This window comes from Microbacterium kyungheense (assembly GCF_006783905.1).
GTDB lineage: Bacteria > Actinomycetota > Actinomycetes > Actinomycetales > Microbacteriaceae > Microbacterium > Microbacterium kyungheense.
Genome location: NZ_VFPE01000002.1, coordinates 510,391 through 625,733, shown reverse-complemented (window position 1 = coordinate 625,733; position 115,343 = coordinate 510,391). Strand labels below are relative to the sequence as shown.

Below are 115,343 nucleotides of genomic sequence, written 5' to 3'. Positions count from 1 at the left end.
ATGAAGGTGGGCGACTTCCTCGCGAGCGCGATGATGCCGGTGAAGACCGACGAGATGTGGGCGCAGCCGATGAAGATCGACGACGCCGGCTTCAGCTTCACGACGCGGTGGCGCCTGCAGACGCCGCTGCTGACCGTGACGGCAGGCAAGACGCCTCTCGACCTGATCGTGCTCGGCGGTTCCACACTGCTGGACGGCTCCTTCAAGTCAACGGCCGTCGACGGCGGGACGGGTACACCCGAGCAGCTCGCCGCCGCCGGCGTCGCCGGCAAGATCGCCGTGGTGACGCGCACCGCCGAGCTGTCGGCATCCCAGCAGGCGGCCAACGCCGCTGCCGCCGGGGTGAAGCTGCTGCTGCTCGCCAACGACCAGGACGGCGAGCTCAGCGACTGGGTCGGCTCGGAGACCGACTTCAGCGACGTCGGCATTCCGGTCGCGGGCATCAGCGGCGTCGACGGGCGCGCGCTCGTCGCGCAACTGGCGAACAAGAAGAAGGTGACGCTGTCTGCCGTCGGCGTGCCCTCGACGAAGGTCGTCTACGACATCGCCGAGTACGCCGACGGTGAGATCCCCGAGAACCTGGCCTACCGCCACTCGTCGAAGGATCTCGCCCGCATCGACACGCGCTACCACGGCCAGCGGGAGCAGCTCGGCGAGTTCCGGTACGACTTCGTGCCGGGGGCGCAGTACGGAACCGGGTTCCCCTACGTCGCCGAGCGCGGCATGGACCGAGCCGAGTGGGTGAACACCGACAACCTCCGATGGAACCAGTGGGTCGCCGTGATGTCGGTGATGTGGGAGATCCGCGACAAGCTGCGCACGTACGAGCCGGGCGCGCGGATGTCGGAGGAGTACTTCGGCGGCATCGTGCGGCCGTACGTCGCCACCGGCTTCTGGGTTCCCTATCGCGTCTCGGACTACGCGCAGGTCAACATCCCCAGCTGGGCCGACGGCGGCAACGCTGAGCACACCGGCACGTTCGACACCTGGATCGAGCCCTCGACGGTGCACCAGTCGACGGACGTGTACCTCGATGGGCAGCTGATCAAGCAGGCCGAGCACCAGGGAGCGAACGTCTTCGAGCTGCCCGACGGTGAGCAGGAATGGCGCGTGGTCAGCACGGCGACGCACGACGGCACCCACCTCGCCGGATCCACCAGGACGGTCAGCGACTGGACGTTCCGGTCTGAGGGCAAGCTGGGCGACTGGAACAACCGGCTGCTGCCGATGATCCAGGCGTACTACGACCTCGACGTCAACGCGGCGAACCTCGCGGGCGAGGGGCGCAAGAAGGGGTCTGCCATCGCGCTGGGTCTGGAACTCGGGCACGTCGCAGGCACCGCGCCCGCCGGCGCGATCACCGAGGCCACCCTCGAGGTCCGCGCCGGCAACGGCGAGTGGCAGCCGGTCTCGCTGAGCCCGGCCGAGGCCGACGCCCCCACCGGAGCAGTCGAGGGCGACGGCGACATCTTCGTCGCCAGCCGTGCATGGGTGAGCGGGTACACCGCCAAGATCCCGGTGTCCGACAAGGGAGGGTGGATCGACCTGCGCGTCACGGCGAAGGATGCCGCCGGCAACACGTTCTCGCAGGAGATAGAGCGTGCGTTCCAGGCCACCCCGGCCAAGGGCGTCCGCTGACACAGGGATCCCGAACGAAGGCCCCGGCGCTCCCGCGACGGGGCCTTCGTCGACTCGGTCGGGTCGGTCATGTTCACTTCTGTTCATTTCGATCGCGCAAGCGCACAGCGGCTGACACGATGACTGCGGCTCCCGCCCACCCCGGGCGGCGGACCGTGAGATTCGAGGAGGAATCCCTTGCCCAGGAAACGGACCGAGCTGCTCGTCGCAGCAGCCGTCGGCGCCCTCTGTCTGACGGGCGCTCCGGCGCCCGCTCTCGCCGCCGACGGCCTCGCCGGCGACATCCACTACGCGAGCGACCTCGACTGGGTCTCGGCCGACAACGGCTGGGGACCGGTCGAGCGCGACTTCAGCAACGGCGCGAAGGCCGTGCCCGACACGACCCGGACCATCCAGTCGATCCGCGGGGTGCAGTACCCCAAGGGCCTCGGCACGCATGCGCCCGCCCGTGTCGTCTACGACGTCGCGCAGCAGTGCACGCAGCTGCTCGGCTACGTCGGCATCGACGACAGCCAGTCGGGAAAGGGCCGCGTCGACTTCGTGGTCAAGATCGACGGCGCCGAGAAGTTCCGCATGGCGCGGGGCGGCACGGACCCTGCCGGCCGCCTGAACCTGGATCTCCGTGGCGCGAGCACCGTCGAGCTCATCGCCGAGCCGGGCCCCGAGGGCAACGGCAACGATCACGCCGACTGGGCCGACCTGCGGATCAACTGCGCCGACGGCTACCTGGCTCAGCCGCTCACCGTGACGGCCGCAGCCGATGTCGACCTTTCGCTCCTGGCGGCAGGCTCACCCGTGACGGTGACCGTGACCGGTGCGAACGCGCAGGTGCCGGTGACGGTCGGCTTCGCCGGAACCGAGGTCGTCGCGAACGCCGATGACGCCGGGCGCGCCACCGCCTCGTTCGTGGTGCCCGCCGGCACTGCCGCCGGCGAGTACGCGATCACCGCGCGCGCCGAGTCCCTGTTCGGCGCCATCGCGCAGGGCGAGATCGCCGCGCACGTCGTCGCGGTCTCCGACACGGCGTACTTCGTCGACTGCTCGGCCACGGGCACCGGCGACGGTTCCGAGGCCGCGCCGTTCACGTCGCTCGAGCAGCTCTCGGGCGTACAGCCGTTCCAGCCCGGCGAATCGGTGCGCTTCAAGCGCGGCGCGGAATGCCTCGGCACCTTCGCCCCGACCGGCTCGGGCCTCGGCACCGCGCCGATCACCGTCTCGCCCTACGGCGACGGCGACGCGGAGGCCACGATCAACGGAGACGGCGCGCTCGCCGGCATCCACCTGCTCAACGTCAGCAACTGGACGGTCGACGGCATGCACGTGGTCAACCCGGGCACCCCCGACCAGCGACGTGTCGGCATCCTCTACGAAATCAACGACGGCACCAAGCGCAGCGGGGTCGTGCTGACGCGCAACCACGTCGAGAAGGTCGCCGGCTGGTCCGACAAGACGAGCCTCGGCAACGCCTTCTCGCGCTCGGCGGGCATCTCGGTGCTCGGCGACGGCATCGGCTGGTTCGACGGCATCACCGTCACCGACAACGTCGTGAACGACACCGCGGCGGGCGGCATCAAGCTGTCGGCGCCCGACACCACCAAGCACTACAACGAGAAGGTGTACATCGCGCGCAACGACATCCGCGCGGTGGGCGGCGACGGCATCGTGATCCACAACTCCGACAAGCCGGTCATCGAGTACAACTCGGCGATCGACCTCGGGCACGGCGAGTACCCGTTCCTGAAGGGCAACTTCGCCGGCATGTGGCCGTACAACTCGGTCGATCCGCTGTTCCAGTACAACGTGGTGGGCAACAGCGTCGGATCGACCTACGACTCCACCGCCTGGGACTGCGACATGAAGATCAAGGGCAGCTGCACGTTCCAGTACAACTACTCGTACGGCAACGCGGGCGGGTTCTACCTGGACTGCATCTCGGGATGCGGCACCGCATCCACGACGACCAACGCGATCCTGCGCTACAACGTCTCGCAGGACGACTGCCGCCTCGGCGGGGCGAGCGGCGGACCCGGATTGCACCTGATCTACAACAACACCTTCTCGTGCCTGAACCGGCCGTTCGAAGACGACATGACCGCGCCCCGCGAGGTGAAGAACAACATCATCATCGCCACGGGCGGATCGCTCAAGACGACGAACGGTGTGTACGCGAACAACGCGTACTTCGGCGGCATCCAGCCTCCGGCGACCGAGACCGGCGCGATCGTCGGCGACCCGCAGCTCATCGCTGCGGGCAGCGGACAGCTCACCCGGGCGCTCCCCGGCTACGAGCTCGCCGTCGGTTCGCCGCTGCTGGGCGCGGGCGTTGCGATCGCGGATGCCGGCGAGCGCGACTTCTTCGGCAACCCCGTCCCCGCGACCCCGAACATCGGCGCGTACCAGGGAGCGGGTGCCGAGGTCGCACCGCTGCCGTTCGACGCGCTGGTCAACCAGACCGCGGTGGCCTCGTCGGCCAACCCGCGCAACGGCGCCGTGACCACCGACTACCGCGTGTTCTCGGCCGAGGCCCTCGCCGGCGCGGGACTCGTCGTGGGCGAGAAGGCCGGCGTGTTCGGAGCCGAGCTGGACTGGCACCCGGCCGCCGTCGGAACCCCCGACGCCGTCAAGGTCGCCGGACAGCAGGTGTCGCTCGACGGCGAGGGCGACGAGCTCGTCGTCGCCGGCTTCTCGGCCGGTGCGGCTTCGTCGGGCACGGCGACGGTGCACTACCAGGACGGCACGAGCGAACAGGTGCAGATCTCACTGCCGCTGTGGAGCGACGCGTCGACGGATGCCGCCGACACGGTCGTGCTCGCCGCTGCGGGGTCGTACCTGCAGCGGACCAAGCCCTACCTCGGCGGCACGATCTCCACGGTCACGGCACCCGCGTCGGTGTTCGCGCAGCGCATCCCGCTGTCGGGCAAGCCGGTGGCGTCGGTGACGCTCCCCGAGGGCAGCCCGGTGACCGGCGAGGGCCTCAGCCTGTTCGCGATGAAGCTCGCCGGCAGTGCCGTGCCGACCACGACGTCCGTGACGACCGAGTGCCGTGGGCCGAACGCGTGGGTGCACGTCACCGTCTCGAACGATGACGACGCCCCCATCACGGTGGCCGTCGACACCGTGCTCGGCGACGACGTCAAGGTGAAGCTCAACCCCGGCAAGGACACGCGGTCGTCGTTCAAGATCCGTGACGTCCTCGCCGACGGCGACGTCTCCGTGGTCGCCTCGACCTCGGACGGCGCACGCACCACCACCGTGGTGCCGTACACCGGGATCGGCTGTCGCTGATGCCGACTCGGCGGCGGGGGCGGCGCGCACGCGTCGTCCCCGCCGCCGGCCCGGACGGGCCGCCGCTCGGCGGACCGCACACGAACGCACGGGTCGACGAACACGCACGGGTTAGGGTGAGCCGATGATCGCCGAGCAGCGCAGGGAGCGCATCCTGCGAGAGATCGTCCTGCGCGGCCGGCTCGAGGTCGCGGACTTCGCGCGCCGCACCGATCTCAGCGGCATGACGATCCGGCGCGACCTGGCCGTCCTCGCCGAGCGCGGCCTCGTCCGCCGGGTGCACGGCGGGGCCGTCCTGCCCGAGACGGCCGACGCCCCCGCGACGGGTTCGCGCCGCATCGGGTCCGTCTCGCGCCCTGTCGCGACGATCGGCCTCATCGTCCCGGATGCCGCCTACTACTTCCCGCCCGTCATCCGGGGCGTCGGCGAAGCGGCGCGTGGGGCCGGCATCCGCATCGTGCTCGGCACCACGAACTACGACCCGCGGGAGGAGATCCACCAGCTCTCGCGGCTGGATGCCGGGGGCGTGGACGCCATCATGCTCGTCACGGCGCGACCGGGGATGGACGACGGGACGACCTGGCAGGCGATCGGCGACATCCGCACCCCGGTCGTGCTCGTCGAGCGCTCGGCCGACGGCGCGCCGACCGCGCTGCGCGTCGACTCGGTGCGTTCGGATCACGGCTTCGGCGCGCAGCTCGCGGTCGACCACCTGGCGGAGCGCGGGCACCGCGGCGTCGGCCTGCTGCTGCGCGAGACCGCCACCGCACCCTGGGTGGCCGAGGGCCACGCGCGCGCCACCCGCCGCCACGGCATGGAAGAGGCCCCCGTCGTGTTCGCACCGTCGCTGCGATGGGGCGACGGGTCCACGTCCGATGTGCTGCGGGCATTCCTCGACGACTGCCTCGACGCGGGCATCCGGGCGGCGATCGTGCTGCCCGACGACCTCGCTGTGAGCCTGCTCGGCATCGCCGAGGGCCGTGGGCTGCGGGTCCCCGAGGATTTCGCGATCGTCGCCTACGACGACGAGATCGCGTCGTTCGCGACGGTGCCGCTGACGGCGATCGCGCCACCCAAGCTCGCCGTGGGCCGCCGCGCCCTCGAGGCCTGCCTGACCCGGCTCGAGCAGGGTGACCTGGCGCCGTCGCAGCGGATCCAGCTCACACCCGCGCTCAACGTGCGCGAATCCACCTGAGCCGAGGCCGCTGCGGCGGGCGCGGCATCCACTCCCCCGTCGGGCGGATCACCACATCATCGCTACCAGGTCGGCGAAGACCTCTTCGGGATCGTTCTCGAGACCGCGCCGCGCGAACCACGTCGACACGTTGACGACGTCGCGGTAGAGGAAGTCGTAGCCCTGCGGGTTCGCGGCGACGTCGACGATCTGCGGCAGGTCGATCACGACGATGCGCCCGTGGTGGTCGAGCAGGTTGTACGGCGAGAGGTCGCCGTGTGCGAATCCCGCGCGCGCGAACGCCCCGAGGATCGCGACGACCTGGTCGAACGCGTCGCGGAGCTCCTCGCCGTGCCGCCGGCTCTGTGCGAGCCGCGGCGCGGCGGTGCGGCCGTCGCCGATGAACTCCATGAGCACCTCGGTGTCGCTCACCTGCACCGGGTACGGCACGGGCACACCGGCACACCACGCGCGGCACAGGGCTTCGAACTCGCTCGCGGCCCAGTGCCCGGCGGCCACAGCGCGTCCGTAAGAGGTCTTGCGGTGGACGGCACGGGCGTCACGGGTGTTGCGCATCGAGCGGCCCTCCTCGTACGAGCCGGAACGGTGGAAGTCGCTGTGATGCGCGCCGCGGTAGCGCTTCGCGGCCAGCAGCACGCCCCGCGTCCCCGGGACGGCCCGCTCGATGAGGTGGACATCGGCCTCCTTGCCGGTCTTGACGACGCCGAGCTCGGTGTCGAAGGCGCCGGAGGCGGTGATGACCCACGCCGGATGCGGAAGCGGGCCGCGCTGCGTGGGCGGAGACGCCGGCCACGTCGACCAGCGCTGATCAAGGCCGGGCTCGAGGTCCGGCGGAAGGATTGCAGAAGGCACGTCGAAGGGTGCAGATGACATCGGATGGACTCCAGAGCAGGAGGCCGCCGACGGTCAACGGGTGCGGGCGACCTCGAAAGGAAGGGAAGGGGTCTGGGGCGCGACAAAGGCAACCATCATGCGACCTCCTTCCGTTCCAGGGTGCCGGAGCACCGATCGGGCTCACTCTAGCGGAAGCCGCGGTGCGGCATCCATCCCCCGCCCGAGCGACCGTGAGCCGGCTCCCCTATCGTGGGCGCATGCCGAGCGTGCTCATCGAAGTCCGGCGGGAGTACTCCCCCGCCGAAGAAGTCGCCCTCATCGACGCCGTCCACGCGAGTCTGGTGGCTGCGTTCCGGATCCCCGACGAGGACCGGTTCAGCCGCCTCGTCTCGTACCCGCCGCACCGCATGGTCGACGGCCCCGCGCCGGGCGTCGCCGACGGCTACACCCGGGTCACGATCGACTGCTTCCCCGGGCGTTCCCTCGAGGCCAAGCGCGCCCTGTACCGCGAGATCGTCGAACGACTGGAGCCGTTCGGCATCCCCCGCGAGAAGGTCTCCATCCTGCTGCGCGAGAGCGCGTTCGAGAACTGGGGCAGCGGCGGGGTGCCCGCCGCGGACGCCGAGCTCGGCTTCACGGTCGAGGTCTAGCGCACCGCCTGGCGCGCATGACGGCGGCCGCGGGCATCGCCCACGGCCGCCGCATCCCGTACGGGGGACGGGATCCTCAGTCGCTGGAGGCGGTCCCTCCGTTCGCGATCGTCAAGGACGACGTCTCGTGGCAGCTGGCGGCGATGTGCCGCTGCGCCGGGTTGTCGCTGTGGTAGCTGACCTGCCACGAGTACTCGCCCGAGGCGGTGACGGCCGTGGTGTTCGCCGTCGAACCCGATTGCGGCGACGCGCCGTCGAGCGACGCCGTGGTCGTGTAGACCACCGCGCCCGTGCAGTTGTTGGTCGCGAACAGCGAGAACGTCAGGGTTCCCTTGACGTTGCCGCCGGCCGAGGCCGAGACCGTGGCCGAGTCGTTCGGCACCCAGGTCTGCGCGGTCGTCATCGACGACGGCACGGTGTCGACCGTCACGTCCTCGTCGCCGTCCGAGCAGTCCGCGTTGTGCGTCACGCCGTTGGTGTTGGGCGACGAGCCGCTGTACACCGCGACCCAGTGGTAGGTGCCCGGTTCCGTGGGCACGAACGTGGTGTCGTTCGCGTACGTCTTGTCACCGCTCACCGGCACCTGTCCCGACGTGTAGGCGGGAGTGCCGCTGCACACGTCACCCGGTCCGTACGCCGTGAACACGATGCTGCCGCCGGCAGGCGTCAGGTTCTGCGGCGCCGAGGTCTCGATGATCTTCGCCGTCGGCTGCGTGGCCGTCCCCGCCAGCACCGCCTGGTCGCTCACCGCGTTGCCGAGCACGACATCGTCGCTCGCGGTGGTCGACAGCGTCGGTGTCACCGGGGTGACCGTGAAGCACTCGTTCGTGCCGTTGTCGCTCGACCCGGGGATGTTCTGCGCCGCATCGCCGCCGTACACGGCGTGCCAGCAGTAGCTGCCCGCTGACGTCACCCACGCGGACGGCGAGGTGGCAGACCCGTTGGTGAGCGCGACCGTCCCGACAGCCGTGACCGTCGCGGGGATGCACGCCCCGGCGCTGGTCTTGCACAGCGAGAACGCCACGCTGCCGGCGGGAACGGAGTTGCCGCCGACCGCCGTCACCGTCGCCACGTCCTTCACCTCGACCACGCCGGTGCCGATCGACACCGATGACCCGAGCGGCGTGCCCGCGGCCGTGGACGCCACGGTCTCGGTCTTGGACGTGCAGTTGCTCAGCGAGATCTTCTGCAGCACGGTGTCCTTGTAGTCGGCCGTGTCGGAGTTGCCGGTCACCGTGCTCGGGATCACGTTGGCGAACGCGAGGCACGACCCGCCCGATCCCATGCCGTTGTCGGTGAGGTTGATGGCTGCCTCGCCGCGGAACCCGTCGGTGCTGTACTTGGCGTCGTAGGTGCCCGCGGGCAGCTCGCTCAGCGGGCTCAACGTGAGGTTCGGTGCGGTGCCCGACCAGGTGCGGACGTACAGCTTCGTGCTGCCGCCCTGCTGGTCCCACAGGATCATGAAGTCGCCGGCCTGACGGTTGGCCCACGGGTTGCAGCCTGCGATGAGCTGCGCGTCGGTCGCCGAACCGTAGGCGCAAGCGGTGGGCGCCGCAGCCTTCATGAATTCGTAGGCGATGAAGCCGCTGCCGGTCTCTTTGTCACGCTGCCACGCGAAGTACAGGTAGTCCTTGCTGCTGACGCGCTGCGTCGCGAGCCACACCTGGTTCAGGTCCACCTGGGCGTTCGGGTTTGGTGAGGTCGAGTGTGGGCAGTGCGTCGTTGTGGATGACTCCGATCTTGGTGGTGCTGGAATTGAGCGGCCCGAGCTCTTTGGTGTTTCCGTTCGGGTCGGTGTACGAGGTCGCGCCGGCATCCGGCACGGTCCCGTCGATGTTGTACGGGCCGATGACCGCAGCCGATGCCGCCGACGCTGCGCCGACGATCACCCCCACGACCAGACAGCCGGCGATCCCGGCGGCGAGCGCGCGCCGCCGCATCCCTCTGCGCATGGCTTTCCCCTTTCCCCAGGCCATTGCTGGCCTTAGGCTAGGAACCGCGTGGGGACGCGGCCATCGGGTCTTGGCGCTGGGAGTTTGGGGAAACTCCCTAGGGCGCCCGTCCCAGCGAGGCACGCGATTTCGGGAGGGAATCGTGGGCACGGAAGAGGCATTCGCGCTGGTGGTCGCCGGAGACCACGTGAGAGCCGACTATGTGGCGCTGCTGCGCCGTCTGGGACTGCCGTCGGCAGCCTTCCGAAGAGCAGTGGATGCCGCCGCCTCGCTCAATGCGACGCCACCGGCCGTGGCGATCCTGGAGGTCGAGGACGGCGGCTGCGGGTTCCTGCGGGAGCTGCGCGACCGGTACGGGCCGGACATGCCCGCGGTGCTCGTCTCGGCGGAGCGCGTCACACCCGCGGACGTGGTGGCGGGGCTGCTCGTCGGGGCCGACGACTACGCGGCCGAGTCGATGGATGCCGAGGAGTTCCTCGCCCGTGTGCGCCGCCTCATCGACCGCACCAAGCCCGCCCGCAACGCCACCGCCGACCTGCGCCGGCTGTCGGCCCTGACGCAGCGTGAACGCGAGGTGCTCGCCCACACGACGGAGGGTCTCACCCAGAAGCAGGTGGCGACGGCCATGGGCATCAGCATCAAGACCGTCGGCGCGCACATGCAGAACCTGCTCATGAAGCTCGGCGTGCACTCCCGCATGGAGGCGGTGGCACTGGCGGCGCGCGCCGGCAGCGGCAACGGCAACGGCAACGGCAACGGCAACGGCAACGGCAACGGCAACGGTTCGCGCGCGTAGGCGTCAGCGCAAGGCGGTCCGGCTGGTCGCCGTCGCTTCCAGCCGCACACCGTCGGGCACGAAGACCGTGACGACCGGAGGGTGCCACACGCCGGCGACCGTGACGCGCGCGGACGTGCCGTCCGGGGAGTCGGCGGAGACGAGGCTCGCGTCACCGCCGATCTCGGCCATCATCGTCCGTGCCTCGCGCTCGACGTCGGCATCGGACAGCACGGCGATCGCACCGTCGTCCGACACGGCGAGCTCGAAGCCGTCCGCCGCGGCCAGAGCCGCGGCATCCGCCACTGCATCGAGCTGCTTCTGGGCCAGATAGAGGCTGGTGGCCGCCGTGCAGACCAGGATGACGGCGATCGCGAGCACTCCGTAGCCCAGGGTGAGCAGCAGCACACTCCCCTCGTCGTCGCACGGTTGCGGCCGCCGTCGCAGGGCGTCCCTCAGACGACGGCTCACCCCTCGCTCCATAATCGCGAGACCTTCTGGACCGACGTCGCCTCGACGGGGATGGCCGCCAGATCGTCGAGGCCGAGCACGGGCGGCACGAGCGGCAGCGTCACGGTGGTGCGGACGGTGATGTGCAGCGCGGCGCCGGCTCGAGGACACGCCGCGCCGGCGGGCGTGCACTCCACCGAGAGGTCGACGTCGTCAAGGCCGTACTCCTCTGCGACCGCGGCGAGGACGGCGTCCGCGCGAGTGCGCGCATCAGAGGCGTCTGCCGCGGTCGACACCGCGCGCGCGATGTGACGAGCCGCAGCCTCGGCACCGAGACTCTGGCCCTGGATGAGGCCGAGGGCGACGATGAGGTAGATGAGCGGCACGAGCAGGAGCAGGCCGATGAGGATGAACTCCAGCGCCGCGGATCCGCGGTCGGGCTCGTCCGGCGGGGCCGCGTGTGCTGCGGGTGACGCGGGGTCAGTCGAACGATTCGACGGGCGCATGCGCCGTCACCTCCAGCGCTCGCGGCGCACCTAGCAGGCCGATGAGCGGAAGGGTCGTCGTGATGCGGACCTCGACGGCATCGTGGCCGAGCGCCGTCGTCTCGCGGACGCGGACGTCGGTCGCGTACTCGGCACCCACCGTGCGCGTCACGATGTCGCGCGTGCGGCGTGCGCCGTCCTCGAGCGTCGTGTCGGCGAGCGCGGCCTCGTAGGCGCCTTCCACCGCGGCGTCGTGCACGACATTGCGCACGTACACTGCGAGCCCGAACTGGAGCACGGCGAGAGTGAGGGCGGTCAGCAGTGTGCCGACGAGCACGAACTCGACAGGGCTCGCGCCGGCCTCGTCGCCGAGCTCCGCCTGCAGCCGGGCACGCACGCCCGCTGCGAGACAGGCCACGCCGGCGCGCACGGGCTACAGACCCGCGCCCGAGACGCGCTTGAGCGCCTGGTCGAACAGATCCGCCAGCGCGGGCCCCGCGACGGCCCAGATCACGACGACGAGCCCGGCCGTCATCAGCGTGATGAGCACCCACCCGGGAACGTCGCCGCGCTCGTCGTCGGCCAGGTCGTCGACCGCCGCGTGCAGTCGCGCCACGAGGCGCAGCATCCGATCTCTCATGATTTCCTTTCCGGCGTCAGCCGAGTCCGAGTCGCAGCATGAAGATCCCCGGGAAGACCGCGAAGAGCACGCTCAGCGGGAGGATCAGGAACACCAGTGGGAAGAGCATGTAGATCTCTTTGCGACCCGCGCGCTCGATCAGCGTGCGCTTCGCATCCTCGCGGGCATCGAGCGCCTGTGCCTGCAGCACGTGCGCGAGCGGGGCGCCGCGGTCGATGGCCGCGACGAGCTGATCGACGGAGCGGGTGAGTGCGGGGATCTCCAGCCCGGCGGCGAGGCGCGTGAGCGACTCCGACAGCGGCGAGCCGGTGCCGACGGCGACGACCACGCCGCGCAGCTCGCTCGTGAGCTCGCCGGCGCCGATCTCGCTCACCCGTCGCAGCGAGTCGAGGATGCCCTCGCCCGCCGACAGGCACAGGGAGAGGAACTCCAGCACGGTCGGCAGTTCCTCCTCGATCCGCGCCGCTCGCGCACGGGCGGCGCGCGAGAGCCAGGCGTCGTAGCCGAGCACCCCCGCCACCGCGGCCACGGGCGGCAGCAGGCCGAGCACCGGCGAACCGCGGCCGACGAGCACCAGCGCGACGACGACCACACCGCCGAGCGCGAGCCCGCCGAGCGCCCAGGCGAGCTGGCGCACGCGGAAGCGCGCCGGGTCGATCGTCCAGCCCGCGCGGCGCAGCCGCTGGCCGAGGACCGCGTCGCCTCCCGCGAGCCGCATGAGGCGCAGTCGCAGCAGCGGCGTCCACGCGCGGGTGGTCAGGGGCGCGCCACCCGCGACGTCGAGTCCGCGCGCATCGGTGACGTCGCGGATGTACGGAGCGATGCGGCGCGCCAGGCTGGGCGCACCCCAGCGGGGCGCCAGGGAGGCGAGCAGACACACGCCGATGCCGAACGCCGTGCCCAGCACGACCGCGTAGGCGAGATCGGTCGAGGTGAAGGCGATCATCCGAACCACCTGCGTGGTTCCGGCAGCCGTCCCAGTCGCAGCATCAAGCGGTAGGCGACGACGGACACCGCGGCGCCGACGACGATGAGGGCGATGCCGGTCGGGCTCGCGTAGGCGCGCGCACCCTCCGGACGCATCGCCAGGAGTGCGAGGATCACCCACGGCGCGACGACGCCGAGCACCGCGGCGCCGCGGATCCACGACTGCCGCGATTCGACCTCCGCGCGCAATGCCGCGTCGGCACGCACCGAGGACGCCAGGGCACGGAGCACTGCGGTCAGCTCGGTGCCGCCGACCTGGCGCGCCATGCGCAGCGTCTCGACGATGCGGTCGGCGACAGGGTCGGCGAGGTTGGCCTTCAACCGCTGGATGCTGGAGTCGAAATGGCCCGAGGCGGCCATGTCACGGGCGAACGCCGCGAACGCGGCGCGCAGCTCGACGGGAGCGGACTCCGCCAGGCTCGACACCGCATCCGGAAGCGACATGCCCGCGCGCACCGATGCGATCAGCAGGTCGCAGACGTCGGGCCAGAGCCCTCGGCGCACGCGCATCAGCCGAGAGCAGCGAGCACGCAGCCACGCGAACGGGAAGATCGCACCGGCCGCGGCGGCCACGCCGGCGAGGGCCGGCACCGGCGCGACGAGCCAGGCGACGGCCGCGAGCACGAGGGCGCACACCCCGGCGAGGACGACGAGCGACGTCGGCGACATCCGGGCCATGCCGGCGTCCTCGAGCAGTCTCGCCATCCGGCCACGCCGGGCGCGCTGCGCGGTGGCACGTCGGCCGGCGGGCCACAGCCACGGCGACACGAGGAGCAGCACGCCGGCGGCGAGCACCGCGCCCCAGACGAACGTCATGCCGGACCCGCCCGATACAGTGTCCGCGCCGCGATGATCCCGTCATCGACACCCGTGGGCGCGACGATCTCGACGACGCGGCGAGCGCCCGCGGCGTCGCGCTCGCAGTGCACGACGAGATCGACGGATGCCGCCACCGCAGGCAGCACGAAGGCCGAGTCGATGTTGCGCCCGGCGAGGAGTGGCAGCGCCGCGAGCTTGCCGAGCGCCTCGCGGGCCGAGTTGGCATGGATGGTGGCTGCTCCGGGAACGCCGGTGTTGAGTGCGAGCAGCAGGTCGAGGGCCTCCGCGTCGCGGACCTCGCCGACGACGAGGCGATCGGGGCGCATGCGCAGAGCCTCTTTGACGAGGCGACGCAGCGTGACCTCGCCGGTGCCTTCGAGGCTGGGCTGCCGGCCCTGGAGCGAGACGATGTCGGGCGCGCCGACCGCGAGTTCGAAGGTCTCCTCGACCGTCACGATGCGGTGCTCGGAGGGGCACGCCGCGATGAGGGCGCCGAGCAGCGTCGTCTTGCCCGCGTGCGTCGCTCCCGAGACGAGCACGGAGCGGCCGTCGACCATGGCGTCGCGCAGCAGTGCGGCGGCGGATGGAGCGAGCGACCCGGCCGCGACGAGTCGGCCGAGGTCGCGGAACGCGGGCAGGAACTTGCGGATGTTGACCGCCCAGTGGCGACGCGTGATGTCGGGGATCACGACGTGCAGACGCGAGCCGTCCGGCAGCGAGGCGTCGACGAACGGCTGGCTCAGGTCGACCCGGCGACCGCTGGACTGCAGCATCCGCTCGACGAGGTCCCGCACCGCCGTGTCGGTCAGGCTGAGCGGTGTGCGCTCGGCGACGCCGCCGCGCGCGACGAAGATCCGGTCGGGAGCGTTGATCCACAGCTCCTCGACCGTCGGATCGTCGAGATAGGCCTGCAGCGGACCATATCCGGCGACCACGGCCAGCACATCCCGCACGCACGCGGCCTCGTCGTCGACGGTCGCGAGGCCGCGGGCGAGGGCGAAGTCGTTGTGACGGCGCACCTCGTACCGCGCAACCTGGGCGGCGAACTCGGGGTCGCGCGTCGGATCGGAGCGCTCGGCCCTCAGCCGCTCCCGCACCCGCTCCGCGACGAGGGTCGCGACGGGTGCGGTCGGGGAGGTCACCGGAGCATCCTCGCAAGAAACGCAGATGCGGCCGGAAAGTTATCCACAGACGTGCGGGCGTCGCCCGGGAGGAGCAGGATGGAACCCACCGACGGAAGGACGAAGATGACGCAGGCGAAGAAAGAGCTCTCTCCCCAGGTGCAGGCCGGCCTCGGTCTCGCCGGCATCGTGCAGGTGGCCTTCGCGTTCCTCGCCTTCTGGGACCTCGCGCACCGGGAGTCCGACGAGGTGCGCGGCCCCAAGGCCGCCTGGATCCCCGCGATCCTCGTCAACTGGATCGGCCCGGCCAGCTACTTCCTGTTCGGCATCCGGCGCTGATGCCGACGCGGCGTCGGCCGCCGACCGATACGGGGGTCAGCCCCACAACCGATCGTCAGCCGCCTCAGTAGACTGAGACCCACTTGCGGGAGTGGTGAAATCGGCAGACACGCAGGATTTAGGTTCCTGTGCCTTCGGGCGTGTGGGTTCAAGTCCCACCTTCCGCACGCGAACTCTCGCATCCTCCGCCGACCTACGACGGGATAAACCGTGCACGCTGTTCCCACCGCTCTGATCCCCTGGCTGGATCCCGCCGCCATCATCGAATGGGCGGGCCCCTGGGCGCTCGTCGTCGTGTGCTTCATCGTCTTCGCCGAGACGGGCCTTCTCATCGGCTTCCTCCTGCCCGGCGACACGCTGCTGGTGATCGCCGGACTGCTGTCGCACGCGACTCCGCAGGCGCCCCACGGCATCTTCGGCCTCAGCGTGTGGTGGGTCGCTCTGCTCATCGGCCTCGCGGCCTTCATCGGCGGCGAAGTCGGCTACTACATCGGCCACAAGGGCGGACCCGCCGTCTTCGAACGCAAGGAGTCGGGACTCTTCAGCGTCAAGAACGTCGAACGCACCAACGCGTTCTTCGAGCGCTTCGGCGGCATCACGGTCATCCTCGCCCGCTTCGTGCCGATCGTCCGCACCTTCGCGCCCGTCGCCGCGGGCATCGGCCACATGAACAAGTGGATGTACACGCTCTACAACTTCATCGGCGCCGTCCTGTGGGGCTTCGGGCTCACGATGTTCGGCTACCTCATCGGGTTCATCCCGCCGGTGGCCACGTTCGTCGAGAACTACATCGACCTCATCCTGCTCGCCGCGGTCGGCGGCACCGCGGTCGTCACGCTGTGGCACTACCTGCGCGAGCGCAACAAGGCCCGCAAGGAGGCGGCCGCCGGCAAGGACGTCGTCACCGACCACGCCGAGGCCGAGGCACTCGTCCTCGATCCCGAGGTGTTCGAGCGGGGTCCTGAGCGCGGCGAGGCCCCGCGGGCCTGAGTCCCGGCGTCAGGACGCCTTCTTCTTCGCCGTCTTCTTGGCGGCGGGCTTCTTGGTGGATGCCTCGCCCTTGCTCTTCGCGGGGGTCGAGGCATCCTTCTTCTTCTCGGACGCACCCCCTTCGCGAGCCGCGCGCGACTTCTCGACGCTCGCGCGCAGCGCGGCCATGAGGTCGATGACCTCGCCGCCGGCCTCCTGCTCCTCCTGCTCGCCGAACGTCTCGGAGGTGTCGACCGCGTCCCCCTTCTCGAGCTTCGCGTCGATCAGGGTGCGCAGCTCTGCCTGGTACTCGTCGGTGAACTCCTCGGGGTCGAAGTCGCTGGAGAAGCTCTCGACGAGGGATGCCGACAGCTCCAGCTCCTTCGCCGAGATCCGAACGCTCTCATCCAGGGCCGGGAACGCCGCCTCGCGCACCTCGTCGGCCCACAGCAGGGTCTGCAGCACCAGGACGTCGCCGCGGACGCGCAGGGCCGCGAGCCGTGTCTTCTGCCGCAGCGAGAATCGGACCACGGCGGTCCGATCGGTCTGCTCGAGCGTCTTGCGCAGCAGCACGTAGGCCTTGGGCGAGCTCGAGTCGGGTTCGAGGTAGTACGCGCGGTCGAGCGTCAGCAGGTCGATCTGCTCGCTCGGGACGAACTCGACCACGTCGATCTCACGGCTGCGCTCGGCGGGCAGCGACTCGAGGTCCTCCTTCGTCAGGATGACCGTCTTCTCGCCGTCGTCGTACGCCTTGTCGATGTCGGAGTACGGCACGACCTCGCCGTCGATCTCGCACACCCGCTGATAGCGGATGCGACCGCCGTCCTTGTTGTGCACCTGATGCAGTGACACGTCGTGGTCCTCGGTCGCGGCGTACACCTTGACCGGGACGTTCACGAGTCCGAACGTCAGCGCACCCTTCCAGATCGCTCTCACCCCACCAGTGAACACCAGGGCGCCGACAGCGAGCCACCCCCTTGCGCCGCGCGTCGCCGATACTCTGACCCCATGGCGGGCGACGAGCAGCTGGTGCGCATCGATGGCCGCCGCCTGCGTCTGACGAACCTCGGCAAGGTGCTGTACCCCGAGACGGGCACGACCAAGGGCGAGGTGATCGACTACTACTCCCGCGTCGCGCCCGCGCTCATCCCCCACGTCATCGGCAGGCCGGTGACCCGCAAGCGGTGGCCGGACGGGGTGGGCACCGAGGCGGATCCCGGCATGGTGTTCTTCGCGAAGGATCTGGAGCGCGGGGCGCCCTCGTGGGTCAGGCGCATGCCCATCCCCCACTCGACGGGCACCAAGGAGTATCCGCTCGTCGGCGACGTGCCGACCCTCGTGTACCTCGCGCAGGTCGCGAGCCTGGAGCTGCACGTGCCGCAGTGGCGGTTCGCGCCCGACGGCGGGCGCGGCCCGGCGGACCGCCTCGTGCTGGACCTCGATCCCGGCCCTGGCGTCGGCCTGCAGGAATGCGCCCTCGTCGCGGGCTGGGCGCGGACGATCCTGCAGGGAATGGGCCTCGAACCGTTCCCGGTCACCAGCGGGAGCAAGGGCATCCACCTCTACACCGCGCTGCCGCCCGGGCAGTCGACCGAGCAGGCTTCGGCGCTCGCGAACGAACTGGCCCGCGCGATCGAAGCCGACCACCCCGACCTCGTCGTCAGCAGCATGAAGAAGGCCGAGCGGCACGGCAAGGTGCTCATCGACTGGAGCCAGAACAACGGCTCGAAGACCACGATCGCCCCGTATTCGCTGCGCGGCCGTGCGCACCCCACGGTGGCCGCCCCGCGCACGTGGGACGAGCTCGACGACCCCGGGCTGCGGCACCTCGACTTCGCCGAGGTGCTCGAGCGGCTCGACGACATCGGCGACCCGATGGCGCCGCTGGGCTTCCACGCCGGCGGCCGCGAGGCGGAGTCCGGCCCCCTGTCGGCGTACATCGCGAAGCGCAGCGCCGACCGCACGCCCGAGCCCGTGCCCGCCAACCCACTTGGAGCGTCGCCGGGCGACGAACGGCCCCGCTTCGTGGTCCAGGAGCACCATGCGTCACGGCTGCACTGGGACTTCCGGCTCGAGCACGGCGGGGTCCTCGTCAGCTGGGCGGTTCCTCGCGGGGTCCCGCACTCGTCCCGCCGCAACAACCTGGCCGTGATGACCGAGGACCACCCCATGGAGTACGCGACCTTCGAGGGGACGATCCCCGCCGGCGAGTACGGAGGCGGCACGGTCACGATCTGGGACGACGGCAGGTACGACCTGGAGAAGTGGCGCGACGACGAGATCATCGCGACGCTGGAGGGGCGGCCGGGCGGGCCACTTGGACGCGTGCGCCTGGCCCTCATCCGCACCGAGGGCGAGGGCGAGAAGTCCAGCTGGCTGCTGCACCGCATGAAGACCGACGCCGACGGGCGCGCCCAGCCGGACGGCCTCGTCGTCGAACCGAGCGCTCAGGCCGACGAACCGCCGCCCGCTCGTGCGCCGAGAACAGGTGTTTCGCCGGATACAGGCGGATCGGGCGCACATCGGCCTGTGCTCGCCGGAACACCTGTTCTCGGCCGCGCCGTCACCGCTCCGACCGCCGCCGAGCTGCTCCCGATGCTCGCCACGTCGGCGACGCCGGACCTGGCGCGCACCGCTGCCCGACGGTGGGGCGACCCGGCGTGGGTCGAGATGAAGTGGGACGGCATCCGCGCCGTCGGGGCGTGGGACGGCGAGCGGCTGCGCCTGTACGCCCGCAGCGGCAACGACATCACCCACCGCTACCCCGAGCTCACCGACGTCGACGCCGGACTGGGCGCGCAGCCCTGCGTGGTGGACGGCGAGCTCGTGGCGCTCGAGCCCGACGGACGCCCGAGCTTTCCGCTGCTGCAGACCCGCATGAACCTCGAACGCGCGGGCGACATCGCCCGAGAGGCGCGGCGCACGCCGGTGCGCTACTACCTCTTCGATGCGCTCTCTCACGACGGAGACGACCTGGCCGACCTGCCCCTGCGCGAGCGGCGTGACGTGCTCGAGGCGGTGGCGGCGGCATCCGTCGATGCGATCGCGGTCCCGCCGGTGTTCGACGACGTCGATGCGGCACTGGAGACCAGCGCACAGCTGCGGCTGGAGGGCATCGTCGTGAAGGACCCTGCGTCGCCGTACCTGCGCGGGCGGCGGTCGGAGGCATGGCTGAAGGTCAAGCACACGAGCACGCAGGAAGTGGTGATCGCCGGAATCCGCCCCGGCAAGGGCGCACGGTCGGGGACCTTCGGTTCCCTGCTGCTCGGGATCCCCGGCGCGAACGGCCTGCAGTACGCCGGTCGCGTCGGCACCGGCTTCAGCGACTCGATGCTCGCCACGCTCATGCGCACACTCACGCCGCTGCGCACCGATGAGAATCCGCTGGTCGGGGTTCCCCCCGCCGACGCGCGCGACGCCCTCTGGGTGCGGCCGGAGCTCGTCGGCGAGGTCGAGTACGGCGAGTTCACGCCCGCGGGCATCTTGCGTCACCCGCGGTGGCGAGGGCTGCGGCCCGACAAGTCCCCCGCCGACGTGCGCCGCGAGAACTGACGCGCCTCAGGCGTGGGCGTCGTGCTCCACGTGACCGGCGGGTTCGAGCTGGAACGTCGAGTGCTCCACGTCGAAATGCTCCGACAGGCAGCTCTGCAGTCCGCTCAGGATGCCGGCGGCCCGGCCGTCTGCGAGCGCATCCTCGTCGACGACCACGTGGGCCGTGAATACGGGGGCGCCGCGGGTGAGCTGCCAGACATGCACATCGTGGACGTCGACCACGCCCGGCGTGCGCAGGATGTGCGCGCGGATGTCTTGCACGTGCGTGCCCTGGGGCGCGGACTCCGAGAGCACCGACCCCACCTCGCGCAGCAGGCTGATCGCGCGCGGCACGATCATGGCGGCGATGAAGAGCGAGGCGATCGCATCGGCCTGGTCCCACCCGGTGGTGACGACGACCACCGCCGCCACGATCACGGCGGCAGAGCCGATGAGGTCTCCCATCACCTCGATGTACGCACCGCGCACGTTGATGCTGTGCCGCTGCGCGGAGCTCAGCAGCCACATCGCGATCCCGTTGGCGACGAGGCCGACGATCGCGACGACGAGCATGAGGCCGCCCTGCACGTCGGCATCGGCGGGGTGCAGCAGGCGCGTGACACCTTCGAAGGCCACCCACGCCGACAGCAGGATCAGGATGATCCCGTTGACGAGCGCCCCGAACACCTCGGCGCGCTGGTAGCCGAACGTGCGGCGGTCGTTGGCCGGGCGCGCGGCGACCGTGCTCGCGATGAGCGCGACGATGAGCGCGGCCGCATCTGTGAACATGTGCGCGGCATCTGCGAGCAGGGCGAGCGAGCCCGAGAGCACGGCCCCGATCACCTGCACCACCATGACGGTGGAGGTGATCCCGAGCGAGATCGCGAGCAGCCGGCGGTTGCCGGAGCCCCGGATCCCGATGGGCGCGTGATCGTGCATGAGCCCAGGCTAAGCCCGCACCGGCAGCGCCGAACCCCGTGCTGCCTAGTCGGGAATGATCGTGATTCTCACTCCCAGCCGGAGGGTCAGAGCGACGAGAGGAGCGGCGCCAGCGCCACGAACGCCCGCGATCGATGGGATGCCGCGTTCTTCTCCTCGGCCGTCCAGTCGCCGACGCTGCGCTCGGCGCCGGGCTCCTGCCCGTCGGGCACGAACACCGGGTCGTAGCCGAAGCCGCCGGCGCCCGACGGCGCGGTCGCGATGCGGCCCGGCCACACGCCCTCGACGACGTGCTCGGCGGGAGCGCCGCCGTCGGCGGACGGCACGACGAGCGCGATCGTCGAGACGAACTGCGCGGCCCGGTGCGGGTCGGCGATGTCGGAGATCTGGTCGAGCAGCAGGTTCAGGTTGGCGACGGCATCCTTCGCGTGCCCGGCCCAGTAAGCCGAGAACACGCCCGGCGACCCGCCCAGCACGTCGACGCACACGCCGGAGTCGTCGGCGAGCGCCGGCAGCCCGGTGTGTGCGGCGGCCGCGCGCGCCTTGATCAGCGCGTTGTCGGCGAACGTGACGCCGTCCTCGACCGGCTCAGGACCGTCGTACCCGACGACCTCGATGTCGGGGCGCGTCGCGGCGACGATGGCCTGGAACTCGTCGACCTTGTGCGGGTTGTGGGTCGCGAGGACGATCTGTCGCTGCCCCTTCGGCAGGCTCGGGGACCGGGTCATGATGCCGGCGCGAGCACGCCCGCCTGGATGTCGCGCAGCGAGGCGCAGCCGTTGACGCCGAGCTCCAGCAGCGCGTCGAGCTCACGCTTGTCGAACGGCGCGCCCTCGGCGGTGCCCTGCACCTCGACGAACAGCCCGCGGCCGGTGACGACGACGTTCATGTCGGTCTCGGCTCGCACGTCCTCGACGTAGGCGAGGTCGAGCATCGGCTCGCCGTCGATGATGCCGACCGACACCGCCGACACCGAGTCGAACAGCACCTGCGCCTTCTGGCCGATGAACTTCTTGCCGCGGCCCCACTCGATCGCATCGGCGAGGGCGACGTACGCGCCGGTGATGGCGGCGGTGCGCGTACCCCCGTCGGCCTGCAGCACGTCGCAGTCGATCACGATGGTGTTCTCACCGAGGGCCTTGGTGTCCACGACGGCACGCAGCGCCCGGCCGATGAGGCGCGAGATCTCGTGCGTGCGCCCGCCGATCTTGCCCTTGACGCTCTCACGGTCGTTGCGGCTGTTGGTCGCGCGCGGCAGCATCGCGTACTCGGCCGTCACCCATCCCTTGCCCTTGCCCGTCAGCCAGCGCGGCACGCCGTTCGTGAACGACGCCGTGCACAGCACCTTGGTGCCGCCGAACGAGACGAGCGCCGACCCTTCGGCCTGGGCGCTCCAGCCGCGTTCGATGGTGACGGTGCGCAGCTCGTCGACGCGGCGGCCGTCGGCACGGGTGATGTCGGTCATGCGGTTCTCCTCCGGGGGGGGATGGATGCCTCAGCCGAGGCGGGCGGGATCGTCGAAGCGGGGAAGGTCGATGGCGCCGGTCTGCACCAGCCGCACGTCCGTCACCTCGCGGCCCATCAGACGGTGGGCGAGGCGCAGGAACTCGTCGGCGGATGCGCCGGTGGCCTCGTAGACGTGGCGGGGCTCGGCATCCGGTCCCGCCAGCAGATCACGCGACACCAGCTGGCGGTAGACGTCCTTCGCGGTCTCGGTGTCACTGGAGACGAGCGAGACGTCCGGCCCCATGACGTAGCTGATCGCCCCCTCGAGGAACGGGTAGTGCGTGCAGCCGAGCACGACGGTGTCGACACCGGCGTGACGCAGCGGGGCCAGGTACTCCTCGGCGACGGCGAGCACCTCCGGCGAGTCGGTGATGCCGTTCTCGACGAACTCGACGAAGCGCGGGCAGGCCTGAGCGAACACCGTGAGGCGCTCGTTGACGCCCAGCATGTCCTGATAAGCCCCCGACCCGATCGTCCCCGCGGTGCCGATGACGCCGACGCGGCCGTTGCGGGTCGTCGACATCGCGGTTCGCACGGCCGGGTTGATCACCTCGACCACCGGCACGTCGTAGCGCTCACGGGCGTCGCGCAGCATCGCCGACGAGGCCGTGTTGCACGCGATCACGAGCATCTTCACGCCCTGTGCGACGAGGTCGTCGAGCACCTCGAGCGAGTAGCGGCGGACGTCGGCGATCGGCTTGGGTCCGTACGGCGAGCGTGCGGTGTCGCCGACGTAGAGGATCGACTCCCGCGGCAGCAGGGCCGACACGGCCCTCGCGACGGTGAGCCCGCCGACTCCGGAGTCGAAGATTCCGATCGGCGCGTCGTTCACGATGCCCCAGCCTACGCCAGGCGCTCAGTAGGCTGGCCCGCATGAGCCTCTCGACCGCTCTGCTGACGGACCGCTACGAGCTCACGATGCTCGACGCCGCGCTCCGGGACGGCACCGCCCATCGTCGTTGCGTGTTCGAGCTGTTCGGCCGGCGCCTGTCGGGTGGCCGCCGCTTCGGCGTGGTGGCCGGCACCGGCCGTCTGCTGTCGCTGCTGCGCGATTTCCGCTTCGGCGATGACGAGCTGCGCTTCCTCCGCGACGGGCGGGTGGTGGATGCCGCCACCCTGGCATTCCTCGAGGGCTACCGCTTCACGGGCTCGATCACGGGTTACCGCGAGGGCGAGCTGTACTTCCCCGGCTCACCGCTCCTGACGATCGAGGGCACGTTCGCCGAGGCGGTCGTGCTCGAGACGCTCGCGCTCAGCGTCCTCAACCACGACTCCGCCGTCGCAACGGCTGCGGCGCGCATGAGCGTCGCCGCCGGCGACCGCCCACTCGCCGAGATGGGCTCGCGGCGCGCCGGCGAGTCGTCCGCCGTCGCCGCGGCGCGCGCGGCGTACATCGCCGGGTTCGGGGCGACGTCGAACCTCGAAGCGGGCAGGCGGTGGGGCATCCCGACGATGGGAACGGCCGCGCATTCCTGGACGCTGCTGCACGACACCGAGGAGGACGCGTTCCGCGCCCAGATCGCAGCGCTCGGCATCGACACCACGTTGCTCGTGGACACCTACGACATCCGCACGGGCGTCGACACGGCGATCCGGGTCGCCGGCACGGGGCTGGGCGGCGTCCGCATCGACTCCGGCGACCTGCCGACCGTGGCCGCCCAGGTGCGCGAGCAGCTCGACGGTCTCGGGGCGACCGCCACCCGCATCACCGTGACGAGCGACCTCGACGAGCACGCGATCGCGGCGCTCGCGGCGTCCCCCGTCGACGCCTACGGTGTCGGGACATCGGTCGTCACCGGCTCCGGCACCCCGACGGCGGGCATGGTCTACAAGCTCGTGGCTCGCCAGGACGCGGCGGGTGGCTGGGTCGGTGTCGCGAAGGCGTCGACCGACAAGGCGTCAAAGGGGGGCCGCAAGGCCGCCTTCCGCACGCTCGAAGCCGGCACGGCCACGAGCGAGCTCATCGTCGTGTCGGACGGCTTCGAAGAGCTCGAGACCGCCGCCGCCCACCCCGACGCGCGGTCGCTGCAGGTGGCGCTGGTCGTCGAGGGCGAGGTGGATGCCGCGCACGAGGGTCCCACCGGCGTCGCCGCTGCACGCGCACACCATCTTCGGGTGCGCGAGGAGCTTCCGGTGAAGGCTCTCGCGCTCAGCCGGTCCGACCCCGCGATCCCGACGGTCTACGTCGACGCGGGCCCCGGTCGTTGAACCTGTCGAAGCCTCAGCCCTGCAGCGACTCGTAGATCTCTTTGCAGGTGGGGCACACTGGGAACTTCTCGGGGTCGCGGCCCGGCGTCCACTTCTTGCCGCACAGGGCGCGCACCGGCTTCCCGGTGATCGCCGACTCCAGGATCTTGTCCTTCTTCACGTAGTGCGAGAAGCGCTCGTGATCGCCCGGCTCGATCTGCTCCTCTTTGAGGAGCTCTTCGAGCTCGCGATCGAGGGTCGCGATACCGCCCTGGTCGGGGCTGTCTAGGGGCGTGCTCATGGTCTGCCAGTGTAGTCGCGACCGACCGCGCAGGGGCGGGATCACGTGCCCCGGCGTCGGTCTGTGCGGGGCCGCCGGACTCAGGTGGACTCGGCGAACTCCATCAGGCGCCCGCCGCGACGCTCGAACACGAGCGATCCGATGACGACCCCGACGACGAGGACGCCGAGCCCGATCGCCAGGCCTCCCCACAGCGCCGTCGTCGCCGCCTCGGCGTCGCCCTGCAGCGCGAGCCACCCGCACCACACGACCGGCGCCGAGAGCACCAGTACACCCAGCATCACGACGCCCTGCGCCACCGCTCCCCCGGCGCTCGTGCGCTGCGGCTGCTGGAACGGGCTCTCGCCCGGGCGCGAGACCGGGTACGGCGCCACCACCGACGAGATGCTCGACAGGCCGAGCCCCGACAGGAACAGTGCCGCGCACACGCCGGTGAGCGCCGGGAGGACGGCCCAGCGGCCGTGCAGCGAGGTCGCGACCGGGACGGCGACCGCCAGCAGCGGCACGCCCACCAGCAGCACCGGCACGAGACGGCCGACCCGGTCCGACACGCCGCGCACGCCGCCCGAGATGTGCATCCACACCGCGGTCGAGTCGTACGCGACATCGTCGTGCGGCAGCCATCCGAGGAACAGGGCCGCGAAGGGCACCGGCACGAGGGCCACGATCTCGGGCGGGACGCCGGCGATCAGCAGCGGCACCGTCGTGATGGCGGCGGCGACGGGGATGACGAGGGCGTTCACGACGTAGCGCCGGTCGCCGAACCAGTACACGAGACTGCGGGCGGCGATCGCGCCGCCCGGGGTGCCCGGCGCCACCCCGAACCAGCCGAGGCCGGCGCGCTCGCGACCCGTGCCCGGGCGCTCGGTGGTCGTCAGCAGGCGGCGGACGGCCCACAGCCACAGGAGTCCGAGCGCGGCGATCGTCGCGACGGCCACCAGCACCGCCGGCCAGACGGACCGCCCCGTCGCCATCGCTCCCGGAAGCGCCCACGCCGCTCCGAAGGGGGTCAGCGCCAGCGCGTCGACCGCCTGCACGAGCTGCTGCGGCACCGCACCGCGCCATTCCAGCGAGGCGAGGAAGACGCCCACGGGCACCACGACGACCAGCACGACCAGGACGAAGACACCCGACAACTCGCGCGATCGCCGCTCGCGCAGGAACAGCGATGCAAGCGCCCCGCACACGCGGGCCAGCAGCGAGCAGGTGAGGACGCCGAGCACGACGCTGGCGATCCCGATCGCGACCGGGACGCCGTGGTCGGCCCACACGATCGCCGCACACACGGCGACCGCCAGCAGCGCCAGGATCGGCACGCTGATGAGGCCCGCGACCACGAGGACACCCGCGAGGCGCCCCCGCGACAGGCCGAACACGGCGAAGCGCCGCGGATCCAGCGGATCGTCGAGCGCGCCGATGAGCGGGGCGAGCGCGAACCCGAGGGTCACCGCGGAACCGCCCAGCACCGTGACCGTGCGGACGGCGTCGGTCGCGGCATCCCTCATCGTCAGCAGCGCCCAGCAGGCCGCGGCCGTCGCCGCGACCAGGACGACCAGCCCGAGCACGACGCGCACCACGTGGCCGGTGTGACCGCGCAGGGCGCCGAACAGCAGCGCGAGCCTCAGCCGGAGAACGTGTGCAGCCACTCCAGGCCCTCCACGTCGCTGAGGCCGCCCGCGAGTTCGACGAATCTCTGCTCGAGCGTCAGCTCGCCGCGGACCTCGTCGACCGTGCCTTCGGCCAGGACCTGGCCGGCCACGATGACGGCGACGCGCGTGCACACGCGCTCGACGAGCTCCATGCCGTGGCTGGAGAGGATGACCGTTCCCCCGTGGGCGACGTAGGCCGAGAGGATGTCGAGGATGATCGCGCTCGACACCGGGTCGACCGCCTCGAATGGCTCGTCGAGGACGAGCAGGCGCGGTGAGTGGATCATGGCGCCGGCGAGCATGACCTTCTTGAGCATGCCCGCGGAGTAGTCCGAGACGCTGCGCCCCAGCGCCTCCTGCAGGTCGAACGCGCGGGCGAGGTCGGTGGTGCGGCTCTCGACGACCGCCGGTGGCAGTCCGCGCAGCACGCCGTAGTAGTAGAGGAGCTGGCGACCGGTGAGGCGGTCGAACGTGCGGAGCCGATCCGGCAGCACGCCCATGAGCTTCTTCGCCGCGAGCGGGTGGGCTGCGGCATCCACCCCCGCGACCTCGATCGTGCCGCGGTCGGGCTCGAGCAGGCCGGCGATCATCGACAGCGTCGTGGTCTTGCCCGCGCCGTTCGGGCCGACCAGACCGTAGAAGGTGCCGGCGGGCACGGTGAGGTCGATGCCGTCGACCGCGTGCGTGCTGCCGAAGCGCTTGGTGACCCCGCGCAGCACGAGCGCCTCGCCCGCGGCGGCCCCCAGCGTCGGCACGACGACCGGCGCGTGAGGGGATGCCTCGTCCTCAGGCTGGGCCTCGGTCTCGGCCTCCACGGGCGCGGGCGGGGCGACCACAGGCTCTGAGACCGGGGGTGCCGGGGGCGCCGGTGCGGGGGCGGTCTCGACGGTGGGCGCGTCCGGTGCGGTCGTGGCCTGCTCGACAGGGACGGACTCCTCGACAGCAGGGACCGACTCCTCGACCGCGGTCGTCTCCGGCGCGGATGCCGCGGGGGGCGCCTCGGTCGGCAGCGGAGGCTTCGGCGGGACGATGATGGCCGCTGCCACCGACGCGGCGATCTCGAGGTCGCTCGGCAGCGGCGGCGGGGGGCCGGGATCCACCGGAGCGGCGGCCGAGCGCTTCTTGCGCGGGGCGGACTTGCCGCCCTGGCGCGGCGGACGAGCCGGACGCCGCGGCTTCTCGGACGGCTGCGACACCGTGTCGGATATCCGTACGACGCGCGCGCTCGAGTGACGGTCCGGCTCTTCCGGATCGATGTCGTTCGGCACCGGGAGGGAGGCTGTCACCGCACCAACGTATCAAGCGGGCCTGATCGCGCGGCAGATGCTTCCCGCCGAGTCTCCGCATTCGCGTTATGTCACGAAACGGCAACGGCGGCCGACCATTCTGCACCTTTTCAGTCGCCTTCGATACCCTGGTTCCGGCACGAAGGGGTGTCGCGCCGGTGAACCGGCAGTGAATCACGCACTTCAGGAGCAGATTTTGACCCTTCAGACCGTCATCCTCGCAGCAGGAATGGGCTCGCGCCTCGGGCGCAGCCTTCCCAAGCCGCTCACCGAGCTCAGCGACGGCCGCAGCATCATGCAGCAGCAGCACGACAACATCCGCGCTGCGTTCGGTCGCGACGCCCGGATCACGACCGTCGTCGGCTACCGTGCCGAGACCATCGTCGAGGCGTTCCCCCACGTCGACTACGTCTACAACGACCGCTACGACCAGACGAACACGTCCAAGAGCCTTCTGCGCGCCCTTGCCACCACCGGCAGGAGCGGCGTGCTCTGGATGAACGGCGACGTCGTCTTCGACCCGCGCGTCCTCGGTCGCGCCATCGAGCTCATCGAGCGGGACCAGTCCTTCGTCACCGTCAACACCTCCAAGGTGAGCGACGAGGAGGTCAAGTACACCGTGACCGCCGAAGGGTTCATCAAGGAGCTGTCGAAGACCGTCAAGGGCGGTATCGGCGAGGCTGTCGGCATCAACTACATCTCCAGCGCCGACAAGAAGGCGTTCATGCGCCACCTGACGCGCGTCGACGACCAGGACTACTTCGAGCGTGGTCTCGAGCTCGCGATCGCCGAGGACGGCGTGCTGCTCCAGCCGCTCGACATCTCTGACCTGTACGCCGTCGAGGTGGACTTCGCCGAAGACCTCGAGCGCGCGAACCTCTTCGTCTGATCAGACGCCGAACCGCTGGGCGGGTGCCGTTGGCGGCATTCGCCCAGCGGTTCGTCTTAGGCTGGCGCCGATGACCGAGAAGGTTCACCGCATCCACTCCCTGCCGGACGGCGCGCCGTGGCAGGGCGGCCTGCCGCCCACGGGATCAGCGGAGCATCCGCTGACGATCCGCGCGCTGGACCGCGTCCTGGCGATCCAGCGCCCCGCCGTGCTCGCCCACCTGCGCAGTATCCGGCTGCGGCATCCCAACGCGACACCGGCCGAGATCGTGCGGATCCTCGAGCGCCGCTACCTCGCCGCGGTGACCACAGGAGGCGCGGCCGTCGGTGCGACCGCCGTGGTGCCGGGGATCGGCACCGGCGTGACGCTCGCACTGAGCGGTGTGGAGACGGTGGCGTTCCTGGAGGCCACGACGCTCTTCGCGCAGTCGGTCGCCGAGGTCCACGGCATCCCCGTGGCGGACCCCGACCGCGCGCGAGCGCTGGTGCTGACCCTCATGCTCGGCAAGGAGGGCGTGGACCTCGTCGCACAGCTCGCGGGCCAGGCCGCCGGTCGCGGGCCCAACCGCTCCACGTACTGGGGCGAGCTCGTCACCAAGACGCTGCCGCGCGCGGCGGTGGGCCCGATGGTCGACCGGCTCAAATCCACCTTCATCCGCCAGTTCGCGGCGCGCGGCGGGGCATCGTGGATCGGCAAGGCTCTGCCGTTCGGCATCGGCGCCGCCGTCGGCGGCGCCGGCAACCACATCCTCGGACGCCGCGTGCTCGTCGGCTCGCGGCGCGCGTTCGGCATGCCGCCGATCGATCTTCCGCCCGACCTGGAGCCCCGTCCCGGCGCAGATCGCCTCGAGCGTCTCGCGGGGCGCGGCGTGCGGCGGGCGGGCGAAGCCGTCATCGGCGGTGTGACGCGGGGCTCGGCGGCCGTCGCCGGCATCGTGCGGCGGCGGCGGCCCGAGCTGGAGGCTCCAGCCGACGACTGAGCCTCCTCCCCAGGAGGCACCGGCAACGGCGTGTGCACAGCGGGCGTCGATCCGCCGGCGCGACCGCGTCACCGCGTCGGATGCCGCTCCTACCGTGGCGGGATGCTGCGAGCCATCGACCCCGACGAGCCTCTCCCGCCCCTGGCCTATCGCGTGCCGTGGCGCGTCGATCGGGTGTACGACCGGCATCCACTCGTCACGAACGTCGGGCCGACCACGCTGGACTTCGTGCGTGCACTGGTCGACCTGGGTGCTGCGACCGCCACGGAGCACTGGGGGCAGATGCCTCCCGGCGACACCGCCGAGCTGTGCCTGTGCGACGCCGACCCCGACGCCACGACGGTGACCATCACGTGGTTCCGCCCCGATGACGGTGAGGAGTATCTGTGGAGGTTCGTGATGTGACTCCGCAGACCTCCCACCGGGGCGACAATATCGTCATGGGTCTGTTCAGCAAGCTTCCCGAGGAACCCGTCGAATGGGCGGGACTCCCCTCCGAGCCCGCGCGCACCGAGACCGTGGCAGAGCGGCTGACGAGCGCTCCCGCGACGGATCTCGGCGGCCTCGGCTTTGGTGACCCCGCCGCCGCGGGCGCCGTCGAATCGATCGTCATCCCGGTCGCTCCCCTCATCGAGAACGCACAGGCGCAGGAGTCCGGCGAGGACGAGTGACGGGCGCGCTGCAAGCGCTTGCATATCGCGTCTCGACAGGCTCGGGCACGGGGCATACGCTCGCACGTATGGACAGCACCCTGGCCTGCCTCGCGGCGTGGATGCCGCGGCAGCGGTGGTACGCCGCGAAGGGGCGCCCGCCGAGCCTGCGCCTCGTGTCGTGGTGGGACCTCACGGCGGCGACCACCGCTGCGAACGCGCGCGCCGCGCGCGTGCGGACCTATCTCGTGGCCGATGAGGGCGCACTCCCGGTCGTGCTGTACCAGATCCCCGTCGTCGAGCGGGCGACCGAGACCGTGGACGCCGATCCCGAGCACATCATCGGCAGTCCGGAGCCCGGCAGCACGTTCATCGACGGCCCCTTCGACGATGCCTACGCCCACGCGCTGCTGGCGCTCGTCGAGCAGGGCGGGGTCGCCCTCGGCCCGCAGACGACCGCCACCGGGCGGCCCGCCGGGGTCGCCGCGCCGGCCGGGCGGCTGCGCGTGGCCCGGGTCGTCAGTGGTGAGCAGTCCAACACCTCGCTGATCTACGAGGGCGACGGCGTTCCGGTCATCTGCAAGGTCTACCGTCAGCTGCACGCCGGCCTCAATCCGGACATCGAGCTGCAGGAGTCCTTGGCGGCCACCGGGTCGCGCCGCGTGCCGACCCCCATCGGCTGGATCGAAGGGGCGTGGCCCGATCTGTCCACCGCTCATGGCGCGGTGCACGGCTCCCTGGCCTTCGCACAGGAGTTCCTCCCCGGTGTCGAGGACGCCTGGCGCGTGGCGCTGCATGCCGCCGCGCGGGGCGAGGACTTCCGTACCCAGGCCTATGAGCTCGGCGCGGCGACCGCCGACGTGCACCGCGGCCTCGCCGGATGCTTCCCGACGCACGCTGCGGCGGCCGCCGACCGCGAGGCGACATCGGCGGCGTGGGAGCGGCGGCTCGCGATCGCCATCGCCGAGGTGCCAGAACTCGGCCCGCAGCGCGACGCGATCGAGACCGTCTATCGGCGGGCTCGGGATGTGCCCTGGCCCCCGCTGCAGCGCATCCACGGTGACTTCCATCTCGGCCAGGTGCTCCATGCCCCCGGCCGTGGCTGGGTGCTCGTCGACTTCGAGGGCGAGCCGCTGCGGCCGATGAGCGAGCGCGTGCAGCCGGATCTCGCGCTGCGCGACGTCGCCGGGATGCTCCGGTCGTTCGACTATGTCGCCGGCTCGCTGCGGCTCGACGATCCCGACCGCTCCCCCGAAGCGGTGCGCGAGTGGGCGGCGGCCGCGCGAGCGGCGTTCGTCGACGGCTACGCCGCCACGTCCGGAATCGACCTCGATCCGCGGCATCCACTGCTGGCCGCTCTGGAGCTCGACAAGGCGGTGTACGAGGCGATCTACGAGGCGCGCAACCGGCCGACGTGGGTCGCGATCCCCCTCAGCGCGGTCGCGCGCCTGGTCGAGCGGCCCGCCCCCGTCGGCTGATCGCCGCGGTTCAGGCCTCGTCGTCGAGTTCGGCCTCGTCGTCGGGTTCGTCGTCCTCGTCGGCGACCGAGCGTGCGTACCACTGCTCCCAGTCGTCCATGAGGCGCTGGATGGCGGCCTCGAAGCGCGCCGTCGCCGCGCCCGGCGCCGTGTCGCCGAAGTAGTGCCTCACCCACTGCTCCAGGCGGGCGACCGCGTCGGGGTCGGCGAGCACACGCTCCGTCTCGGCCACGATCGCGGGCGCCGAGGCGGCATCCAGCCACTCGCAGGCCGACAGATAGCCGTGCGTGTCGATCGCCGCGGCCGGGTCGACAGGACGCGTGATGAGCAGCGGCTTGTCGGCGGCGAGCCGGTCGTAGACCATCGCCGAGATGTCGACGATCGCGACATCGGCGGCGGCCAGCTGCCAGCCCAGATCGGGTCCGTCGTCGAACACGTGGCTGGCCGAGGCATCGGCGGCATTCGCGGCCGCGATCGCGGCGATGATGCGCTTGTTCGCCGCGCCGTACTCCGGGTTCACGACGCCCGAGCGCGGATGCGGCCGGTAGATCACGCGATGCTTCCCGCTCGCGAGCAGCGCCGAGACCAGAGCCTCGCCGTGCGTGGCGATCGATCCGTAGTGGGCGGACGGGCGGTCGCCCTCCCAGGTGGGCGCGTAGAGCACGACGGTGCGCTCGTCGGGCGTGTACGGCAGGGTGCCCGAGTAGTGGTCGGCCTGTGGGCGCCCGATCTCGATCGTGCGACGCTCGATGTCGTAGTCCCACAGCACGCGCTCCAGGCGCTCGCGCGCGGCGTCGCCCGCGATCATCGCGTAGTCGTACGCCTTGTACTGGTTGGTGGTCATGTACATCTTGTCGGACTCGCCGTGGTTGATGAACACATGCCAGCGACGGCCGTAGCGGAACATCTGGAAGTTGCGGGTGTTCTGGTTGACGTACAGCACGACGCGGATGTCCTGGTCGGCGATGAACCGCTCCAGATCGCGCACGGTGGGCACGAAGGCGACGGGCAGCGCCCCGTCCGCCAGCAGCGACTCGGCTCCGGTCGCGGCGCGGCTCAGCACGACGACCGGCCACGTCTTCGCCAGGCCGGCGAGCGGCTTGTACCACTGCCGCATCTGGTACATGTTGACCGCGCCGTCGGCGAAGTAGACGGCCACGCGATAGTGGAACGAAGGATGCGGCGGCCTGGCCGCCAGCGTCCGGCGGACGTCGATCACGGCCGAGCGATTGCGTACGGCCTTGCGGACGAGCGCGACCGCCTTCTTCACATCCGAGACCAGACCCACTCGTCCAGCCTATCGACCGGCGCGCATGACATGATCGACCAGTGCAGGACGAGCAACACGGACGCAGGGACGCTCCGATCCCCCCTCCCGGCGCCGGCGTGAGCTTCGTCATGCCGGTGCTCAACGAGCGCGCCTATCTGCGGCGCGCCGTCGAGACGGTGCTCGCGCAGGACATCGACGCGCCCACCGAGCTGATCCTCGCGCTGGGTCCCTCCAACGACGGCACCACCGAGCTCGCACATGAGCTGGCGCGTGACGACGCACGCATCGTGCTCGTCGACAACCCGGCCGCCGACATCCCGGTGGGCCTGAACCTCGCGATCCGCGCCGGCCGCTACCCGACGGTGGTCCGCGTCGACGCGCATTCCGAACTCGACCCCTCGTACGCCCGGCAGGCGCTGCAGACCCTCGACCGGGTGCGCGCAGCCAATGTCGGCGGCGTCATGCACGCAGACGGCCGCACGCCTTTCCAGCGAGCGGTCGCCCGCGCCTACAACTCCCCCATCGGCCTCGGCGGCGGCGCGTATCACGGCGGCACGCAGGAGGGCGAGGCCGAGTCGGCGTATCTCGGAGTGATGCGCCGCGACGTCCTCGAAGAGGTCGGGCTGTTCGACGAGAGCATCCGACGCGGCGAGGACTGGGAGCTGAACCTGCGGATCCGCCGAGCCGGGTACCGCGTCTGGTTCGACCCCTCGCTGTCGGTGACCTACTGGCCGCGCGAGAGCTGGACCCGGCTCGTGCGCCAGTTCGCCGCGACCGGACGCTGGCGCGGCGAACTCGTGCGACGGTTCGGACGCGGCAACTCGCTGCGCTTCTTCGCTCCCCCTGCCCTCGTGCTCACGATCGTCCTCGCGCTCGTGATCGGCGTGCTGCAGGCCACCGGCGTGCTCACCGGATGGTGGTCGGTCGCGGCATCCCTCGTCTATCTGCCCGTGATCGCGTACGCCGTCCTGATCCTCGCGGTCGCGCTCGGCTCCGGCGGCGGGCGCGGCTGGCGTGACAAGCTGTGGTCGGCGGCCGTGCTGCCGACCATGCACCTGTCGTGGGGCTGGGGCTTCCTCGGCGGGGTGATCGGCGGAGCGCGCGACACCGTGGACACGTCGCGCCTGGGCAGCCGCAACACGCCGCTGCCCTGAGCGGGCCGACGACCGCCTCCGCACGGAGCCGGTCGCGTCAGACGCGGATGAAGCCCTGGTCGAGGATGCGGGCGACCACGCGCTCGGCCGCGTGACCGTCGTCGCGCGCGTTGAACTTCGCCTGCCACTGGCGGTAGCGCTCGGCATGCTCCGCCGTGTCGTCGGCGGCGAGCGCCGCGACGAGCTCTTCCTGCGAGCGCACCATCGCACCGGGAGCGTGCGCGGCGAGATCGAAGTAGAAGCCCCGCAGCTCGCCGCGGTAGTGCTCCATGTCGGGCACCAGGAAGTACATGGGCTTGCCGGTCACCGAGAAGTCGAACATCACCGACGAGTAGTCGGTGATGAGCGCGTCGGCCGCCAGCAGCAGCAGCGACGTGTCGGGGAACCCGGTGACGTCGACGACGCGCGGGCCCTCGGCGTCGCGCCCCGGAAGCAGCGTCCGGGAGTGCCCGCGCACGAGGACCACGGCGTCCGTGGCGGCGGCGAGCGCGGCGGGGTCGACGAAGTCCACGATCTGATCGCGGTCGTCCCGCCATGTCGGCGCGTACAGCAGCACGCGCTCGTCGGGACGGATCCCGAGCGCCGCCCGCGTCGCCGCGCCGTCGCCGGTGGTCAAGATGTCGTTGCGCGGATACCCCTCGACCCACACCGGCCGGCTGAGGAACGCGTACGCCTTCGCGAGGATGCGCGCCGCGTACGGGTTCTGCGCCAGCAGCACGTTCCAGCGCCGTGATTCGCGCACGACGGCGGCCATGCGGCGCGGGTCAAACCCCGGCCGGTGCAGCGCGAGGCGCTTGAGCGGCGTGCCGTGCCACGTCTGCAGCACGATCTGCCCGCGGCGGCGCGAGAACCGGCGACGCAGCCAGTCGTTGACGACGAGCAGCCGCGCGGCGCCGCGTGCGCGCCACCAGTCGGGGCTGCCCTCGACGACGGGGATCGCGCCCTCCGGCACCGCCACCGACAGGTCGACGACGCTCCAGTAGCGGGTGACCTCCGGCGCACGGCGCGCGAGCTCGCGATCGATCGCCAGCGGGTTGCAGCTGGCGTTGCGGCCATAGAAGCTCTCGAAGAACACGGCGTTCTCGAACCCTGCCGCCGGTCGCGTGGCGTAGCGGCGCTCCAGGGCGTCCTGGCCCTCGCCCGAGTCGTAGGCGGGATCCATGGGCGGTCCCACTTCGAGCCGCGCGCCCTCCAGCGCAGCCCGCAGCGTGCCGAGCTGGGTGATGGGCAGCACCTCGGACGAGTGGATGCCGCGACCCCCGGCATCCACGATCCGCAGGTCGTACGAGCCCGACGGGAGCGGGAGCTCCGGACCACCCCAGCGCGCGGCGCGCAGCGGCAGAACCGCCCGCCACGTCCTGCCGCGACCGGTGATCCGCGCCGAGACCCGCGCACGAGCGCCGACGAGGTCGACCGACGACGGCCGCTCCCCCTCGCCCGAGAGCACCAGTGCGGGGCCCTCGTCGGTCGTGAAGCGCGCCTCGGTCATCGGGTTCCTTCCCTCGGGCGGGCGTGGGCGGTCCCGGCCAGAATGGCAAGGTACACCCTCTCGGCGTTGCGTCCGTCGCGATGCGCGTGGACGCGCCCGCTGAGTTCGCGCGCGCGCTCCCTGCGGCGCTCCCGCTGTGCGGGGTCGCCCAGCAGCCCGTCCAGCTGAGCGATCGCCTGGGTCCAGTCCTGGCTCCGGTCGTCACCTGCGACGGCGTCGTAGGTGCCGTAGAACCCCCGGCGTCGCGCATATTCCTCGACATCGGGGGCGAGGAACAGCGTCGGCAGCGGCACGAGCGCCGCATCGAAGGCGAGCGACGAATAGTCGGTGACCAGCGCGTCGACGCCCGGCAGCAGGGGTGTCACGTCGGACACGAGATCGCTCCCGAGGCTCTGCACGCGATCGGTGGCGAACGGCGGCGTGTACTCCCCCGCGCCCAGCGGATGCGACCGCACGAGCAGGGTCGCGTCATGGCGCGTCAGCACGTCGACGATGCGCGTCCACTCCTCGTCGGTGGGCACCGCGGGATCCGCGGCGCCGTCGCGCCACGTGGGAGCGTAGAGCACGAACCTGCTGGAGGGATCGGCCCGCGGCACGGCGCGCCCGATCGCGGCGCGCGCGGTGACGCGGCGATCGTCGGGCGCGCCCTGAGACAGCACGTCCACCCGGGGCTCGCCGGTGACGGGCACCGCGGTGTCGGGCAGCGAGAACGCGGACTCCAGCCGCCCTCGGACGAGATGGGATGCCGCCGGCAGCACGTCGATGCGCCGCGCGGCGGCGCGGTACATCCTGCGCAGCAGCCCGCGCAGCGGCGCCGCCAGCGGTGTGCGGGCGATCGGCCCGGGCACGCGCAGCGTCTCGGGCGAATCGAGCCCGATCCGCTTGAGCGGGATGCCGTGCCACAGCTGCACCACGAACGCGCCCGTGACCGCGTACCGGTTGACATCGCCGAAGCCGTGCGTGACGACGATCACCCGCGCCCGCGCGGTGCGCCACAGCCCCTGCCAGGAGTTCTTGCGGACGGTCGGGATGCCCCTGGCCGCGGCATCCCTCGCCTCACGGTCGGACGCCACCAGCCAGACGGCAGGGTGGCGACCGGTGGAGGCGGCCTGCCACAGCGCGAGCGCGCCGTCGCCGATGCCGACGGCGCAGCCAAACACCCATTCGTCACGGGACCGAGGGACCACCAACGTCAGCAGGCGGCCGGCGGCGTACAGCGGGATCGTCGCGAGCTTTCGGGCATTCCCCGCGCCGAACGAGAAGGACGCCATCGTGCGAGCTTATCCTGCTCGCCCAGCGCCGGCAGGCTTGCTACCGGCGCTGGGCGTCCGGAGGGATGTGGATTACTGCTCCAGCGTCCCGAGAGTGACCTCGACGGTCTGCGCCTTGCCGTCGCGGACGTATCCGACCTCGGCCTTGCTGCCGGCCGCCGCGGCGCGCACCTGCGCCGTGAGGTCGGTCGCGTCGGTGATCGGCACGCCGTTGAACGTCGTGACGACGTCGCCCTTCTGCAGGCCCGCCGCGCCGGCCGCCCCGCCGTCGGTCACCTCGGCGATGTACGCCCCGGTGGTCGTCGAGCCCTCGACGGATGCCGCGGCCCGCACGCTCGCGCCCAGCAGGCCGTGGGTGGCCTCGCCGTCCTTGATGATCTCGTCGGTGATGCGCTTGGCGATGTCGGACGGGATCGAGAAGCCGACGCCGATCGAGCCGGACCCGTCGCTCGACGAGCCGCCCGCGGTCGCGATGGCGACGTTGATGCCGATGAGCTTGCCGTCCTGGTCCACCAGCGCGCCGCCGGAGTTGCCGGGGTTGATCGCCGCGTCGGTCTGGATGACCGCGATGGAGATGGTCTCGCCGGACGACTGCTGCTGCTGGCCCTGGCCGAAGTCGAACTGGAACGGCGCTTCCTGGCCGTTCTGGTCCTGCTGCGACTGATCCTGGTCCCCGCTGTCGGGGGCGGCGGACGACGCGATCGAGATCGAGCGGTTCAGCGCGCTGACGATGCCCTCGGTGACCGAGTTCGCCAGGCCCAGGGGCGCGCCGACGGCGACGGTGGTGTCGCCGACGTTGAGCTTGCTCGAATCGGCGAACTCGATCGGGGTGAGGCCCGAGGCGTCCTTCAGCTTGATGACCGCGAGATCGTACGTCGGGTCTGTGCCGACCACCTCGGCGTCGTACACCTTTCCGTCGGACGTCGTCACCCGGATCGTCGCGTCCGCGGTGGCGCCGTCCAGGGTGACGACGTGCGTGTTGGTCGCGATGTAGCCGTCTTCGGTGAGCACGACGCCGGATCCGGTGCCACCGGCCGACGAGCTCGTCGCCTCGATCGTCACGACGCTCGGCACGACCTTGGCGGCGATGCCCGTCGTCTGGTTGACCCTGCCGGAGTCGTTGACGACGACCGTCTGGGGGCTCGCGGCCGACGTCGACGACGTGACCGGGGCGAACCAGGAGACGCCCGCGTAGGCGCCGCCGAGCCCGGCCGCGCCGCCCACGATCGCGGCGGCCACGATGAGGCCCACGACCTTGCCCGCGCCGGTGGGCTTCTTCGCGGTGGTGGTCGTGGCGGTGGCGGTGGGAGCCGTGCCGTTCGCACCTCCGATGGGCAGCGTCGGCTGCGCGTCGGCGGCGGGGCCGAAGGAGGCGCCGGGAGCGCCGGGAGCGGGCTGTCCCGCGTACGACTGGGGGTACGGCGCCGGCTGGCCGGCGTAGCCGTGGGGGCGGGCGTAGGCGTGAGCACCCGTCGGATAGCCCGCGGGCGGCGCGGCCTGCGCCGGGGCGGCCTGCGCCGGGGCGGCCTGCGCCGGTGCGGACGGCTGACCGGGCGCGATGAACGGCGCCGGCGAGACGGGGGCTGCGGATGACGCCGGCTGCGCCGGAACGGCGGGCTGCTGCACGGGCGAGGCGGGCTGCGCCGCCGGCTCCGTGGATGCCGCGGGCGGCGTCGCTGCCGGCTGCTCCGAGGCGGGCTCAGCCGCAGGAACGGCCGGGACGGCGGGGGTCTGGTCTTCCGGGCGGTCGCCCTGGTTGTCGCTCATGGTTGCTCCTTCTGCCAAGCACTCACCACTGTGCCGACCGATGCTGTGTGTTTCTTATGTCGAGAGTGGGACTCGCCTATGCAACGGAGATGAGCCCGCCCGGTACGGTGATGCGATGCGACAGATCCCCGGAGCATGGCACCGCACCGCCGTCGGGGCCGGGCTCGTCGGCGCCGACGGAGCGATCCGCCCCACCATCTTCGCCGAGATGTCGGCGCTCGCGGCGAAGACCGGCGCGATCAACCTCGGTCAGGGCTTCCCCGACGAGGACGGACCCGCCGAGGTGCTCGAGGCCGCGCGCGCGGCCATCGCGAACGGCGTCAACCAGTACCCGCCGGGACGCGGCATCCCGGACCTGCTCTCGGCCGTCGCGGAGCATCAGGCGCGGTTCTACGGGCTGCGCCTCGATCCCGGCCGGGATGTGCTGATCACGGCCGGCGCGACTGAAGCGCTGGCCGCGGCGCTGCTGGCGCTCATCGAGGGTCCGGACGACGAGGTCGTCGTGTTCGAGCCGTACTACGACTCGTACGCGGCGGTGGTCGCGCTGGCGGGGGCACGACTGGTGACGGTCCCGCTGCGCTGGCCGGACTTCCAGCCCGACCTCGACGAGCTGCGCGACGCCGTCACCGACCGCACCCGCGTGATCCTCGTCAACGATCCGCACAACCCCACGGGCGCGGTGTTCTCGGCCGAGGTGCGCGACGAGGTCGTGCGGCTCGCGGATCGCCACGACGCCGTGATCATCACCGACGAGGTGTACGAGCACCTCGTCTTCAGGGCTCCGCACGTGCCGATCGCAACCCTTCCCGGCGCCTGGGAGCGGACGCTCACCATCTCGTCCGGCGGGAAGACGTTCTCGACGACCGGCTGGAAGATCGGCTGGGTCAGCGGGCCCGCCGACCTCGTCGATGCCGTGCTCGCCGTCAAGCAGTTCCTGACGTACGTCAACGGCAGCCCGTTCCAGCCCGCCATCGCGACCGGGCTGCGACTGCCCGACGCGTTCTTCGCCGGCATCGCCGCGACGCTGCGCGCCAAGCGCGATCTGCTCGGGGCCGGACTGCGCAGCGCCGGCTTCGACGTGTCGACGCCCGCGGGGTCGTACTTCACCGTCGCCGACGCGCGCGGCCTCGGAGCCGTGGATGCCGCCGACTTCTGCTGTGCTCTGCCCGAGCGGGCAGGGGTCGTCGCCATCCCGCTCACGGCGTTCGCGACCCCCGCGCGGCGGGGCGACTACGCCACGCTGGTGCGATTCGCGGCGTGCAAGCGCGTCGAGGTGCTCGAGGAGGCGGCATCCCGCCTCTCGCGGTCGGTCTGACCGTGCTCAGCGGGGCTCGACGCGGTAGCGGCGCAGCGCCAGCGCCGGGTTGACCCGGCGCACGCGCGCGATCGCGCCCACGTCCAGGTGCGCCACCGCCACGTCGGTCGCCGTGCCGACCCCGGCGAGCTCGACGCCCTGCGGGTCGACGATGAGCGAGTTGCCCACGCCGAGCGGAGGCGGATGGTCCGCGGCGGCGACGAACACCGTGTTCTCGATGGCTCGCGCCTGCAGCAGGGTGCGCCAGTGATGCTCCTTGAGGGGCCCCCGCACCCACTCGGCGGGCACGAGGAGGACATCGGCGCCGGCATCCACGAGCACACGGCTCACCTCGGGGAACCGCAGGTCGTAGCAGGTCATGAGCCCGAACCGCAGTCCGCCGGACTCGAAGGTGAGCGGTTCGGCGGGCTCGCCGGCCTCGACCCAGTCCGACTCGCGCTGACCGAAGGCGTCGTAGAGGTGCAGCTTGCGGTAGTGGGCTCGCAGCCCGCCGCCGTCGACGGCCACAACGGTGTTGCGCACCCGGCGGCCGTCCCCGGCTCGCTCCAGGAGACCGGCCACGACGATGACGTCGTGGCTGTGCGCGATCTGGGTCAGCCGGTGCGCGAACGGGCCGTCCAGCTCCTGCGCGTTCTCGGCGAGGCTGTCGTCGAAGGGGTCGACGAAGTAGCTGGAGTACTCCGGGAGGACGACCAGCCGTGCGCCGCGGGCCGATGCCGTCGCCACCAGCTGTGCGACGGCGTCGAGATTGGCGGCGGCATCCGCCGTCGGCGCGAACTGCGCGACTGCGATCGCGAAGGTGTCGGTCATCGCCGGCCCACGATCTCGCGCGCCCGGACGCGGATGATGCCCGGCACGACGAGCCACAGCGCGACGAGCACGGCGGCCAGCAGCAGGAGCGACCACCAGAAGGCCGAACCGCCCACGACGACGTCGAACACGAACGCGACGACGCCCACGATCAGCACGGCGACCGTGACGAGCGCCGTCACGAGCGCGATGTGCCCGTAGCGGACGACGGAGGGCTTGATGCCCTGCTGGAAGACGGCGCGGTGCAGGGCGACCGGGGCGAGCGCGACGATGGAGCTGAGCGCCGCGAGCACGATCAGTCCCAGATAGACGGTGCGCTGGGGATCGGTCAGGTCGGCGAACGCCGGCTGGAATGCCAGGGCGAGCAGGAAGCCGGTGAGGATCTGCGTGCCCGTCTGGAGCACGCGGAGCTCCTGGAGCACCTCGTTCCAGTTGCGGTCGGCGCGCTCAGCCGGGCTCTCGTCGCGTCCGTCCATGCGGTCGTCTTCGGGGTTGTGACGCGGGTCGTCCGGCATGCGTTCATCCTGACGTGGACGGCGCGGCCGGGGCAAGCCACCTGCCCCGTGGCGCGGAGCACTCAAAACCCGTGCTAGGCTATTCCTTGTGCCGCGGGGTGGAGCAGCTCGGTAGCTCGCTGGGCTCATAACCCAGAGGTCGCAGGTTCAAATCCTGTCCCCGCAACAAGAGAAGGCCCCCTGATCAGGGAAATCTGATCAGGGGGCCTTCGGCATGCAGGGCGTGCACACGCGGATCCCACCGCGCGCGCTGCGCGGATCAGCGGACCGGATCCATGGTTCCCGCGAGGTCATCGAGGAACCGCGCGATGACCGACAACGACTCCTCGTCGTAGCGCATCGTCATGTCGCGCATCGCGCGCAGCCGCTCGCCGAAGATCCGGAAGAAGGCGTTCCGCGCGTCGTCCGTCAGGACGACGATGCGCCCCCGGCGATCGGACGGATGTGCGCGCCGCTCGACGTGCCCCGACGCTTCGAGGCGGTCCAGGAGCTTCGTGGTGGATGCCGTCGAGATGCGCAGGTGCTGGGCGATGTCGCGCGGGCTGACCAGAGCGCGCTTCTGCTCCCGGATGATCAGCAGACGAAGCGCGGCGATGTCCGTCGCGTTCATGTCCATGTCGCCCTTCATGCCGCTGTGCATGCGCTCCATGGCGTCGCTCATGCCGCGGATGGACGTGAGCACGCGCATCACCGCGCGCTCGTGATCCGTCTGCGGAAGCCAGCGGTCGGACATCGTGGACGTCTCCCTCCCAACCGTTGTAGCATCGCACAAATGGGTCGCTAGATAAACTAGCTATCGGGAGGAGTGACCGAAATGACCGACATCGATCACGTGGTTCTGCTGGACGAGGAAGGGAACGCGATAGGCACCGCCCCCAAGTCGACCGTCCACGGCGCCGACACCGCGCTGCACCTCGCGTTCTCGTGCCACGTCCTCAACAACGACGGTCAGGTTCTCGTCACCCGGCGAGCGCTCACCAAGCGCACGTGGCCCGGGGTGTGGACCAACTCGTTCTGCGGCCACCCCCGGCCCGCCGAACCCGTCGCGAGCGCCGTGCGCCGCCATGCCGACACCGAGCTCGGCCTGTCGCTCGCGACCCTCGAGCTCGCTCTGCCGCTGTTCCGCTATCGCGCGACCGACAGCGCCGGGATGGTGGAGCACGAGGTCTGCCCCGTCTACATCGCCCGGACCGATGACGAGCCGCGGCTCAACCCTCTCGAGGCGATGGAGGCCCGCTGGGTCGAGCCCGAGGACCTCGCCGCGGCGCTCACCGCGACCCCGTGGGCGTTCTCGCCCTGGCTCGTGCTGCAGGCGGAGCACCTGCACCTGTTCGACCGGGCCGACGCACGCAGGTGGGCGTCATGATCGCGGGTGATCCCGCCGTCGCCACGGCGATCGACGGTTCGCTCGCCCGCATCCGCGAGCGGGCCGAGGGGCTGGGCGACGGCTTCGGCGCGCTGGCCGCCGCCATCGGCCGCGCTGCCCACGGCGGCAAGAGGTTCCGGCCGGCTCTGGTCACCGCCGCTTTCGAGGCCTTCGGCGGCGACGAGTCGGCGCGGCCGGCGGTGCTCTCGGTCGCCGCGGCGTTCGAGCTGCTGCACACCGCGTTCGTGGTGCACGACGACGTGATCGACCACGACACCGAGCGCCGGGGCGTTCCCAACGTCGGCGGTGAGTTCCGCCACCGGGGACGCGCCGCGGGCGCCGACGCCGACGGGGCGGCGACGCTCGGCGACGCCGCAGCGATCCTCGCGGGCGATCTCCTGCTGCACGAGGCGTTCCGACTCGTCGCGATGGCGCCGACGGACCCCGCCACCACCGAGCGGCTCCTGGCTCTGGTGGACGACGCGATCATCGTGTCGGCGGCCGGCGAGCTCGCCGACGTGGAGAACGCGGTGTCGTCGACGTTCCCGTCGCGCGACGCGACGCTCGACACCGCCTTCCGCAAGACCGCGGTGTACTCGTTCCGCGCGCCACTGCAGGCCGGAGCCGTCCTGGCGGGCGCCGACGGGTCGGCGCTCCGTGTGCTGGGCGACCTCGGCGGCCGGCTCGGGCTCGCCTTCCAGCTCGTCGACGACCTCATCGGCACGTTCGGGACCGCCGAGCAGACGGGCCGTGACAGCGGACCCGACCTGCGCGAGACCAAGCGGACGCCGCTCATCGCCCTGGCCCGCGAGTCCGCTGCCCTGCCCGGCGTCGACGCCGCCCTCGCCCGGGCCGCCACGGGCCCCGTGGCCGTCCGCGAGGCGCAGGTCGTCCTCGCCGACAGCGGGGCGCGCGAGCGGCTCGCCGGGCTGATCGCCGAGACCCTCGACGCGGTCCGCTCAGGGTCGCGCGACGACGCCCTCCCTGTGCGCGCCGGACGACTGCTGCGCGAGCTGGCTGACGAGATCGAACGAAGGACCCCGTGAACACCGCCACGTCGCAAGAGGCGTCCGGCCTCGCCCTGTACGACCGGACCGCGATGGATGCCGCGGCCGCCGTCATCGCCCGCTACTCGACGTCGTTCGGCCTCGCGTGCCGGCTGCTCGGGCCTCGGCCGCGCCCGCACGTGCGCAATGTGTACGCGCTGGCCCGCATCGCGGACGAGATCGTCGACGGGCCCGCCCGCGAGGCGGGTCTCACGACCGAGGAGGCCGCGGCCGTGCTCGACCGGCTCGAAGAGGACTGCCTCGGTGCCGTCGCGCAGGGGTTCAGCAGCAACCTCATCCTGCACGCGTTCGCCCGCACGGCACGCGAGTGCGGCATCGGATCCGACCTCGTCGAGCCCTTCTTCTCGTCGATGCGCGTCGACCTCGAGGTGAGTCGCCACGACACGGCGTCGCACGACGCCTACGTGTACGGCTCGGCCGAGGTCATCGGGCTGATGTGCCTGCAGGTCTTCGTGAACGCAGGGGCGGAGCATCCGGCGGCCCCCGCACCCGAGCTGGTCGACGGCGCCCGCCGCCTGGGCGCCGCCTTCCAGGACGTGAACTTCCTGCGCGACCTGAACGACGACCGGGCGCGGCTCGGCCGCGACTACCTGGATCTCGCCTCGCCGGCGGACCGCACCGTCGTGCTCGATCGCATCGATCTCGATCTCGCTGCCGCGGCACGCGTGATCCCCGCGCTCCCCGCCGACTGCCGGCGGGCTGTCACGGCAGCCCACGACCTGTTCGCGGAGCTCGCCGCGCGACTGCGGACGACGCCCGACGACGACACCCGTGTGCGCGTGCCGGATGCGGTCAAGGCACGCCTGGCGATGCGGGCGATGCTGGGCTTCGCGCCGCGCGGGGCCGGCGCGTGAGCGCGCGTCGCGCGGTCGTCGTCGGCGGTGGCATCGCGGGGCTGGCCACGGCCGCCCTGCTCACGCGCGAGGACTGGGACGTCACGGTGCTCGAGGCACGCGACGAGCTGGGCGGGCGCGCCGGTTCGTGGGAGCACGGCGGGTTCCGCTTCGACACCGGCCCGAGCTGGTACCTCATGCCCGAGGTCTTCGACCACTTCTTCCGGCTGCTCGGCACCACCGCCGAGCGCGAGCTCGACCTCGTCCCCCTCGACCCCGCCTACCGGGTGTACTCCGACCCGGCGACGCGGCTCGAGCAGCTGGATGTGCGTTCCGGACGCGCGCGGGCCGCCGCGCTGTTCGAGAGCGTCGAGCCCGGCGCGGGCGCGCGCCTGGACGCCTACCTGGATTCGGCGGCCGATGCGTACGACCTCGCGGTCACGCGGTTCCTCTACGACACGTACGAGACGACGGCCGGCCTGCGCGATCCCGCGCTGCTGCGACGGATGCCGCGACTGGCGCCGCTCCTGACGCGCAGCCTCGCACGGCACGTCGAGAGCAGGTTCGCCGATCCGAGACTGCGCCAGATCCTGGAGTACCCGGCGGTGTTCCTCGGCGGATCCCCGTACGGCGTGCCGAGCCTGTACCACCTGATGAGCCATCTCGATCTCGACGAGCACGTCCTGTATCCCCGAGGCGGGTTCACCGAGATCATCGGAGCCGTGGCACGCCTCGCCGAGGCATCCGGGGTCCGCATCGAGACCGGCGCGCGCGTGACCCGGATCCTCACCGAGTCCGGCAGGGCGACGGGCGTCGAGCTCGCCGGAGGACGCCGGCTCGCCGCGGAACTCGTGGTGTCGGGCGCGGACCTGCACGCCACCGAGACGACCCTCCTCCCCCGCGAGCAGCAGACGTACCCCGAGAGCTGGTGGCGGTCGCGCACCCCCAGTCCCGGAGCGCTGCTGCTGATGCTCGGCGTCGAGGGCGCCCTCCCCCAGCTGGCGCACCACACCCTGCTGTTCGCGAAGGAGTGGCGTGCGAACTTCCGCGACATCTTCGGGCGGCGCCCGCGCATCCCCGATCCGGCATCCCTGTACGTCTGCCGTCCCAGCGCCACCGATCCCGGGGTCGCGCCCGCGGGCCACGAGAATCTGTTCGTCCTGGTGCCGGTGCCCGCCGATCCCGGGCTGGGCCGTGGCGGCGTGGACGGCGGAGGCGATCCGGCCGTCGAGGCTGCCGCAGATCGCGTCATCGCGCAGCTGTCCACGTGGTGCGACATCCCTGACCTGGCGAGCCGGATCGTGGTGCGCCGCACCGTCACCCCGGGCGACTTCGAGGCGGATCTGGGCGCCTGGCGCGGCAACGCGCTCGGCCTCGCGCACACCCTGGGGCAGAGCGCGATGTTCCGGCCGCGCAACGCGTCGCGCCGCGTCGAGGGCCTCGCCTACGTCGGCGCGTCGACCCTTCCCGGCATCGGGCTGCCGATGTGCCTGATCTCGGCCGAGCTCGTCGTCAAGCGCCTGCGGGGCGACCGCACACCCGGCCCGCTGCCCGAGACGGCGAGGGTGTGACGTGCCGGGCGTGTATCTGCTGGCGATCGTCTTGAGTGGAGCGGGAGTGGCGCTCCTGGACAGGCGATGGCGGCTGGCGGCCTGGGCGGCACCGGGCCGCACCGCCGCGGCCGTCGGCATCGGCACCGTGTTCTTCGTCGCCTGCGACCTCGTGGGCATCGCAGCCGGGGTCTTCGTGAAGGGCGGGAGCCCCCTCCTGCTAAGTGTCGACCTCGCGCCGCATCTGCCTCTGGAGGAGCCGGTGTTCCTCGCGTTCCTCTGCTATCTCGCCCTCGTGTCGTGGGCCGGCGCGCTGCGGATGATCTCGCGCAGGCGGCAGGATGCCGTCACGCCGAGGCAGGAGGCACGTCGATGACCTACCTCCTCGTCCTCTCGCCCTTCCTCGCCGCGACCGCGATCGCGGTCGCGCTCTCCGCCCGCCGCCCGCGGTTCAGGAGCCGGATGGCGGCGTCGGCCGCGGCCGCCGGCATCCTGATCCTCCTCACGGCGGTCTTCGACAACGTCATGATCGCGGTCGGGCTCTTCACGTACCCCGACGAGCTCATCTCGGGCGTGCGCGTCGGGCTCGCGCCGATCGAGGACTTCGCGTACCCCCTCTGCGCCGCGTTCCTCGTGCCGGCCGTCTACACGCTCTTCGCACCGGCCCGCGAGAAAGCCACGGAGGTGGGCGCATGACCGTCGCCGAACCGCTGCGCGCGGGCAACGTCGCGCGTCGTCTGCTCGTCTCGTCGCGTCCGGTCAGCTGGATCAACACGGCGTTCCCGTTCGCCGCCGCGTACCTGATGACGACGCGGCAGATCGATGCCGCGCTGATCGTCGGCACGCTCTTCTTCCTCGTCCCGTACAACCTCGCGATGTACGGGATCAACGACGTGTTCGACTACGAGTCGGACCTCCGCAATCCGCGCAAGGGCGGCGCCCACGGGGCGGTGCTCGACCGGCGGCTGCATCGCGTGACGCTGTGGGCCGCGGGCGTCCTGTGCCTCCCGTTCGTCGTCTTCCTCGTGCTGGCCGGCTCTCCGCTGTCCTGGCTGGTGCTGGCCGCGAGCCTGTTCTTCGTGGTGTTCTACAGCGCGCCGCCGCTGCGCCTGAAGGAACGCCCGTTCCTCGACTCGATCACGAGCAGCATCCACTTCTTCTCGCCGGCCGTGTACGCCCTGGTGCTCGCCGGCGCGACGTGGACGTGGCAGCTCGCCGCGCTCATCGTGGCGTTCGCGCTCTGGGGTGTCGCGTCGCATGCGTTCGGCGCCGTGCAGGACGTCGTCGCCGATCGTGACGCAGGCATCGCCTCGATCGCCACCGTCCGCGGCGCGCGCTGGACGGTGCGCTTCGCCCTCGCCTGCTACGCGGTCGCCGGCCTGGCGATGCTGCTGACCGCATGGCCGGGCCCGCTGGCGGCCCTGCTCGCTGTGCCGTACCTCGTGACCGTGTGGCCCTATCGCGGCATCGCTGACGCCGACGCGGCCGAGGCGACAGCGGGATGGCGACGGTTCCTGTGGCTCAACCAGTTCACCGGCTTCGCGGTCACCATGCTGCTGATCTGGTACGCCGCGCTCACCTCTTGACGGCGCGCACACCGCGCCGACGCGAGAGGGCCGCCCGTCCGAAGACGAGCGGCCCTCTCGCGTCACCTGGTCTTACTGCTCGCCGAGCTCGATGAGCTTCTGCACGGCGGCGGTGAGACGGTCGTCTGCCTCGCCGTATGCCGCCCAGTCGCCCTTCTCCAATGCCGCCTGGCGGTCGAGCATCGCCTGCTGGGCGTCCTGCAGAGCCTGCTGATACGCGTCGGTCGGCTCCGTGGGCGTCGGCGCGGGCGTGGGCTCCGGTGTCGGCTCGGGGGTCGGCGCGTTCGGATCGGTCGGGACGTCGGTGTCACCGGCATCCGCTCCCGAATCGCCGCCGAACAGCACGTCGAGCGCCTCGTTCAGCGTGTCTTCGAACGCGACCTCGTTGCCGAACGAGACCAGCACCTTCTGCAGCGACGGGAAGCTCGTGGCGCCGGAGGACTGCACGAACACCGGCTGCACGTACAGGAGACCGCCGCCGACGGGCAGCGTCAGCAGATTGCCCTTCAGCACGTCGGAGTCGCCCTGTTTGAGCAGGTTCACGAACGACGACACCTCGGGCTGCGCGTCGAAGTTGTTCTGCACCTGGCCGGGGCCGGGCACCGTCGTGTCGGCGCTGATCTCCAGCATCCTGAGCTTGCCGTAGTCGGAGCTCTTCTTGCCCGCCTCGCTGCCGGCGTTCGAGTCGACCGCGAGATAGCCCATGAGCACGTTCCTGCCCTCACCGGACGGGATGAACGACGTGAACATCGAGTAGGTCGGGGCGTCCTGCCCCGGCATCTGCATCGTCAGGTAGTAGGGCGGCTGCAGCTGCGTGTCGGCCTGCGGGTCGTTCGGGGTCTTCCAGCGGTTGTCGCTCTGGTAGAACGAGCGCGCGTCGTCGACGTGGTACACGCCGAGGATCGTGCGCTGCACCTTGAACAGGTCGGTCGGATAGCGCACGTGGCTCATGAGCTCGCCCGACATCTCGCTGATCGGCTTGACGGTCGACGGGTAGACCTTCTGCCACGACTTCAGCACCGGGTCCTCGTCGTCCCACGCGTAGAGCGTGACCTTGCCGTCGTAGGCGTCGACCGTGGCCTTCACCGAGTTGCGGATGTAGTTGATGTCGTCGAGCGCGAAGCGCGGAGCGGGGTTGCTGGAGTCCGAGATCGCCGACGTGAGGCTCACCGTCGAGGAGTACGGGTAGTTCGCGCTCAAGGTGTAGCCGTCCACGATCCACACGATCCGGCCGTCGACGACGGAGGGGTACGGGTCGTTGTCGAGCGTCAGGTACGGGGCCACCTTCTGGACGCGCTCACGCGGATCGCGGTCGTACAGGATCTGCGAGTCCTCGTTGACGTAGTCCGAGAAGAGGATCTGCTCGGCCTGGAACTTCAGCGCGTAGATGAGGCGGTTGAACACGTTGCCGAGGCTCGGACCGCCGTTGCCGTCGAACGTCGTCTTCGTCTCGTTCGACGAGTCGTCCTCGCCCGACGGGTAGTCCAGCTCGATCGGGTCGGAGTCCTTCGGGGCGCCCACGATGGAGTACGTCGGCGAGTACTCGCCGAAGTACACGCGGGGCTGGAAGTTCTCTTCGTCGGAGAGGAACCCGGTCGCCGGGATGCCGCGCTCGAGGAACACCGGGTTGCCGTCGACCGTGCGGTCGTTGCCCTTGGCCGCGACGATGCCGTAGCCGTGGGTGTACACGACGGCGCTGTTCTGCCAGTCGTTCGCGACGCCCAGCTGCTCGAGGTTGAGCTCGCGCACCGAGACCACCGTGTCCTGCGAGACGCCGTCGATGTCGTAGCGGTCGACGTCCAGCGGGTCGGCGAACTGGTAGTACGAGCGGTACTGCTCGAGCTGGCGCACCGTCGGCGACACGATCGCCGGGTCCATCACGCGGATCTGCGCGGTCGTGCCCGCGTCGGCCCGCAGCTGGCCCGCCTCGACGTCGGTCACGGCCTCGAAGTCCTGCTTGTCGAGTCCGTCGATGCCGTAGGCCGTCTTCGTCATGTCGACGTTGCGCTGGTAGTACTCCTGCTCCAGCGAGAGGCGGTTCGGCTGCACCTGGAACGTGGTGACGACCCACGGGTAGCCCACGCCCAGCACGATCGCCGAGACGACGAGGAGGGCCGTGGCCACCAGCGGATAGCGCCAGCGGCCGATGATGGCCGTCACGAAGAAGAGGATCGCCACGATCGCGGCGGCGAAGGCGAGGATCGTCTGCCCGGGGATGATCGCGTTCACGCCGGTGTATCCGGGACCCGTGATGCGGTCGCCGGGCTCGATCAGCGTCTTGTAGCGGTCGAGCCACAGGCTCGCCGCCTGCACGAGCAGGTAGAGGCCCGCGATCACGGCGAGCTGGATGCGGGCGGACTTCGAGATCCGCAGCTCTCGCTGGCCGACGCGCACCGAGCCGTACAGGTACGACACGAGCGCGGTCACGAGCAGGCACACCAGCAGCACGGCCGAGAGGAACCCGACCAGCGAGCTCCAGAACGGCAGCGCGAACATGTAGAACCCGGTGTCGAGGTGGAACTGCGGGTCGGTCGTGTCGGTCGCGACGCCGTTGAACCACAGCCACGTGGTCTCCCACTGGGCCGACGCGGCGAACCCGGCGAAGAAGCCGAAGAACACGGGGATGCCCCACATCGCCAGGCGACGCAACGGCTCGACGACCTCCTGGTAGCGGTCGAGCTGCGAGCTCAGTCGCGCGTAGACGGGACGAAGCCGGTACGCGAGCTGGATCGAGAGCCACACGGGCACCGCCATGCCGAGGAAGCCGACCACGAACATCACGACCCGCGCGATCCATTGGGTCGTCAGCACGGATTGGAAGCCGAGCTGATCGAACCAGAGCCAGTCGGCGTACAGGCTCGCGAACACGAAGAAGGCCACCACGAGCGCGGCGATGACCACGAGGGTGATGGCGATGACGCGTCGGGTGCGGGACGGTGTGGCCGGGGTCGGCGCTGAGGTCGTGGTCACCGTCCCATCCTAGGCGGGCCGCACAGGGCGGATGCTTTGTCCGCGCTGGGCGAACCCCCAGAATTCCGCGGCAGACGCGGGGTCAGCGTGCCGTGCAGGTCGGCAGCGCGTCGAGGTCTCCACCGTCGCTGATGGTGTCCAGGACCTCCAGCGAGTCGTCCAGCGTCTTCACCGAGAACACCCGCAGGTCGCCAGGGATGTGCCCGACGACCTCGTCGCAGTTGTCGTCCGGGGCGAGGAACCAGTCGGCACCGGCATCCACCGCTCCCCACATCTTCTGACGGATGCCGCCGATCGGCCCCACCGTGCCGTCCGCGGTGATCGTGCCCGTGCCGGCGACCTGCTCGCCGCCGTTGAGCTCGCCCGGGGTCAGCGTGTCGATGATGCCGAGCGCGAACATCATTCCGGCGCTGGGTCCGCCGACGTTGTTGAGCTGGATCGTCACGTCGATCGGGAAGTCGTAGTCGGTGATGAGGGTCACGCCGATCAGCCACACGGTCTTTCCGTCGGCGGTGGACTCCTTCGGGGTGACCGAGACCGTCTGCTGCGCGCCGTCGCGCTCGATGACGAGCTCCACGGCTGCGCCGGCGCCGTCGTTGATGACCTTGCGCAGCGCCGTCGCGTCGGTGACAGGCTGCCCGTCCGCCGAGAGGATGAGGTCGCCTTCCTGGAGCACCCCTTCGGCGGCCCCGCCCTCGACGACCGAGTGCACCGACAGGGTCGCGCCCACGTCGTACCCGAGTTCCGACAGCGCCGCGGCCGTCGCCTCCTGCTGCGAGTCGACCATCATCGCCGCGCTCTCTTCGTTGCGCTGCTCGGTCGTCTGACCCGCGGGGAACACGGCGTCGATCGGCAGCACGGCCTTGCTCGGGTCGAACCAGGCCATCGCCAGCTCGAACCACGACGGCGTGTGCTCCCGGTTGCCCTGGACTTGGACCGTGAGCAGGTCGAGCGACCCGTCGGTGGGATAGGTCTCGGCCCCGTCCACCGAGATGAGCGGCACCTCGTCGCCGTCCGCGTTCGTCGCCGATCCGAGCGTGTTGTACACCGGGCCGGGCTGCTGGATCACATACGACGTCGGCAGGAACGTGATGACGAGCAGCACCACCATGGCGACCGCGAGCGCCCAGACGCCGGCGAGTGCCCGCCGCGACATGCGCTGTCGCGGCGCGGGCTGGATGGTGGTGTTCTCGTCGAACAGGGCCACGCGGGACCTCTCTTCCGTGCCGGGGGTGTGAGTGCCTGGTCGTTCGCGACCGGCGTAAGGGTTCGAGGTCCCGGCCGGGGAGTGCGACGGATGCTGCGACTAGCGTAGAGCGCAACGTCATCGACCGGCTGAAAGGCGGCTGAAGTGGCAGACGACGACCGCAGTCCAGAGGACGACTTCCAAGAGCTCATGCGGCAGCTCTTCGGCGGCGGCGCGGGCGGCATCGACCCCGAGCAGCTCTCGCGGATGTCGGGGATGGACATCGACCCGGCGATGATGCAGCAGATCATGCGGCAGCTCCAGGGCGTGTTCGCGAACGCGGGCGACAGCGGCATCTCGTGGGACATGGCCAAGCGCCAGGCGCTGCACATCGCCAACCAGGAGGGGCTCGGCGTCACGGCGGGCCAGCGCACCGACCTCGACCAGGCGTTCGCGCTCGCGACGCTGTGGCTGAGCGAGGCGACGAGCATCTCGGACCTCTCGGCTCCGCCGACCACGATCACCCGCGGCGGGTGGGTCGAGGCGACCCTGACGGTGTGGCAGGAGCTCGCGGAGCCGGTGGCGACGAGCATCGCCGACGCCCTCACGACCGCGCTCAGCGAGCAGTCCCCCGAAGACATGCAGCAGCTCGTCCAGGGGGCGGGACGCCTCATGCGCACGATCGGCGGCTCGCTGTTCGCGACGCAGCTCGGTCAGGTGATCGGCAGCCTGTCGAAGGAGGTCGTGAGCGGCGGGGACGTGGGCATCCCGCTGATGCCCGACGGGCAGGCCGCGATCCTGCCGCAGAACTTCGCCGACTTCGGCCGGGACCTCGAGGTGCCCGAGGACCAGCTGGCCCTGTACATCGCGACGCGCGAGCTCGCGCACGCCCGTCTGTTCCGCCACGCCCGCTGGCTGCGCCTGCACGTCATCTCGCAGGTCACCGACTTCGCGCGCGGCGTGCACGTCGACACCGACATGCTCGAAGACATGGCGTCGCGCTTCGACCCGTCCCAGCCCGAGGAGCTGCGTGCGGCCCTCGAGAGCGGGGCGCTGCTGCCGCCGCGGTCCGAGGCGCAGAACGACGCCCTCGCCCGTCTGGAGAACCTCCTGGCGACGATCGAGGGCTGGGTCGAGGTCGTCACCGAGGACGCCACGTCGCGGCTCCCGTCCGCGCCGCGCATCGCCGAGGCGGTGCGCCGGCGCCGCGCGGTGGGCGGACCGGCCGAGCGCGCGCTCGCGTCGCTCGTGGGTCTCGAGATCCGGCCCCGTCGCATGCGCGAGGCCGCCGCCATGTGGCGTGCGGTGACGGATGCCGTGGGCCCGGCCGCACGCGATGCTCTGTGGGACTACCCCGACCTCATGCCGGCCGCCTCCGACATCGATGATCCGGCCGCCCTCGTCGCCCGCCTCGAGGCGCGCGCGCGGGGCGAGGAGCCGGCACCGGACGAACTGGACGATGCGCTCGCGCGCCTGCTCGCCGGAGAGTTCCCCGAGTCAGGCGCCGCAGGCGCCGAGCAGGATCCGGAAGCCCCGGAGGCGCCCGGCGACGGCGACGGCGACGAGAGCGGGCCCGCCCCCGACGACCACCGACCGGTCTGATCGGGCGGGGCTGCTCCTCCCCAGACCGGCCGCTGGATCCCCCGGCGGCCCGAGCTGTGGATAACCGTCCGCCCCGATCGCCGCTCGGGCAGGATCGGGTCATGCTGAGCCTCGACCCCTCGTATCCGGCGGTGTGGCGGACCGCGTCGTCGCTGCAGTTCGGCGCCGACCCGGTCGCGCTGCTCGATGACCCGCAGCCCTGGCAGCTTCGCATGGTGCGCGAGCTCGAGCGCGGCGTCCCCGACGCCTCGTTCGTCCCGTTCGCCCGGGCGCTCGGAGCCCCGTCGGACGACGCCGCGACGCGGCTGCTGATCCGCCTGCGCCGCGCGCTCACGACGGGCCCGGCAGTCCGCCGCGCGGTGTCGCTGCACCGCGACCAGGCGGTGACCGAGGCCCAGAGCGACCTCGTGGCGCGCGGTCTGACCGCCGCCGGATTCGATGCGGCGGTGCGGCATCCGTTCGATCCGATCGACGAGCCGGACCAGGATGCCGCAGCGGTCGTCTTCGTCGTGCCCCGTGTCGTTCCGCCCGGGGCTGCGGCAGCGCTCATGGCGTCCGACATCCCGCATCTGCCGGTCGTGCTGACGGGACCCGGCGCCGATGTCGGCCCGTTCGTCCAGCCGGGCGACACGGCGTGCCTCGCCTGCGTCGCCGCGCACCACCGCGACGCGGATCCCGCGTGGCCCACGGTGGCCGCTCAGCTCATCGGACGCGCCGTGGATGTCGAGCCGGCGGTGCTCTGGGAGGCGGGGATGGTGGCCGGCCGGCTCATCGACGAGCGTGCCCGGCGGCGTCTCGCGCGGACGCGCTCGGTCGCCCTGCGCTCCGGGTCGCTGCACCGGGACGTCCGGACGCACCGACCGCACGCAGAGTGCCGTTGCCGATCTCTCGCAGGAACCGCGACGGCAGCCGCTCCCGTGACCCTCGCGCCCACGTCACCGACAGCGTTCGCCCGGCCCGCGTGATCCCGACGTACGCCAGCCGCCGCTCCTCGTCCACCTGTTCGAAGGTGGTCGCGTACGAGATCGGCAGCAGGCCCTCGGCCATGCCGACCAGGTGCACGTGGTCCCACTCCAGACCTTTCGCCGCGTGCAGCGTCGCCAGGGTGACGGTGCGCAGCGCGGGCTCGTCGTGCACCTTCGCCCGTGCGGTCAGCTCGTCCGTGAACGCACGGAGGGTCGTGCCCTGCGGCGCCTCTTCGGCCAGTCGCAGCAACGCCGCGCGCGCCTCCCACGCGTCGCGCAGCGCACCGCCGGCCTCGGGCGGATCGTCGGTCAGGCCGCGCGAACGCAGGATGTCGCGCACGGTGTCGACCAGACCGCTCTCCAGCGGAGCGACAGCGGCTGCGCGCAGCTCCATGACGGCCTGCCGCACCTCGGGCATGTCGAAGAAGCGGCGCCCGCCGAGGACCGTCGTGGCGATGCCGGCATCCGAGAGGGCGGCGATGAGCTCGGCGGACTGGGCGTGCGCCCGGTAGAGGACCGCGATGTGCCCCGGGTCCACGCCGTCGGCGATCTGCGCGGCGATGCGCCGCGCCACCGTCCGCGCCTCGTCGCGGTCGTCCTCGAAGGCCGTGACAGTCGGGGTGGCTGCGGACGCGTCTGCCCCACGGGACGGTGCCGGCGAGAGATGCAGGGCGCCCGGGCGCCCCCGCATGAGCTCGTTCGCGACCCCCAGGACGCCGGCATCCGAGCGGTAGTTCGTCTCCAGGCGAACCATGCGGGCGCCCTCGAACCGCTTGTCGAAGTCGAGCAGGAACCGCGCGTCGGCGCCGGCGAAGGAGTAGATCGTCTGACTGGCGTCGCCCACGACGCACAGATCCCGGCGGTCGCCGAGCCACAGTTCGAGCAGGCGGTTCTGCAGCGGCGACACGTCCTGGAACTCGTCGACGGTGAAGTGGCGATACTGCTCGCGCACCGCCTTCGCGACCTGTGGCTCCGCCTCGAGCATTCCCGCGCACGCCAGCAGCACGTCTTCGAAGTCGAGCTGCCGGCGCTCGTCCTTGAGCTTCTCGTACGCGTGCTGCAGCGCGACGACGCGATCGAGGCCGAGCCGGCCGACACCGTTGGGCCGCACGCGGGCGTACTCGTCGACGCCCAGCATCGAAACCTTGCGCCACTCGATCTCGGACGCGACGTCGCGCAGTGTCGCGACGTCGGGCGAGAGGCCCACCCCGTCCGCGGCATGGGCGAGGAGCTTGACCTTGTTGTCGACGATGCCGGGCGCCGAGTCGCCCGCCAGCGTCGGCCAGAAGAAGTTGAGCTGAGCGAGCGCCGCGGCGTGGAAGGTGCGTGCCGACACCCCGCCGACTCCGAGCGCGCGCAGACGCCCGCGCATCTCGCCCGCGGCCTTGGCGGTGAACGTGACGGCCATCACACGGCCCGGCGAATACGCGCCGGTGTCGACGCCGTGCGCGATGCGGTGCGTGATCACGCGCGTCTTGCCGGTCCCCGCACCGGCGAGCACGACGACCGGCCCGCGCAGCGCGCGGACCGCCTCGAGCTGATGCTCGTCGAGCCCGGCGAGAGCGCCACCGCTCACGGGCGCCCTCCGTGCCAGTCGGCGATGAGCCGGTGCGCGATGGACGCCCGCCCGGGCAGCACGACGTCGGACTCGCCCGCGAGCGCGCGGCCGATCTCGTCGCGCGTGAACCAGCGCACCGCCGCGATCTCCTCGCCGTCGGCGCGCGCCGCGGCATCGTCGCGGGCCTCGGCGAAGAAGCCGAGCATGAGCGATCGCGGGTACGGCCACGCCTGCGAGCCGCGGTACGAGACCGCACCGACCTCGATCCCCGATTCCTCGGCGACCTCGCGCCGCACGGCGGCCTCCAGCGACTCGCCCGCCTCGACGAACCCCGCGAAGCACGAGAAGCGATCCGCACCCCACAGCGCGTTCGAGCCGAGCAGCAGCGCATCGGGGTCGGCGGCGCTGGTGATCGCGACGATCACGGCCGGATCCGTGCGCGGGAAGTGCTGGCGGCCACACGACGGGCACCGACGCGACCAGCCGGCGTCGACGAGGTCGGTGAGCGAACCGCAGGCCGGGCAGAAGTGCGAGTCGAGCAGCCACCGGCCGAGGCTCAGCGCCTCGACGAAGGCGCCGGAGTCGGTCGCATCCAGCATCCCGCCGACGCTGCGCAGCGCAGCCCAGCCCGCCGGTGCGGGCATCGGCTCGTCCTCGCCGGAAGGGAAGACGGCGGTCAGCAGCAGCGCACCGGTCTCGTCGCGCCCGAGCAGCGCCCATTCGGCGTCAGCGGGCACGTCGGCGGCGCTCACCCAGGCCAGCCGGCCGGGCTCGGAGAGCGGTGCGGCGTCGCCGTGGATCACCAGCACGCGGGTGGCGGCATCCGCCCGCGCCGCGTCGATCAGGTCCGGAGTGGCCCGTTCCTCGGCCGCCCGGTCGAAGCCGGCGCGGGCCAGCGGCGGTTCCGCGGTGCTGTCGAGGGCCGTCATCGAGGATGCTCCGCTTCGTCGATAGGGCCGGGCGTGGCGCGGGGACTGTCGCGCGTGCCCGACCTACCCTGGGCACATGGCACGCTCACCCCTCACTCTAGCCGCGTCCGTCACCTCGGCTCTCCCGAGGACAGGGGTCGTCGGGGTCGGCGTGCTGACCGAGGGCGCGAGCGGGCGGTACGACTCCGCGGTCGCGGATCTCGACGACGGCCGCCGCGTCGTCGTGCGCGTGCCGGCCGACGACGATGCCGCCGCCGACCTGGCCGCCGAGGTGCGCGCGCTGCGCGCGCTCACCCCCGGCGTGCGCAGCCTGCTGCCGTTCCACGCCCCCGAGCTCCTCGGCGAGGCGGGGATCGGCGACGACCGCGCCGTCGTGGTGGATTTCCTTCCCGGCTATCGCGTCGACGCCGCGCACCTGCCGGCCGGTCGCGGGGCGGCCACTTCGCTCGGCGCGGCCCTGGCAGCCGTGCACGCGCTGCCGCACTCCGTGGTCAAGACCGAGGGGCTCCCGGCGCGGACGCCCGCGCAGGTGCGGACGGACGTGGCGCGCATCGTCGACCGCGCGACGGCGACGCGCCGGCTGCCGAAGGCCCTTCAGGACCGCTGGCGCCTCGCCGTCGACGCCGACGAGCTGTGGCGCTTCGAGTCCGCGGTGGTGCTCGACGGGGTCGGGACCGGGGCGTTCGTCTTCGAAGACCTCGACGGCGTGCCGACGGTGACCGGCCTGCTCGACTGGCACGGTCTGTCGGTCGGAGATCCCGCGACCGACCTGCAGTGGCTCGCGTCCGCTCCGGAGGCGGCCGCCGACGTGTTCGCGGCGTACCTCGCCGAGAGCGGACGTGCACCCGACGCGCGGGTCCGGGAGCGGGCCCGGCTGTACGCAGAGCTCGAGTTCGCGAAGTGGCTGATCCACGGCCACGACGAAGCGCGCGACGACATCGTCGCCGACGCGGTCGAGCTGCTGGAGTCGCTCGCCGCGGGGGTGACCGGCGACGCGCTCGTCTCGGACGATGCGCTCGACGTCGACGACGCCATCGCCCTCCTCGAGCGGATGCCCGGATCCAGCACCGCTGACAGCTCCGGTGCCGTCGACACCTCCATGCAGACGGACGCGTACGACCCCGACGAGCTCGCTCGCTGGGTCGCCGACGAGGAGGCACGCGGCGACACGGGGGCCGTGCCCGGCGCCTCGGCCGATCCCACCGACACCCAGGAGCTGTCGGCCGACGACCTGGCCGAGCTCGCGTCGTCCCTGCCGCACGATGCGCCTGCCGCGCCGCGCGCCGCCGACGATCTGTCGACCGCGCCCATCACCCTTCCCGGCGGGTCGCTCTCGCGTCCCGACGACGGCGGGGATGCCGCGGCCGACGCCGAGCGCGCGTCCGAGGCGGCCCTGCGCCGCTGGCTGACGGACTGAGAGCCGGCCCGAGGGCCCTGCCCGGGCGTCAGTTGCGCAGGATCACGTCGGCGGCGACGTAGTACAGCGCGACGTCGATCTCGTCCAGCGCAATGCCGTGCTTGGCGTGATACGCCTGGCGGTACAGCTCCAGCTGCAGCATCCGCTCCTCCTTCTCGGCCGGCGTGCGCGGAGCAGCTCCCGTCTTCCAGTCGACGATCTCGATGCGCCCGCCGCGGTCCTCCCGCCGGTACACGGCGTCGAGCTTGCAGATGACGATGTGGGGCAGGCCGTCGGGGCCGGTGGTCGTGAAGTCGATCTCAGTCTCGACCTCGATCGGCTGCAGCTGCGCCCACTCCGACGCGAGGAACCTCTCGCGAAGTGCCGCCAGCGCCGCGGCATCCTCGGCGGACGCGTCCGTGCCGGCGGTCTCGTCGTCGAGCTCCCACAGCGAGTCGTCGAGCGAGCCGCCCAGCCCTGCCTGCCCCGACCGCTGCTCGACCCACGCGTGGAACAGGGTGCCCAAACGGGTCTGCCGGAACGGCTTCTCAGGCAGCGGCCGCGCGATGCGCGCGAGGGTGCCCTCAAGGTCGGCCGCATACTCCTTGTAGCGCGAGGCGGGGATGCGCGTCGGAGCCGTGTGCGCGGGTCGGGCGCGGCGCGCATCCCGCTCGGCGAGCAGCAGCGCCGCCTGGGCGTCGAGCTCGGCCCGCGGCTCGGCGCGCGCCGACGCGACGGCGTCCGCGGCGTGTCCGACGGCTCCGCGGCGCGCACCGAGCGGGTCGATCGGCCACTGCAGGATGCGCCGCTCCCCCTGGTACGGGTCTTCGCCCGCCTCATCGTCGGGCAGCGGCACGCCGAGGGCATCGGCGATCTCGGCATAGAACACGCTGCGGCTGCGCGGGCGCTTCGTCCCCGACCACGTGGCGCCCGTGAGCAGCAGGTGGTCGCGGGCGCGGGTGACGGCCACATAGGCCAGGCGGCGATCCTCTTCGAGCTGTCGGGCGCGGTTGGCCTCGACGAACGCGTCGAGCGCCTCCTTGAGCTCCTGCTGGGTCTGGGCCGACTGCCACCCCAGCAGGGGCAGCCACGCGGAGTCCCCGCGGAACTCGTACGGCAGCACGCCGAAACCGAGCCACGCCTTGGTGTCGCGCGGCGCACTGGGCAGCTCGTCCTTGACGAGGCGCACGACGGCGACGGCATCCCATTCCAGCCCCTTCGAGCCGTGGATCGTGAGCAGCTGCACGACGTCGTCCTCGGGCGGCTCCGTGCGCGGCGCGAACTCGTCCAGCTGCTCGGCGTGGTCGAGCCATGCCAGCAGGCTCGACAGCGAACCCGACTCGTCGGCGGCGAGGAAGGCGTGCACCTCGTCCACGAACGCCCGCAGCTGGGCCGACGCCACACGTGCCGGACCGCGCGACTCGTTCGCGGCGAGCTCGATGTCCAGGCGGAGTTCCAGCTCGATGAGCCGGACGAGCTCGGGGATCGGCATCCCGCTCGCCTGCCGGAGTCCCGCGAACACCGATGCCGCCTCGCGGAGCCGTTCGCGCGCGGCCGGGGTGAACCCTTCGAGCCAGCCGTGGTCGGGCTTCTGGCGCAGCACGAAATCGAGCGCGTCGACGAGCGAGCCGTCGTCGTCGCCGGCGCTGCTGCGAATGCGTTCGACCACCTCGGGAGCCAGCGGCTGCAGCGCGGCGTCGTGGCGGGCGAGCCGGCGCGCCAGCGCCGCGAGCTCGCGGAGGTCGGGAAGTCCGATCGCCCAGCGCGGCCCGGCCAGCAGGCGGATGAGGGCGGAGCCGGCCGACGGGTCGCTGATCACCCGCAGGGCGCACACGACGTCCACCACCTCGGGCGTCGAGAGCAGCCCTCCGAGTCCGAGGATGCGGTGCGGGATGCCGCGGCGGCCGAGCGCGTCGCCGAAGCGCACCATGTGCTTCTTGCTGCGGAACAGGATGGCCCCGGTCGTGCTGCGTCCTTCCGCACGCCGGTCCGCGCGCACGCGCGCGAACCAATCCGCGACGCGGTCGGCCTCGGTGTCGAGGTCGGCGTCGAAGCCGAGCTCGACGAGCCCCTCGGGCGCGCCGGGGCGGGCGCGCAGCTCCTGCACGGCGACCGTCGCGGATTCGGCCAGCGGCGCGAGCACGGCGTTCGCCGCGGTCAGGACCGTGGCGCTGTTGCGCCAGCTGGTCAGCAGGGCGAAGCGCGCGCAGTCACCGTCAGGCGCGAAGGCGTCGGCAAATCCGCCCAGGTTGCCGGCGCTCGCGCCGCGCCAGCCATAGATCGCCTGATGGGGGTCGCCGACGGCCATGACGCCCGTACCGGCGAACAGCGTCGCCAACAGGTCCGTCTGCACGACCGATGTGTCCTGGTACTCGTCCAGCAGCACGACGCGGTACCGGTCGCGGAGCTCGTCCGCGACGGAGCGGTGCCCGTTCACCACCTCGAACGCCCCCGCCACCTGGTCCGAGAAGTCGATCACGCCGAGACGGCGCTTCTCGGCGTCGTACTCGCGTGCGAGATCGGTGAGCATCGCGAGGGCATCGACCTTCTCGACGGCCTCGGCGACCTCGGCGTAGACCGTCGTGCGCCGGTTCGTCGACGGCAGCTCCCTCACGGTCCGGAACCGGTCCGGGAAAGCGGCGAGCGCGTCGAAGTCCACGAGGTTGTCGACGCCGTCGCGCGCGATCCGCAGCGCGGCGTCCACGATGCTGCGCACCGCTTCGCCACGGGCCTCGAGGCGAGGATCATCCGAGCCGAACACGACGCGACGCATCAGCAGCCACGCCGCGGACTCCGACAGCACGGCCGCTTCGGCATCGCGCCCGATCCGCAGCGCGTGCTCGCGCACGATCTGGTCGGCGAAGCTGTTATAGGTCGACACCGTCGGTCGGTGCAGCAGCGCGTCGTCGGAGGTCTCCTGGGCGACGGCGCCTACCTCTGCGGCGAGCCCGTCGAGCAGCCGGTGACGTTCCGCCGTGGACCGCGCGCCGTCCGCGCCCGAGCGCTCGAGCTCGCCGAACACGTCGAGGCGCCCCGCCTCGGCGAGTGCGGGCAGGGCGGGAAGCAGTCCCCGCCGCTCGAACTCGGCCAGGCGTGCGAGCCGCTTCTGGATCCGCTCGGCCAGCTCCCCCGCGGCCTTGCGCGTGAAGGTGAGGCCGAGCACCTCATCGCGGCGCACGATGCCGTTCGCGACGAGCCACACGACGCGCGCCGACATGGTCTCGGTCTTTCCGCTGCCGGCGCCGGCGACGACGAGGGCGGGCGACAGCGGTGCCTCGATGACCTCGGTCTGCTCGGCCGTCGGGGGGAACTGGCCGAGAGCGGCGGCGATGACCCGGGCGGGCAGCGTCGTCGCCGTCGGGCGCGCATCCGACGCGGTGAGGTCCTGCAGGGTCGTCACGAGGCGCTCACCGCGCCGATCGTGTGGATGCGGCACAGGCCGTAGGAATGCTCGTCACGGCAGTGCTCCTCATACGGTGCGGTGAAGGACGTGCCTCGCATCACTGCGACGGCGGTGCGGATGCGGCCCACGAAGGCCGCGCGCCGCTCGTCGTCGAACGGCGGCTGCCACGGCGTGGCGTAGTCGGCGCGTGCGGCGGTCGGCCGCAGCACGAGGAGCTTCGCGCCGCCCGGCGCATGACCGGCGGCCTCGGGGATCGCGCCGGACTCGAAAGCGAGCTGATAGGCCCCGAGCTGCGGGTTGTCGAGCACTTTCGCGTCGGTCTGTGGCTCGCGCTTGCCGGTCTTCAGATCCATGATGACGACGGTGCCGTCGGGAGCCAGCTCGACCCGGTCGATGTAGCCCGACAGGATCACGCGATGCTCGTCGTCACGGGTGCCTTCCGGCTCTGCGGCAGGAGCGGGCTGTCCGACAGGACCCTCCAGCGGGATCACGACCTCGAAGTGCGGTTCGGCGCCGATGAGCCTGCCACCGGCGTCGTCGAAGCGCCGCAGATACAGGTGGAGCCTGCGCACGAGATCCCGCGCGCGCGTCTGCTCCGCCCGGTCGCGCCAGTCCGCCTCGAACGTCAGCTCCCCCCAGCGCGATTCGACCTCCGCCCACAGCGCCGCCTCGTCGTGGCCGGCGGCGTGCTCGAGAGCCGCGTGGATGATGGTGCCGAGGCCGGCCGTCGTGCCCCCCGGGTCGCCGCCCAGATCGCCGATCACCCAGTTGAGCTCGCACTCCTCCAGCGCGTGCAGCCGCGACGGCGACACCCGCACGTCCTCCTTCGAGAGATCGCGGAGCGGCCCCGTCGAGGTGGGTGCCGCGACGCCGAACCACTCTATCGGCGCGGCGCCGGGCACTCCCGCCTCGGCGAGCAGCACGAGCTGCTGCGCCGCGGCGCGTGACGCGGCCGTCAGACTCCGCTCCGGGGCACCGCTGCGCGGCGCGGTCGTCGTGAGGGTGCGACGGTGGCGCGCGACCAGCCCGCGCAGCGACACCGGATGATCGAGTTCGAACGGCGTGGGATCGGGAAGCATCTCGAAGAAGACGCTCGGGCCGGTGTCGTCGTCGTCGACGGCCGTCACGACGAGTCGCGCGTCTGCTCGCGACAGCGCACGGGCGAGCAGCCTCAGTTCGTCGTGCATGGCCGCCCGGCGGCGGTCGAACGCGCCGAGGGCTTCGCCGTCGGCGCGGGTGGCGGCATCCGCGAGCCGCCAGGTCTCGAGCAGGCTGCCGCGCAGGCGGGTGTTGGGCCACACCGCATCCTGCATCCCTGCCACCACCACGGTGTCGAATTCGAGCCCGAGTGCACCGGCAGGGGTGAGCACCCGCACGCTGTCGTCGCGTGCCGGGGCGTCGAGGCGGTCTTCGGCGACGCCGCTGTCGAGGATCGACCGCACGAACACCCGTGGGTCGGCGTCCAGGGAGCGCTCCACGAACCGCTTGGCCGCCTGGAACAGCGCCACGAGCGCATCGAGATCCCGGTTCGCCTGCTCGGCGAGCGGGCCGTTGCTGCGCGCCAGCTCGGACCACGGGCGTTCGAGCCCGCTGCGCTCCCACGCCGTCCACAGCAGCTCATGCGCCGTGGCCCCGCGCGCCAGGTCGTCGCGCAGCACCGCGAGCGTCCGTGCGAGCGCTCCTGCCCGCCGGGCCTCGCGCGTGTCGATCAGGTCGAACTCGAGCGGCTGGGCCATGGCCGACAGCACGAGGTCGCGACCGGATCGCTCGACGCCCGGCATCCGCGCCTCGGCGCCATCGACCCCGCTGTCGCCGTCCTCCTGCGCATCGCCGACGGCGCGACGCAGCTCCGCGTGGCGAAGCGCCGAGCGCAGCCGGCGCAGCTCGATCACGTCGAGCCTCCCGTAGGTGCCCACGAGCGCCGCCTGCACATCGTCGAAGGTCCAGTCCTCTCGCGATGCGAGTTCGACGAGCCGCAGCAGGTCCGCCACCGGCCGCAGCGCCCCGAGCGCGCGACCGGGGCCGCTGGAGCGGGCGGGGACCTCGCGCGCGGACAGCTCGGCCTCCAGCGCGGCCACCTGCCGGGTGTCGTGGGCGATCACCGCGCACGCGTGCCACGGCACGCCGTCGTGCACGTGCCGTTCGCGCAGCACACGGGCGACGGCGTCGTACTCTTCCGCCGGCGAGCGCAGCGTCAGCACGCGCACCGACTCGTCGGGCTCGGCTCCTGCCGCCGCGGCCCGGTGCGCGACCACTCCGACGGCGCCGATCCGCTGCGTCACGCGGCCGACCAGTTCGCGCTGCCAGGCGCTGCCGCGATGCCCGTCAGCCAGCACGTGCACCTCCCCGAGCGACGCGGCCAGACGGGCGAAGTTCTCGGGCGTCGCCCCGCGGAACGCCCCGGAGCCGACATCGGGGTCGCCGAAGGCCAGCACCGCCGCGCCATGCCCCCGGACAGCCTCGATCAGCTCGACGCCACCGAGGGTCAGCTCCTGCGCGTCGTCCACGAGCACGAACCGCACGCGGTCGATCGCTGGAACGCCGGCGATCGGCCGTGCGCGCAGCAGCCCGACGGCCTCGCGCACGAGCCCCGCGGCGTCGCGGTGCGCGCCGCGCATGGCCGCCCGCACCTGGAGGTACTCCTCGGCGAACGAGGCGAGCGACGTCCAGGCGGGAAACCCCAGGCGGTCGCCGAGCTCGCGCAGGCGCGGCGGCTCGATCCCGAGCGTCGTGCACTCGGCAAGGAAGGTGCGCACCTCGGTGCGGAAGCCCGCCGTCGAGCGGATCGCGGCGCCGAGCCACTCCGGCCACCGCGAGGGCGCGTGGGCCTCGTCCTCGGCGTCGCCGTCGAGCAGGTCGCGGATGATCTGGTCCTCGTCGCCGCCGGTCAGCAGCTGCGGCGGATCGGCGTCGATCGCCACGGAATGCGCGCGCACGAGCTGGAACGCGTACGACGCCACCGAGCGTGCGAGGGGTCCGGCCGTGGCGACGCGCACCGCGAGGCCGAGCCGGTCGCGCAGCACGGTGGCCGTCTGGCGCGACGGCGTCAGCACGAGCACCGAGTCGGGGGCGGCGCCGGCCTGGACGAGGGCGGCGACGCGGGCGACCAGCGTCGCCGTCTTTCCGGAACCGGGCGCGCCTACGACGACGCCCGAGGCGTCCGCCGGCAGCGCGATCACCGCACGCTGATGCGGATCCGGCACGAACGGCGCGGTGGTCTGGCTCCCCGGTGTCACCCTTCGAAGCTAGCGCGAGCGGACGACATCGGCCGTTCGCCCAGAGCGTTCCGGCGACGGGCGGCCGCCCCTCCGCGGTGTCGTAGAGTTGCCATGCGTCCGGGGAGCCTCAGCCTCGCACCGAGCAACCATCGCCCCGCGCAGGAGGTCAGTCACGTGGAGATCCGCATCGGCATCGCGAACACCGGCCGCGAGCTCAACTTCGAGACGAACGAGCCCGCTGCCGACGTCAAGAAGTCCATCGCCGCCGCCCTCGACGCCGGCGCGACGCACGTGACGTTCGCCGACGCCAAGGGCAACTCGTACATCGTCCCGACCGCCGGACTGGCGTACGTCGAGCTCGGCTCAGAAGAGTCGCGCCGCGTCGGCTTCGTCGCCTGAGCCGGACGCCATGCAGATCCTCATCGCGTTCATCGTCGGCGCGGTCGTCGGCATCGGCATCCACTTCCAGCTGCACCAGCGGCTCACGCGCGGCGTCGCCCTGGCGCCCATGATCGGCGCCGTCTCGGCCGGCGCCGCGTGGACGCTGCTCACGTGGCTCGGCGTCGGCATCGACACGCCGTGGCCGTGGCTGGCCGCCCTCATCGTCCCCGCGGTGGTGACCTACCCCGCGATCCTCATCATCTCCCGCGTGCGCGTCGCCCACGACGCCCGCGAGAAGGCGCGCCTCGGCATCGGCTGACACGCCCGCACACCGAAGAGATCCGGGATGCCGCGAGCCGCGGCATCCCGGATCTCTTCCGTCTCAGGCAGCGAGGCCCATGGCGTCCATGCGGCGCGAGTGGGCGGCCATGAGCTCGGTGAACACGGGTTCGACCTTGGCTTCGACGGCGGAGCCCACGGTCATGGGCCGCAGCGCGGCACGCGCGATGAGGAGGGTGTCACCGACGAGGCGGCGACCCCACAGTGCCAGCAGCGACTTCCATTCCGGATCGCTCGAGATGGTGTCGGCGAGGATGTCGACGATCGCCTGCCGGTCCGAGTCGGCCTGCAGGATGCGCGCGACCCGTCGCCCGGTCTCGCCGTAGCTGGCCGAGAGCGCCAGATAGAAGTCGTCGAGCATGCCCGCCGTGATGTGCACCGAGAGCATGGTCTCCTGCGGTCGCACGCCGTGGGTCGCCACGCGGAATGCGTCCAGCGGCTCGCGGAAGGGGCGCATCAGCTCGGTCGGATCGTCGCCGCGCTCGCGGATCAGCGCGACGAGCGCCTCGTGCTTGGTGAGCGCGGCGCCCGCGGCACGTGCGACCGCCTCCTTCTCGCCCAGTTCGGGGAGGGTCTGGATGAGCTCGGTGAGGGTCTCGAAGTACCCGAGCTGCAGATACGCGGCCTGGCCGAGGAAGGTGTCGATGTCAGGGGCGAGCTCCTCGAAGTCGACGCGGTCGGCACCGCCGAGGTCGTCGCGCGAGCGCAGCTGGAGCTTGCGCTCCGCGCCGCGGCGCTGCCAGAACCACTTGACCATGTACGAAGCCTAAGTGCTCGCCGCGGCGTCCTCCGGTATCGTGGTCTCGGCCCCGGCGTCGGATCGGGGCGCCCGCGCCTGTGGGAAAGAAGGGCGTGGATCGCACTTCCGCCCGCGCGGACGGCCATGAAGCCGGTTCCAGCGCCCGGGCACGAAACCAGGCAGCATCCCACTGCCGGACAGGCACACATCGTGACGACCTTCGCCGACCTCGGCGTCGATCAGGACATCGTCGAGGCCCTCGCTGTCAAGGGCATCGTCGACGCCTTCCCCATCCAGGAGCAGACCATCCCGCTCGGGCTGCCCGGCCAGGACATCATCGGCCAGGCCAAGACCGGCACCGGCAAGACCTTCGGCTTCGGCATCCCCGTCGTCCAGCGTCTCGGACTCGACCCGGCGCCCGGCGTCAAGGCGCTCATCGTCGTGCCGACGCGCGAGCTGTGCGTCCAGGTCTACGAAGACATGGACATGCTGACCTCCAACCGCTCGACCAGCGTCGTGGCGATCTACGGCGGCAAGGCCTACGAGGGGCAGATCGACCAGCTGAAGGCGGGCGCGCAGATCGTCGTGGGCACGCCCGGCCGCCTCATCGACCTCAACAACCAGCGCCTGCTGGATCTGTCGCACGCGACCGAGGTGGTGCTCGACGAGGCCGACAAGATGCTCGACCTCGGCTTCCTCCCCGACATCGAGAAGATCTTCTCCAAGGTCCCCGCCGTGCGTCACACGCAGCTCTTCTCGGCGACCATGCCCGGTCCGATCGTCGCGCTCGCGCGCCGGTTCATGTCGAACCCGATCCACATCCGCGCCACCGATCCCGATGAGGGCCTCACGCAGGCGAACATCAAGCACCTCGTCTACCGAGCGCACTCGCTCGACAAGGACGAGGTCATCGCGCGCATCCTGCAGGCCGAAGGCCGGGGCAAGACCGTCATCTTCACGCGCACCAAGCGCGCGGCGCAGAAGCTCGTCGACGAGCTGAACGATCGCGGCTTCAACGCGGGCGCGGTGCACGGCGACATGAGCCAGGAGGCGCGCGAGCGCTCGATGGCCGGGTTCAAGGCCGGCAAGAAGGACGTGCTCATCGCGACCGACGTGGCCGCACGCGGCATCGACGTCGACGACGTGACGCACGTCATCAACCACACGATCCCCGACGACGAGAAGACGTACCTGCACCGCGCCGGTCGCACCGGCCGCGCCGGCAAGACCGGCATCGCGGTCACGTTCGTCGACTGGGAGGACCTGCACAAGTGGGCCCTCATCAACCGCGCGCTCGAGTTCGGCCAGCCGGAGCCCGTCGAGACGTACTCGTCGAGCCCCCACCTGTTCTCGGACCTCGACATCCCCGCCGGCACGAAGGGTCGCATCGCGACGACCCCCAAGACGCAGAGCGTTCGCGTTCAGCCCGAGAAGGCCGCAGATGCCGCGGCCGCCGCGGAGAACGACGGCCAGCCGTCCACGCGCCGTCGCCGTCGCCGCCGCTCGGGCGGATCGGCCGAGCGGGTCGGCTCGACCTTCGAGGCGGCAGAGGGGGGCCCCAAGTCCACCGGCGAGCAGGCCGCGGCGACCGACGGCGAGCGCGACGCCGAGGGCGGCGGAACGCACGACGGCGGCGGCAAGGAGCACCACGACGGACGCCCGGCGCCGCGTCGCCGTCGGCGTCGCCGCGGCGGTTCGGGCGGCGGCGCCGCCCCCGCCGGCGCCTGACTGCGTCATGTGCGGTCGCGGCATCGACACTCAGCGTTCTTTCAGCGCTAGTGTGAGGCCACGCGGCGGGATGCCGCGACTCGCATAGACGAAAGGCAGACCGTGCGATTCATCGAAAACGCCGTGCCCATCAGCTACGAGTACCAGGGCTTCTGGGGCTCGTTCTGGGACATCATCTGGTGGTTCCTCTGGATCTTCTTCTTCATGGCGTACCTCTTCGCGCTGTTCGCCGTCATCGGCGACCTGTTCCGCGACCACAAGCTGAACGGCTGGTGGAAGGCCGTGTGGATCATCTTCCTGATCTTCGTGCCGTTCCTGACGCTGCTCGTCTACCTCATCGCGCGCGGCAACGGCATGGCCAAGCGGAGCGCGAAAGAGGCGTCAGAGCTGCAGAGCGCCCAGGATGCCTACATCAAGTCGGTCGCGGGCGGCTCGGCCAGCCCCGCCGATGAGATCGCGAAGGCCAAGGCCCTTCTCGACGCCGGCACGATCACGCAGGCCGAGTACGACGCGCTGAAGACGAAGGCGCTGGGCTGAGTCCCGGCTGAGGACTCCTCGCGGCACCCGCGTCTTCGGGAGCGCCCCTGTCGACCTTCACGGGTAGACGGGGGCGCTTCCTGTTGCGCGGTCGATGATGCGGGCGACCATGTCGTCGCTCGTGGTGTGCTCCCCCGGCTGGTTCGGCTTGCCGAGGCCGTGGTAGTCGCTCGAGCCGGTCACGATGAGGTCGCGCTCACGGCACAGGTCGCGCAGCTTCTGCAGCGCGGGCTCGCGGTTCTCGCGGTGGCCGAGCTCGAAGCCTGCGAGCCCGGCGTCGAGCATGCGCTCCAGCAGCTTCGCCGGCAGCAGCCCGGCACGTCCGGCCGGGTGCGCGATGACGGGCACTCCCCCGGCGCCGGCCACCAGAGCCACCGCCGTCACCGGATCCGGCGCGTACAGCGCGACGTAGTAGTCCCCGCCGGGGCTGAGGATCCCCGCGAACGCTTCGGCTCGGTCGCGCACGAGTCCCCGCGCCACGAGCGCATCGGCGATGTGGGGGCGTCCGACGGTGGCGCCGTCCGACGTCTGCTCGAGGATGTCGTCCCACACCAGGTCGTAGTCCCGCGAGATGCGGTCGGCCATGATGCGGGCGCGGTCCAGGCGCGACGAGCGGATGCGCTCCGTCATCGCCCGCAGGTCCGCGTCGTCGGGGTCGGGCAGGTAGGCTAGCACATGGACGCTCCGCCATTCGTGCCGCGCCGACAGCTCCATCCCGGGCAGGAACGTCATGGCGAGGGATGCCGCCGCCTCGGCCGCCTCGGCCCAGCCGGACGTCGTGTCGTGATCGGTGAGCGCCGCCGTGCGCAGGCCGTGGCGGTGCGCCGCGGCCATCACCTCCGCGGGAGGCTGGGTGCCGTCGGAGTGCGCCGAGTGCAGGTGAAGGTCGCTCGGACCCTCGAAGCGCTGCGTCGTCGGCATCCTCCGAGCGTAGCGCGGGCGCCGGCACGCGCCACGCGGTGCGATGCTCACCGCGCCACGCGGTGCGGCGCTGACCGATCTCCCAGCCTGGGCGCATAGAGTCGCGGGCGTGCTGCGCCTGCTCGGGATCCTCGTCACGGTGCTGTGTGCCATCGGCGTCGCCGTCCTGACGTGGCCGGGCTTCTTCCGCGTCGAGCGCGTGTACCCGGTCGCGCAGCTGGTGTCGTTCCGCGGCGTGATCGTCCTCGCGTTCGCCGCCGCGGTCGTCGTGGCGCTGCTGCTCGCGATCGCGCGCCCGGTCCGCCCGCTGGCGTTCGCGCTGGCCATCGTGGCCGGCGTGGGACTCGTGGCCAACGGCGCCGTGGTCGCCGCGCGCGGCGGGATGGGCACCGACCCGCTGCCGGCGAAGACGGCGTCGAGCGTGCGCGTCATGACCTGGAACACCGCCGGGCCGGCGACCTCTCCCGAGACGATCGCCAAGATCGCCGTGGCGATGGATGCCGACATCGTGGCGCTGCCCGAGACGACGATCGAGACCGGGGCGGCCGTGGCCGTCGCCATGCGCGACCTCGGGCACCGCATGTGGGCCCATCACGCCGAGGATCCCTCGACCGAGTGGGACGCCGGCTCGACGACCCTGCTGATCTCGCCCGAGCTCGGCGACTACTCCGTCATCGAGTCCTCGGCCGACGGCACGAGCAACACGTCGACGGTGCCGAGCGCCGTGGCGATGCCGGTCTCGGGCGACGGCCCCATCGTCGTCGCCGCCCACGCGGTCGCGCCGCGCAAGGACTACATGGCGGACTGGCGCGATGACCTGCAGTGGCTCGCCGACCAGTGCGGCGACGGCAACGTCATCATGGCGGGCGACTTCAACGCGACCGTCGACCACATGTCGGGGCTCGGCATCGACGGCGCGACACTCGGTCACTGCACCGACGCTGCGGTCGAGACGGGCAACGGCGCACTGGGCACCTGGACGACGGAGGTCCCGGCGATCCTCGGCGCCCCCATCGACCACATCATGGCCACGAAGCAGTGGCGTGCGACGGGTTCGCTCGTCCTGCGATCCCTCGACGGCTCCGGATCGGACCACCGCCCGCTGATCGTCCAGTTCGAGCCCGTCGGCTGACGCTTCCGCCTGCGCGTGGACACGGCACGCGTGCGAGACTGGTCGCATGAGCACCGCAGCCAGCGAGACGTCCGCGGGGGCCACGAGCACCGCACAGACGCACACCTCGACCAGCACGAACCGCCGCCAGCCGTTCGGTCAGGGATTCCTCGACACCATCTCGACCGGCTGGGCCGAACGGCCCGACCAGGTGCCGCCCGCGCGTGACCAGGCGCCCTTCGCCGCCGCACGCCGCGACGCGGTCTCGGCCGCCTTCCCCGGCAGGCGGGTCGTCGTCCCGGCGGGCGAGCTCAAGCAGCGCAGCAACGACACCGACTACCCGTTCCGCGCCCACTCTGCCTTCGCCCACCTGACCGGCTGGGCCTCGGACGCCGAGCCCGGCTCGGTGCTCGTCTTCGAGCCGCTTTCCGCGGGCGGCCATGACGTGACCCTCTACTTCCGCGAGCGCGCCGACCGCACGACCAGCGAGTTCTACTCGGACGCCTCCATCGGCGAGTTCTGGATCGGTCCGCGTCCCGCACTGGACGGCGTGGCCGCCGACCTCGGCGTGGCCACGGCGCACGTCGACGACTTCGAGTCCCGCGACGGCGACCTCGTCGTGGACGAGGACGACGACCTGACCCGCTTCGTGTCCGAGTTGCGTCTCGTGAAGGACTCGTACGAGGTCGCCCAGATGGAGCTCGCCGTGCAGGTCACCGCGAGCGGCTTCGACGACATCGTCGCGAACCTCCCCGCGATCATCGAGCACCCGCGCGGCGAGCGCGTCGTCGAAGGCGTCTTCCACCAGCGCGCCCGCAGCGACGGCAACACCGTGGGCTACGACACGATCGCCGCATCCGGCCCGCACGCGTGCTACCTGCACTGGACCCGCAACGACGGCGCGGTGGTCCCCGGCGATCTGATCCTCATCGACGCGGGGGTCGAGGTCGACAGCCTCTACACCGCCGACATCACACGGACGCTCCCGGTGAGCGGGCGGTTCACCGACGTCCAGCGCAAGGTGTACGAGACGGTGCGCGAGGCGGCCGACGCCGCGTTCGCCGCCGCCCGGCCGGGCGTCATGTTCCGCTCCGTGCACGAGGCCGCGATGCGGGTCATCGCGGCGCGCGTCGCCGAGTGGGGTCTGCTCCCGGTCACGGCCGACGAAGCCCTCGACGCCGACCGCGGCGGTCAGCACCGCCGCTACATGGTGCACGGCACCAGCCACCACCTCGGCATCGACGTGCACGACTGCGCGCAGGCACGACGCGACATGTACTACGACGGGCTCCTCGAGCCCGGCATGGTGTTCACGATCGAACCCGGCCTGTACTTCCAGATCGACGACGTCACGGTTCCCGAGGAGTACCGGGGCATCGGCGTGCGCATCGAGGACGACATCCTCATGACCGCCGACGGCCCGGTCAACCTCTCTGCCGGCATCCCGCGCACGGCCGACGAGGTCGAGGCCTGGATGCTTCGTCTCGGGGCGCACTGACGTGGGCTCCTCGCTCAGCACAAGTCCCCGCTCGTGACGTACACGCCGCCGTCGTCGTTCACGACGCGCCCGACGCTCACGGGCACGTTCGGCATGTCGGCATCGACCCACTGGCTGGCGACCGCGACCGCGCAGGCGGTGCTCGAGCGCGGCGGCAACGCGTTCGACGCGTCGGTCGCGGCAGCGTTCGTCCTGCACGTGGTCGAGCCCCACCTCAACGGTCCCGGCGGCGACCTCGTCGGCATCTTCCAGACGGCGGATGCCGTCACGCCGACGGTCCTCATGGGTCAGGGGCCGGCTCCCGCCGCCGCGACGATCGAGCATTACCGCGCCGAGGGCCTCGAGCTCGTGCCCGGCGCGGGAGGCTTGGCCGCCGCGGTGCCCGGCGCCGTGGACGCGTGGCTGCTGCTGCTGCGCGACCACGGCACGTGGGAGCTCACCGATGTCCTCGCGTATGCGATCGGCTACGCCCGCGACGGCCATCCGCTGGTCGCCGGCGCCGCCGCGACGATCGCGCGCGTGGCAGAGCTGTTCCGCGACGACTGGACGACGTCGGCCGACCTCTGGTTGCCGGACGGCGAGGTCCCCGCGGCCGGGCAGATCGTGCGCAACCCGGCGTACGCCGACGTCCTGGACGCGCTCGTGCACGCGTCGTGCGCCGTCCGCGACGACGGCCCTGTCGGTCGCGCCGCCCGCATCGATGCGGCGCGCACGCAGTGGCGGACGGGGATCGTCGCGCACGAGGCATCCGCGTTCCTCGCGCAGCCCCATCGGCATTCCGGGGGCCGGATGCACGCCGCGGTGATCACGGCGGAGGACTTTGCGGCGTTCGAGGCGCGCTACGAGGCGCCTGTCATGCGCGAATTCCGAGGGCACACGATCGCCAAGGCGGGCGCGTGGACGCAGGGTCCGGCGCTGCTGCAGACCCTGGCGATGCTCGAGCCCCTCGACGACGACCTGCTCGACCCGTCGCAGGAGGCGGGCGCCCACACCATCCTCGAAGCGCAGAAGCTCGCCTACGCCGACCGCGACGCCTGGTACGGCGATGCCGACGTCGACCTCGACGCGCTGCTGGCCGACGACTATGTCGCCGAGCGGCGCGCGCTCATCGGCGAGAGCGCATCAGCCGAGTTCCGGCCGGGGTCGCTCGGCGGCCGCGCCCCGTTCCGGCCGCCGCTGCGCACGTCCTACGACGCGCCCGCCGTCGGCACCGGCGAGCCGACCGTCGCGAAGACCGGCGAGACCCGCGGCGACACGTGCCACCTGGACGTGATCGACCGGTGGGGCAACATCGTGTCGGCGACACCGTCCGGCGGCTGGCTGCAGTCCTCGCCCACGATCCCGTCGCTCGGATTCTGCCTCGGCACGCGTCTGCAGATGACCTGGCTCGAGCCGGGGCACGCCTCGTCGCTCGTCCCGGGCCGACGGCCCCGCACCACGCTCACCCCGGCGCTCGTGCTGCGGGGCGGCGTCCCCGCCTTCGCCATCGGCTCCCCCGGCGGCGACCAGCAGGACCAGTGGCAGCTGCTCGCGCTGCTGCGGATCATCGTCGGCGGCTACACCCCGCAGCAGGCGATCGACGCACCAGCATTGCACACCAGCGCGCTGCCCGAGTCGTTCTGGCCCCGCACCTGGACCCCCGCCGGCGCGGTCGTCGAGAACCGGCTCGGCGACGACGTGATCGCCGGGCTCGAACGCCGCGGGCACGTCGTCACCCGTGCGGGCGACTGGGCTCTCGGCCGGGTCTCGGCCGCCGGAAGGGATGCCGGCGGCGTGCTGTGGGCGGCGGCCAACCCTCGCGGCATGCAGGGCTACGCGGCAGGTCGCTGAACCGGCGGCCCGACGTATCGTGCGGACGGGCGGATGATCTTCGGGTCGTCCGCCTGTTCGAGGATGTGCGCCGTCCAGCCGATCGTGCGGGCGATCGCGAAAGTGGGCGTGAACATCTCACGCGGGACGCCGCACTCCTCCATCACGATGGCCGCCCAGAACTCGACGTTGGCGTGAAGCTCCCGGCCGGGCTTGGCCTGCGCGAGCAGGCGCTCCGCCGACTGCTCGAACTCCAGGGCGAGCGCGACGCGTGCACCGCCGAGGTCCCGGGCGACACGCTTCATCAGCTGTGCGCGCGGGTCGGCGGTGCGGTACACGGCGTGACCGAAGCCCATCAGCCGGCGCCCGGCATCCAGTTCGCCGCGGATCCACGGCTCGATCCGCTCCGGCGTTCCGACGGCATCGAGGCCGTCGAGCGCACGCGCGGGCGCCCCGCCGTGCAGCGGCCCGGTGAGCGCGCCCAGCGCCCCGGTCAGGCAGGCCGCCACGTCGGCCCCGGTCGACGCGATGACCCGGGCGGTGAACGTCGACGCGTTGAACCCGTGGTCCATGACCGACACCAGATACGCGGTCAGCGCACGCTCCACCTGCGGCGTCGGCACGACGCCGGTCACCTGGTGCAGGTAGTCCGCCACGACGCCTCGTCCCGCGAGCGGGGGCAGCGGGTCCTCGCCGAGCGACCGGCGCCACAGGCCGCCGACGAGCGGCGCCGTCACAGCGGCCATCGTGAGCGCTTCGTCCAGCCGGGCCTCGCGATCCAGGTCGTAGAGGGGATGAATGCCGCACCGCGCGCCCAGCAGCGGCCACGCAGCCGCCAGCCCGGCGAGCACGCCCGCGTCCATGCGTCCCACCGCGCCGACGATCGCCTCCAGGGCGGGGCGTGCGCCGTCGAGCGCCGCTCCCACCCGCGCGCGGAACGCCGCTGTCGCGGACGGGGTGGGTGCTTCGCCCGTGACGAGCAGCTGCCACGCGGCCTCGAAGGCGACGCTCTCGGCGAGCTCGACTGCTGACCGGTCGCGGTACTGGTAGAAGCCCTCTCCACCCCGCACGTCGCCGATCGTCGTCTCCGCCACGACGACACCGGCGAGTCCGCGCGGCACCTCGATCGTCGACATCATCGCGTCCATCTCGGTCTCCGTCCTGCGCGGCGTCCGCCGCGCTACAGTCAGTGTCGGAACTTGATCCTCGCTTCGTCAATCTTGATCGGATCAACCTCATGAGCGACCTCCCCCGTCTCACCGCGGCGCAGGCGGCAGCGCGCCTCGGCGTCAAACCCGAGTCGCTGTACGCGTACGTCTCGCGCGGACTGCTGTCCCGCGAGCGGGACGCCTCCGGCTCGTCCTTCGACCCGCTGGAGGTGGAAGCCTTCGCGCTGCGCCGGCGGCGGGTCACGCCGCGTCCCGTCGAGCCATCGGGCGGCGGCATGCCGCTGATGGTTCTCGACACGTCGCTCGCACACCTCGAAGACGACGAGCTCTTCTACCGCGAGCGCTCGGCCGCCCGGCTCGCCCGCGATTCGACCTTCGACGACGTCGTCCGCTGGCTGTGGGACGCACCGGTCCTGCGCGGCCCCGACGAGGCCGCTCTCGCGCTCGCGCGCGGCACCGTGGCCACGCTGGGCGACGCCGTCACGCCGCTGGACCGGCTGCTCGTGGCGGTCACGGCCTTCGCGAGCTCGGATCCGCTGCGCGACGACCCCTCAGCCGAAGCCCTCGCGCGCGTGGGCGCCAGGCTGCTCGTCGGTCTGCCCGCCGCTCTCACCGATCTCGTGCCGTCCGGCACGCCGATCGCACAGACGCTGTGGGCCGCCCTCGCCCGCCGCCCGCGCGAGGACGGCGCCCGTCTGCTCGACGCCGCGCTCGTGCTCGTGCTCGATCACGATCTCGCGGTCTCGACACTGGCTGCCCGAGTGGCGGCATCCGCTCGCGGGTCCGCATATGCCATCGTGACCGCCGCGCTGGGCGTGTTCGACGCGCCGCTGCACGGCCATGCGAGCCGCGACGCCGTCCGCATGCTGCGTGCCGTGCAGCGCGGTGAGAGCCCTGCGTCGGCGATCGCGCGGGCGGTGCGCGACGGCGGGCGCGGCATCCCCGGGTTCGGTCAGCCGCTGTATGCCGGCGGCGACATGCGTGCCGTCGTGCTCCGCGAGCTGCTGGCCGCCGCCGAAGGCGGCGACGCGATCGTCGCCCTGATGGATGCCGTGACCGCCGAGGTCGCACGGCATGCCGTGACCCGTCCGAATCTCGACCTGGCGCTGGCGGCACTCGTGCTCTGGGGCGACATGGGCGAGGACGCGGGCGCGGTCGTGTTCGCCGTCGGACGCCTGGCGGGGTGGATCGCCCACGCGAAGGACGAGTTCGAGCAGAAGCCCATGCGGCTGCGCCCGCGCGGACGATACGTGGGCCCGGCAGCAGCGGACTGACGGTCAGCCGGCGACGCCCCGCATCCATGCAGCGACGCCGGCGGCGAGCTCCGCCCCGACCTCGGCGGCCGCGCGCTTGCGCCCCTTGACATCGAACGAATGCCCGCCGCCGTCGATCCACGAGATCTCGGCCGCGCGACACGAGGCGACAGCGGCCTCGAGCTGCTCGTGCGGGTCGATGAAAGGGTCGTTCGTGCCCTCGACGAACAGCTGCGGCTGGGGGATCTCGGGCAGATGGTCGATCCGCGGCTTGTCGGGCCGGCCTGGCGGGTGCAGCGGGTACCCGAGGTAGACGAGCCCCGACGGGGTGATCGCACCCTCGGCCGCGGCCATCGACGCCATGCGTCCGCCGTACGACTTGCCCATCGCGAACAGCGGCAGCCCGTCGGCGTGTGCGCGCGCGTCGGCCTCGACCGCCGCCCACGTGGTGACGGCGTGCGCCGCCGGCCCCGGCATCCGTCGTCCCTGCTCGACGTACGGGAAGTTGAACCGCACGGTCGCGATCCCCTCACGCGCGAGTGCGCCCGCGAACCCCAGAAGGAAGGGATGCCGGTACCCGGCGCCGGCGCCGTGCGCCACAGCCGCGAAGGCCCACGGGTCGGCGGGCGACTCGTACTCGGCCGCCACGTCCACCACGCCCGTGGGCAGGCCGACCGTGATCGTGGCCTCGTCTGCGCTCATGTCTCGCCTTCCCGACTCACGTGTCGATGTCGATCGTGCCGTGTCGTGCCGCCTCGGCGAAGCGCTCGAGCAGCCAGGCCCCGAACGCGAACCACAGCGCGCCCAGTCCGAGCCCCAGTCCGAGGCCGGCTACGAGCTCGCCCCACCCGTTCGCGGCGCCTTCCAGCACGGCGCGCAGACCGCGCAGAGAGTGAGTGACCGGAAAGATCTGCGCGAACCACTGCACCGGCGCAGGCCAGAACGCGACGGGCACGAGAGCGCCGCACACGAGGCCCATCACGTTGTGCGTGACGTTCGACGCGGCGTTGCGCCAGGATGGCCTGCGCAGCACGATCGCCGCGATTGGCAGCGCGAACCCGTAGCTCGCGATCACGCTCACGACCGCCGCCAGCGCCGACGCCACAATGCCCTCGGGCGTCATGCCGAACCCGAACAGCGGCGGCACGATCAGCAGCGACACGAGCGACGTCGTGGCCGCACTCGGCAGCCATTGCGTACTGCGCCCCGCGAACGCGGGCCACGCCCGGCCGGGCGCCGAGACGAGGAGCGGAAGCGTGCCTGTCCCCCGCTCCCACGCCGCCGACTGGATGACCCACATGGTCTCGGCGACGCCGACGAACAGGCCGCGCCCGATGAGAAGGAAGTAGGTCGCCTCGCGGCTCTGCAGCAGCAGTCCGATCAGGCCGAAGAAGGCGACCTCCATGAGGCAGCGCAGCAGCCAGCCGCTCGACCACGACCACCACGTGTAGTTGCTGCGCAGGTCGCCCATGCCGGTGCGGACGGCGCGGCCGAAGATCCTCGCGTTCGACGGTCGCGCGGGCAGGAGCACATCAGGTGAGGCCAAGCTTGCCCTCCCGCCTGGCGTTGCGCATCGTGAGGCCGAGCAGCACATGGGCGACGACGGACGTGACCGCCGCGAGGCCGAGGATCACCGCCAGGCGCCACGGCCAGCCCTGCAGCCCGACGCCGGTCGCCGATGCCCGCAGCAGATCCGCCGACCATGACAGGTACACCCCCCGCGCGAGCACCTGCACCCACTCCGGGTACAGGGCGATCGGCACGAGCACGCCTCCGAGCACGTAGAACGGGTAGCTCAGGCTGTTCTGGAAGATGCGGGGGGATCGCGAGTTGACGAAGAACACCGCGAACAGCAGCGCCGTCGCGACGGTCGCGAGCGACATCGCCACATAGGTCAGCGCGAAGACTCCGGGGTCGGCGACGACCGGCACCACGCCGAAGAACACCCAGCCGGTGAGCGCCGACAGCGGCAGCGCGACCCACGAGGCCAGCGTGATGACCGCGACCCGGCCGATCATCACGAGTTCCAGCCGCGCGGGAGCCGCGGCGATCGCCTCCAGCGACTGGTTGTCGCGCTCGTTCGCGATGATTTCGCCCGACCGCAGCAGGGCGAGGGCCCACAGCGCGATGACCGCAGGCGCGAGCACGGCATAGGCGTCGAGGTCGGCGCGGCCGCTGAAGCGGAAGATGGCGAGATATCCGAGCGTCTGGAGCGGCACGAGCCACACCGCGAACAGCTCTGCGGGCGAGCGTCGCAGCATGCGCGCCTCGAGCAGCGCCGCGGCGCCGATCACCTGAGGCGCGCGGACGCGTCTCACCGCACGTCCATCCCGCGGTCGCCGATGACGTGCACGTAGACCTCGTCGAGGCTCGGCGAGGTCACCGCCACCTGGGTGATTCCCTGCGCGACCAGTGCCGACAGCACCCGGCCGACGGCGTCCTTGCCCTGCGTCTCGACGCGGACCGTGGCTCCGTTGTGGACAGCAGCGGAGACGACGTCGTCGCGTGTCTCGAGCTCGGCGCGTACGCGCTCCGCGACGGCCGGGCCCGTGGTCCTCACGTCGATCCGCTCGTAGGTCGTCAGCAGCTCACCGAGCCCGCGGGGCGTGCTCGTCGCGAGCAGCCGACCGCCGTCGATCATCGAGACCTCGGTGCACAGCGCCTCGGCCTCTGCCATGTCGTGCGTCGTCAGCAGCACGGTCGAGCCGGCTGCGACGACGCTCCGCACGAGGTCGCGGAAGGCGTGCGCTGACACCGGATCCATGCCCGTCGTGGGCTCATCGAGCAGCAGCACCTCGGGCGCGGGCAGCAGCCCGCGCGCCAGGTGCAGGCGCTGCTTCATACCGCGACTGAAGCGTTCGACCGTCAGCTCCACGCCGGCGAGCCCCACCTGATCGATCACGGTGTCGATGCGAATGGATGCCGCACCGCCGGCCATCCCGTACATCGCCGCCCAGAACTCGAGGTTCTGACGCGCCGTGAGCTTGGCGTAGAGCCCGCGATCGCCGCCGAGCACGAGCCCGATCCGACGTCGCACCTCTCGCGCGTCGCGCTCCACGTCGAATCCGGCTACTCGGGCCGAACCGCTCGTCGGGACGAGGACGGTCGCGAGGATCTTGCACAGCGTCGTCTTGCCGGCGCCGTTGGGTCCGAGCAGGCCGTGGACCGTGCCCGCCGAGACGGAGAGCGACAGCCCGTCGAGCGCCGTCACGCGTTTCCGCGCCCCGCGCACCCGGTACTCCCGCCGCAGCTCGCGGACCTCGATGGCAGGCGCGCCGGCCGAGGTCATCGAGGGTCGTCGTCCTTCACGGTCACGTCCGTCGGGTCGGGAGCGGGAACCGTATCGGCTTCCGTGTCGCCCTCCTCTGCGGCCGGAGCAGCCGGGGGCGCGGCGCGGCCTGCACGCGCCGGTGCCCCGCTCGACGCGTCAGCGTCGGATGCAGGCGGCGCGGAGACCGTCGACGGCGTCACGCGCTCGCCGTACTTCGGCGGCTCCGTGGGCTGTGACGTCGCCGCCGGCCGTGCCGGAGCAGCGGCGGCGGGCGCGGACGGCGCAACGGGGGCCGACGGCGCCGCAGCGGCCGAGAGCGGACCCAGCACCTGTCGGGCGCGCTGCACGCTGTTCTGCGCGACGGTGACCTCGTAGTGGTCCGCCAGCACCTGCATCACCGACGCGTAGTCGCGGCGGCGACGGACGAAGGAGTACGCCACGATGCTCATGAGCATGCCGAGGGCGATGCCGACGAAGAGCACACCGACGAACGCCTGGATCGGCACCGAGGGCGACCCGATCACCAGGATCGCGGAGAACAGCAGACCGAGGAGGATGCCGTTCACCGCCCCGGAACGCGCCGCCGACGCGTAACCCAGCCGGCCGGTGATGCGTTCGATCGAGCGCAGTCCCTGCCCCACGATCGCGATGTCGCGTGCCGGGATGTCGGCCGCGATCAGCGATGACACCGCCTTCTGCGCCGCCTCGTACGTCGGGAAGTTCGCCACCGTCTGGCCGACGGCGTCCGAACCCTGCGGGAAGCGCCCTCCCATCATGGTCATCTCCCCATCCTCCCACGGCACGCGGACTACGCTGGGACGTGTGAGCACGCAGAGGGTTTTCGTCGCGCGCCTTTCCGGGTGCTCGGTCTTCGACCCCGCCGGCGATCGCCTGGGCAAAGTCCGCGACGTCGTCGTCATCTACCGAAAAGACGACCCGCCTCGCGTCATCGGGCTGGTGGTCGAGATCCCCGGCCGGCGCAACGTGTTCGTGTCCATCGGACGGGTCACCTCCATCGCCACGGGCCAGGTCATCACGACCGGCCTCATCAACGTGCGCCGCTTCCAGCAGCGCGGCGGCGAGGTGCGGGTCATGGCCGAGATGATCGGCCGCAAGGTGTTCCTCGCCGACGGCTCGGGCACCGCGGTCATCGAAGACGTCGCCATCGAGCGCAACCGGCTGGGCGAGTGGGACGTGGGTCAGCTGTTCCTCCGCAAGCCCAAGACCAGCGCCTCGCCGTTCGCGAAGGGCCCCACCACGTTCGCCGGGTGGGACGACGTGCGCGAGAGCCAGGTGCCCGGCGAGGCCCAGTCGGCCGAGCAGCTCGTCGCCACGTATTCCGAGCTGCGTCCGGCAGATCTCGCCAACACGCTGCTGGACCTCCCCGAGGAGCGCCTGCTCGAAGTCGTCGAGGAGCTGCCCGACGACCGTCTGGCCGACGCGCTCGAAGAGATGCCCGAAGAGGAGCAGGTGCACATCCTCGAGGCGCTCGACGACGAGCGGGCCGCCGACATCCTCGACGCGATGGAGCCCGACGACGCCGCCGACGTGCTCGGCCAGCTGCCCGAGGACCAGCGCGAAGAGCTGCTCGAGCTGATGGAGCCCGAAGAGGCCGAGGACGTCCGCGCGCTGCTGAAGTACGGCCCCGACACCGCGGGCGGCCTCATGACGAGCGAGCCCATCGTGCTGTCGGCGGACGCGACGATCGCCGAGGCGCTCGCACTGATCCGCCGTCACGAGCTGCACCCCGCCCTCGCGGCCGCGGTGTTCGTCACGCTGCCGCCGTACGAGACCCCCACCGGACGCCTGCTGGGCACTGTGCACTTCCAGCGGATGCTGCGCTATCCCCCGCACGAGCGTCTCGGCGCGATCATCGACGACACCCTCGACCCGGTGCCGGCGACGGCTTCGGCGACCGAGGTGGCGCGTCTGCTGGCGTCGTACAACCTCGTGTCGCTGCCCGTCGTCGACCCCGCGCACCGCCTCGTGGGCGCCGTCAGCGTCGACGACGTGCTGGACTACCTCCTGCCGGAGGACTGGAGATCTCAGGATGCCGCCGATGAGCACGCGGCATCCGACGGCGTCCCGACGACCACCGCAAGCATCCCGAGGAGGCGCTGATGGCACGCACGACACGCCAGCCGGCGCTCGACGCGCCCCGCGGCCGCTCGGGCATGCTGCAGCGGGCGCCGCAGCAGCAGTCCAGCGACCGGTTCGGACGCTTCTCCGAGGCGTTCGCCCGCGCGATGGGGACCTCGGGCTTCCTCATCGGGATGACGATCTTCGTCGCGGTGTGGCTGTGCTGGAACATCTTCATGCCGCCGCAGCTGCAGTTCGACCCTGCCGCGACCAACTTCACGCTGCTGACGCTGATCCTCTCGCTGCAGGCCTCGTACGCCGCCCCGCTCATCCTGTTGGCGCAGAACCGGCAGGACGACCGCGACCGCGTGCAGATCGAGCAGGACCGGCAGCGTGCCGAGCGCAATCTCGCCGACACGGAGTACCTCGCCCGGGAGGTCGTGGCGCTGCGCATGGCGGTGAACGAGTTCTCGGAGCAGGTGCTCACGCGTGACGTGCTGCGCACCGAGCTGCGAGCCCTGCTCGACAAGCTCGACAACGCCGAGATCGAGGGCGGCGCCGCACGATGAGCGGCGGATCCCTCGCGGACGCCGTCCGCGCGGCCGTCGGCGCGGTCGCCGACCCCGAGCTGCGGCGCCCGCTCAGCGAGCTCGACATGGTGCGCGACATCTCGGTGGACGGCGGCGTCGCCCGCGTCGCCATCGCGCTGACCATCGTCGGCTGCCCGGCCGCCGACCGTATCGCCGCCGACGTCACCGCGGCCGCGGCATCCGTCCCGGGGGTCGACGAGGTCGCGCTCGACGTGGGCGTCATGACGCCCGCCGAGCGTCACGCGCTGACCGACCGTCTGCGGGGCGGACGCTCGCGCGAGATGCCCTTCGGCCCCGGCAGCCTCACGCGCGTCATCGCGGTGACCAGCGGCAAAGGCGGCGTCGGCAAGTCGACGGTGACCGCGAACCTCGCGGCGGCCCTCGCGGCGCGAGGACTCGCGGTGGGACTCGTCGACGCCGACGTGCACGGCTTCTCGATCCCGGGTCAGCTGGGCCTCGTCGGCCCCGACGGTGGCGTCCCGCAGCCGACGCGCGTGGACGACCTCATGCTCCCTCCCGTCGCGCATGGGGTGAAAGTCATCTCGATCGGCATGTTCCTGCGCCGCGCAGACGGCGACGCCGCGCCGCTGGGCGCGGTCGCCTGGCGCGGGCCGATGCTGCATCGCACGGTGCAGCAGTTCCTCACCGACGTGTACTTCGGTGACCTGGATGTGCTGCTCCTCGACATGCCGCCGGGCACCGGCGACGTGGCGATCTCGGTGGGTCAGCTGCTTCCCAACGCGGAGGTGCTCGTCGTCACGACGCCGCAGACCGCAGCCTCCGACGTCGCCGTCCGCAGCGGCCTGGTGGCGCGGCAGACCGGTCAGAAGGTGATCGGCGTGGTCGAGAACATGGCCGCGATGACCCTGCCTGACGGCACGACGCTCGATCTGTTCGGCGCCGGTGGCGGCGCTGCGGTCGCCGCGGCGCTCACCGGGTCCGGCGACGAGGTGCCGCTGCTGGCGTCCGTGCCGCTCAGCCCGACGCTGCGAGCGGACGCGGATGCCGGCATCCCCGCCGTTCTCGCACATCCCGAGGATCCGGCGGCGAAGGCCATCGCCCAGGTCGCCGATGCTCTCGCGCGCGTGCCGCGCGGACTCGCTGGCCGCAGTCTGCCGTTCCGCCCCCGCTGACGCCCTCGGGATGCCGCCGCGACGGCGCTCAGGTGGCTTCGGTGTCGTACGGCGGCGGACCGTCCCCCCCACCGCGGAAGGTCTCTCGCGGAGTCTCGGCCGCCACCGCCGTGGCTGGGGCGGCCGCCGTCGCCGATGCCCGCGGGGCCACCGGCGCGTCGTCGAGCAGCGCCTCGCGGATGATGCGGCGCGGGTCGTACTGCCGCGGGTCGAGGGTGCGCCAGTCGACGTCGTCGAAGTCCTCGCCCATCTCGTCGCGCACCCGCGTCCGCGCGGTCGACACCCACTCCCGCGCACGCTTGGTGAGCGTCGCCAGTGACTCGGCGTAGCGCGGAAGGCGCTCGGGCCCCAGGATGAGCGCCGCGACGACACCGATCAGCAGCAGCTTCTCGATGGTGAGGCCGAAGATCATGACATCAGGTTACCGCCGTGCCTGCTCCGCCAGCGCCGCGGGGCCGCGTAGGCTGGCGGGCGGAGGATTCGCATGGGAGAGCAGAACGCGAACCAGCGGTTCGTCGACGAAGCCACGAGTGAGCCCGATCACATCGCGGCGGCGCGCGCTCACGCGCTCGAACTCGGCGCCGCCCCGGTGAGCCCGGCGATCGGCGCGCAGTGCGCCGTCATCGCCGCGGCGTCGCAGGCGCTCAGCATCGTCGAGATCGGCACCGGCGCGGGCGTCTCGGGACTGTGGCTGCTGCACGGCTCGCCGCGCGCGACCCTCACCACGATCGACAAGGAGCCCGAGCACCTCGGTGCGGCGCGCCAGGCGTTCTCGGACGCGCGGATCCCGGCTGCCCGGGCCCGCTTCATCACCGGACGCGCCTCCGAGGTCCTGCCCCGCATGAACGAGGCGTCCTACGACATCGTGCTCGTCGACGCCGACCCCGAGGGGGTCATCGAGTACGTGGAGCACGGGCTGCGGCTGGTGCGCGCCGGCGGCACCGTCCTGGTGCCGCGCGTGCTCGCCGGCGGTGCCGTGGCCGACCCCGTCCGTCGCGACGCGGTGACGACGTCGTATCGCTCGCTCATTCAAGAGACCCAGGCCTCCCCCGCCGTCATCGGCGCGCTGTCCATCACCGGCGAGGGACTGCTGCAGCTCACCACGGTGCCTTCGGTCTGACGCCGCAGGCCGTCGGCGCATACACGAAAGGCCGGTCCGAAGACCGGCCTTTCAGGACGATGTGACTTACGCGGCGTTGACGACGCCACCCAGAACGTCGTAGAGCTCCTTAGCCTCAGCGTCGTTCACGGAGACGACCAGACGGCCTCCACCCTCGAGCGGCACCCGCACGATGATGAGTCGGCCCTCCTTCACGGCCTCCATCGGCCCGTCTCCGGTTCTCGGCTTCATGGCTGCCATTGCGGCTCCTTTACATCGATGGTCTGCCAGACAAGTTTATCGTGAGGGCGCAGACACCGGGGCACGCCTGTGGAAAGCGGCATCCGATTTCTCCCGTCACGGCACCTGCCAGGCGGTGTTCCCTAGGGCATACATGTTGTAGATCCACCACCATTGGCCGAGCAGGCACGCGACGAGGACGCAGATCCGCCACGCGCGCGACCGGGGCACGGCGAAGGCACCCCACAGCGGCGAGAGCGGCACCAGCAGCCGGAAGATGCTCGACTGCGGGAAGAACACGAGCAGGAGGTAGAGCAGGTAGCTGGCGCTCCACAGCCGGAGCTCGACCCCCAGCCGCTTCACCTGCGGGAGGAAGAGCAGCGCGCACGCGAGCGCGACGAGACCGGCGCCTACTGCGATATAGCCCCATACGACGGGCAGCCCCCACATGGTGCCGAACCAGAACTCGATGCCGGCGGCGAAGGCGTCGAAGGGGGCGAAGCTCGCGTCACCCAGGATCCAGTTGCGCCGCCACGCCAGCTCGGTGGACAGATACGCTCCGGGATCGCCGGTCACCCACCCGGCGATCACCTGCCAGGCGAAGCCGGCGACCGCCGCGAGCAGGCCCAGCAGCACGATGTGGGCGATCTCGCGTCCGCCCAGCGGCTCGCTGCGCCGGCGGAACCAGCGCCAGATGCCGAACAGCGCCAGGAACAGCGAGAAGGCCAGCACTCCGGGCCGGGTGAACGCCATGAGCGGAATCAGCAGGTACAGCCAGCCGTACCGGCGGCGCATGACGCACCAGAGCGCACAGAACAGCCACAGCAGGTTCAGCGTCTCGGCGTAGCCGACCTGGAACAGCGCGGCGAGAGGGCCACAGGCGAAGAAGAGCACCGCCCACGTCGCCGCGGAGGCGTCGAGTCTCAGCCGGAGCAGCCGGTAGAGGACGAGGGATGCGGCGTACCCGGCCACCAGCGAGACGATCAGGGCGCCGGCGGCCCATTGCCCGAAGGGCCACGACACCCACTGCGACAGGTAGGGGTAGATCGGCAGGAAGGCCCACGCGTTCTCGGCGATCTGGCCCGCGTCGGTGAGCGGCAGCTCGGACGGGTAGCCGGCGTAGCCGATCAGCCAGTACCAGGTGCCGTCCCACGCGACGATCGTCGAGCCGAGGTTCGCGTCGGGGCCCATCCGGCTGCCGAACCCCGACAGCTCGGCTGCGAGGAACAGGAACAGCGTCGTGATCAGACGAGCCGCGATGTAGATGACGGCGATACGCACCGCTGCCCTCGCGGGGCGGGTCGGCACCGCCGCGGCGGGCGCGGCCGGAGTCGCGTCAGCCACGAGAGGTCAGCTGCCGGCGAGCCAGGACCGCAGGCCCCGCTCCACCGCCTCGATCTGCGCGATCGGCACGCGCTCCTCGTCGTGGTGGGCGAGGCTCGGATCTCCCGGGCCGTAGTTCACGGCGGGGACGCCCAGTGCGCTGAAGCGCGCCACGTCGGTCCATCCGTACTTCGGGCGCGGCTCGGCTGCCACCGCGGCGAGGAACTCCTGCGCGAGCGGCGCATCGAGCCCCGGCCGGGCCCCGGCCGCGCCGTCGACGACTTCGACGTCGAAGCCGTCGAAGACGTCGCGCACGTGCCGCTCCGCCTCGTCGAGGCTGCGGCTGGGCGCGAAGCGATAGTTCACCTCGACCTCGCACAGGTCGGGGATGACGTTCCCCGCGACGCCGCCCCGGATGCGCACCGCATTGAGCCCCTCGCGGTACACGAGTCCCTCAACGGGAACCTCGCGCGGTCGGTACTCGGCGAGTCGAGCGAGGACGGGCGCGGCCTTGTGGATGGCGTTGTCTCCGACCCACGCGCGCGCGCTGTGGGCTCGGACGCCATGGGTCCGCACGATCGCGCGCAGGTTGCCGTTGCAGCCGCCTTCCACGGCCCCGTTGGAGGGCTCGCCGAGGATGGCGAAGTCGCCCTGGAAGAGGTCAGGCCGGGTCCGTGCCAGACGGGTGAGGCCATTGAGATCGGCGTCGACCTCTTCGTGGTCGTACCACATCCAGGTGATGTCGACGCGAGGGGCGGCAAGCTCTGCGGCGAGCTTCAGCTGCACAGCGGTGCCCGCCTTCATGTCCACGGTGCCACGACCCCAGATGACGGGGACGCCGTCGACCTCGAAGTCGCGCGTGGGCAGGTTCTCGTTGATCGGCACGGTGTCGATGTGACCGGCGATCACGACACGCTGCGCACGGCCGAGGTTCGTCCGAGCCACGATCGTGTCGCCGTCGCGATAGACCTCCAGGTGCGGCAGCGCCGAGATCGCCTCGTGGATCGCATCGGCCAGCACGCGCTCGTCACCGGAGACGCTCGGAATGTCGCAGATGTTCCGCGTGAGTTCGACGGAGGACACGGTGAGATCGAGCGACGCCATTGTTCGAGTCTACCCAGCGTCCATCGGCACTCTGACAAGCTGCGTTAACGCGGAATGGCCACCCAGGGTGTGGGTGGCCATTCCGTGAATGGGTGTCCGGCGGTGTCCTACTCTCCCACAGGGTCCCCCCTGCAGTACCATCGGCGCTGAGAGGCTTAGCTTCCGGGTTCGGAATGGGACCGGGCGTTTCCCTCTCGCTATGGCCGCCGAAACTCTTTCGATGTTTCAGGTTGTCACATAACAAAAGTCTGTGTTTTGTTGTGTTCCCGACCGTACATCGGGAACCACTCAGTGGACGCGAGCATTCTCACCCCGCAGTGGGGGAATGTTTAAAAGTCGTCGGCTTATTAGTACCAGTCAGCTGCACACGTTGCCGTGCTTCCACATCTGGCCTATCAACCCAGTAGTCTGGCTGGGAGCCTCTCACCCGAAGGTATGGAAGTCTCATCTTGAGGCCGGCTTCCCGCTTAGATGCTTTCAGCGGTTATCCATCCCGAACGTAGCTAACCAGCGGTGCACTTGGCAGTACAACTGGCACACCAGAGGTTCGTCCAACCCGGTCCTCTCGTACTAGGGTCAGATCCTCTCAAACTTCCTACGCGCGCAGCGGATAGGGACCGAACTGTCTCACGACGTTCTAAACCCAGCTCGCGTACCGCTTTAATGGGCGAACAGCCCAACCCTTGGGACCTACTCCAGCCCCAGGATGCGACGAGCCGACATCGAGGTGCCAAACCATGCCGTCGATATGGACTCTTGGGCAAGATCAGCCTGTTATCCCCGAGGTACCTTTTATCCGTTGAGCGACAGCGCTTCCACAAGCCACTGCCGGATCACTAGTCCCGACTTTCGTCCCTGCTCGACCTGTCAGTCTCACAGTCAAGCTCCCTTGTGCACTTACACTCGCCACCTGATTGCCAACCAGGTTGAGGGAACCTTTGGGCGCCTCCGTTACTTTTTGGGAGGCAACCGCCCCAGTTAAACTACCCACCAGGCACTGTCCCTGAACCGGATCACGGTTCGAAGTTAGACATCCAGAGTGACCAGAGTGGTATTTCAACAACGACTCCACGAATACTGGCGTATCCGCTTCACAGTCTCCCACCTATCCTACACAAGCCACACCGAACACCAATACCAAGCTGTAGTAAAGGTCACGGGGTCTTTCCGTCCTGCTGCGCGTAACGAGCATCTTTACTCGTAATGCAATTTCGCCGAGTTCGCGGTTGAGACAGTTGGGAAGTCGTTACGCCATTCGTGCAGGTCGGAACTTACCCGACAAGGAATTTCGCTACCTTAGGATGGTTATAGTTACCACCGCCGTTTACTGGGGCTTAAATTCTCAGCTTCGCCTTGCGGCTAACCGGTCCTCTTAACCTTCCAGCACCGGGCAGGCGTCAGTCCGTATACATCGTCTTGCGACTTGGCACGGACCTGTGTTTTTAGTAAACAGTCGCTACCCACTAGTCTCTGCGGCCACCACACCCTTTTTGAGGCAAGCTCATATAAGTGGATGGCCCCCCTTCTCCCGAAGTTACGGGGGCATTTTGCCGAGTTCCTTAACCACGATTCTCTCGATCTCCTCGGTATTCTCTACCTGACCACCTGAGTCGGTTTGGGGTACGGGCGGCTAGAACCTCGCGTCGATGCTTTTCTTGGCAGCATAGGATCACCCACTTTTCATCCGCATCGTGTCTCAGCCTGTATGAGTCGCGGATTTGCCTACGACTCGGCCTACGCACTTGCCCCGGGACAACCATCGCCCGGGATGGGCTACCTTCCTGCGTCACACCTGTTAACACGCTAACCGCACCAGCATGGGGTCGTACGCTAGGCCCCACGCCATCGCCCGAAGGCTCCGGTCATGGGGATTCAGATACTTAGCACTACTGGGTTAGTTTGGGCGGTTCTTCGCCGGTACGGGAATATCAACCCGTTGTCCATCGACTACGCCTGTCGGCCTCGCCTTAGGTCCCGACTTACCCAGGGAAGATTAGCTTGACCCTGGAACCCTTGGTCTTTCGGAGGACGTGTTTCTCACACGTCTTTCGCTACTCATGCCTGCATTCTCACTCGTGTGGCGTCCACGGCTGGGTCACCCCGCCGCTTCACTCGCCACACGACGCTCTCCTACCCATCAACACGGCTGGACCACGAAGGCCTACCAATAATGTCAATGCCACAACTTCGGTGGCGTGCTTGAGCCCCGTTACATTGTCGGCGCGGAATCACTTGACCAGTGAGCTATTACGCACTCTTTCAAGGGTGGCTGCTTCTAAGCCAACCTCCTGGTTGTCTAAGCAACTCCACATCCTTTCCCACTTAGCACGCGCTTAGGGACCTTAGATGGTGGTCTGGGTTGTTTCCCTCTCGACTATGAAGCTTATCCCCCACAGTCTCACTGCTGCGCTCTCACTTACCGGCATTCGGAGTTTGGCTGACGTCAGTAACCTTGTAGGGCCCATCGGCCATCCAGTAGCTCTACCTCCGGCAAGAAACACGCAACGCTGCACCTAAATGCATTTCGGAGAGAACCAGCTATCACGAAGTTTGATTGGCCTTTCACCCCTATCCACAGCTCATCCCCTCAGTTTTCAACCTAAGTGGGTTCGGCCCTCCACGACGTCTTACCGTCGCTTCAGCCTGGCCATGGATAGATCACTTCGCTTCGGGTCTAGGACATGCGACTGAATCGCCCTATTCAGACTCGCTTTCGCTACGGCTACCCCACCCGGGTTAACCTCGCCACATATCGCTAACTCGCAGGCTCATTCTTCAAAAGGCACGCTGTCACCCCTACCAAGGAGGCTCCAACGGTTTGTAAGCAAACGGTTTCAGGTACTATTTCACTCCCCTCCCGGGGTACTTTTCACCTTTCCCTCACGGTACTTGTCCGCTATCGGTCATCTGGGAGTATTTAGGCTTATCAGGTGGTCCTGACAGATTCACACGGGATTTCTCGGGCCCCGTGCTACTTGGGATACTCTCCACGCCAGAACACGCATTTCGACTACGGGGCTGGCACCCACTCTGGCCCGCCTTTCAAGACGGTTCGTCTATACGCTTCTGTCACGTCGACCACTCGGCAGAATGATCAAGAAAGTCCCACAACCCCCAACATGCAACGCCTGCCGGCTCTCACACACGCTAGGTTTAGCCTCATCCGATTTCGCTCGCCACTACTCACGGAATCACGGTTGTTTTCTCTTCCTGCGGGTACTGAGATGTTTCACTTCCCCGCGTTCCCTCTACCCGCCCTATATATTCAGGCGGGAGTCACTAGGTCGGCACGCCGCCCAGCGGGGTTTCCCCATTCGGACACCCTCGGATCAAAACTTGCTTATCAGTTCCCCGAGGCTTATCGCAGATTGCTACGTCCTTCTTCGGCTCCAGATGCCAAGGCATCCACCGTTTGCTCTTAAAGACTTGAAAACATGAGAATCAAAACTCGGGCCACACCAAAAAGTGCGACCAGAAATTGACTAATGATCTTTAAGATCATCAACACAAGACAACCCCGAAAGGTCATCTCGCAAAGATGCTCGCGTCCACTGTGTAGTTCTCAAAGTACGGGCGGCACCCGACCCACCCACCAACCCACGGCCGGCAGCAGATCGAGCCCAGAAGAAATCGCACACCACCCACGGCGGCGTCCGGTCCCTCAGGACCCAACAGCGTGCAGGCACCCCGCTCCCCAACCCCCACCTTCCAACCACACCCCGAAGGATCTGGCGTACTAGCAGGAATCAGCCGCGCTGATGCCATGTCAAATGTTCCACCCACGAGCCCCCGCAGAGACGTTCGCTCTGCTGAGGTTCCTACAACCCCGAAGGGCTGAGGTGCTCCTTAGAAAGGAGGTGATCCAGCCGCACCTTCCGGTACGGCTACCTTGTTACGACTTAGTCCTAATTACCGATCCCACCTTCGACGGCTCCCTCCACAAGGGTTAGGCCACCGGCTTCAGGTGTTACCGACTTTCATGACTTGACGGGCGGTGTGTACAAGACCCGGGAACGTATTCACCGCAGCGTTGCTGATCTGCGATTACTAGCGACTCCGACTTCATGAGGTCGAGTTGCAGACCTCAATCCGAACTGGGACCGGCTTTTTGGGATTCGCTCCACCTCACGGTATTGCAGCCCTTTGTACCGGCCATTGTAGCATGCGTGAAGCCCAAGACATAAGGGGCATGATGATTTGACGTCATCCCCACCTTCCTCCGAGTTGACCCCGGCAGTATCCCATGAGTTCCCACCATTACGTGCTGGCAACATAGAACGAGGGTTGCGCTCGTTGCGGGACTTAACCCAACATCTCACGACACGAGCTGACGACAACCATGCACCACCTGTTCACCAGTGTCCAAAGAGTTGACCATTTCTGGCCCGTTCTGGTGTATGTCAAGCCTTGGTAAGGTTCTTCGCGTTGCATCGAATTAATCCGCATGCTCCGCCGCTTGTGCGGGTCCCCGTCAATTCCTTTGAGTTTTAGCCTTGCGGCCGTACTCCCCAGGCGGGGAACTTAATGCGTTAGCTGCGTCACGGAATCCGTGGAAAGGACCCCACAACTAGTTCCCAACGTTTACGGGGTGGACTACCAGGGTATCTAAGCCTGTTTGCTCCCCACCCTTTCGCTCCTCAGCGTCAGTTACGGCCCAGAGATCTGCCTTCGCCATCGGTGTTCCTCCTGATATCTGCGCATTCCACCGCTACACCAGGAATTCCAATCTCCCCTACCGCACTCTAGTCTGCCCGTACCCACTGCAGGCCCGAGGTTGAGCCTCGGGATTTCACAGCAGACGCGACAAACCGCCTACGAGCTCTTTACGCCCAATAATTCCGGATAACGCTTGCGCCCTACGTATTACCGCGGCTGCTGGCACGTAGTTAGCCGGCGCTTTTTCTGCAGGTACCGTCACTCACGCTTCTTCCCTGCTAAAAGAGGTTTACAACCCGAAGGCCGTCATCCCTCACGCGGCGTTGCTGCATCAGGCTTCCGCCCATTGTGCAATATTCCCCACTGCTGCCTCCCGTAGGAGTCTGGGCCGTGTCTCAGTCCCAGTGTGGCCGGTCACCCTCTCAGGCCGGCTACCCGTCGACGCCTTGGTGAGCCATTACCTCACCAACAAGCTGATAGGCCGCGAGCCCATCCCAGACCGAAAAATCTTTCCAACCCCCACCATGCGGCAGAAGCTCATATCCAGTATTAGACACCGTTTCCAGCGCTTATCCCAGAGTCCAGGGCAGGTTGCTCACGTGTTACTCACCCGTTCGCCACTAATCCACCCCACAAGTGAGGCTTCATCGTTCGACTTGCATGTGTTAAGCACGCCGCCAGCGTTCATCCTGAGCCAGGATCAAACTCTCCATAAAAAAATGATGCCAACCAGGATCGGGAAAAACGACCACCAGCCAGCGAGTTCAACCATGACCAAAAACGAATATCAAACTGACATCCATGAATTGATCCAAAAAAGACCCCCACCAACCACAAACGTGGTCGACAGAGAAAAAAATTGGCATTTGACAAGTGCACGCTGTTGAGTTCTCAAAGATCAGACGCACCAAGGACCGGGTCTCTCGACCGTCGCCAAGGGCAACTTCTCTGCTCTCGCACTCCCTTCACCACGGGTCACAGCGTGACACACAGCTCTCGGAGTGGAAGATACCCATCTTAGACCGAAACCGGCCGGCCAACCAAACGGCTGGGGATCAGATGGGGCTGTTCGCAGCTTGAGGGGAGCGGGACCTTCCGGTCCGCGGCTCTACCCTTTGGGGCGAACAACAAGAACTCTACGTGGATCCCGGCGGGGCGTCGAATCGAGCGCGCATCCCGGGCGTGTCGCCGTCGCGGTGTCGGCGAAGAGCCCGCGAGCGGCAGCCCGAGAGGCGCCGCGCTACCGTGGAGGACATGACCGAAGAACGCTGGGTGTGGGGCGCCGGCCTCGCCACGATCGCCGACGACGGGACCGTGCTCGACACGTGGTTCCCCTCCCCCGCTGCGGGACGGATCCCGCTCGGGTACGACCCGCAGCTGCCGCCCGACGAGCTCGACCGGCTCGCTGTGCCGGACGCGCGGCGATCGGTGGAGGTCGAGATCGTGACGCTCGAGATCGACCTCGATGCCGCCCCGGCTTCCACCTCCGACGCCTATCTCCGCCTGCATGCGCTCTCGCATCGTCTCGCAGCGCCGAACACCGTCAACCTCGACGGCATCTTCGGGCACCTGCCGAACGTGGCATGGACGACTGCCGGCCCCGTCCACCCCGACGCCCTGACCCGGCTTCGCCCGTTCCTCGCGCGCGAGGGCATCCAGGTGCAGGGCCTCGACAAGTTCCCGCGTCTGCTCGACTACGTCACGCCTCCCGGCGTGCGGATCGCGGATGCCTCCCGCGTGCGCCTCGGCGCGTACCTGTCTCCGGGTACCACCGTGATGCACGAGGGCTTCGTCAACTTCAACGCCGGCACGCTCGGCCAGAGCATGGTGGAGGGACGCATCTCCCAGGGCGTCGTCGTCGGCGACGGCAGCGACATCGGCGGCGGCGCCTCGATCATGGGCACTCTCTCGGGCGGCGGCACGCACAAGGTGTCGGTCGGCGCGCGCACCCTCCTCGGAGCCAACGCGGGCATCGGCATCTCGCTCGGCGACGACTGCGTCGTCGAAGCGGGTCTCTACCTCACGGCGGGCACGAAGGTCGTGCTGCCCGACGAGCCGCGCCGTGCCGACGGTTCGCCCACGACCGCCAAGGGAGCCGATCTCTCCGGGCGCGACGGGCTGCTGTTCCGTCGCAACTCGCTGAGCGGAGCTGTCGAGGCCGTGCGTCGCGCAGGTGTGGGCGTCACCCTCAACGAGGCGCTGCACGCCTGAGGTGTCCGGGAGGGCCGTCGGCGCGAGCCGGCGGCCCGCTTCGTATCAGCGGCGGATGGCGTTGACGGCGAGATTCAGCACTCGCCTGCGCTGCGCGTCGTCGTCGAACGACGCGACGGCCGCGACACCCGACACCAGCTTCACGACATCGCCGATCGTGACGTCGGGCACGACCTCTCCTGCCTCCTGAGCACGGACCAGCAGCGGCTCGCCGGCCGCGAACATGATCGTGCGGCACTCCGCCAGCACCGGCGACCGGCGGTTCAGTCCCTCCAGCAGCGCATGCTTGGTGCCCACGTAGGCGACGAATCGGTCGAGCCAGGCCCGCAGCGCGTCCCAGGGTTCGAGGTCCGAGACCTCGTCCGCGGCGCGGACGAGTGCATCGACCTCGCCGAGGTACAGCGTCTCGATGAGATCGTCCCGCGTCGGGAAGTTGCGGTACAGCGTCCCGATGCCGACGCCGGCACGTCGCGCGATGTCTTCGAGCGAGGCCGCCGAGCCCTGCTCGGCGAAGGCCTCGCGGCCGGCGGCGACGAGGGCGTCGAAGTTGCGCGCGGCGTCCGCGCGCTGCGGTCGGCGCGACTCGAGCGCGGAGATCCGCTCGGCGACGGGCATCTCGTGACCTCCGGTGGGCGAAACATGGACGGAAAACAGTGGTTTGCGAAACGGAGGCACCCTCCGCTAATGTCTAAGCGGAGGCAACCTCCGTTCGGAGACCCACCTCCACTTTACTCCGCATTCATCGGATCCGCACCCATCGGAAGGCCCGTCGATGCCCACCTCCACCCCTTCGTCCCGCGCGGCGTTCGCGGCGATCGCGATCAGCGTCGCCTCGCTCGCGCTCCTTCAGAACCTCGTCATCCCCGTCATACCGCTCATCGCCTCGGACTTCGGGGTGACGGCGGACGCGGCATCTTGGACCAACACGGCGTGGCTCATCGCCGCCGCCGTCGCCACTCCCCTGCTCGGCCGCATCGGCGACCTGCGCGGCCGTCGCAACACGTTCCTCGTCGTGATCGGCGTCGTCGCGCTCGGCGACATCATCGCCTCGTTCGCGGCGAACCTGCCCGTGCTCATCCTCGCCCGTGTGCTGCAGGGCGTGGGCGGCGCGCTCTTCCCGCTCGCCTTCGGCCTGCTTCGCGACGTCATGCCGCGCGAGCGCCTCACCGGCGCGATCGGCGCCACCAGTGCGATCATCGGCATCGGCGGCGCCGCGGGCAGCGTGCTCGCCGGGCCGCTGGCCGCACTCCTGGGCTGGCACGGCATCTTCGCGGTGCCGTTCATCGCGGCCGTCGCGGGGATCGTGCTGACCGTCACCCTCGTCCCCCGATCCGGCGCGCGCGCCGAGGGCCGCGTCAACGCGCTGTCGGCGCTCCTGCTGTCGGGGTGGCTCATCGCCCTGCTCGTGCCGCTCAGCTCCGGCGCCCGATGGGGCTGGACCTCGCCCGCGACGCTCGGCCTGTTCGCCGCCGCCGTGATCCTGATGGCCGCGTGGGTCGTCTCGGAGCTGCGCTCCGACAGCCCGCTCGTCGACCTGCGCCTCATGGCGGCGCGCGCCATCTGGCCGGTCAACGCCGCTGCCCTGCTCATCGGCGTCGCGGCCTTCGGATTCTGGGGCTACCTGCCCCAGTTCCTCGAGACACCGGTCAGCTCCGGCTGGGGCCTCGGCCTGACGGTGCAGGCCGCCGGGATCGCGCTGCTGCCGCTGCTCGTGGGCATGTCCGCCGTCGGCTTCGCGGCCGGCGCGATCGCCCGCGTCGTGCCGCTGCGCGTGATGATGGCGCTCGGCGCGCTCCTCATGGCCGGCGGCGTCGTCCTCGCCGTCGCCGAGCACACCGCCCTGATCACGATCGCGATCGCCGGCGGCGTGTTCGGGCTCGGGATCGGACTGGCTTACGCGTCCGCGGCGAGCATCATCGTCGAGAGCGTCCCCGCCGACCGCACCGGCATCGCCACGGGGGTCAACGCGAATCTGCGCACGATCGGGTCCGCGATCGGCTCGGCGTTCACGACGGCCGTCGTGTTCGGCTCGGTCGCCCCCGGCGACGAGCCCGGATTCGACAGCTACACCCTGGCGTGGCTGACCATCGCGGGGGCGGCGGTCGTGGCAGCCGTCATCGTGCTCGCCGTGCGCCCGCGTCGGGTGGATGCCGCCACCGCGCGCCCGCTCGAGACCGCCGACGAGTCGCCGGCCTTCGCCGAGGCCGCCTGACGCCTCACCTCGGCGAAGCGCCTCACGAACGACGGTCCCCACGCCCCCTCCACGCAGCGCTGGCGCGCTGCGCGGAGCCTCCGGGCGCGTGGGCCCAGCCGCACCCCTCGGGGTGCGGCATCCGTCGTTCCGGTCTCAGGCGAGACCGGGATACGTGCGCTCGGGGGCGCCGATGTACAGCTGCTGCGGGCGGCCGATCTTGGTCTGCGGGTCGCTCGCGGCCTCGCGCCACTGCGCCAGCCAGCCGGGCAGGCGGCCGATCGCGAACAGCACCGTGAACATGCGCGTCGGGAAGCCCATCGCCTTGTAGATCACACCCGTGTAGAAGTCGACGTTCGGATACAGCCGGCGGTCCTGGAAGTACGCGTCGTTGAGCGCGATCTCTTCCAGCTCCTTGGCGAGGTCGAGCAGCGGGTCGCTGACGCCGAGGGCGGCCAGCACCTCGTCTGCCGACTCCTTGACGAGTTTCGCGCGCGGGTCGTAGTTCTTGTAGACGCGGTGGCCGAAGCCCATGAGCTTCACCCCGTCCTCTTTGTTCTTCACGCGCTCGACGAAGCGCTGCACGCTCTCTCCCGAGTCGCGGATGCGGGCCAGCATGTCGAGCACGGCCTCGTTGGCGCCGCCGTGCAGCGGACCATAGAGCGCGTTGATGCCGGCCGAGATCGACGAGAACTGGTTGGCCCCGGTCGAGCCCACCAGGCGCACCGTCGACGTCGAGGCGTTCTGCTCGTGGTCCTCGTGGAGGATGAGCAGGCGCTCTAGCGCGCGCGACATGACGGGGTCGACGTCGTACACCTCGGACAGCACGCCGAAGTTGAGCTTCAGGAAGTTGTCGACGAACCCGAGCGAGTTGTCGGGGTACAGGAACGCCTGACCGATGCTCTTCTTGTGGGCGTACGCCGCGATCACCGGCAGCTTCGCGAGCATGCGGATCGTGTTGAGCTCGACGTGCTCGGGGTTGTTCGGGTCGGACTGGTGCTCGTAGTACGTCGAGAGCGCCGAGACGGCCGATGACAGCACCGACATCGGGTGCGCCGTGTGCGGCAGCGCCGAGAAGAACCGCTTGAGGTCCTCGTGCAGCAGCGTGTGCCGACGGATCTTCTCGTCGAACTCCGCCAGTTCGTCCGCGGTCGGCAGCTCGCCGTAGATGAGCAGCCACGCGACCTCGAGGTACGTGCTGTTCTTGGCCAGCTGCTCGATCGGGTAGCCCCGGTACCGCAGGATGCCCTGGTCGCCGTCGATGTACGTGATGGCGGACTTGGTCGCCGCCGTGTTCACGAAGCCGTAGTCGAGGGCGGTGTGGCCGGTCTGGCGGGTGAAGGTGGAGAAGTCCACGCTCGGCGTGCCGTCGGTGCCCCGCAGCAGCGGGAACTCGGCGGTGGTATCACCGATCGTGAGGGTGGCCTTCTCCTGCTGGGTGCCCGCGTCGCTCACGGCGCCTCCTCGCGATTTCTGGTCGTGCCGGGGGTGTCGTCCTGTCCTGGGCGATGCCGACGGCTTCTGCCTCAGGACGGAGATACGGGACGGGGGATGCCGCGTCGCCGCGTCCTACAGCCTAGTCCGCTGTCACGCCTATCGCTGACACAGCCAAAGGGACGAGGCATCCAATGGAGGAATCCTCAGTCCTGGAGCACCGAGACCGCCCGCAGGCGCTCGGCCGCCGCGGCGATGCGCTCGTCGGTCGCGGTGAGCGACAGCCGCACGTGCTGCGGGAAGTGCGTGCCGTAGAAATGCCCCGGCCCCGCGAGGATGCCGAGATCGGCGAGGCGCCCGAGGCTCTCCCACGCATCGCGCCCCTCCGTCGCCCACAGGTAGAGGCCGCCCTCGGAGCCGTCGATATGGAAGCCCGCCGCCTCGACCGCGGGCTTGAGGACCTCGCGCCGCCGCCGGTACAGCTCACGCTGCGCCGCCACGTGCGCGTCGTCGTCGAGTGCCGCCGCCATGGCCGCCTGGACCGGCAGCGGCAGCATGAGGCCGAGATGCTTGCGGGCGGTCAGCAGCCGCGCCACGACGGCGGGGTCGCCGGCCAGGAACGCCGCACGGTAGCCGGCAAGATTCGACTGCTTGCTCAGCGAATAGACCGAGAGGATGCCGCTCACGTCGCCGTCCGTCACGCGCGGGTCCAGCGCCGACGGCACGGGCTCGTCGTCCCACGGGGCATCCCAGCCGAGCTCGGCGTAGCACTCGTCCGAGGCGAGGACCGCCCCGAGCTCGCGGGCGCGGGCCGCGGCCGCGCGCAGCGCGTCGACGTCGAGGATCCGGCCGTCGGGGTTGCCGGGAGAGTTGACCCACACCAGCCTGGTGGCGTCCGGCCACTCGGCGGGATCGTCCGAGGCGAACGGCGTGGCGCCGACGAGTCGCGCGCCGACTTCGTACGTCGGATAGGCCGCCCGCGGATGCACGACGACGTCGCCCGGACCGAGACCCAGCAGGAGCGGCAGGAGCGCGACGAGTTCCTTCGAGCCGACCGTCGGCAGCACATGTTCCGGCGTCAGGCCCGGCACTCCGCGGCGACGCTCGAACCAGCGCGCGATCGCGTCCCGCAGCCCCGGGGTGCCCATCGTCTGCGGATAGGCGTGCGCATCGGTCGCCGCGCGCAGCGCGTCCGCGACGACGGCCGGAGTCGGGTCGACGGGAGATCCGATCGAGAGGTCGACGAGCCCGTCGCGGTGGGAGCGGGCGCGCGCAGCGTACGGCGCCACGGCGTCCCAGGGGTAGTCGGCGAGGTCGGCGACCCCCACGTCAGTGTTCCTGCGGGGGCAGGGCCTCGATGATCGGGTGGTCCTTGTGGATCACGCCGACCTTGGCTGCGCCGCCGGGCGAGCCGATGTCGTCGAAGAACTCGACGTTGGCCTTGTAGTAGTCCTGCCACTCGTCGGGCAGGTCGTCCTCGTAGTAGATCGCCTCGACCGGGCACACCGGCTCGCAGGCGCCGCAGTCCACGCACTCGTCCGGGTGGATGTACAGCGACCGGTCACCCTCGTAGATGCAGTCCACCGGACACTCGTCGATGCAGGCGCGGTCCTTGACGTCCACGCAGGGAAGGGCGATCACGTACGTCACGGGTTCAGTCTAGCCGCGGCATACCGATCGCTCGGCCGTGCGTCCGCGGAGCCGGATCAGCCGGCGTCGCGCGGCGCGTCGGCCGCGGCCGGCGCCGACGCCATGCGCGGGAGCGACTCCGGCCAGGCGATCACGACGGCTGCCGCCAACGGCACGATGATGGTCCACACCAGGCCGGGGTTGAACTGCCCCTCCGGCGCCTGCGGCACGACGACGGACCCACCCGGTCCGGCGCCCGAGAACACCAGCGTCGCGAGCATGACGCCGAGTCCTGCGGCCAGCGCCGCCCACCGGTCGGCCGTCAGCAGCCGCACGGCGACGAGGAGCGCCACGACGCCGATGACGGCCAGCACGAGTCCGAGCGGGAACCAGCCGAGCATGTACGCCTGGGCCACCGTGCCGGCCACTCCGTACACCGCGCCCACGATGAACGCGACCAGCCACGTGCCGACCCGAGACCACGAGAAACTCACCGGGCAAGTCTAGGCTCAGGCCGCCCAGCCCCACAGGCGCAACAGGGCCGCGACCACTGCGGCGGCGACCACGACGACGAGGAACGGCGCCCGCAGCAGCAGAAGGCCGGCCGCGACGAGCACGGCGGGCACGCGGGCGTCGACCACGACGGCCTGACCGGCACCGAGCGTCTGCACGGCGACGAGCGCTGAGAGCAGCGCCACGGTGAGCAGATCGGCGATGCGCATCGGGCGGGGAGCCTCGACCCATTTCGGCGGGATCAGATAGCCGACGGTCTTCAGCGCGACGCAGACGATGGATGCCACGAGCACAGCGGTCCACATGGTCACGGCAGTCCCTCCCGCTCCGCTACGTCGTCCGGCTCCGCGGCACTCTCTTCGCGGCCGAGCCAGTTCGTCCACCCCACGAGGATCGCGACCAGCGCAGCGACGATGACCGGGAGCCCGGGCATCAGCACCGGCGTCAGCACGGTCGCCACGACCGCCGCCGCGACCCCCACGACGATCGGCTGGCGGGCGCGCAGGCGCGGCCACAGCAGCGCCAGGAACGCCGCCGCCGCCGCGGCATCCAGTCCGTAGACGCGCGGATCGCCGAGCACGTCGCCCAGGAGCGCGCCCGCGAGGGTCGAGAGGTTCCAGCCGACATAGATGCCGAGCCCGGTCACCCAGAACCCGAGCGTGCGCGCCCGCGGCGTCTTCTGGGCCAGCGAGACGGCCGTCGACTCGTCGATCGTGAACTGCGCCGCCGCCGCCCGTCGCCAGAATCCCGGCCCGATGACGGGCGACATGCGGATGCCGTAGGCGATGTTGCGCACCCCCAACAGCGCCGCCGAGGCGAGCGCGGCCGGGATCGCGGCCAGTCCCCCGGCGCCGATGATGCCGACGAACGCGAACTGCGATCCCCCGGTGAACATGACGATGCTGAGCACGCACGTCTGCCAGACGTCGAGCCCCGCGGCCACCGCCAGAGCCCCGAACGAGATGCCGTACGCGCTCGTCGCGAGCGCGACGCCGAGGGCCTCGCGCACCGCCCGCCGAGCCTCGCCCGCGCCGTGCGCATCGTCGAAGTGCGGATCGAGGGTCACGGGGTCGATCGTAGCGACGGCAGCCCCCATGCCCTGCGGTCCGCCGGTGCGCGATTGGACTGCGGCGCAGAGACGAGGATGCCGCGCCCCAGGCCCTCAACGGGCCACGGGTCGCGGCATCCTCTCACTGCTTACGCGTTGGCGTCCTGTCGCTTCAGGCGCGAGGCGGCGCGGCCGCGCTCGGTGGCGTCCAGGACGACCTTGCGGATGCGCACCTTCTCGGGCGTCACCTCGACGCATTCGTCGTCGCGCGCGAACTCCAGGCTCTCTTCCAGCGAGAGCTGACGCGGCGGAGTCATCGACTCGAACGCGTCCGCGGTCGAAGACCGCATGTTCGTGAGCTTCTTCTCCTTGGTGATGTTGACGTCCATGTCGTCGGAGCGCGAGTTCTCGCCGACGACCATGCCCTCGTACACCTCTTCGGTCGGCTGCACGAAGAAGCTCATGCGCTCCTGCAGCGCGATCATCGCGAAGGGGGTGACGACGCCGGCGCGGTCGGCGACGATCGAGCCGTTCTGGCGGGCGACGATGTGGCCCGCCCAGTCGTCGTAGCCGTGCGAGATCGCGTTCGCGATGCCGGTGCCGCGCGTCATCGAGAGGAACTCGGTGCGGAAGCCGATGAGACCGCGCGAGGGGACGATGAACTCCATGCGCACCCAGCCGGTGCCGTGGTTGACCATCGTCTCCATGCGGCCCTTGCGCGCCGCCATCAGCTGGGTGATCGCGCCCAGGTACTCCTCGGGCGCGTCGATCGTCAGGTGCTCGTACGGCTCCTTCACCTTGCCGTCCTCACCCTTCTTGGTGACGACCTGCGGCTTGCCCACGGTGAGCTCGAAGCCCTCGCGGCGCATGTTCTCGACGAGGATGGCCAGCGCCAGCTCACCGCGGCCCTGGACCTCCCACGCGTCGGGGCGGCCGATGTCGACGACCTTGAGCGACACGTTGCCGACGAGCTCGCGGTCGAGGCGGTCCTTCACCATGCGGGCGGTGACCTTGTGACCCTTCACCTTGCCGACCAGCGGTGACGTGTTCGTCCCGATCGTCATCGAGATGGCGGGGTCGTCGACGTGGATCGCCGGCAGCGGCCGGACGTCCTCGGGATCGGCGATCGTCTCGCCGATCGTGATCTCTTCGATGCCGGCGATGGCGACGATGTCCCCCGGGCCCGCCTCTTCGGCGGGGTAGCGCTCGAGGGCGCGGGTCTTCAGCAGTTCGGTGATGCGGGCGTTCGAGTGGGTGCCGTCGTGGCGCACCCAGGCGACCGTCTGACCCTTCTTCAGCGTGCCGTTGAAGACGCGCAGCAGAGCGAGGCGACCGAGGAACGGGCTGGAGTCGAGGTTCGTGACCCACGCCTGCAGCGGAGCCTCATCGTCGTACGACGGCGCGGGGACGTGCTCGAGGATCGCCTCGAACAGCGGCTCGAGGTCGGCGTTATCGGGCAGCTGGCCGTTGTCGGGACGGTTGCGGGATGCCGCGCCCGCACGCCCGGAGGCGTAGACGACGGGAACATCGAGCAGGGCGTCGACGTCGAGGTCCGGGACGTCCTCGTGCAGGTCGGACGCGAGCCCGAGGAGCAGGTCGTGCGCCTCTTCTTCGACCTCGGCGATGCGCGCGTCGGGACGATCGGTCTTGTTGACGAGGAGGATGACGGGCAGCTTCGCCTCGAGCGCCTTGCGCAGCACGAAGCGCGTCTGCGGCAGCGGACCCTCGCTCGCGTCGACGAGCAGCACGACACCGTCGACCATCGACAGGCCGCGTTCCACCTCACCGCCGAAGTCGGCGTGGCCGGGGGTGTCGATGACGTTGATCGTCACCGGCACGTCGGTGTGGATGCCGTTGTAGGTGATCGCCGTGTTCTTGGCGAGGATCGTGATGCCCTTCTCGCGCTCGAGATCGTTCGAGTCCATCGCACGCTCTTCGACGTGCGCGTGCTCGCCGAAAGAGCCGGTCTGGCGGAGCATGGCATCCACGAGGGTGGTCTTGCCGTGGTCGACGTGGGCGACGATCGCGACGTTGCGGAGGTCCGGACGGAGGGCGCGCGCCATGAGGGAATCCTTGAAAGAGAAGGGGGATGCCGGAATGCCGGCATCCCCCATTCTACTGGGCGCACCTGGACATCTCCTTCCGGCGGTGTCCAGGCTTCGCGGATCAGCTCTCGGCGCTGCCCGTCGCCGCCAGGAGCGCGGCGCGCGCTTCGCGACGCACCCTCTGCTCTTCGGGGTTCGGCACCGGCACGGCGGCGATGAGCCGCTGCGTGTAGGGGTCGGTCGCTCCGCGCAGGATCTGGTCGCGCGTGCCGGTCTCCACGAGCTTGCCGTGGTGCATCACCGCGATGCGGTGCGCCAGGATGTCGACGACCGCGAGGTCGTGGCTGATGAACAGGCAGGCGAACTGCAGCTGCTGCTGCAGTTCCTGGAGCAGATCCAGGAAGCGAGCCTGCACCGACACGTCCAGCGCGGACGTGGGCTCGTCCGCCACCAGCAGCTCGGGCGCGAGGGCGAGCGCGCGGGCGATGCCCACACGCTGACGCTGACCGCCCGACAGCTCGTGCGGGAAGCGGTTGCGGTACGACTTCGGCAGCTCGACCTGGCTCAGCAGCTCTTCGACGCGTTTGTCGAGATCCTTGCCCTTGGCGACGCCGGCCAGGAGGATCGGCTCGCCGATGGACTCGCCGATCGGCATGCGCGGGTTCAGCGAGGACGCCGGGTCCTGGAACACGATGCCCGTGCGCCGGCGGATCGCGAAGAGCTCCTTCTGGCTCGGCTTCGAGATGTCGGTGCCCACCGCGGTGAGCTTGCCCTCGGCGATCGGCAGCAGGCCGATCGCGGCGCGGCCGAGCGTCGTCTTGCCCGACCCCGACTCGCCGACGAGGCCGACGATCTCACCGGGGTAGATCGCGAGGTCGATGTGCTCCGCCGCACGGAACGCCGGGATGCGGCCGCGCTTCGGGTAGTCGATCGCGACGTCCTCGAAGGCCAGAACCGGAGTGCGGGTCTCGACGATCTCGTCGGCGACCTCGGTCGCCCGCTCGCGGATCGACGAGACCGACGGCACGGCAGAGGTCTCGGTGACGACCTCGTCGGGCACGGCGGGCTCGGTCTCGAGCACACCGAGGCCGAGGTGTGGCACGGCGGCCAGCAGCTGCTGCGTGTACGGGTGCTTCGGGTCGTGGAAGATCTGCTCGACCGAGCCGGCCTCGACCACGACGCCGTTCTTCATCACCATGATGCGGTCGGCGAGATCGGCCACCACGCCCATGTCGTGCGTGATGAGGATGATCGCCGAGTCCAGGCGCTTGTGCAGGTTGCGCAGCAGGTCGAGCACCTCGGCCTGCACCGTCACGTCGAGCGCCGTGGTGGGCTCGTCGGCGATGAGCAGCAGCGGGTCGCACGAGATCGACTGCGCGATCATCGCACGCTGGCGCTGGCCGCCCGACAGCTGGTGCGGGTACTTGTTGAACGACTGCTCAGGGTTGGGCATCTCGACCATGCGCAGCAGGTCGACCGCCTTCTCCTTCGCGACGCTCGGGGCGAGCCCGCGGTCGTGCGAGCGGAGCGACTCCATGATCTGGAAGCCGACCGTGTACACGGGGTTCAGCGCCGTCATCGGCTCCTGGAAGATCACCGCGATCTCGTTGCCGCGCAGCGACCTCAGCGTCACCGGGTCGGCACCGCGAAGTTCGCGGCCGAGGAGCTTGATCGAACCGGTGACGCGTGCGTTCTCGGGGAGGAGTCCGAGCAGCGACATCGAGCTGGTGCTCTTGCCGGAGCCGGACTCGCCGACGATGGCGAGAACCTCGCCGCGCCGCACTTCGTAGTTCATGTCGATGGCGGCGGGGTAGAACTCGCCGTCGACCCAGAACTCGACGCCCAGGTTCTCCACCTGGAGGATCGTCTCAGGGAGGGCCTCGTGCGAAGCCGTGGTTTCGGCCTCGACGCCCGTCGTGTCAGTCATTCGGTGGTGTCCCATCTGCAAAGCTTGAAGTCATGTCTTTCCAGGAGGTCTTCTATCGGCCGGTCTTCGGCCGCATCCTCGCTGTCGTGACCATCGTGGTGTGCGCTCTCGGCGCCGTCGGGCTGGTCTGGTCGGATCCCGCAGCCGCGCTGCGATACATCTGGCCGATCATCCTCGTCGCCGTCGTGGCCTGGGCGCTGTTCTGGCGTCCGAGCCTGCGGGTGCAGGAGCACGGCATCACGGTCGAGAACGTGCTGCGCACGCACTTCGTCCCCTGGCCGTCGATCGTCTCGATCGATACGCGCTTCTCGCTCACACTCCACACCGCCGGAGGGCGCGTGTCGGTGTGGGCGGCGCCGTCGCCGGGGCGTCACCGCACGCTCGGTCTGGCCCCGAAGGACTTCGACGGAGTGAGCGGATCGGCCCGCGGCGAGGCGGGTGGCCTGCGGCCCGCCGATGCCATGTCGGTGCCGACCGGCAATCTCGCCCAGCTGATCCGCGGCCGCTGGGAGCGACTGCGCGATGCGGGAGCCTTCGCCAGCGGTGTCGACCCGGAGGCCGCCACCGTGACGTGGCACTGGGCGACCATCGTGGTCGTCGCGGCGCTGGCCGCGGCGACCACGATCGGTCTGCTGGTCTAGCACCGACACGTCACCGCTCCGGGTTGAGCGGTTCGTCCGTCGGGTCGCCGGGGTGCTCGGGCCTGATGTCGTGATAGCTCACGATGTCCTCGCTCGTGTACACCGCGGCCCCCATGACGGTGACCGAGGGGGCATCCGTCGAGGGCGTGGTGTCGACGGCCGGCACGAGCGGTCCGCTCGCGCGGCCGGCTCGCGCCATCGCGCGTTCACTCGGCATCTTCTTCTGGCGCGGGTCGAACGCGTCGCGCAGACCGTCGCCGATGAAGTTGACGCACAGGGCGATCGCGATGATGAACAGACCCGGCCACCAGAAGAGCCACGGACGCGTGGAGAAGGCGGCCTGGTTCTCGGAGATGATCTTGCCGAGCGACGTGTCGGGCGACTGGACGCCGAACCCGAGGAAGCTCAGCGCCGACTCCAGCAGGATCGCCCCCGCCATCAGCAGCGTCGCGTTGACGACGATGATGCCCACCGTGTTGGGCAGGATGTGGCGGAAGATGATCCGGCGGTCGCGCGCGCCCGACACGCGGGCGGCGTCGACGAACTCGCGTTCGCGCAAGGTGAGGAACTCACCGCGAACCAGACGGGCCATGGTGGTCCAGGCGAACAGCCCGATCACCACACCCAGCAGGGCCGCACCCAGGCTGCCCAGCGCGAAGCCGAGCACCGAGCCGATCACGATGAGCGGGATCGTGATGATGATGTCGGTGAAGCGCATCAGGATCGAGTCGGTCAGCTTGCCGTAGTAGCCCGCGATCGCGCCGATCACGACGCCGAAGAACGTCGCCACGACGCCGACGATCACCATGACCATGACCGACTGCTGCGTGCCGCGCATGACGACCGCGAAGATGTCGCGGCCGACCTCGTCCTGACCGAACGGGTGGTCGCCGAACTGCAGCGGCCACAGGGTCATGGTCGGCTCGCCGTTGTTGACCTTCGGCGGGATCTCCTCCCACGAGTACTGCCACCAGCCCGGGATGCGGATGCCCCACAGGGAGACGCCGACCGACGTGAACGCCAGGAGGACGATGAACGCGAGCACGATCATCGAGATCATCGCGCCACGGTGCCGGAAGAACCGGCGACGGACGATCTGACCCTGGCTGAGGCCCTCGGTCTCTTTCTGCTCGATCGAGATCTCAGCCAGTGCCTGCGTCTCGGTGCCGGGCTCTTCAGTGATGGAAGTGTTCATGTCAGCCCACCTTGATTCTCGGGTCGAGGGCCGCATAGACGAGGTCCGCGATGAGGTTGAAGACGACCGCGAGCGTTCCCGTCACCACGAAGAACGCCATGACCGGGTTGGGGTCGTGCGCACCGAGTGCCGTGACGAACAGACGGCCCATGCCGACCCAGCCGAACACCGTCTCGGTGATCACCGCGCCGCCGATGAGCGCGCCGACGTCGAACGCGATGATCGTGGTGATGGGGATGAGCGCGTTGCGGAACGCGTGACGGACGACGACGGTGCGCTCGGTGAGGCCCTTGGAGCGCGCCGTGCGGATGTAGTCCTGGTTCATGACCTCGAGCAGGCTCGCCCGCGAGTAGCGGGTGTAGCTCGCGAACGAGATCAGGATGATCGCGATCGTCGGCAGCAGCAGGTGGGTGTACAGGTCGATGCCCTGCACCCAGAAGTTGCCGCCGAGGCCCGGCGTGGACGAACCCACCGTCGCGATCGGACGCCCGCGGACACGGCTCGAGTTCGCGTACGCGTGCCAGTAGGACATGTACTTGTCGAGCGCGATGAAGGCGGCGACGAAGAAGCCGACGATCGCCGTCGTGCGCACGACCGGCCCGCGGTCGGGGGCTCCCATGAACCAGCCGATGGCCCCGCTCACGACGACCGCGAGGACGGCCAGCAGCAGGAAGAACCACAGCGTCATCCCGTTGAGGATGTAGTTCATCATCGGGAAGTACAGCGCGATGCCGATCACCGCGACGATGAGCGACGCGTAGAGCGCCTTGCGGTTGCGCAGGCCGGTCGAGATCGCGGTGACGCCGACGGCGATGCCGAGGGCGAGGAATGCGTAGACCACGATGCCGATGCTCGGGTCGGCGAACCACTGGGTCACCGACAGGAACGTCAGCACCGCCGCGGTCGCGACAGCGGCGATCCCGAAGACGGTCAGGCGCTTTCGCCATCTGCCGCCGAGGATGGACATCCACAGCAGACCCGAGACGAGCGACAACCCGATGATCACCGGCACGGAGATCGTCGGATCACCCAGCCAGTCGTTCAGCTGGATCGCACCGTACTGCTTGAGGAGCACGGCGACCCAGAAGATCGGGAGCGAGAAGAACAGGAACGCGATGAGCGTCACGCTGTAGTCGAACCCGGTGTACTGACGCAGCGCCGACACGATGCCGACCGTGATGCCGAGGACCATCGCGACGACGGTCGCGGTCGTGACCAGCGTCAGCGTCGACGTGATCGCGTTGCCCAGCAGCGCGTTGACCGGCTGGTTCTGGATGGAGATGCCGAAGTCGCCGCGGAAGATGCCGCCGAGCCACAGGAAGTAGCGCAGCGGCGGCGGGACGTCGAGGTTGAGGAGCTTGGTACGCGCCTCGATGAGGGACTCCTTGTTAGGAGCGTTGCTCAGCCGGAGGTCTTCAAGGGGATCGCCCGAGTAAGCCACCAGCAGATACATCAGGAACGTCGCGGCGAAAAGCACGAAGATCGATGCGATCAACCGCCGAATGATGAATGAAGCCATGTTGTGGCCGCCTGCCAATCGATGAATCAGCAGGGGCAGGAGTCGGCGTGCTGCCGGCCTCGTGCCCGCCGCTGAGAGGAGTGTAACGCGGCGAGGTGCAGGTCCCCCAGGGGGACCTGCACCCCACCTCGGTGGTCAGTGCCTGAGCACGATGACTACCGTGTGACGATCACTCTCCCGAGTCGGTGACGGCCCAGTCCCACGCGTTCCAGAAGATCGTGGGGGCGAGGATCGACGGGTCGATGCCCTCCACACGGTCGCTGAAGGCGGTGACGCCCGGGAACTGGAAGATGGTGACACCGTAGTAGTCGCCCCACAGCAGCTTGTCCATCTCGAGCTGCAGGTCGATCTGCTTGTCGGCGTCGAACTCCACGTTCAGCTGGGCGACGAGGTCGTCGACGTCAGCGTTCGAGTAGAAGTTCATGTTGTTGATCGCACCGGTCTGGAAGGTCGGCAGCGAGTTGGTCACACCGAGGCTGGTCGACTGCCACCCGAAGAGCGACGCGTCGTAGGCACCCGGGGTGCCCAGGAGGCCGCCCCACTTCTCGGAGCCGCAGTCGGTGACGTTGAAGCCGGCCTGCGCAGCGGACTGCTGGATCAGGGCGAACTCGTTGACACGACGGGGGTTGTTCGACGCGTAGAGGATGCAGACCGAGGTGTCGGTGATGCCCGACTCGGCCAGCAGCGCCTTGGCGCCCTCGATGTCGACCTCGGCGTAGGCGTCGGAGCCGTTGGTCTTCACGGCCTCGTCGTAGCCCTCGGCGCCCGGGACGAACAGCTGCGAGCTGCGCAGGAGCGCGTCGTCGCCGGCGATCGGCTTGATCAGCGTGTCGAGGATCTCCTGGCGCGGGATCGTCTTGAGGAACGCCTCACGAGCCTTCGGGTTCGAGAAGATGTTCTGGCTGTTCTTGCCCTGGTCGAACTGCAGGTCGACGTGCTCGTACGTGCCCTCGACACCGGTCTTGACGGTGATGCCGTCGACCGCGTCGAGCGCCGTCTTGATGTCGGCCGTGGCCTGGGGCGAGATGATGTCGACCTCACCGTTCTGCAGCGCCTGGACCGCGGCGAGCGGGTCCGGGATGAAGCGGATGGTGATCTCTTCGATGTTCGGCGCGTTGTCACCCTTGTACTCAGGGTTGGCCTTCAGCGTCACGTACTGGTCGGCGACGAAGTCGGTGATCATGTACGGGCCGCTCGCGGTGACGAGCGCGGCGTCGTCGGGCATCTCGGTGAAGTTGAAGCCCGAGTTCCAGAACGACGAGATCGGCGCGAGGGCGGCGGCGTCGTTGTCCTGGATGGCCGACACGACGGCGTCCTTGGCCTCCGTGGCGTCGTCGAGGTTGAGCGCCTTCTCACCGATGACGTGCGCGGGGAGCGGGCTCGGGAACGAGAGCTCCCAGTCCACGAACGGCTTGTCGTACACCATGGTGATCGACTTGTTGTCGTCGCTGACCTCGGGCGTCTGCGAGACGAGGCCGACACCGGCGTCGGGCGTGGCGCCCGAGTCGAAGTAGACGACGTCCGTCGGGAGGTCACCGGTGAACTCACCGGTCTCTGCGTCCTGGTACTGCGTCGGGTCGAAGTCCGGCGTGTCGAGCGCGCGCGAGAGGGCGGCCCAGTTCAGCAGGAGGTCGGAAGCGTCGACGTCCACACCGTCGGACCACTTGACGCCGTCCGCGATCGTGTACTTGATCGTCAGCGGGTCGTCCGAGAGCTTCTCGTACGTGCCGAACGACTTGTTCTCGATGAGCTTCGGGGTGTTGTCGTAGTAGTTGAAGCCGTCGAGGACGAGGTAGTTGATGTTGTTGTTCGCCGTGGCGTTGCCGAACGACGTGTTTCCGTTCATCGAGTAGAACGCCTGGTTCCACGCGGCCGTGATCGACGAGCCTTCGACGAGACCGGAGTCGTCACCCGAGTCGTTGCCGCCACCGTTGGCGGCGCAACCCGAGATCGCCAGTGCGCCGACCGCGGTGAGCGCCACCGCGGCCGAGATGCGCTTCATTCTCACTGTTCCTCCTGTGCAGGGTTGTGCGCGCACGTCAGATGGGAGACCGGACGGGCGCGCGGATGGGAAAACGATAAGCATCGCTGGTGAGATGGTCAAAACGATCGGCCAAAACGTTACAGAGCCTTAACTCAATCGACGCGAAGTGTGACAATCTGACAAGGTGACCCCCTCTTTCCCGCCCTCTGATGGTGTGGTATCGAGTACCCTGCCCTCCCGCACGCAGTATCAGCGTCGCCGGCTCGTGTGGGAGATCTGGATCGTGCTGGCGGTCACGGTCGGCCAGTCGGCGCTGTACTCGGTGCTCTCGCTCGTGCGCAAGCTCCTCGCGCCCGTGCCGCTGGGTTCGCAGCAGACGCAGGTGAACCCGTCGCGCGACGCGCAGGCGATCTGGGACGTCGTGTACCAGGTGCTCGCGGTGTTCTTCGCGCTGGCGCTGGTCGCCCTCGTCGTGTACCTGCTGTGGGAGCCCGGGAGCAACGCGCTGCGCCGCATCGGGCTCGACTTCACGAGGTTCGGCGGCGATCTCGGGCGCGGTGTCGTGCTCGCCGCGGTGATCGGCCTGCCCGGGCTCGCGCTCTACGCCGTGGGCCGCGCGCTGGGCATCACCGTGGCCGTGGTGGCGTCGCCGCTGGATGCCGCGTGGTGGACGGTGCCGCTGCTCGTGCTCTCGGCGCTGCGGGCTGGCCTCACCGAGGAGGTCATCTTCATCGGCTACCTGTTCGACCGGCTGCGCCGCCTCGGCTGGAACGACTGGAGCATCATCCTGACCTCGGCGGCGCTGCGGGGCGCTTACCACGCGTACCAGGGCTTCGGAGCGATCGTCGGCAACGTCGTGATGGGCATCGTGTTCGGCTGGTGCTACCGCCGCTGGGGGCGCGTCATGCCGCTCGTCATCGCCCACACGATCCTCGACATCGTCGCCTTCGTGGGCTACCCGCTGGCCGCCGCGCTCTGGCCCGGCGTGTTCGCCCCCGCGCCCTCTCCCAGCCCCACCCCGACCCCCACGACCTAAGCCGACGGGATGCCGGGGGCACCGGCATCCCGTCCCGTCCCGGCCCGTGCGCAACTCCCGCGAGACCGCAGCGGGCGGACGAGACCCTGGGTGAACTCCACGGTCTCGTCGGTCGCGTACGGTCTCACCGAGGAGTGCGGCAGGCTCCTCCACAGTCGCAGCGGGATCCCGGCTGTCCACAGAGAACGCCGGATGCCGACCACGACGTGCGACGACCGGTCAGTGTCGGAGGATGCCGCTGCTCACGCTTCCGCTCCAGATCCGGCCATCACCCGTGATGCTCCTCCGCTCTGACGACGTTCCGCATCCGGAACGTGCCGTCGCGAGAGGCGACCTCGTCAAAGTGCAGCGGGGCGTCTACGCGCCGTTCGAGGCCTGGCATGCGCTCGCCCCCTGGACCCGGTACCTCGCGCGCGTGCACGCCACACTGTTGGCGCGTCCCGACGCGCTCTTCTCCCATGAGTCCGCTGCGGCCTTGCTGGGCGGGCCGGTGTTCGGCGATCCGGGCACCGTACACGTGCTCGCTCCGGCATCCGGTGAAGCAGGTCAGGTGTCCGGGATCCGGACACACACCACACGGGACGACCGCGGACTGATCCTGCTCGGCGGAGTCGCCGTAACCTCCCCCGCCGAGACCGCGGTCGACCTGGCGCGTTCACGGCATCCGGCGATCGGGCTGGCTGTCGCGGACGCGATGCTGCGCCTCGATCCTGAGCTCTCGGGCGCCGTGATGGCCGAGATGAACGAAAAGCGTTCGAGTCGGCGTGGCCGCGACGTCGCCCGCTGGTCACTCAGGCGAGCGACGCCCCTGGCAGAGTCGTCGATCGAGTCGGTCAGCCGCGCGGTCATCGAGTGGCTGGGCTTTCCGGCGCCCGAGCTGCAGGTGTCGTTCGAGTCAGCTAGTGGTGACGTCGACCGCGGCGACTTCGTGTGGGAGCGCCCTGCGCTCGGAGGGGAGTCGGACGGCGACCTCAAGTTCGACGGGCGTTACGGCGACTCGGTCTCTGCACTGCGGAGGCAGCGTGCTCGCGACGCGCGGCTGCGCGAGCACCTGGATGCGATCGCACACTGGGGATGGACCGACGCGACGACCTTCGTGCCGCTGAGCAGTCTGCTGCAGGGCATGGGACTGCCCGTGATTGCGCCGGAGAATGTCGGCGCGCTGATGGCGATGCGCCGGCAGCTCGCGAGCCGAGCGCCACTGCCGGCATCCCCGCCCGCGTGATCGCCTGCCGTTGGCGCGGTGACCTGTGGCCGTCCGCCGCTGAGACCGCACTGCACGGACGAGACCCCGGGGTGACCCCACGGTCTCGTTCTCCCGGTCCGGTCTCACGGGCCAGGGTTGAGACACGACGGAAGCCGACGGGATGCCGGGGGCACCGGCATCCCGTCGTCCGGACCGCGTCAGGCGAAGGCCTCGATGGGCGGGCACGCGCACACGAGGTTCCGGTCGCCGTACGCCTGGTCGATGCGGCGCACCGGCGGCCAGTACTTGGTACGCACGAGGGCGTGCACGGGGTACACCGCGGTCTCGCGCGGGTACGGGTGGGTCCACTCCCCCGCGACCACGGATTCGGCCGTGTGAGGGGCGTTCACGAGGGGGTTGTCATCGGCGGGCCACGCCCCCGCGGCGACGCGGTCGGCCTCGGCCTTGATCGCGATCATCGCCTCGATGAAGCGCTCGATCTCGCCCAGGTCCTCGGACTCGGTGGGCTCGACCATGAGGGTGCCCGCGACGGGGAACGACATCGTCGGGGCGTGGAAGCCGTAGTCGATGAGGCGCTTGGCCACGTCGTCCACGCTCACACCGGTCGCTTCTTTCAGGGGGCGCAGGTCGAGGATGCACTCGTGCGCGACGAGGCCCGCCTCGCCCGCGTACAGCACCGGGTAGTGCTCGCGCAGGCGGAACGCGATGTAGTTCGCCGCGAGCACGGCGGCAGCCGTGGCGCTGCGCAGCCCGTCGGTCCCCATCATGCGCACGTACGCCCACGAGATGGGCAGGATGCTCGCCGACCCGTGCGGTGCGGCCGAGATCGGTCCGCCGTCGAAGACGCCGCCCGGGTGGTCGCGCCGCTGCGACAGCGGGTGACTCGGCAGGTACGGCGCAAGGTGCGCCTTCGCCGCCACCGGGCCGACGCCCGGTCCGCCGCCGCCGTGCGGGATCGCGAACGTCTTGTGCAGGTTGAGGTGCGAGACGTCGCCGCCCAGGTCGCCGAAGCGCGCGTAGCCGAGGAGCGCGTTGAGGTTCGCACCGTCGACGTACACCTGCCCGCCGGCGTCGTGCACGGCCTGCGTGATGTCGAGCACGTCGTGCTCGTACACGCCGTGCGTCGACGGGTACGTGATCATGAGCGCCGCGAGCTCGTCAGCGTGCGTGGCGATCTTGGCGCGCAGGTCGTCGAGGTCGACGTTGCCGGCGTCGTCGCACGCGACCACGACGACACGCATGCCCGCGAGCACGGCGGACGCGGCGTTGGTGCCGTGGGCCGACGACGGGATGAGGCACACGGTGCGGCCGAGATCACCGTTTGCGCGGTGGTAGCCCCGGATCGCCATGAGACCGGCGAGCTCGCCCTGCGACCCGGCGTTCGGCTGCAGCGACACCGCGTCGTACCCGGTCACCTCGGCGAGCCACACCTCGAGCTGCTCGATCATGGCGAGGTAGCCGTGCACATCCTCCTCGGGCGCGAACGGGTGCACGCGCGAGAACTCCGGCCACGACACCGCCGCCATCTCGGTCGCCGCGTTGAGCTTCATGGTGCACGAGCCCAGCGGGATCATGCCCCGGTCCAGCGCGTAGTCCCGGTCCGACAGCTGCTTGAGATAGCGCATCATCGCCGTCTCGGACCGGTGCGAGGTGAACACCGGGTGCGTGAGGAACTCCTCCATGCGGTGCAGCTCGACCGGCACCGCGGCGAGGGGTGCGGCATCCACGAAGGGCAACGAGCGCTCGCCCTGCGAACCAGCACCGGCGAACTCGCCCTCGGGAACCCCGAACGCCCAGGCGACGGCGGCGAGGTCGTCGGCGGTCGTGGTCTCGTCGACCGACACACCGACCGTCGCGTCGTCGACCCAGGCCAGCTGATAGCCGCGCTCGCGGGCGCGCTCGATCACGCGGCGCGACGGCCCGGGGGTGGCGACGCGGATCGTGTCGAAGAACGCGTCCGCACGCAGCGACAGCCCGTACTCCCGCAGGCGCCCGGCAAGGGCCTCGGCCTTCTTCGCGACGTCGGTCGCGATCGCGCGCAGCCCGTCGGGTCCGTGGTACACCGCATACATCGACGCCATCACCGCGAGCAGAACCTGCGACGTGCAGATGTTCGACGTGGCCTTCTCGCGCCGGATGTGCTGCTCGCGGGTCTGCAGCGCGAGGCGGTAGGCGGGGTGGCCGGCCGCGTCCTGCGAGACGCCGACCAGACGCCCGGGCAGCTGGCGCTCGAGCCCCTGGCGCACGGCCATGTAGCCCGCGTGAGGACCACCGAAGCCCAGCGGCACGCCGAACCGCTGCGTGGTGCCCACGGCGACGTCGGCGCCCAGCGAGCCGGGCGAGCGCAGCAGAGTGAGGGCCAGGATGTCGGCCGCGACCACGACCAGCGCGCCGGCGAGGTGTGCGGCATCCACGACTCCCGAGGGATCCCACACGCGCCCCGAGGCGCCCGGGTACTGCACCAGCACGCCGAAGTGCTCGTCGGGCAGCGTCGCGCCGTTCGCGAGGTCCAGCACCACGAGCTCGATGCCGACGGCGGCCGCCCGGTGGGCGAGCAGCGCGCGGGTCTGCGGCAGCGCGTCCGCGTCGACGACGAAGACGTTCGAGGTCGACTTCGAGCCGCGGCGGGCGACCAGCATGCCCTCGACGACCGCGGTCGCCTCGTCGAGCATCGACGCGTTGGCGGTGGCGAGCCCGGTGAGATCGGTGACCATCGTCTGGAAGTTGATGAGCGCCTCCAGGCGCCCCTGCGAGATCTCGGGCTGGTACGGCGTGTACGCGGTGTACCAGGACGGGTTCTCGAGTACGTTGCGGGCGATCACCGACGGCGTGAACGTGTCGGCGTAGCCGAGGCCGATCATGGGGCGCGCGGTGCGGTTCTGGGCCGCCAGTGCCCGCAGCTCGGCAAGGGCCTCGGCCTCGGTCGCCGCCGGCGGGATGTCGCTGGTGGTGCGCGGCTTCGCGTGGATGGATGCCGGCACCGCCGCCTCGACGAGGGCGTCGACGTTGTCGTATCCGAGCGCGTCGAG

General features: G+C 70.5%; 98 protein-coding genes, 2 tRNA genes and 3 rRNA genes (2 of these 103 only partly in view). 44 read left to right on the top strand and 59 right to left on the bottom strand.

Features of this window, described 5'->3' with window-relative positions:
- From FB391_RS09610 to FB391_RS09600, 3 genes are all read left to right on the top strand, one after another.
- Window positions 1-1,638, top strand: partial view of a S8 family serine peptidase gene (locus FB391_RS09610; RefSeq protein WP_141894194.1) — the final stretch only. The gene continues 2,208 nt to the left of window position 1, outside the view; 1,638 of the gene's 3,846 nt are visible here — the last part of the coding sequence; its start codon lies beyond the left edge, outside the window; its stop codon occupies window positions 1,636-1,638.
- A 177-nt stretch (window positions 1,639-1,815) separates the two neighbouring features.
- Complete coding sequence (locus FB391_RS09605; protein ID WP_141894193.1) at window positions 1,816-4,923, top strand: NPCBM/NEW2 domain-containing protein; 3,108 nt, start codon at window positions 1,816-1,818, stop codon at window positions 4,921-4,923.
- Window positions 4,924-5,047: 124 nt separating this feature from the next.
- Window positions 5,048-6,118 carry a substrate-binding domain-containing protein gene (locus tag FB391_RS09600; protein ID WP_141894192.1) on the top strand — a complete coding sequence of 357 codons (1,071 nt, stop codon included), beginning with the start codon at window positions 5,048-5,050 and terminating at the stop codon, window positions 6,116-6,118.
- 48 nt (window positions 6,119-6,166) lie between these two features.
- Here FB391_RS09600 and FB391_RS09595 read toward each other — a convergent pair whose 3' ends face one another.
- Window positions 6,167-6,970 (bottom strand): serine protein kinase RIO, encoded by an 804-nt coding sequence (locus tag FB391_RS09595; RefSeq protein WP_246093441.1) that lies wholly within the window; start codon window positions 6,968-6,970, stop codon window positions 6,167-6,169.
- A 239-nt stretch (window positions 6,971-7,209) separates the two neighbouring features.
- On the opposite strand from FB391_RS09595, the gene FB391_RS09590 reads away from it, so the two are divergent.
- The gene (locus tag FB391_RS09590; RefSeq protein ID WP_141894191.1) at window positions 7,210-7,602 is read left to right on the top strand and encodes a tautomerase family protein; all 393 of its coding nucleotides are present in this window, start codon (window positions 7,210-7,212) and stop codon (window positions 7,600-7,602) included.
- 76 nt (window positions 7,603-7,678) lie between these two features.
- Here FB391_RS09590 and FB391_RS09585 read toward each other — a convergent pair whose 3' ends face one another.
- Together FB391_RS09585 and FB391_RS19675 are read right to left on the bottom strand one after the other, a co-directional pair.
- A complete protein-coding gene (locus FB391_RS09585) occupies window positions 7,679-9,280 on the bottom strand; it encodes a hemagglutinin (RefSeq protein ID WP_141894190.1) in 1,602 nt (533 codons plus the stop codon).
- Window positions 9,204-9,578, bottom strand: a complete 375-nt coding sequence (locus tag FB391_RS19675; protein ID WP_185843022.1) for a hypothetical protein — start codon at window positions 9,576-9,578, stop codon at window positions 9,204-9,206. Before FB391_RS19675 ends, FB391_RS09585 begins: the two co-directional genes overlap by 77 nt.
- Window positions 9,579-9,696: 118 nt before the next feature.
- Here FB391_RS19675 and FB391_RS19670 point away from each other — a divergent pair, with 118 nt between their 5' ends.
- A complete protein-coding gene (locus FB391_RS19670; RefSeq protein ID WP_185843021.1) occupies window positions 9,697-10,350 on the top strand; it encodes a response regulator transcription factor in 654 nt (217 codons plus the stop codon).
- Between the two features lie 3 nt (window positions 10,351-10,353).
- Here the strand turns inward: FB391_RS19670 and FB391_RS09575 are convergent, their stop codons facing one another.
- From FB391_RS09575 to FB391_RS09545, 7 genes are read right to left on the bottom strand one after another with little or no spacing between them, the layout of a single operon-like run.
- On the bottom strand, window positions 10,354-10,737 hold the full coding sequence (locus tag FB391_RS09575) for a pilus assembly protein TadG-related protein (RefSeq protein ID WP_246093440.1): 384 nt from the start codon (window positions 10,735-10,737) through the stop codon (window positions 10,354-10,356).
- A gap of 59 nt (window positions 10,738-10,796) precedes the next feature.
- The gene (locus FB391_RS09570) at window positions 10,797-11,285 is read right to left on the bottom strand and encodes a M35 family metalloendopeptidase (RefSeq protein ID WP_141894187.1); all 489 of its coding nucleotides are present in this window, start codon (window positions 11,283-11,285) and stop codon (window positions 10,797-10,799) included.
- Complete coding sequence (locus FB391_RS09565; protein ID WP_246093439.1) at window positions 11,260-11,682, bottom strand: TadE/TadG family type IV pilus assembly protein; 423 nt, start codon at window positions 11,680-11,682, stop codon at window positions 11,260-11,262. The genes FB391_RS09570 and FB391_RS09565 overlap by 26 nt, the downstream gene beginning before the upstream one ends.
- Before the next feature lie 15 nt (window positions 11,683-11,697).
- Window positions 11,698-11,892 (bottom strand): hypothetical protein, encoded by a 195-nt coding sequence (locus tag FB391_RS09560; RefSeq protein WP_141894713.1) that lies wholly within the window; start codon window positions 11,890-11,892, stop codon window positions 11,698-11,700.
- 28 nt (window positions 11,893-11,920) lie between these two features.
- Window positions 11,921-12,850: a type II secretion system F family protein gene (locus FB391_RS09555; protein ID WP_141894186.1), complete on the bottom strand. Its 930-nt coding sequence runs from the start codon at window positions 12,848-12,850 to the stop codon at window positions 11,921-11,923.
- Window positions 12,847-13,707, bottom strand: a complete 861-nt coding sequence (locus tag FB391_RS09550) for a type II secretion system F family protein (RefSeq protein ID WP_141894185.1) — start codon at window positions 13,705-13,707, stop codon at window positions 12,847-12,849. The genes FB391_RS09555 and FB391_RS09550 overlap by 4 nt, the downstream gene beginning before the upstream one ends.
- On the bottom strand, window positions 13,704-14,852 hold the full coding sequence (locus FB391_RS09545) for a TadA family conjugal transfer-associated ATPase (RefSeq protein ID WP_185843020.1): 1,149 nt from the start codon (window positions 14,850-14,852) through the stop codon (window positions 13,704-13,706). Before FB391_RS09545 ends, FB391_RS09550 begins: the two co-directional genes overlap by 4 nt.
- A gap of 78 nt (window positions 14,853-14,930) precedes the next feature.
- Here FB391_RS09545 and FB391_RS09540 point away from each other — a divergent pair, with 78 nt between their 5' ends.
- The 3 genes from FB391_RS09540 to FB391_RS09530 all read left to right on the top strand — a co-directional run bounded on the left by FB391_RS09540 (window position 14,931) and on the right by FB391_RS09530 (window position 16,160).
- Window positions 14,931-15,170, top strand: coding sequence for a PLD nuclease N-terminal domain-containing protein (locus tag FB391_RS09540; protein WP_141894183.1), 240 nt, complete (start codon window positions 14,931-14,933; stop codon window positions 15,168-15,170).
- 85 nt (window positions 15,171-15,255) lie between these two features.
- Window positions 15,256-15,337 (top strand) — tRNA-Leu (locus FB391_RS09535).
- Between the two features lie 43 nt (window positions 15,338-15,380).
- Window positions 15,381-16,160, top strand: coding sequence for a DedA family protein (locus tag FB391_RS09530; protein WP_141894182.1), 780 nt, complete (start codon window positions 15,381-15,383; stop codon window positions 16,158-16,160).
- Window positions 16,161-16,169: 9 nt separating this feature from the next.
- Here the strand turns inward: FB391_RS09530 and ku are convergent, their stop codons facing one another.
- Window positions 16,170-17,075 (bottom strand): non-homologous end joining protein Ku, encoded by a 906-nt coding sequence (gene ku, locus FB391_RS09525; protein WP_141894181.1) that lies wholly within the window; start codon window positions 17,073-17,075, stop codon window positions 16,170-16,172.
- A gap of 72 nt (window positions 17,076-17,147) precedes the next feature.
- On the opposite strand from ku, the gene FB391_RS09520 reads away from it, so the two are divergent.
- Window positions 17,148-19,691 (top strand): ATP-dependent DNA ligase, encoded by a 2,544-nt coding sequence (locus tag FB391_RS09520; RefSeq protein ID WP_141894180.1) that lies wholly within the window; start codon window positions 17,148-17,150, stop codon window positions 19,689-19,691.
- 6 nt (window positions 19,692-19,697) lie between these two features.
- Here FB391_RS09520 and FB391_RS09515 read toward each other — a convergent pair whose 3' ends face one another.
- The 4 genes from FB391_RS09515 to murI all read right to left on the bottom strand — a co-directional run bounded on the left by FB391_RS09515 (window position 19,698) and on the right by murI (window position 22,947).
- Complete coding sequence (locus FB391_RS09515; RefSeq protein WP_141894179.1) at window positions 19,698-20,609, bottom strand: cation diffusion facilitator family transporter; 912 nt, start codon at window positions 20,607-20,609, stop codon at window positions 19,698-19,700.
- Window positions 20,610-20,695: 86 nt separating this feature from the next.
- Complete coding sequence (gene rdgB, locus FB391_RS09510; protein WP_141894178.1) at window positions 20,696-21,337, bottom strand: RdgB/HAM1 family non-canonical purine NTP pyrophosphatase; 642 nt, start codon at window positions 21,335-21,337, stop codon at window positions 20,696-20,698.
- Window positions 21,334-22,074 carry a ribonuclease PH gene (rph, locus tag FB391_RS09505; RefSeq protein WP_141894177.1) on the bottom strand — a complete coding sequence of 247 codons (741 nt, stop codon included), beginning with the start codon at window positions 22,072-22,074 and terminating at the stop codon, window positions 21,334-21,336. The genes rdgB and rph overlap by 4 nt, the downstream gene beginning before the upstream one ends.
- Before the next feature lie 30 nt (window positions 22,075-22,104).
- Entirely contained in the window at window positions 22,105-22,947 is an 843-nt protein-coding gene (gene murI, locus FB391_RS09500; RefSeq protein ID WP_141894176.1) for a glutamate racemase, read from the bottom strand.
- Between the two features lie 41 nt (window positions 22,948-22,988).
- On the opposite strand from murI, the gene FB391_RS09495 reads away from it, so the two are divergent.
- Window positions 22,989-24,323 (top strand): nicotinate phosphoribosyltransferase, encoded by a 1,335-nt coding sequence (locus FB391_RS09495; RefSeq protein ID WP_141894175.1) that lies wholly within the window; start codon window positions 22,989-22,991, stop codon window positions 24,321-24,323.
- Window positions 24,324-24,336: 13 nt separating this feature from the next.
- Here FB391_RS09495 and FB391_RS09490 read toward each other — a convergent pair whose 3' ends face one another.
- The 3 genes from FB391_RS09490 to FB391_RS09480 form a co-directional block, all read right to left on the bottom strand.
- Window positions 24,337-24,603 carry a DUF3039 domain-containing protein gene (locus FB391_RS09490; protein WP_018171233.1) on the bottom strand — a complete coding sequence of 89 codons (267 nt, stop codon included), beginning with the start codon at window positions 24,601-24,603 and terminating at the stop codon, window positions 24,337-24,339.
- 80 nt (window positions 24,604-24,683) lie between these two features.
- Complete coding sequence (locus FB391_RS09485; RefSeq protein WP_141894174.1) at window positions 24,684-26,249, bottom strand: hypothetical protein; 1,566 nt, start codon at window positions 26,247-26,249, stop codon at window positions 24,684-24,686.
- Window positions 26,225-27,538 (bottom strand): ABC transporter ATP-binding protein, encoded by a 1,314-nt coding sequence (locus tag FB391_RS09480; protein WP_342778186.1) that lies wholly within the window; start codon window positions 27,536-27,538, stop codon window positions 26,225-26,227. Before FB391_RS09480 ends, FB391_RS09485 begins: the two co-directional genes overlap by 25 nt.
- 196 nt (window positions 27,539-27,734) lie before the next feature.
- On the opposite strand from FB391_RS09480, the gene FB391_RS09475 reads away from it, so the two are divergent.
- From FB391_RS09475 to FB391_RS09455, 5 genes are all read left to right on the top strand, one after another.
- Window positions 27,735-28,427, top strand: a complete 693-nt coding sequence (locus FB391_RS09475) for a phosphocholine cytidylyltransferase family protein (RefSeq protein ID WP_141894173.1) — start codon at window positions 27,735-27,737, stop codon at window positions 28,425-28,427.
- A gap of 70 nt (window positions 28,428-28,497) precedes the next feature.
- A complete protein-coding gene (locus FB391_RS09470; protein ID WP_141894172.1) occupies window positions 28,498-29,406 on the top strand; it encodes a hypothetical protein in 909 nt (302 codons plus the stop codon).
- 102 nt (window positions 29,407-29,508) lie between these two features.
- Window positions 29,509-29,811 (top strand): hypothetical protein, encoded by a 303-nt coding sequence (locus FB391_RS09465; RefSeq protein WP_141894171.1) that lies wholly within the window; start codon window positions 29,509-29,511, stop codon window positions 29,809-29,811.
- 35 nt (window positions 29,812-29,846) lie between these two features.
- The gene (locus FB391_RS09460; protein ID WP_141894170.1) at window positions 29,847-30,077 is read left to right on the top strand and encodes a hypothetical protein; all 231 of its coding nucleotides are present in this window, start codon (window positions 29,847-29,849) and stop codon (window positions 30,075-30,077) included.
- 68 nt (window positions 30,078-30,145) lie between these two features.
- A complete protein-coding gene (locus tag FB391_RS09455) occupies window positions 30,146-31,534 on the top strand; it encodes a maltokinase N-terminal cap-like domain-containing protein (RefSeq protein ID WP_141894169.1) in 1,389 nt (462 codons plus the stop codon).
- 10 nt (window positions 31,535-31,544) lie between these two features.
- Here FB391_RS09455 and FB391_RS09450 read toward each other — a convergent pair whose 3' ends face one another.
- Window positions 31,545-32,822, bottom strand: coding sequence for a CDP-glycerol glycerophosphotransferase family protein (locus tag FB391_RS09450; protein ID WP_141894168.1), 1,278 nt, complete (start codon window positions 32,820-32,822; stop codon window positions 31,545-31,547).
- 98 nt (window positions 32,823-32,920) lie between these two features.
- On the opposite strand from FB391_RS09450, the gene FB391_RS09445 reads away from it, so the two are divergent.
- Window positions 32,921-33,958, top strand: coding sequence for a glycosyltransferase (locus FB391_RS09445; RefSeq protein ID WP_185843019.1), 1,038 nt, complete (start codon window positions 32,921-32,923; stop codon window positions 33,956-33,958).
- Between the two features lie 37 nt (window positions 33,959-33,995).
- On the opposite strand, the gene FB391_RS09440 is transcribed toward FB391_RS09445, so the two are convergent.
- The 3 genes from FB391_RS09440 to FB391_RS09430 all read right to left on the bottom strand — a co-directional run bounded on the left by FB391_RS09440 (window position 33,996) and on the right by FB391_RS09430 (window position 38,485).
- Window positions 33,996-35,447, bottom strand: coding sequence for a CDP-glycerol glycerophosphotransferase family protein (locus tag FB391_RS09440; RefSeq protein WP_141894167.1), 1,452 nt, complete (start codon window positions 35,445-35,447; stop codon window positions 33,996-33,998).
- Window positions 35,444-36,718 carry a CDP-glycerol glycerophosphotransferase family protein gene (locus tag FB391_RS09435; protein ID WP_141894166.1) on the bottom strand — a complete coding sequence of 425 codons (1,275 nt, stop codon included), beginning with the start codon at window positions 36,716-36,718 and terminating at the stop codon, window positions 35,444-35,446. Before FB391_RS09435 ends, FB391_RS09440 begins: the two co-directional genes overlap by 4 nt.
- 72 nt (window positions 36,719-36,790) lie before the next feature.
- A complete protein-coding gene (locus FB391_RS09430) occupies window positions 36,791-38,485 on the bottom strand; it encodes a S1C family serine protease (RefSeq protein WP_141894165.1) in 1,695 nt (564 codons plus the stop codon).
- Window positions 38,486-38,600: 115 nt separating this feature from the next.
- On the opposite strand from FB391_RS09430, the gene FB391_RS09425 reads away from it, so the two are divergent.
- The gene (locus FB391_RS09425; RefSeq protein ID WP_141894164.1) at window positions 38,601-39,800 is read left to right on the top strand and encodes an aminotransferase class I/II-fold pyridoxal phosphate-dependent enzyme; all 1,200 of its coding nucleotides are present in this window, start codon (window positions 38,601-38,603) and stop codon (window positions 39,798-39,800) included.
- 6 nt (window positions 39,801-39,806) lie between these two features.
- On the opposite strand, the gene FB391_RS09420 is transcribed toward FB391_RS09425, so the two are convergent.
- Together FB391_RS09420 and FB391_RS09415 are read right to left on the bottom strand one after the other, a co-directional pair.
- A complete protein-coding gene (locus FB391_RS09420) occupies window positions 39,807-40,610 on the bottom strand; it encodes a carbon-nitrogen hydrolase family protein (protein ID WP_141894163.1) in 804 nt (267 codons plus the stop codon).
- The gene (locus tag FB391_RS09415) at window positions 40,607-41,125 is read right to left on the bottom strand and encodes a DUF6328 family protein (RefSeq protein WP_141894162.1); all 519 of its coding nucleotides are present in this window, start codon (window positions 41,123-41,125) and stop codon (window positions 40,607-40,609) included. The genes FB391_RS09420 and FB391_RS09415 overlap by 4 nt, the downstream gene beginning before the upstream one ends.
- Before the next feature lie 92 nt (window positions 41,126-41,217).
- On the opposite strand from FB391_RS09415, the gene FB391_RS09410 reads away from it, so the two are divergent.
- Window positions 41,218-41,291 (top strand) — tRNA-Met (locus FB391_RS09410).
- A 93-nt stretch (window positions 41,292-41,384) separates the two neighbouring features.
- On the opposite strand, the gene FB391_RS09405 is transcribed toward FB391_RS09410, so the two are convergent.
- Complete coding sequence (locus FB391_RS09405) at window positions 41,385-41,858, bottom strand: MarR family winged helix-turn-helix transcriptional regulator (RefSeq protein WP_141894161.1); 474 nt, start codon at window positions 41,856-41,858, stop codon at window positions 41,385-41,387.
- 81 nt (window positions 41,859-41,939) lie between these two features.
- On the opposite strand from FB391_RS09405, the gene idi reads away from it, so the two are divergent.
- Genes idi through FB391_RS09370 form a run of 7 tightly spaced genes read left to right on the top strand, consistent with a single transcriptional unit; the run spans window position 41,940 to window position 47,527 of the window.
- Window positions 41,940-42,491 (top strand): isopentenyl-diphosphate Delta-isomerase, encoded by a 552-nt coding sequence (idi, locus tag FB391_RS09400; RefSeq protein WP_141894160.1) that lies wholly within the window; start codon window positions 41,940-41,942, stop codon window positions 42,489-42,491.
- Window positions 42,488-43,537, top strand: coding sequence for a polyprenyl synthetase family protein (locus tag FB391_RS09395; protein ID WP_141894159.1), 1,050 nt, complete (start codon window positions 42,488-42,490; stop codon window positions 43,535-43,537). Before idi ends, FB391_RS09395 begins: the two co-directional genes overlap by 4 nt.
- Window positions 43,534-44,412 carry a phytoene/squalene synthase family protein gene (locus FB391_RS09390; RefSeq protein ID WP_246093438.1) on the top strand — a complete coding sequence of 293 codons (879 nt, stop codon included), beginning with the start codon at window positions 43,534-43,536 and terminating at the stop codon, window positions 44,410-44,412. The genes FB391_RS09395 and FB391_RS09390 overlap by 4 nt, the downstream gene beginning before the upstream one ends.
- Window positions 44,409-45,962, top strand: coding sequence for a phytoene desaturase family protein (gene crtI, locus FB391_RS09385; RefSeq protein ID WP_141894158.1), 1,554 nt, complete (start codon window positions 44,409-44,411; stop codon window positions 45,960-45,962). Before FB391_RS09390 ends, crtI begins: the two co-directional genes overlap by 4 nt.
- Before the next feature lies 1 nt (window position 45,963).
- A complete protein-coding gene (locus FB391_RS09380; RefSeq protein ID WP_141894157.1) occupies window positions 45,964-46,317 on the top strand; it encodes a lycopene cyclase domain-containing protein in 354 nt (117 codons plus the stop codon).
- The gene (locus FB391_RS09375) at window positions 46,314-46,637 is read left to right on the top strand and encodes a lycopene cyclase domain-containing protein (RefSeq protein WP_141894156.1); all 324 of its coding nucleotides are present in this window, start codon (window positions 46,314-46,316) and stop codon (window positions 46,635-46,637) included. The genes FB391_RS09380 and FB391_RS09375 overlap by 4 nt, the downstream gene beginning before the upstream one ends.
- Entirely contained in the window at window positions 46,634-47,527 is an 894-nt protein-coding gene (locus tag FB391_RS09370; protein ID WP_141894155.1) for a prenyltransferase, read from the top strand. The genes FB391_RS09375 and FB391_RS09370 overlap by 4 nt, the downstream gene beginning before the upstream one ends.
- A gap of 72 nt (window positions 47,528-47,599) precedes the next feature.
- On the opposite strand, the gene FB391_RS09365 is transcribed toward FB391_RS09370, so the two are convergent.
- Window positions 47,600-50,497, bottom strand: a complete 2,898-nt coding sequence (locus tag FB391_RS09365; protein ID WP_141894154.1) for a UPF0182 family membrane protein — start codon at window positions 50,495-50,497, stop codon at window positions 47,600-47,602.
- An 82-nt stretch (window positions 50,498-50,579) separates the two neighbouring features.
- On the bottom strand, window positions 50,580-51,704 hold the full coding sequence (locus FB391_RS09360) for a YlbL family protein (RefSeq protein WP_141894153.1): 1,125 nt from the start codon (window positions 51,702-51,704) through the stop codon (window positions 50,580-50,582).
- 144 nt (window positions 51,705-51,848) lie between these two features.
- Between FB391_RS09360 and FB391_RS09355 the strand changes: the two genes are divergently transcribed.
- Window positions 51,849-53,285: a zinc-dependent metalloprotease gene (locus FB391_RS09355; protein WP_141894152.1), complete on the top strand. Its 1,437-nt coding sequence runs from the start codon at window positions 51,849-51,851 to the stop codon at window positions 53,283-53,285.
- A 768-nt stretch (window positions 53,286-54,053) separates the two neighbouring features.
- On the opposite strand, the gene FB391_RS09350 is transcribed toward FB391_RS09355, so the two are convergent.
- Together FB391_RS09350 and nudC are read right to left on the bottom strand one after the other, a co-directional pair.
- The gene (locus FB391_RS09350; RefSeq protein ID WP_141894151.1) at window positions 54,054-55,826 is read right to left on the bottom strand and encodes an ATP-dependent helicase; all 1,773 of its coding nucleotides are present in this window, start codon (window positions 55,824-55,826) and stop codon (window positions 54,054-54,056) included.
- Window positions 55,823-56,737 carry an NAD(+) diphosphatase gene (nudC, locus tag FB391_RS09345; protein ID WP_141894150.1) on the bottom strand — a complete coding sequence of 305 codons (915 nt, stop codon included), beginning with the start codon at window positions 56,735-56,737 and terminating at the stop codon, window positions 55,823-55,825. The genes FB391_RS09350 and nudC overlap by 4 nt, the downstream gene beginning before the upstream one ends.
- A gap of 76 nt (window positions 56,738-56,813) precedes the next feature.
- On the opposite strand from nudC, the gene FB391_RS09340 reads away from it, so the two are divergent.
- A complete protein-coding gene (locus FB391_RS09340) occupies window positions 56,814-58,154 on the top strand; it encodes a phosphotransferase (RefSeq protein ID WP_141894149.1) in 1,341 nt (446 codons plus the stop codon).
- Between the two features lie 28 nt (window positions 58,155-58,182).
- Here the strand turns inward: FB391_RS09340 and FB391_RS09335 are convergent, their stop codons facing one another.
- Both FB391_RS09335 and FB391_RS09330 read right to left on the bottom strand, forming a co-directional pair.
- A complete protein-coding gene (locus tag FB391_RS09335) occupies window positions 58,183-61,524 on the bottom strand; it encodes an ATP-dependent DNA helicase (RefSeq protein ID WP_246093483.1) in 3,342 nt (1,113 codons plus the stop codon).
- Between the two features lie 5 nt (window positions 61,525-61,529).
- Window positions 61,530-64,772 carry an ATP-dependent helicase gene (locus FB391_RS09330; protein ID WP_141894148.1) on the bottom strand — a complete coding sequence of 1,081 codons (3,243 nt, stop codon included), beginning with the start codon at window positions 64,770-64,772 and terminating at the stop codon, window positions 61,530-61,532.
- A 156-nt stretch (window positions 64,773-64,928) separates the two neighbouring features.
- On the opposite strand from FB391_RS09330, the gene FB391_RS09325 reads away from it, so the two are divergent.
- Window positions 64,929-65,153: a DUF3107 domain-containing protein gene (locus FB391_RS09325; protein WP_018171265.1), complete on the top strand. Its 225-nt coding sequence runs from the start codon at window positions 64,929-64,931 to the stop codon at window positions 65,151-65,153.
- A 10-nt stretch (window positions 65,154-65,163) separates the two neighbouring features.
- Complete coding sequence (locus FB391_RS09320; protein ID WP_141894147.1) at window positions 65,164-65,454, top strand: hypothetical protein; 291 nt, start codon at window positions 65,164-65,166, stop codon at window positions 65,452-65,454.
- A 63-nt stretch (window positions 65,455-65,517) separates the two neighbouring features.
- Here the strand turns inward: FB391_RS09320 and FB391_RS09315 are convergent, their stop codons facing one another.
- Window positions 65,518-66,231, bottom strand: a complete 714-nt coding sequence (locus tag FB391_RS09315; protein WP_141894146.1) for a ferritin-like fold-containing protein — start codon at window positions 66,229-66,231, stop codon at window positions 65,518-65,520.
- A gap of 192 nt (window positions 66,232-66,423) precedes the next feature.
- Between FB391_RS09315 and FB391_RS09310 the strand changes: the two genes are divergently transcribed.
- Complete coding sequence (locus FB391_RS09310; RefSeq protein ID WP_141894145.1) at window positions 66,424-67,941, top strand: DEAD/DEAH box helicase; 1,518 nt, start codon at window positions 66,424-66,426, stop codon at window positions 67,939-67,941.
- Between the two features lie 102 nt (window positions 67,942-68,043).
- On the top strand, window positions 68,044-68,478 hold the full coding sequence (locus tag FB391_RS09305) for an SHOCT domain-containing protein (protein WP_185843018.1): 435 nt from the start codon (window positions 68,044-68,046) through the stop codon (window positions 68,476-68,478).
- Between the two features lie 57 nt (window positions 68,479-68,535).
- Here FB391_RS09305 and FB391_RS09300 read toward each other — a convergent pair whose 3' ends face one another.
- The gene (locus tag FB391_RS09300; RefSeq protein ID WP_141894144.1) at window positions 68,536-69,399 is read right to left on the bottom strand and encodes a PHP domain-containing protein; all 864 of its coding nucleotides are present in this window, start codon (window positions 69,397-69,399) and stop codon (window positions 68,536-68,538) included.
- A 109-nt stretch (window positions 69,400-69,508) separates the two neighbouring features.
- Between FB391_RS09300 and FB391_RS09295 the strand changes: the two genes are divergently transcribed.
- The 3 genes from FB391_RS09295 to FB391_RS09285 are packed head-to-tail and all read left to right on the top strand — an operon-like array spanning window position 69,509 to window position 73,838.
- Entirely contained in the window at window positions 69,509-70,531 is a 1,023-nt protein-coding gene (locus FB391_RS09295; RefSeq protein ID WP_141894143.1) for an endonuclease/exonuclease/phosphatase family protein, read from the top strand.
- A gap of 46 nt (window positions 70,532-70,577) precedes the next feature.
- The gene (locus FB391_RS09290) at window positions 70,578-72,008 is read left to right on the top strand and encodes an aminopeptidase P family protein (protein ID WP_141894142.1); all 1,431 of its coding nucleotides are present in this window, start codon (window positions 70,578-70,580) and stop codon (window positions 72,006-72,008) included.
- 33 nt (window positions 72,009-72,041) lie between these two features.
- The gene (locus FB391_RS09285; RefSeq protein WP_141894141.1) at window positions 72,042-73,838 is read left to right on the top strand and encodes a gamma-glutamyltransferase family protein; all 1,797 of its coding nucleotides are present in this window, start codon (window positions 72,042-72,044) and stop codon (window positions 73,836-73,838) included.
- Here the strand turns inward: FB391_RS09285 and FB391_RS09280 are convergent.
- Window positions 73,820-74,965 carry a citrate/2-methylcitrate synthase gene (locus FB391_RS09280; protein ID WP_141894140.1) on the bottom strand — a complete coding sequence of 382 codons (1,146 nt, stop codon included), beginning with the start codon at window positions 74,963-74,965 and terminating at the stop codon, window positions 73,820-73,822. The two genes, FB391_RS09285 and FB391_RS09280, sit on opposite strands and share 19 nt — an antisense overlap.
- 89 nt (window positions 74,966-75,054) lie before the next feature.
- Between FB391_RS09280 and FB391_RS09275 the strand changes: the two genes are divergently transcribed.
- A complete protein-coding gene (locus FB391_RS09275; protein WP_141894139.1) occupies window positions 75,055-76,260 on the top strand; it encodes a citrate/2-methylcitrate synthase in 1,206 nt (401 codons plus the stop codon).
- A gap of 3 nt (window positions 76,261-76,263) precedes the next feature.
- Here the strand turns inward: FB391_RS09275 and FB391_RS09270 are convergent, their stop codons facing one another.
- The 5 genes from FB391_RS09270 to FB391_RS09250 are packed head-to-tail and all read right to left on the bottom strand — an operon-like array spanning window position 76,264 to window position 80,292.
- Window positions 76,264-76,941 carry an alpha/beta hydrolase family protein gene (locus FB391_RS09270; protein ID WP_141894138.1) on the bottom strand — a complete coding sequence of 226 codons (678 nt, stop codon included), beginning with the start codon at window positions 76,939-76,941 and terminating at the stop codon, window positions 76,264-76,266.
- A 16-nt stretch (window positions 76,942-76,957) separates the two neighbouring features.
- Window positions 76,958-77,785, bottom strand: a complete 828-nt coding sequence (locus FB391_RS09265) for an ABC transporter permease (RefSeq protein WP_185843017.1) — start codon at window positions 77,783-77,785, stop codon at window positions 76,958-76,960.
- On the bottom strand, window positions 77,772-78,557 hold the full coding sequence (locus FB391_RS09260) for an ABC transporter permease (protein WP_141894136.1): 786 nt from the start codon (window positions 78,555-78,557) through the stop codon (window positions 77,772-77,774). The genes FB391_RS09265 and FB391_RS09260 overlap by 14 nt, the downstream gene beginning before the upstream one ends.
- Complete coding sequence (locus tag FB391_RS09255) at window positions 78,554-79,528, bottom strand: ABC transporter ATP-binding protein (protein ID WP_141894135.1); 975 nt, start codon at window positions 79,526-79,528, stop codon at window positions 78,554-78,556. Before FB391_RS09255 ends, FB391_RS09260 begins: the two co-directional genes overlap by 4 nt.
- Window positions 79,525-80,292 (bottom strand): YflT domain-containing protein, encoded by a 768-nt coding sequence (locus tag FB391_RS09250; protein WP_246093437.1) that lies wholly within the window; start codon window positions 80,290-80,292, stop codon window positions 79,525-79,527. Before FB391_RS09250 ends, FB391_RS09255 begins: the two co-directional genes overlap by 4 nt.
- A 40-nt stretch (window positions 80,293-80,332) precedes the next feature.
- Here FB391_RS09250 and FB391_RS09245 point away from each other — a divergent pair, with 40 nt between their 5' ends.
- Genes FB391_RS09245 through FB391_RS09235 form a run of 3 tightly spaced genes read left to right on the top strand, consistent with a single transcriptional unit; the run spans window position 80,333 to window position 83,312 of the window.
- A complete protein-coding gene (locus FB391_RS09245) occupies window positions 80,333-81,631 on the top strand; it encodes a magnesium transporter MgtE N-terminal domain-containing protein (RefSeq protein ID WP_141894134.1) in 1,299 nt (432 codons plus the stop codon).
- Window positions 81,631-82,158, top strand: a complete 528-nt coding sequence (locus tag FB391_RS09240; protein WP_141894133.1) for a DUF1003 domain-containing protein — start codon at window positions 81,631-81,633, stop codon at window positions 82,156-82,158. The genes FB391_RS09245 and FB391_RS09240 overlap by 1 nt, the downstream gene beginning before the upstream one ends.
- On the top strand, window positions 82,155-83,312 hold the full coding sequence (locus tag FB391_RS09235) for a P-loop NTPase (protein WP_141894132.1): 1,158 nt from the start codon (window positions 82,155-82,157) through the stop codon (window positions 83,310-83,312). Before FB391_RS09240 ends, FB391_RS09235 begins: the two co-directional genes overlap by 4 nt.
- 28 nt (window positions 83,313-83,340) lie before the next feature.
- On the opposite strand, the gene FB391_RS09230 is transcribed toward FB391_RS09235, so the two are convergent.
- Entirely contained in the window at window positions 83,341-83,724 is a 384-nt protein-coding gene (locus FB391_RS09230) for a twin-arginine translocase TatA/TatE family subunit (RefSeq protein ID WP_141894131.1), read from the bottom strand.
- A gap of 72 nt (window positions 83,725-83,796) precedes the next feature.
- Here FB391_RS09230 and FB391_RS09225 point away from each other — a divergent pair, with 72 nt between their 5' ends.
- Window positions 83,797-84,432 (top strand): O-methyltransferase, encoded by a 636-nt coding sequence (locus FB391_RS09225; RefSeq protein WP_141894130.1) that lies wholly within the window; start codon window positions 83,797-83,799, stop codon window positions 84,430-84,432.
- Between the two features lie 66 nt (window positions 84,433-84,498).
- Here FB391_RS09225 and FB391_RS09220 read toward each other — a convergent pair whose 3' ends face one another.
- From FB391_RS09220 to FB391_RS09195, 6 genes are all read right to left on the bottom strand, one after another.
- Window positions 84,499-84,672 (bottom strand): DUF3117 domain-containing protein, encoded by a 174-nt coding sequence (locus tag FB391_RS09220; RefSeq protein WP_019179788.1) that lies wholly within the window; start codon window positions 84,670-84,672, stop codon window positions 84,499-84,501.
- Between the two features lie 96 nt (window positions 84,673-84,768).
- Window positions 84,769-85,995 carry a hypothetical protein gene (locus FB391_RS09215; protein ID WP_246093436.1) on the bottom strand — a complete coding sequence of 409 codons (1,227 nt, stop codon included), beginning with the start codon at window positions 85,993-85,995 and terminating at the stop codon, window positions 84,769-84,771.
- A 6-nt stretch (window positions 85,996-86,001) separates the two neighbouring features.
- Window positions 86,002-87,078, bottom strand: a complete 1,077-nt coding sequence (gene dapE, locus FB391_RS09210; protein ID WP_141894129.1) for a succinyl-diaminopimelate desuccinylase — start codon at window positions 87,076-87,078, stop codon at window positions 86,002-86,004.
- A gap of 94 nt (window positions 87,079-87,172) precedes the next feature.
- Window positions 87,173-87,289 (bottom strand): 5S ribosomal RNA (gene rrf / locus FB391_RS09205).
- A 116-nt stretch (window positions 87,290-87,405) separates the two neighbouring features.
- Window positions 87,406-90,510, bottom strand: a 23S ribosomal RNA gene (locus FB391_RS09200).
- A gap of 418 nt (window positions 90,511-90,928) precedes the next feature.
- Window positions 90,929-92,450: ribosomal RNA gene (locus FB391_RS09195) — 16S ribosomal RNA — on the bottom strand.
- Together the 16S, 23S and 5S rRNA genes form the textbook arrangement of a ribosomal RNA operon.
- A 538-nt stretch (window positions 92,451-92,988) precedes the next feature.
- On the opposite strand from FB391_RS09195, the gene dapD reads away from it, so the two are divergent.
- On the top strand, window positions 92,989-93,945 hold the full coding sequence (gene dapD, locus FB391_RS09190; RefSeq protein WP_141894128.1) for a 2,3,4,5-tetrahydropyridine-2,6-dicarboxylate N-succinyltransferase: 957 nt from the start codon (window positions 92,989-92,991) through the stop codon (window positions 93,943-93,945).
- A 45-nt stretch (window positions 93,946-93,990) separates the two neighbouring features.
- On the opposite strand, the gene FB391_RS09185 is transcribed toward dapD, so the two are convergent.
- Window positions 93,991-94,560, bottom strand: coding sequence for a TetR/AcrR family transcriptional regulator (locus FB391_RS09185; RefSeq protein ID WP_141894127.1), 570 nt, complete (start codon window positions 94,558-94,560; stop codon window positions 93,991-93,993).
- 157 nt (window positions 94,561-94,717) lie between these two features.
- Here FB391_RS09185 and FB391_RS09180 point away from each other — a divergent pair, with 157 nt between their 5' ends.
- Complete coding sequence (locus FB391_RS09180) at window positions 94,718-96,157, top strand: MFS transporter (protein ID WP_141894126.1); 1,440 nt, start codon at window positions 94,718-94,720, stop codon at window positions 96,155-96,157.
- Between the two features lie 135 nt (window positions 96,158-96,292).
- On the opposite strand, the gene FB391_RS09175 is transcribed toward FB391_RS09180, so the two are convergent.
- The 8 genes from FB391_RS09175 to FB391_RS09140 form a co-directional block, all read right to left on the bottom strand.
- Entirely contained in the window at window positions 96,293-97,591 is a 1,299-nt protein-coding gene (locus FB391_RS09175) for a citrate synthase (protein WP_141894125.1), read from the bottom strand.
- Window positions 97,592-97,776: 185 nt separating this feature from the next.
- Window positions 97,777-98,898 (bottom strand): succinyldiaminopimelate transaminase, encoded by a 1,122-nt coding sequence (gene dapC / locus FB391_RS09170; protein ID WP_141894124.1) that lies wholly within the window; start codon window positions 98,896-98,898, stop codon window positions 97,777-97,779.
- Between the two features lies 1 nt (window position 98,899).
- Window positions 98,900-99,220, bottom strand: coding sequence for a ferredoxin (fdxA, locus tag FB391_RS09165; protein ID WP_018170155.1), 321 nt, complete (start codon window positions 99,218-99,220; stop codon window positions 98,900-98,902).
- A gap of 56 nt (window positions 99,221-99,276) precedes the next feature.
- A complete protein-coding gene (locus tag FB391_RS09160) occupies window positions 99,277-99,693 on the bottom strand; it encodes a DUF6113 family protein (protein WP_141894123.1) in 417 nt (138 codons plus the stop codon).
- A 15-nt stretch (window positions 99,694-99,708) separates the two neighbouring features.
- The gene (locus FB391_RS09155) at window positions 99,709-100,023 is read right to left on the bottom strand and encodes an AzlD domain-containing protein (RefSeq protein WP_141894122.1); all 315 of its coding nucleotides are present in this window, start codon (window positions 100,021-100,023) and stop codon (window positions 99,709-99,711) included.
- Window positions 100,020-100,808 (bottom strand): AzlC family ABC transporter permease, encoded by a 789-nt coding sequence (locus tag FB391_RS09150; protein WP_246093435.1) that lies wholly within the window; start codon window positions 100,806-100,808, stop codon window positions 100,020-100,022. Before FB391_RS09150 ends, FB391_RS09155 begins: the two co-directional genes overlap by 4 nt.
- 101 nt (window positions 100,809-100,909) lie before the next feature.
- The gene (typA, locus tag FB391_RS09145; RefSeq protein WP_141894120.1) at window positions 100,910-102,823 is read right to left on the bottom strand and encodes a translational GTPase TypA; all 1,914 of its coding nucleotides are present in this window, start codon (window positions 102,821-102,823) and stop codon (window positions 100,910-100,912) included.
- 103 nt (window positions 102,824-102,926) lie between these two features.
- On the bottom strand, window positions 102,927-104,732 hold the full coding sequence (locus tag FB391_RS09140) for a dipeptide ABC transporter ATP-binding protein (protein WP_141894119.1): 1,806 nt from the start codon (window positions 104,730-104,732) through the stop codon (window positions 102,927-102,929).
- A 32-nt stretch (window positions 104,733-104,764) separates the two neighbouring features.
- On the opposite strand from FB391_RS09140, the gene FB391_RS09135 reads away from it, so the two are divergent.
- Entirely contained in the window at window positions 104,765-105,373 is a 609-nt protein-coding gene (locus FB391_RS09135; RefSeq protein ID WP_141894118.1) for a PH domain-containing protein, read from the top strand.
- A gap of 10 nt (window positions 105,374-105,383) precedes the next feature.
- Here FB391_RS09135 and FB391_RS09130 read toward each other — a convergent pair whose 3' ends face one another.
- The 3 genes from FB391_RS09130 to FB391_RS09120 form a co-directional block, all read right to left on the bottom strand.
- Entirely contained in the window at window positions 105,384-106,568 is a 1,185-nt protein-coding gene (locus tag FB391_RS09130) for an ABC transporter permease (protein ID WP_141894117.1), read from the bottom strand.
- Window position 106,569: 1 nt separating this feature from the next.
- Window positions 106,570-108,087 carry an ABC transporter permease gene (locus tag FB391_RS09125; protein WP_141894116.1) on the bottom strand — a complete coding sequence of 506 codons (1,518 nt, stop codon included), beginning with the start codon at window positions 108,085-108,087 and terminating at the stop codon, window positions 106,570-106,572.
- A 169-nt stretch (window positions 108,088-108,256) separates the two neighbouring features.
- Window positions 108,257-110,089 (bottom strand): ABC transporter family substrate-binding protein, encoded by a 1,833-nt coding sequence (locus FB391_RS09120; RefSeq protein ID WP_141894115.1) that lies wholly within the window; start codon window positions 110,087-110,089, stop codon window positions 108,257-108,259.
- A gap of 196 nt (window positions 110,090-110,285) precedes the next feature.
- Here FB391_RS09120 and FB391_RS09115 point away from each other — a divergent pair, with 196 nt between their 5' ends.
- Window positions 110,286-111,107, top strand: a complete 822-nt coding sequence (locus FB391_RS09115; RefSeq protein WP_141894114.1) for a CPBP family intramembrane glutamic endopeptidase — start codon at window positions 110,286-110,288, stop codon at window positions 111,105-111,107.
- 232 nt (window positions 111,108-111,339) lie between these two features.
- Window positions 111,340-112,332 carry a hypothetical protein gene (locus tag FB391_RS09110; protein WP_141894113.1) on the top strand — a complete coding sequence of 331 codons (993 nt, stop codon included), beginning with the start codon at window positions 111,340-111,342 and terminating at the stop codon, window positions 112,330-112,332.
- Between the two features lie 179 nt (window positions 112,333-112,511).
- Here FB391_RS09110 and gcvP read toward each other — a convergent pair whose 3' ends face one another.
- Window positions 112,512-115,343, bottom strand: the 3' portion of a protein-coding gene (gcvP, locus tag FB391_RS09105) for an aminomethyl-transferring glycine dehydrogenase (RefSeq protein WP_141894112.1). It continues 60 nt past the right edge of the window; only the last 2,832 of its 2,892 coding nucleotides appear in the window; its start codon lies beyond the right edge, outside the window; the stop codon is at window positions 112,512-112,514.

Bases quoted from the DNA above. Each gene is read 5' to 3' on its own strand.
- FB391_RS09375 (WP_141894156.1), top strand. From the start codon at position 46,314: ATGACCTACCTCCTCGTCCTCTCGCCCTTCCTCGCCGCGACCGCGATC.
- FB391_RS09555 (WP_141894186.1), bottom strand. From the start codon at position 12,850: ATGATCGCCTTCACCTCGACCGATCTCGCCTACGCGGTCGTGCTGGGC.
- FB391_RS09320 (WP_141894147.1), top strand. From the start codon at position 65,164: ATGCAGATCCTCATCGCGTTCATCGTCGGCGCGGTCGTCGGCATCGGC.
- FB391_RS09290 (WP_141894142.1), top strand. From the start codon at position 70,578: ATGAGCACCGCAGCCAGCGAGACGTCCGCGGGGGCCACGAGCACCGCA.
- FB391_RS09420 (WP_141894163.1), bottom strand. From the start codon at position 40,610: ATGACCGACACCTTCGCGATCGCAGTCGCGCAGTTCGCGCCGACGGCG.
- FB391_RS09240 (WP_141894133.1), top strand. From the start codon at position 81,631: ATGGCACGCACGACACGCCAGCCGGCGCTCGACGCGCCCCGCGGCCGC.
- FB391_RS09395 (WP_141894159.1), top strand. From the start codon at position 42,488: ATGATCGCGGGTGATCCCGCCGTCGCCACGGCGATCGACGGTTCGCTC.
- FB391_RS09340 (WP_141894149.1), top strand. From the start codon at position 56,814: ATGGCACGCTCACCCCTCACTCTAGCCGCGTCCGTCACCTCGGCTCTC.
- nudC (WP_141894150.1), bottom strand. From the start codon at position 56,737: ATGACGGCCCTCGACAGCACCGCGGAACCGCCGCTGGCCCGCGCCGGC.
- FB391_RS09435 (WP_141894166.1), bottom strand. From the start codon at position 36,718: ATGGCGTCCTTCTCGTTCGGCGCGGGGAATGCCCGAAAGCTCGCGACG.
- FB391_RS09600 (WP_141894192.1), top strand. From the start codon at position 5,048: ATGATCGCCGAGCAGCGCAGGGAGCGCATCCTGCGAGAGATCGTCCTG.
- FB391_RS09515 (WP_141894179.1), bottom strand. From the start codon at position 20,609: ATGCACGATCACGCGCCCATCGGGATCCGGGGCTCCGGCAACCGCCGG.
- FB391_RS09460 (WP_141894170.1), top strand. From the start codon at position 29,847: ATGGGTCTGTTCAGCAAGCTTCCCGAGGAACCCGTCGAATGGGCGGGA.
- FB391_RS09315 (WP_141894146.1), bottom strand. From the start codon at position 66,231: ATGGTCAAGTGGTTCTGGCAGCGCCGCGGCGCGGAGCGCAAGCTCCAG.
- FB391_RS09110 (WP_141894113.1), top strand. From the start codon at position 111,340: ATGCCGCTGCTCACGCTTCCGCTCCAGATCCGGCCATCACCCGTGATG.
- dapE (WP_141894129.1), bottom strand. From the start codon at position 87,078: ATGGCGTCGCTCGATCTCACCGTGTCCTCCGTCGAACTCACGCGGAAC.
- FB391_RS09590 (WP_141894191.1), top strand. From the start codon at position 7,210: ATGCCGAGCGTGCTCATCGAAGTCCGGCGGGAGTACTCCCCCGCCGAA.
- FB391_RS09185 (WP_141894127.1), bottom strand. From the start codon at position 94,560: ATGCCCGTCGCCGAGCGGATCTCCGCGCTCGAGTCGCGCCGACCGCAG.
- FB391_RS09405 (WP_141894161.1), bottom strand. From the start codon at position 41,858: ATGTCCGACCGCTGGCTTCCGCAGACGGATCACGAGCGCGCGGTGATG.
- idi (WP_141894160.1), top strand. From the start codon at position 41,940: ATGACCGACATCGATCACGTGGTTCTGCTGGACGAGGAAGGGAACGCG.
- FB391_RS09255 (WP_141894135.1), bottom strand. From the start codon at position 79,528: ATGACCTCGGCCGGCGCGCCTGCCATCGAGGTCCGCGAGCTGCGGCGG.
- FB391_RS09540 (WP_141894183.1), top strand. From the start codon at position 14,931: ATGGAACCCACCGACGGAAGGACGAAGATGACGCAGGCGAAGAAAGAG.
- FB391_RS09180 (WP_141894126.1), top strand. From the start codon at position 94,718: ATGCCCACCTCCACCCCTTCGTCCCGCGCGGCGTTCGCGGCGATCGCG.
- FB391_RS09520 (WP_141894180.1), top strand. From the start codon at position 17,148: ATGGCGGGCGACGAGCAGCTGGTGCGCATCGATGGCCGCCGCCTGCGT.
- FB391_RS09465 (WP_141894171.1), top strand. From the start codon at position 29,509: ATGCTGCGAGCCATCGACCCCGACGAGCCTCTCCCGCCCCTGGCCTAT.
- rdgB (WP_141894178.1), bottom strand. From the start codon at position 21,337: ATGACCCGGTCCCCGAGCCTGCCGAAGGGGCAGCGACAGATCGTCCTC.
- FB391_RS19675 (WP_185843022.1), bottom strand. From the start codon at position 9,578: ATGGCCTGGGGAAAGGGGAAAGCCATGCGCAGAGGGATGCGGCGGCGC.
- FB391_RS09470 (WP_141894172.1), top strand. From the start codon at position 28,498: ATGACCGAGAAGGTTCACCGCATCCACTCCCTGCCGGACGGCGCGCCG.
- FB391_RS09370 (WP_141894155.1), top strand. From the start codon at position 46,634: ATGACCGTCGCCGAACCGCTGCGCGCGGGCAACGTCGCGCGTCGTCTG.
- FB391_RS09300 (WP_141894144.1), bottom strand. From the start codon at position 69,399: ATGCCGACGACGCAGCGCTTCGAGGGTCCGAGCGACCTTCACCTGCAC.
- FB391_RS09440 (WP_141894167.1), bottom strand. From the start codon at position 35,447: ATGACCGAGGCGCGCTTCACGACCGACGAGGGCCCCGCACTGGTGCTC.
- FB391_RS09270 (WP_141894138.1), bottom strand. From the start codon at position 76,941: ATGAGCGCAGACGAGGCCACGATCACGGTCGGCCTGCCCACGGGCGTG.
- FB391_RS09235 (WP_141894132.1), top strand. From the start codon at position 82,155: ATGAGCGGCGGATCCCTCGCGGACGCCGTCCGCGCGGCCGTCGGCGCG.
- FB391_RS09275 (WP_141894139.1), top strand. From the start codon at position 75,055: ATGAGCGACCTCCCCCGTCTCACCGCGGCGCAGGCGGCAGCGCGCCTC.
- FB391_RS09425 (WP_141894164.1), top strand. From the start codon at position 38,601: ATGCGACAGATCCCCGGAGCATGGCACCGCACCGCCGTCGGGGCCGGG.
- FB391_RS09135 (WP_141894118.1), top strand. From the start codon at position 104,765: ATGTCTTTCCAGGAGGTCTTCTATCGGCCGGTCTTCGGCCGCATCCTC.
- dapD (WP_141894128.1), top strand. From the start codon at position 92,989: ATGACCGAAGAACGCTGGGTGTGGGGCGCCGGCCTCGCCACGATCGCC.
- FB391_RS09140 (WP_141894119.1), bottom strand. From the start codon at position 104,732: ATGACTGACACGACGGGCGTCGAGGCCGAAACCACGGCTTCGCACGAG.
- FB391_RS09490 (WP_018171233.1), bottom strand. From the start codon at position 24,603: ATGAGCACGCCCCTAGACAGCCCCGACCAGGGCGGTATCGCGACCCTC.
- FB391_RS09280 (WP_141894140.1), bottom strand. From the start codon at position 74,965: ATGGACGCGATGATGTCGACGATCGAGGTGCCGCGCGGACTCGCCGGT.
- FB391_RS09120 (WP_141894115.1), bottom strand. From the start codon at position 110,089: ATGAAGCGCATCTCGGCCGCGGTGGCGCTCACCGCGGTCGGCGCACTG.
- FB391_RS09225 (WP_141894130.1), top strand. From the start codon at position 83,797: ATGGGAGAGCAGAACGCGAACCAGCGGTTCGTCGACGAAGCCACGAGT.
- FB391_RS09550 (WP_141894185.1), bottom strand. From the start codon at position 13,707: ATGACGTTCGTCTGGGGCGCGGTGCTCGCCGCCGGCGTGCTGCTCCTC.
- FB391_RS09495 (WP_141894175.1), top strand. From the start codon at position 22,989: ATGAGCCTCTCGACCGCTCTGCTGACGGACCGCTACGAGCTCACGATG.
- FB391_RS09220 (WP_019179788.1), bottom strand. From the start codon at position 84,672: ATGGCAGCCATGAAGCCGAGAACCGGAGACGGGCCGATGGAGGCCGTG.
- FB391_RS09570 (WP_141894187.1), bottom strand. From the start codon at position 11,285: ATGCGCCCGTCGAATCGTTCGACTGACCCCGCGTCACCCGCAGCACAC.
- FB391_RS09250 (WP_246093437.1), bottom strand. From the start codon at position 80,292: ATGACCATGATGGGAGGGCGCTTCCCGCAGGGTTCGGACGCCGTCGGC.
- FB391_RS09125 (WP_141894116.1), bottom strand. From the start codon at position 108,087: ATGGCTTCATTCATCATTCGGCGGTTGATCGCATCGATCTTCGTGCTT.
- FB391_RS09130 (WP_141894117.1), bottom strand. From the start codon at position 106,568: ATGAACACTTCCATCACTGAAGAGCCCGGCACCGAGACGCAGGCACTG.
- FB391_RS09150 (WP_246093435.1), bottom strand. From the start codon at position 100,808: ATGGGGGCTGCCGTCGCTACGATCGACCCCGTGACCCTCGATCCGCAC.
- FB391_RS09430 (WP_141894165.1), bottom strand. From the start codon at position 38,485: ATGAGCGACAACCAGGGCGACCGCCCGGAAGACCAGACCCCCGCCGTC.
- FB391_RS09415 (WP_141894162.1), bottom strand. From the start codon at position 41,125: ATGCCGGACGACCCGCGTCACAACCCCGAAGACGACCGCATGGACGGA.
- typA (WP_141894120.1), bottom strand. From the start codon at position 102,823: ATGGCGCGCGCCCTCCGTCCGGACCTCCGCAACGTCGCGATCGTCGCC.
- rph (WP_141894177.1), bottom strand. From the start codon at position 22,074: ATGACCGACATCACCCGTGCCGACGGCCGCCGCGTCGACGAGCTGCGC.
- FB391_RS09560 (WP_141894713.1), bottom strand. From the start codon at position 11,892: ATGCTGCGCCTCGTGGCGCGACTGCACGCGGCGGTCGACGACCTGGCC.
- FB391_RS09230 (WP_141894131.1), bottom strand. From the start codon at position 83,724: ATGATCTTCGGCCTCACCATCGAGAAGCTGCTGCTGATCGGTGTCGTC.
- FB391_RS09455 (WP_141894169.1), top strand. From the start codon at position 30,146: ATGGACAGCACCCTGGCCTGCCTCGCGGCGTGGATGCCGCGGCAGCGG.